Below are 115,343 nucleotides of genomic sequence, written 5' to 3' on the forward strand. Positions count from 1 at the left end.
GGTGTAATGTTGTATATCCTTTGCCGGATCGGCGCTGAGCCAGTTCTGATCAATGGACAGGATTAGCCAGAGTAACGGTAAAAATGCTGCCAGATGTAGCAGCACTTTCAGGCCTGTAATCTGCTTTAATGTCAGGCGCACTCAATAGTTCTCCCGTAAATCAAGCCCACGATAGAGCGAAGCAACCTGTTCGGCATAGCCGTTAAATAACAATGTTGGTTGACGTTGTACATCGAGGATCCCGCCAGAACCAATGAAACGCTCGGTTGCCTGTGACCAGCGTGGATGATCGACATGCGGATTTACATTGGCATAAAAGCCATACTCATCAGGACCGGCAAGGTTCCAGGTGGTGGGGGGGCGGTCACGCGTTAGCTTGATATGTACAATCGATTTAATCCCCTTGAAGCCATATTTCCATGGCACCGTCAGGCGGATAGGCGCGCCATTTTGCGGCGGAAGTGCTTTTCCATATACGCCGGTACTCAGCAGTGTCAGCGGATTCATTGCTTCGTCCAACCTCAGCCCTTCAACATAAGGGTATTTTAACCCTCCGCCAATAAAGCGATCTTTCTGTCCAGGCATTTCATCAGGCGCGTAGACAGTTTCAAAAGCGACAAAGCGTGCATTGCTGGTGGGTTCAGCCGCTTTTAATAATTTACCCAGTTCAAAACCTACCCAGGGAATGACCATCGACCAGGCCTCTACGCAACGCATACGATAGATACGCTCTTCAAGCGGAAATCGCTTAAAGATATCGTCCATATCCAGGGTAAGTGGTTTCGCTACTTCACCATCAATACGCACTTTCCAGTCGGTAGTATTAAGGCTGCTGGCGTTGGCTGCGGGGTCGGCTTTATCAAGCCCAAATTCATAATAGTTATTGTAGCCCGACACTTTATCTTCCGGCGTCAAAGGAAGTGAGGACTGCCATTCTTCAGGACGAGTAAAATCGAGTGGTTTACCTGCCGGGGCAGGCGGTCGGTCATTCCCTTTAAACCAGGAGAGGAGATCGGCATGCGCCGCAGTGGGGAGCGCCATTGCCGCCGTGGTGATACCTAACGTTTTAAGAATATCGCGCCGCCGCTGATTGAAAAAGCCTTCAGGTGTGACGTCAGCGTCGGTCAATTTATTCACAGGCTTCATCAGAAGACCCTCAAAAGAGAATAGACGTTATCCAGCATGGTTAATCACGCGTCATCTGGCGAGCTTTTAGTGAAAAATATGAAATTTCCTGGGCGCGTTGCTTTGCGCCCGGGCTTCGTCTATCGAATCCTTACCAGGACACGCCCTGTTATATCATTATTAAGCAGTTTAGCCGCGAAGTCTGCGGCTTGCGCCAGTGGAATTTCGGTAGTTGCCTGTTGGTAGAAAGAGGTTGGGAGTGTTTTAACCAAACGCTTCCAGACTTCCGTCCGCCGAACGGCGGGCACCATGACCGAATCAATTCCCTGCAGGCGTACATTACGTAAAATAAACGGCATGACGGTAGTAGACAACGCAAAGCCCCCAGCCAGCCCACAGGCAGCAACCACACCGTTATAATGCATCTGCGGCAGTACATTGGCGAGCAACACACCGCCTGCCGTATCGATTACACCAGCCCAGCGTTGTTTTTCAAGTGGGCGGCTATCACCGGAGAAATCGCTGCGGGGAAGAATTTCACTGGCACCGAGCTGATATAAATAGTCATGAGTATGGTTGCGCCCACTGACCGCGACAACGCGATAGCCCAGCGCATTTAGCAGCGCAATAGCTGTACTGCCCACGCCACCGCTGGCGCCGGTGACCAAAATTTCACCGTTTTCAGGGGTAATACCACCTTCTTCAAGCGCCATTACACACAGCATGGCGGTAAAACCGGCAGTTCCGATGATCATCGCATTGCGTGCCGTTAATCCTTCGGGCAACGGGACCAGCCATTCAGCATTAACGCGTGCCTGTTCTGCTAACCCTCCCCAGTGGGTTTCCCCTACGCCCCAACCGGTAAGTAAAACGGATTGACCTGTATGAAAACGCGGATCTTCACTTTTATGTACGGTGCCGGAAAAATCGATCCCGGGGATCATCGGAAAGGTCCGAATAATTTTTCCTTTACCGGTAATCGCCAGTGCATCTTTGTAATTGATTCCCGACCAGTCCACATCAATGGACACGTTCCCTGCGGGTAATGCATCAGCTGAGACGTCTTTTACCGTCGCGCTCATTGTCCCTTCAATCTGTTCAAGAAATAATGCTTGCATAAGACTCCCCTGAAATATTTCCCATGATACGTAAAGGTATTCTCTAAAGACTATACTCGCCAAAAGAGTCTGTTTATGTCCGAAGGCAAACAAAACCCCATCCGGTTATGTTATTTTCTCCGTTTGCGTCGTTGGGTATGCTTACTGTCGGGGCTTCTTCACTGTCATTCACGTTCACTGTTTAATGACGTTTCTTATAACCGCAGTTAAAAGGCACAGGGATGCGATTAACTAACAAACTATCTGCGTTTATAACCTTGCTGAGTGCACTGGCGATGGTGCTAATGCTTGTCGGCTGTGCACTGAGTTTTTACTATCTTAGCTATCAACGGCTTGAGCATCGGGTCGAAACGATTTCCACCGAAATCGACAGTGCATTAATGAGTCAGACGCCAGAGGAGATCACGCCCTGGCTTCAAAGAATGATGATGCCGTTAAATATCGAGAACATTGAGATCCTTGACGGTGAGCAAACGATACTCACACTCTCACGCCACCAACACGCTCTGATTGATGACACACCGAACCGTTTTCATCAGTCAGAGAAGCAATTAATACATCATCCCACGATGGTTGTGCGAATCCTCTGGCTTGATCCGGCAAATACTTGGTTTAGTTCATATATTGGTGCTTCCACAGTGACGGCGGTTGTCATCGTCACTATCATTATGTCGCTGATTTTACTGACATCTCATCGATGGTTATACCGGCAGCTTAAAGGTATGGAAAATCTTGAGGCCCGAGCCCAAAAAATTGTGATGGGCGAACGCGTTGGAGTCGGATATGGCTCGGTGCATGAATGGCCGCCACTGGCTAGCGCGGCTCTCGATCTGCTATTAAACGATCTGCAGGAAGCGGGGGAGCAGCGCACGCGTGTGGATAAGCTTATCCGGGCTTTTGCCGCTCAGGATGCTAAAACAGGCCTTCACAACCGGATGTTTTTTGATAACCAGCTGGCGACATTACTGGATGATCCTGAGGATGTGGGGACGCATGGCGTGGTGATGATGATCCGCTTACCTGACTTTGACATGCTACGTGAGCGCTGGGGATATCAGGCGGTTCAGGACTATTTGTTCGATCTGGTCAATATGCTGTCGACATTTGTGATGCGTTATCAAGGCGCGTTGCTGGCCCGCTATTTCCGCAGTGATTTTGCGGTGCTATTACCGCATCGCACACTAAAAGATGCGGATAGTATTGCGATGCAACTGATTAAAGCCGTTGATTCGTTACCGCCAACCAGCATGCTGAATCGCGAAGATATGATTCATATCGGCGTGAGTGGCTGGCGTAGCGGGCAAACAACCCAGCAGGTAATGGATAATGTGGAATCTGCAACGCGGCAGGCCGCATTGCCTGGCGGCAATAACTGGTCTGTGAGTGAGGGAAGTACTCACTACGCCGGGCGGGGAAGCGTCAAATGGCGTACGTTACTTGAACATACACTCAATCGTGGCGGCCCACGGCTATATCAGAAGCCCGCTGTGCTGCAGAAAGGCAACGTTCATCATCGTGAACTGATATCACGGATTTTTGACGGTGAAAAAGAACTGGCCGCCGCCGAGTATATGCCGCTGGTGCAACAAATGGGCATGGCAGAAGCCTACGATCGCCAGATGATCATGCGGACACTATTTCTAGTCAAAGCCTGGCCGGAAGAGACGCTGGCGATGCAGATTACTATCGACTCTTTATTACAACGACCTTTCCAGCGATGGCTGCGTGATATGTTGTTGCAATGCACTAAATTACAAAGAAAACGTTTTTTATTTGAACTTGCGGAAGCGGATGTGTGTCAACACATCAATCGATTGCAGCCGGTGTTCCGTTTGCTTTTTGGATTTGGCTGTCGCGTTGTGATTAATCAGGCAGGTTTAACCATGGTGAGTACGGCTTATATTAAACAGTTCAAGGTTGAACTGATTAAGCTTCATCCGGGATTGGCACGCAATATCGAAAAACGCACGGAAAATCAGCTCTTTGTACAAAGTCTGATTGAGGTTTGTAAAGCAACAGAGACGCGTATTTTTGCTACAGGCGTCCGCTCACGAGCGGAATGGCAGACGTTATCGGACTTAGGCGTGACGGGGGGGCAGGGCGACTTTTTCGCTGCCTCTCAACCGGTTAACAGCAACGTAAAAAAATATTCGCAAAGATATCGAGTTTAGCCTGCCGTAAAGGGTGATTTCACGTAGAATAGCCGCGCGGTTGTGGTTCGAGGCGGCTTCGTCGGTGAACCGATGATACCAGTAAAAATGTTAAATTTTATGTATGTTATGTCCGTTTACCCACGACTTTTTCTCGGGCCTTAAGCTGTATTGGCGGTGATATGTTGCAAGACCGTTTTTGCGGTTTCGTTCCACATGAGAGATTGTGTGACTTTTCACCGGAGTAGAACGTTTTTGCGCCTTGTGGCAGCTTCGAGTGGTTGGTAAAGTAAGCGGATTTTATTTTCCGCCCCAGCTTGCAGGATTATCCTTTAGTATGTTTAAAAAATTTCGTGGCATGTTTTCCAACGACTTGTCCATTGACCTGGGTACCGCCAATACCCTGATTTATGTGAAAGGGCAGGGTATCGTACTGAACGAACCTTCTGTCGTTGCTATTCGCCAGGATCGTGCCGGTTCCCCTAAAAGCGTAGCGGCGGTCGGTCATGACGCAAAACAAATGCTTGGCCGTACGCCGGGTAATATCGCCGCAATCCGTCCGATGAAAGATGGCGTTATTGCTGACTTTTTCGTGACCGAAAAAATGCTACAGCATTTTATCAAACAGGTTCACAGCAACAGTTTTATGCGTCCCAGCCCTCGTGTACTGGTGTGCGTACCGGTTGGCGCAACACAGGTAGAACGCCGTGCAATTCGTGAATCTGCACAAGGTGCTGGTGCGCGTGAAGTCTTCCTGATTGAAGAGCCGATGGCTGCCGCAATCGGCGCGGGCTTGCCGGTTTCTGAGGCCACGGGATCCATGGTTGTGGATATCGGTGGGGGCACGACGGAGGTCGCGGTGATCTCGCTGAATGGCGTTGTCTATTCCTCTTCCGTACGCATTGGCGGCGATCGTTTTGATGAAGCGATTATTAACTATGTGCGCCGTAATTACGGTTCGCTGATCGGTGAAGCTACCGCAGAACGGATTAAGCATGAAATCGGTTCGGCTTATCCTGGCGATGAAGTCCGCGAGATCGAAGTGCGTGGACGTAACCTGGCTGAAGGCGTTCCTCGTGGTTTTACCCTTAACTCCAATGAAATTCTTGAAGCGCTGCAGGAACCTTTAACGGGTATTGTCAGCGCAGTTATGGTCGCACTGGAACAATGCCCGCCGGAGCTGGCGTCTGATATTTCTGAGCGTGGAATGGTGCTCACCGGGGGCGGCGCACTGCTGCGTAACCTGGATCGCCTGCTAATGGAAGAAACCGGTATCCCGGTTGTTGTCGCTGAGGACCCGCTGACCTGTGTCGCACGCGGTGGTGGCAAGGCGTTGGAAATGATCGACATGCATGGCGGCGATTTGTTCAGCGAAGAATAACCTGCCAGAGCCAGAGGTGCATCCGTTGCTCTCTGGCTTGTTGTCGAGGAATACTCAGAGTTTATGAAGCCGATTTTTAGCAGGGGACCTTCCCTGCAGTTTCGCCTGTTTTTGGCGGTTATCATCGCTATTGGTGCGATTATTGCTGACAGCCGGATGGGTGCCTTCACCCAAGTTCGTACCTACATGGACACGGCGGTTAGCCCATTCTATTTTCTGGCCAATGGCCCACGCCAAATTCTGGACAGCGTTTCTGAAACGTTAGCTTCCCGTCAGCAGCTTGAGCTTGAAAACAAAGCCCTGGGGCGCGAACTTTTTCTGAAAAATAGCGAATTGCTGATGCTGGGACAACTTAGGCAGGAAAACGCACGGCTACGTGAATTGCTTGGTTCACCACTTCGGCAGGACGAGCAGAAGATGGTCACCCAGGTTATTTCCGCCGGGACCGACCCGTATACTGACCAGGTTGTCATTGATAAAGGCAGCGCCAATGGCGTTTACGAAGGCCAGCCGGTAATCAGTGATAAAGGCGTTGTCGGGCAGGTTGTTGCCGTCGGCAAGATAACCAGCCGTGTGCTGCTTATTTGTGACGCCTCTCATGCGTTACCTATTCAGGTATTACGTAATGATATCCGCGTAATTGCTGCCGGTAACGGTTGTACTGAAGATCTGCAACTGGAACACTTACCGGGTAATACTGATATCCGTGTGGGTGATGTATTGGTCACGTCAGGATTAGGTGGGCGCTTCCCTGAAGGTTATCCGGTTGGCGTCGTTTCATCGGTGAAAGTCGATACCCAACGTGCCTATACTGTGATTCAGGCACGTCCTACTGCGGGCCTGCAGCGTTTGCGTTATCTGTTGCTACTATGGGGCGCAGATCGTAACGGCGATATGCCGATGGCACCGAATGAAGTACACCGTGTAGCGAATGAAAGGTTGATGCAAATGATGCCGCAGGTATTACCTCCGGCAGACTCGATGGGGCCGCCTGCGCCTGCGCCTGCGACTCAGGAGGGAAGCGCCTTACCAGCCAGCCCCTCACCTTTGACGTCGGGTGGCGCTATTCCCGCTCCCGCTGATAATACTGCTGCGCCCCAAGTGCCAACACCGGGAGGCCAGCCTTGAGCAGCTATCGTAGCCATGGTCGCTGGGTAATCTGGCTCTCTTTTTTAGTGGCACTTATCCTGCAAATTATGCCATGGCCCGATCAGTTCTATATGTATCGTCCTTCCTGGTTATTGCTGATTTTAATCTATTGGGTGCTGGCGTTACCGCATCGGGTCAATGTGGGAAGTGGGTTTTTAATGGGCGCTATCATGGATCTCATCTCCGGTTCTACTTTGGGGGTGCGGGCCCTGGCATTGAGTATCGTTGCTTATCTTGTGGCTTTTAAGTTTCAGCTTTTCCGCAACTTAGCTTTGTGGCAGCAGGCGTTAATGGTTATGGTTCTGTCGCTAGCCATGGATGTCGTTGTTTTTTGGGCGGAATTTTTAGTGATCAATGTCTCATTTCGACCCGAAATTTTCTGGAGCAGCGTAATCGACGGTATTCTGTGGCCCTGGCTATTCTTATTAATGAGAAAAATTCGCCGCCAGTTTGCTGTTCAATAAGGACAATTATGCTATCCCTCTATCTTGCCTCCGGCTCACCGCGTCGACGTGAACTGTTGACGCTGCTTGGTCTGCGCTTTGAACGTTTGAAAACGGACGTTGAAGAACAGCGACGTCATGAAGAAGATGCCGAGCACTATGTGCTGCGCCTGGCGCGTGAAAAGGCCCTGGCTGGTGTAGCGGTAGCAGCGCAGGATTTACCCGTGCTGGGTGCGGATACGATAGTCGTGCTAAATGGTGAGGTGCTGGAAAAACCAAAAGACGAACAGCACGCGCAACTGATGCTGGCAAAACTTTCCGGTGAAACGCATCAGGTGATGACGGCCGTCGCTCTGGCGGATCGTGAACAAATTATTGATTGCCTGGTTATCACTGATGTCACTTTCCGTTTGTTATCGGCAGAAGATATTGTTGACTATATCGCCAGCGGTGAGCCAATGGATAAAGCCGGGGCATATGGTATTCAGGGGATTGGCGGGCTCTTTGTACGAAAAATTAATGGCAGTTACCATGCGGTTGTCGGATTGCCTTTGGTGGAAACTGAAGAGTTGTTCCACCACTTCCAATCATTGCGTAGAGTGAGAGGATAATATGACGGCTGAATTACTGGTTAACGTCACGCCATCAGAAACGCGAGTGGCTTATATTGACGGTGGGATCCTGCAGGAAATCCATATTGAGCGTGAGGCACGTAGGGGCATCGTCGGTAATATATATAAAGGGCGTGTCAGCCGGGTGCTTCCCGGTATGCAGGCGGCGTTCGTTGATATAGGCCTGGATAAGGCCGCGTTTCTTCATGCCTCAGACATTATGCCTCATACCGAATGCGTTGCGGGTGAAGAGCAGAAAAATTTCAGTGTGCGTGATATTTCTGAGCTTGTGCGCCAGGGACAGGACCTGATGGTACAAGTGGTTAAAGACCCACTAGGCACCAAAGGTGCTCGCCTGACTACGGATATCACCCTGCCATCACGTTATCTGGTTTTCATGCCGGGTGCTTCACACGTGGGCGTATCACAGCGTATTGAAAGTGAGGCTGAGCGTGATCGCTTAAAGAAGGTGGTTTCTGCTTATTGTGACGAGTTGGGTGGTTACATTATTCGGACTGCCGCTGAAGGCGTAGGGGAAGATGAACTGGCCTCAGATGCTGCGTTCCTTAAGCGTTTATGGACCAAAGTGATTGAGCGTAAGAAGCGAAATAAAACTCGCTGCCGTTTGTACGGTGAAGTGGCGCTTTCGCAGCGGGTGCTACGGGATTTTGCCGGTGCCGAGCTTGATCGAGTGCGTATAGATTCACGTCTCACTTATGAACATCTTATTGAATTCACCAGCGAATATATCCCTGAAATGACGGAAAAGCTGGAGCTTTACAGCGGTAAGCAGCCGATTTTCGATCTGTATGATGTGGAAAATGAGATTCAGCGCTCGCTGGACCGCAAGGTGGAATTGAAATCAGGCGGTTACCTGATTATCGACCAGACTGAAGCAATGACAACGGTGGATATCAACACTGGTGCCTTCGTCGGCCATCGTAATCTCGATGAGACTATCTTTAACACAAACATTGAAGCTACCCAAGCGATCGCCAGACAATTACGGTTACGTAATCTTGGCGGGATCATCATTATCGATTTTATTGATATGAGCAACGAAGAGCATCGTCGTCGCGTGCTGCATTCGCTGGAAACTGCATTGAGTAAGGATAGGGTCAAAACGGGTATCAATGGTTTTTCACAGCTTGGGCTGGTGGAAATGACGCGCAAACGTACGCGGGAAAGTATTGAACACGTGCTGTGTCATGACTGCCCGGTATGTAAAGGGCGGGGGACATTGAAAACGGTGGAAACCGTCTGTTATGAGATCATGCGTGAGATTGTCAGGGTGCACCATGCTTATGATTCGGACCGTTTCCTGGTATATGTTTCTCCTGCCGTGGGTGAGGTGCTGAAAAGCGAAGAGTCACATGCTCTGGCAGAAGTCGAAATCTTCGTTGGCAAACAGGTAAAAATCCAGGTTGAACCGCTCTATACGCAGGAGCAGTTTGACGTGGTAATGATGTAACATTTTTTTATAAAAACAGATGACCTGTGGCCTATTCCCTGTTTGTTTCCGTCATATACTTTAAGTTTACTTTGGTTAAGGCATTCTTAATGCCCGGCATTTGCTCCTGAGCAGGCTTTGTGGAGCGTGCAACAAGATGATGTCAGGAATAAATGCGCTAAAAATGCGCCTTTATTTCAGATAAAATATGCACTCTTGCCCAAATTCGCCTTGTTGGGTTCCGCTTGCGGAGCAATAAAGAGATTTTGCCGGCTTACCATCCGCGACCCTGTGCGGAAAACAAGGAGAGGTGTGTGAGGCAGTTGCCCAGGATCCTGTTATTAGCCGGCGCAGTATTGATCGTCGTCGTTGCGCTGCTGGTCAGCGGCTTACGGCTGGTAATGCCGCACATGGACAGCTATCGCAGTTCCCTGCTCAATATGCTCTCATCTGCCAGTGGTTTACCCGTGGACGCCAGTAAGCTGCATGGGCGTTGGGAGAGTTTTGGACCCAGTCTTGAGGTCAATGACGTCAAGGTCGGTCTGAATGATGGCGGTAAGCTGACGATTAATCGTATTACTCTGGCGCTGGATGTATGGCAGTCACTGCTTCACGCGCGCTGGCAGTTTCGTGATCTTACTTTTTATCAGCTCAACCTCACCACCAACACACCGCTTATCAATAACGACAGCAAAAACAACAATTTCAAATTCGATAATATCAACAATCTGTTTCTGCGTCAGTTTGACCATTTTAATCTGCGCGACAGCACGATTAGCTTTCTTACCCCGTCCGGACAGCGTGCCGAGTTATCCATTCCTGCACTTACTTGGCTAAATGAGAAAACGCGACATCGCGCAGAGGGAGAGGTGAGCTTGTCCAGTATTACCGGGCAGCATGGTGTGGTACAGATACGCCTCGACCTTCGTGATGAAGGCGGATTACTGAACAACGGCCGTATCTGGATGCAGGCGGATGATGTTGATGTAAAACCCTGGCTTGGCCAGTGGATGCATGATAATACCAGCCTCGAAAGTGCCCGTTTCAGCCTGGCAGCGTGGCTGACGTTGCAAGAGGGCGAGATTTATGACGGTGATATTCTGCTGAAACAGGGGGGCGCGCGCTGGCTGGGAGATGCTGTTTCTCATCGTCTGGATGTGGATAATGTAACGGCACATATTGCTCGCTTTAATGGTGGCTGGACCCTCTTAGTGCCCCAAACTAATTTGAAGACGGACGGTGCGGCTTGGCCGAAGGGGCAGTTCTCATTGCTTTGGCAGCCGGAAAAGGGGGCATTACCGGGTCCTGATACTAATGAAGAACTGCGCATTCGCGCAACGCAGCTTGATCTACAGCACCTCGATCCTCTTATCCCGCTTTTTGCGAAGCTTTCAACGCAGCTACTGGAAAACTGGCGTGCGCTGGAGCCGCATGGGCTGATCCAGACGCTGGCATTGGATGTTCCCATGAAACAGCCTGAACAAACGCGTTTTCAGGCGAAGTGGCAGGGGGTGAGTTGGAAGCACTGGAAGCTGCTACCTGCGATGGAAAACTTTGACGGTAGCTTGTCCGGGGGAATCTCGAATGGCAGGTTGGCGCTAAATGTCAGCGATGCGGTTTTACCGTACGGCGATATATTCCGCGCACCACTGGAAATTGAGCAGGCAACAGGGGAACTTGACTGGGAGCACAGCCCACATGCATTGGTACTAAGCGGTAAGAATCTCAGTGTTAAAGCTCGTTCGCTTTGGACTAAGGGTGATTTTAGCTACAGCCAAAATGAAGGGCAGGAACCGCGACTCGATATTCTGGCCGGCATTAACGTTACTGACGCGGCTGATGCATGGCGCTATTTTCCTGAGCCGCTGATGGGCAAAGCGCTGACGAGATACCTGGGTAATGCGATTAAAGGTGGTGAAGTGAAAAATGCTTCGCTGATCTTTGCCGGAAATCCCAAACTGTTCCCTTTCAAACATAATGAGGGGATGTTTGAGGTCTGGGTGCCGCTACGCAAGTCCACCTACGAGTTTGAACCCGGTTGGCCATTGTTGAATGATCTGGATATCGATCTGGATTTCGTCAATGACGGCCTGTGGATGAATGCGCCGGAGGCGATGTTAGGTAACGTACAGGGTCAAAATATTAGTGCGGTTATCCCGGATTACTTGAAAGAACGTTTAATTATTGATGGGGATATTCGTGGCGCGGGGCCGGATGTCAGGGCGTATTTTAACCAGTCACCGCTGAAGCCAACGCTGGGCGCTGCACTGGATGAACTCCAGGTTGGTGGTGATGTTAGTGGGCGCTTGCACTTAAATATTCCCCTTGACGGCCAACAGGTTAGAGCAACAGGCGAGGTTGTGCTACAAGATAATAGCCTGTTGATCAAGCCTCTGGATAGTACCCTTGAGAACCTAACGGGGCGATTTGATTACGATAATGGCAATTTACGAAGTAGCGACATCAGTGCCAGCTGGTTTGGCCAGCCGCTAGGTATTAATTTTACCACGCAGGAAAGCGATAAAGATTACCAGATTGGTGTCAATCTAAAGGGGGACTGGCAACTGGCGAAGTTGGACAAAGTGCCGCCACAGATTGCCACTAAGATCGCGGGTAGTGCGCCGTGGAAAGGGAATGTCGCTATCTCACTTCCTCATGGTGGCGGGGCGAATTATAACGTTACGCTTGATGGCGATCTCAAAAATATAAGTAGTCACTTACCATCTCCGCTTGATAAAGCCTCTGGGAAGGCGATGCCCGTCAATATTTTGGCGGCGGGTAATTTAGCGGCTTTTGAACTCAGCGGTGCCATTAGCAACAGCCAGCGCTTTAACAGTCGATGGTTGTTGGGCGATACCTTACGGATCGATCGTGGTATTTGGCTCAATAATAGTAAAACAAAACCGAAACTGCCAGATAGTGCGGATATGGTGCTGAATCTGCCGCCGCTTGATGGTGAGGCTTGGCTAGGACTGATGAAAAGTGCTGGCGGAACGAGCATGGGCGACGGATTCATTCCAGGGAATATTACTTTGCGAACACCTGAGCTGAACCTTGCTGGGCAGCATTGGCACGATCTAAATGCCAGTATCCGAGCAATTGCAGGTGGCACACAGATTCTGGCCAAAGGCCGCGAAGTTAATGGTTCACTGGATATGATAAGTGGCGCACCATGGCGGGCCCACCTTAATTATCTTTACTATAACCCACAGTTTGACGGCAATGGTCAGGGATCGTCTTTGGCGGCCGACAGCGCTTCAATTAATTTCAGCCATTGGCCGGCACTGCGTTTAGGTTGTGACGAGTGCTGGATACATGGGCAAAAGTTCGGTCGTATAGCGGCGGATCTCACGCCAAAAAACGATACACTGATGCTGGAGAATGGCGTTATTGATACCGGCAATGCTCGCCTGACTGCTAGTGGAGAGTGGGTGAATCGGTCAGGAGAACAGCGTTCATCAATAAAAGGCCAGCTTAGCGGTAAGAAAATTAACGAGACGACTAACTGGTTTGGGGTGAGCTCGCCGCTGCGCGACGCACCTTTTTCCGTCGATTATGATTTACATTGGCGTTCCGCACCCTGGCAGCCTTCGGTTAGTTCGCTAAGTGGTGTGCTTAAATCGCACCTTGGTAAGGGTGAAATTATCGATGTGAATACCGGGCGCGCAGGACAACTACTGCGTTTGGTGAGTATTGATGCGTTGATGCGTAAATTACGTCTCGACTTTAGCGATACCTTTGGCGAAGGTTTCTATTTCGATTCAATCAATGGCACATCATGGATTAAAGATGGCATTATGCGAACCGATAATCTGCTGGTGGATGGTCTGGAGGCGGATATTGCCATGAGAGGGAAAGTGGATCTGGTACAGCGGAAAATCGACATGGAGGCGGTAGTGGCGCCCGAAATTTCTACCACTGTTGGCGTTGCTGCTGCCTTTGTGGTGAATCCTGTTGTGGGTGCAGCGGTATTTGCTGCCAGTAAGGTGCTGGCGCCTTTATGGAATAAAATCTCCGTGCTGCGTTACCAGATTAGCGGCCCTCTTGATAAACCTGAGATTAATGAAGTGTTGCGTAAGCCACGTGAAAAGAGCGCAAAGTGAATTTGACGACGACGGTGAATTGCCGCAGGCTATAGTGATATCCGTCATACTTCAAATTGCAGGTTTGTTCGCTGTGTGATTCGTTCCATCCCTATGCCTCTCCCCGTTGGGGCCGCTGCGACTCGCGTAAGCTCACGGGGGCCGAGTTTTCGCTGCCCTGCAGCTCTAATTTTTAGGGTATCTATTGCCATTTAACGAGAGTAAAACGATGAGTCTGAATCTGGTAAGTGAGCAGTTGCTAACTGCTAACGGCATTAATCATCAGGATCTATTTTCCCTTCTGGGCCAGCTTTCAGAACGTCGACTGGATTACGCCGATCTTTATTTCCAGTCCAGTTATCACGAATCATGGGTGCTGGAAGATCGCATTATCAAAGACGGTTCCTGGAACATCGACCAGGGCGTTGGCGTGCGTGCTGTCAGCGGTGAAAAAACCGGTTTCGCCTACGCCGATCAAATTACGCTTAACGCGTTGGCGCAGAGCGCAAAAGCAGCGCGTAGTATTGTTCGCGAGCAGGGTAACGGAAAAACGCAAACGCTGGGTGCTATAGCGCACCGGGCGCTTTACCCAGCGCTCGACCCTCTTCAGAGCCTGACGAGAGAAGAGAAGATCGCGTTATTACACCGTGTTGACAGTGCCGCCCGTGCGGCTGACAAGCGCGTGCAGGAAGTGACAGCCAGTCTCACTGGTGTGTATGAGTTAGTGCTGGTCGCTGCCACTGATGGAACACTGGCGGCAGATGTGCGTCCTTTGGTTCGGCTTTCTGTCAGTGTACAGGTAGAAGAAGATGGCAAGCGTGAACGCGGCTCTAGCGGTGGCGGTGGGCGTAGTGGCTATGCGTTCTTTCTCGCAGATGAATCAGGGGAAGTGCGCGCTGATGCCTGGGCTCGTGAGGCGGTACGTATGGCGCTAGTTAACCTTTCCGCCGTTGCTGCCCCGGCTGGTTCTATTCCGGTGGTACTGGGGGCGGGATGGCCTGGCGTATTACTCCATGAAGCGGTAGGGCATGGGCTGGAAGGCGATTTTAACCGCCGTGGAACCTCGGTCTTCAGTGGTCATATGGGGCAGTTGGTCGCATCCGAGCTGTGCACCGTTGTGGACGACGGGACTATTGATGGCTTGCGGGGTTCGTTGGCCATTGATGACGAAGGCGTTCCCGGTCAGTATAACGTATTGATTGAAAACGGTATTTTGAAAGGTTATATGCAAGATAAGTTAAACGCGCGTCTGATGGGAGTAAAACCGACCGGAAATGGTCGTCGGGAATCCTATGCACATTTACCGATGCCGCGTATGACAAATACCTACATGCTGGCGGGGAAATCTACGCCGGAAGAGATTATTGAAAGCGTCGAGTATGGTCTGTATGCGCCTAATTTCGGCGGTGGACAAGTGGATATTACCTCCGGAAAATTCGTCTTTTCAACCTCGGAAGCTTATCTGATTGAGAAGGGTAAGGTTACCCGGCCAGTGAAGGGGGCTACGCTGATTGGCTCCGGTATTGAAGCCATGCAGCAGATCTCCATGGTGGGTAACGACCTGGCGCTGGATAAGGGGGTTGGTGTTTGTGGTAAAGAGGGGCAGAGTCTGCCTGTAGGCGTTGGTCAGCCAACGCTGAAACTCGATAAACTCACCGTGGGTGGAACGGCGTAATTCTGCCTGACTCTGTTTGCGGGTAATCATCTGTTACCCGCGATTAACCTTTTTACTGGCGATGCTGCTGATAAATTTTGGCCACATTACTGAAATACTCTGTCAGATAATTAATGCATACCTCTACTTTCAGAGGGAGCTTATCTTTTTCAGTGTAAACGGCATAAACCGGGCGGGGATCGGACTGGTAGCGACTAAAAAGAATTTGCACTTCACCTGAATTAATTTCGTCTATTACCCACATCAGCGGTACATAAGCAATGCCTGTACCGGCTTTAAGCCAGCGGATGAGCGTTTGAGAATCATTGGTTACGAAACGCCCCTGAGGTGAAAGCCTGATCGAAGTGCCTTCCGGCGCGACCAATTCAAAATTATTATCTGGACGCACGCTGTATTCCAGCCACGAAAAGTTGTCAATATCGGTTGGTTTCTCGGGCTCACCTTGCCGTGCCAGGTAGGTTTTTGCCGCGCAAACCACCATTGGCATTGCACCCAACCGCTTTGAGAACAAGCTGGAATCCTGTAGCGCACCGACACGAATAACGATATCCAGGCCGTTTGAGATCAGGTCGGGCGCGGGTATCCCGGTAACTAAATTTACCGTCAGGCCCGGATATTCCTGCAGCATTTCAGCGGTCATATTAGCGAGCACGTTTTGCGCCATCGTCGACGAGCTACCAATACGTAATGTGCCAATAGGCGTATTGTTAAAGGCATAAAGCTGCTCATGGACGGCCTGCGCTTCATCAAGCATACGACGACAACCCTGAAAGTAAATTTTACCCGCCTCCGTTAGCCCTATACTGCGAGTACTGCGGTTAAGTAATTTTACCTGCAGCGTATCTTCCAGTTTGGCTACAATCTGACTGACGGATGAAACGCTGGTTTGCAACTGCCGAGCTGCTGCAGTGAAAGAACCAAATTCGACCACTTTGGCGAAGACGGACATGCTTTTAAGTTTTTCCATTATTCACTCTGGCTTAAAAGTGATTTAGATCACAATATGATGCAAACTTATAATCAAGTGCGTTACTATATTGCCGCCGGGTTCCGTTTGGGGAATTTTCCGAGGGTCAACGTTGCTTAATAGTAAGCTAATATCATTATGCAGCGGTTCTGTTTTTGTCTATCAGAGCCCATGCCACCGCTATCAAGCTGAATCTGTACGTCCCCCCGCGCTTACTGGCGGATCGGAATCGTGGATGAGCCCGGTAATGTATTCATAAGGATAAAAGATGAGTGTGTTTCCGGTTATCGTTATCTTTGGGCTATCGTTCCCGCCCATTTTCTTTGAGCTAATAGTCTCACTGATACTATTCTGGCTGGTTCGGCGCATATTGATGCCTAGCGGGATTTATGATCTCGTCTGGCATCCGGCGCTATTTAATACCGCAATGTTCTGCTGTTTGTTCTATCTGGTATCCCGTTTGTTCGTCTGAGGTCATAGTGAAGACTCTAATAAGAAAAACTGCGCGTTATGCGATTACGCTCGTTCTGGTCATTATCGCCGTTATCGTCATTTTCCGTGCCTGGGTGTTCTATACCGAATCACCATGGACACGCGATGCGAAATTTTCGGCTGACGTTGTGGCTATCGCACCGGATGTCACCGGTCTTATTACCGATGTCCGCGTGCATGATAACCAGTTGGTTAAAAAAGGCGACGTGTTGTTTATCATTGATATGCCCCGTTTCCAAAAGGCCTTAGACGAAGCTGAAGCCGATGTTGCCTATTATCAGTCTCTTGCCAGCGAAAAACGACGCGAAGCTAACCGACGCAATCAGTTGGGTGTTCAGGCGATGTCGCGCGAGGCGATTGACCAGTCCAATAACGATCTGCAAACCACTGAACACCAACTGGCAAAGGCACAGGCAACGCGCGACCTTGCGCGTCTCGATCTCGACCGTACGGTGATTCGTGCTCCTTCAGGGGGCTGGGTGACCAACCTGAATGTTTATACTGGCGAATTTATTACGCGCGGATCCACGGCAGTCGCGTTGGTGAAGCAGGACAGTTTTTATGTGCTGGCCTATATGGAAGAGACGAAGCTGGAAGGCGTTCGTCCCGGGCTGCGTGTTGAAATTACCCCGCTTGGCAGCAATAGTGTGTTGCGGGGTACCGTCGACAGCGTGGCGGCGGGCGTCACCAACAGCAGCAGTACCCTCGACAGTAAAGGGATGGCGACCGTTGATTCTAACCTTGAATGGGTGCGCCTCGCGCAGCGAGTGCCGGTCAGGATCCACCTCGATCGGCAACCGGGGAATCTCTATCCTTCCGGTACAACCGCAACGGTGGTGGTGACGGGATCTGCGGATCGCCGCGATGATGAAATGCCGCCGCTGATTAAATTAATGCAGCGCCTGCGTGAGTTCGGCTAGCCGGAGATGATATGTACGGTTTAACCTTAGAACGGCTGCGTTTTCCGCTTAAACTGACCTTTGCGATTTTAATGGCCCTGCTTATTGGTTTTCATTTTAATCTGGAAACCCCCCGCTGGGCTGTGATGACCGCAGCGATTGTGGCGGGTGGCACCGCCTTTGTGGCAGGAGGCGATCCTTTCTCTGGCGCGCTACGTCATCGTGGTTTGTTGCGTATTATCGGAACCTTTCTCGGTTGTCTCGCCGCTCTTATCATTATCATCAGTGCGATTCGTGCTCCGGTGGTTATGTTGTTGCTGTGCTGCATTTGGGCAGGTGTCTGCGTCTGGCTCTCCTCCTTAATTAAGGTTGAAAACTCTTATGCACTGGGCCTGGCTGGCTATACTGCGTTAATCATTGTTGTCAGCGTAGAGGCGGTACCACATGGCTCGGTGCTGCTGGCACCGCAGTTTGCCATTGAGCGCTGTAGCGAAATCGTGGTTGGTATTATGTGCGCTATCGTCGCTGACATGCTGTTTTCACCTCGTTCGATCAAGAGTGATATCGATCGTGAAATTGAAGCATTACTGATTGACCAGTATCGTTTGCTACAAATCTGCGTTGCTCATGGTGATAAAGAGGAGGTGGATAAGCGCTGGGCTAATTTGGTTCGCAGAACCAATGCTCTCAACGGCATGCGTAATAATCTGATGATGGAGTCCGCGGGCTGGAAAAATGTTAGCCGCAGACTGAAAGCGCTCAATACGTTGTCGTTTATGTTAATTACCCAGGCGTGTGAAACGTTTTTAATCCAGAACACCCGCCCGGATTATCTACCTTCGCAATATAACATTTTGTTCGAGAAAGATGTTGAAAGCATCGGTGATATCCATAAGCGTATGAAAGTGATGCGGCGTGCGATCGCCGCCGATGGGAGCAAAAGTACGCCTGTTACTCTTGCCAGTTGGGTGGGGGCGGCAACGCGTTATTTGCTATTGCTAAAAGGTATTCGTACCAATAGCGGTATTAGTCGCATTGAAGAAGAGATACTGAATGGCGAAGTGGTGATCAAGGCGCGTTCGCCGGAAACGCATCATGCGCTGATCAATGGGTTGCGCACGTTTGTGGCCACTGCCTGCGGTTCGCTATTTTGGCTATGGACCGGTTGGACATCGGGCAGTGGCTGTATGGTAATGCTGGCCGTGATTACTGCATTAGCCATGCGGGTACCTAACCCGCTGATGATGGCCAAAGATTTTCTTTATGGCATGGCTGTGGCGGTGCCGCTGGGCGGGTTCTACTATATGGTAATTATGCCAGCAACCCAGCAGAGTATGTTGTTACTCTCAATTGCAATTGGTTGCCTGGCATTTGTTGCTGGCATTTTTATCCAGCGACGTCAGATCGGCACGTTGGGTGCTTTTGTCGGCACACTAAATGTATTGGTGCTGGATAATCCCATGTCCTTTGGCATTAATAGCTTTCTCGACAGCGTGTTGGGGCAGGTAATCGGCTGCTTTGTTGCATTGATGGTTATTTTACTGATTCGTGATAAATCTAAAGCACGTACCGGGCGGACACTACTCAATCGATTTATGTACGCAGCAGTTTCTTCAATGACGACGAATCCAGTCCGCCGTAATGAAAACCACCTCCCTGCACTTTATCAGCAGCTCTTTATGCTGTTGAATATGTTTCCAGGAGATATTGATAAGTATCGGCTGGCGCTTATGCTAATCATTGGTCATCAGCGTCTGTGCAATGCTGAGATCCCCGTGAATGCCGATCTTTCCGCATTTCACAAACGTCTGCGCCACACTGCCGATCGTGTGATTGCCGCGCGCAGCGATGGTAAGCGTCGTGATGATTATCTGCGTTTGCTGCGTGAATTTGATGAATATCAGCAGAAACTGGTGCAGTACGACGCGCCACCCGGCGTGACTGAACCGGTAAAACGGCTCGTGGATATTCTGAACCGCTACCAAAACACCTTGATTCAAATCTAAGTGGTGGGTATCTCTCTTCTCTCCAGCGGATATCGATATCCGCTGGCATCGTGATCTCTACTTGCTAATGTTGACGACCTTTCCGCTGTCCTGCAGGGGACATTATTTAGGGTATATACTGAGTCATGTTCCCTTCGCTTATTTGAGTTACAGAAAAGGCTGTATCTCTGCAACTCGAGGCATAGCGCAGTTATTCTTGCTATCAGTACTCGGGTTAGCAAGGTCGGTAGCCAACCGATGTGAATGACACAGCGTTAGCTGCCGGGCACTATTTTAGAAGGAAATAATCAGGATAGTAAACGAAACAGGAGAAAATATGTCCTACTCCAACCTGACAAAAAGCGATCTTTTCCAAACCGGCTATTTTACTGATGGTACATGGCACGCCCTTGCCAGGACCTTTGACGTACTTAACCCCGCCACGGGCGAGGTTATTGCCCAAGTTGCGAAGGCCGGCAAAGCTGAAACAGAACTGGCTATCGCGGCGGCAGAACGTGCTTTCCCCGCCTGGCGTGCAAAAACAGCGAAAGAACGTTCAGAAATTCTCAACCGCTGGTATCAACTGATGATTGAGAATAAAAGTTGGTTGGGGCAGTTGATGACCGCCGAGCAGGGTAAGCCGATAAAAGAATCGGAAAGTGAAGTGGAATATGCTGCCAGCTTTATTCAGTGGTTTGCCGAGCAGGCGAAGCGGGCAAACGGTGAAATCATTCCTCCTGCTAAACCAGACTCCCGTATTCTGGTAACGCGCGAGCCTGTTGGCGTCGTGGCGGCTATCACGCCATGGAACTTTCCGATGGCAATGTTGACACGTAAACTCGGCCCAGCGCTGGCTGCTGGCTGCACTGGCATCATCAAGCCTGCAAACAACACACCACTCTCTGCCTTTGCATTACTGGCCTTAGCGCAAAAAGCTGGCGTACCTGACGGCGTATTGAACGCCGTTGCGGGCGATACTCCGGCGATCAGCGATGCGATTATGGCCAGTAGCATAGTGCGGAAAATCTCCTTTACCGGATCGACCCAAGTAGGCAAGCTGCTAATGAGAAATGCGGCGGAAACCATGAAGAAAGTTTCGATGGAGCTTGGTGGAAATGCTCCTTATATCGTTTTTGATGATGCAGATATTGATGCAGCGGTCAAAGGAGCCATAGCGAATAAATTTCGCAATGCCGGGCAGGTTTGTGTCAGCGTTAATCGTTTTTTTATCCACGACTGCATTTATGATCGTTTCGTCAACCAACTGGTTGAGGAAGTAAAAGCACTGAAGGTAGGGAATGGTGTTGATGACGGCGTCATCGTCGGCCCGCTGATTGACAAGTCTGCGCTGGAGAAAGTCGAAGAGCATGTGAAGGATGCGGTTGCCAAAGGCGGTCGAATTATGGTGGGTGGTGCTCGCCATGAACTTGGTGGAAATTTTTGGCAACCAACCGTGATTGCCGATGCACATGAAGGAATGATGCTGGCACAGGAAGAGACATTTGGTCCCGTTGCGGCCTGTTTCCGCTTTCATGATGATGACGAAGTCATTCGTCGTGCCAACGATACAGAATTTGGTCTGGCGGCTTATTTTTACACACAGAATTTACAACGCGTGTTCCGCGTCTCCGCAGCGATTGAGAGCGGTATGATCGGTGTCAACGAGTGTGCAGTATCTACCGAGTTGGCGCCCTTCGGCGGAATTAAAGAGTCTGGACTTGGACGTGAAGGGTCGGTGTTGGGCTTAGAAGAGTTTATGGAAGTAAAAGCGATACATATCGGTGGACTGTAATCGTTCGGGCGGCATAAGCCGCTCAGCTTAGCTTTGCGGAGCGGGCAGCATGAGAAAAGAGAGCTTTGACTTTAATGAAATCGTCGACCAGGCCCATTTCTTTCGGCAATTTAGCGAACGCTTTGCGCTGACGAGGCGACCGGTTATTGATTTGGATGGCCTGTGGGAAGCGGTAACTGAATCGCAGCTACCTCTACCCGTCGAGATCGAGTTCATTCATTTGGGGACGGGGCAGCGAAGGCGTTATGGTGCGTTGATGCTACTGTTTGATGAGGCTGAAGAGGAGCTTGACGGCCAACTTCGCTTCAATATTCGCTAGCGCTTCAATAAAAAGGGCCCCGGCGAGCGGGGCCAAAGGGTTCGTCATAAAGGCCGCTTATCAGCCTGACGAGGAATTATTTATACAGCTCTGCCGTTGCGTGCCAGCTATCGCCAGTTCGCGCTTCTATGACACGATATGCATGTGCGCCTTGTGCATCTGCTTTTTGTGATAGGGTTTCACGCATATCCGTTGGCGTACTGCCGATGCCGCTTGCCGTGATAATACCCGCAGATTGCAAATTGCTTGCTTGTTCAGTGGTGACTAACTCGGCAGCAGAAGCGCCAAAAGCCATCAGGGAGAGCAGACTCAATGTTGCGATGGTTGTTTTAATTTTCATTTTATTTCTCCTCATTGTGCTCAACAACCTGCGGGATTCAACATCTTGACCAGGTCGTCGATGTCACGGATAGATACAGTATGTGTCTATGTGTCATTGTCTTTTGTTGCGAACGGCTCGATTATTTATAAATTTCAGCTGTCGCATGGTAGTTACCATTATTACGAGCTTCTATCACACGATATGAGCTGGCGCCTTGTTTATCCGCTTTCTGTGAAAGCTCATCACGGATAGTCATTGGCGAACCGTCAATACCGCTTACCGTAATGGTTCCAATTGACTGTAGGTTATTGTTGTTGGCCTGCTGGTTGGTAACCAGGCTCGCGGCGCTGGCACCGAATGAGAGAACAGAGGCCAGGCCTAATGCCGCGATAGCAAATGATGTTTTCATGGTAATACTCCTTAATCTTGTTTGTGTTTTGGCAACGGCGGGGGAGCTGCATCGCTCTCGGTTTTTATACGTATCGTTGCCATCGTTCATAACTGCGTAACCGCCGAGCTTATTTGTACAGTTCTGCCGTTGCGTGCCAGTTGCCGTTTTCATAAGCCTCGATCACGCGGTAGGCTTTTGCGCCTTGACTATCCGCTTTCTGATCGAGTGCTTCATGGATGTCCATCGGTGAGCCTGCAATTCCGCTAGCGGTAATAATGCCGACAGGTTGCAGATTCTGTGCTTGCTCTGCGGTGATAGATTCAGCGGCAAAAGCACCGAAGGACAGGACAGATAACACGCCCAAAGTGGTGATAGTGGTTTTAATGTTCATATTCATTTCCTCGTCTTCATTTTTTATCTTTTTGTTTAGTGTGATTCACATCACGAAAATGAGTATACATCTAGTAACGTAGGAAATTAATACTGTGCTAATAATGTTTTGTTGTAGTAATTCTTGAGTAAATCACTTTTTAATAACTATTAGTTATAAAAAATGGTTATATTTCAGGGTTTATCTGTTAATTTTATGTAAAAACAAAGACATAAGAGAATTTAACTATTTGTGCTTTGCTTTGCGGTAGATCACACTAACGCCAGAAATTAATCAGGAGGATGCCTCTTTATAAAGGCGAAGAAAGCAGTTTTATATAAACGGTGATGTGAGAAATAAAAAGGGCCGATAACGATCGACCCTTGGGTATACAGTATTGCAAGCGTGGGGGTAGGGCCAAAGGCTTACAGTTCTTGCTCGAATAACATCAGTATTGCGTCGAACAACTGTTTTACCGTGAAGGTCCGCGCTGGTGTAATAAAAATGGTGTCATCTCCTGCAATGGTGCCAAGTATGCCTTCTGCTTTACCCAGCGAATCCAGCAGGCGCGCAATCAACTGTGCTGCGCCCGGACTTGTATGAATCACGACTAGCGCATCGTTATAATCGATATCCAACACCAGATTTTTCAGGGGGCTGGTGGTGGTCGGAACACCAAGCTCCGCAGGCAGACAATAAACCATCTCCATTTTTGCGTTGCGTGTGCGGACTGCACCAAATTTGGTTAGCATGCGCGATACTTTGGATTGGTTAATATTGTCGTAACCTTCATCCTGTAGCGCCAGAACAATTTCGCCTTGAGAGCTAAACTTCTCTTCTTTTAGCAAGGCTTTGAAGGCCTTGATCAGATCTTCTTGTTTTGATGGATTACGCATAGAGTACCGATATAAAAAGAGGAATAACATGATGCCCAAAAAATCAGGCGATAAATGATTATGCATTTAAATGAATTATTATGCAAACCTCACTTAATGTCATTAAGCCGTTTCTCATTGTTGCTACGCATATTACCAGACATTTTTTGTGGTGCAAAACAGGCTGTTGGCGCATAGCTATGAAGATAAAGGTGAACGGTTTGTTATAAAATTGATGTTGTTCTGATAAGTGCTAAGGGTGTAATGTAAGCGCCGAATAATGTGTCTGCATGCTGTTGAGAACGCGGTCTGCTCTGCACGTAATGCGATCGGCTTCAACCGTTTTGTGCTGAACAAACTGCTCTGGCACGTAAAACGATGGCAAGATCTTTGCTATTACTTTGTAGGACAACAAGGATCGTAACTTGATGGATCGCAGACACTTTCTGCTCACTATAATAAGGAGTTTAGGATGAAAGTCGCAGTTCTCGGTGCAGCTGGTGGTATCGGCCAGGCTCTCGCACTTCTGCTCAAAACCCAGCTTCCGGCGGGTTCAGAACTCTCCCTGTACGACATTGCTCCGGTAACGCCTGGCGTTGCAGTCGATTTAAGTCATATCCCTACAGCAGTAAAAATCAAAGGATTCAGCGGAGAAGATGCCACGCCAGCCCTGCAAGGTGCGGATGTGGTGCTGATTTCTGCAGGCGTGGCACGTAAGCCCGGTATGGACCGTTCTGATCTGTTTAATGTCAATGCGGGTATTGTACGTAACTTGATTGAACAGGTCGCGAAAACCGCACCAAAAGCGTTGATCGGCATTATCACTAACCCGGTCAATACTACTGTAGCAATTGCAGCTGAAGTACTGAAAAAAGCCGGTGTTTATGACAAAAATAAACTTTTCGGTGTAACTACGCTGGATATCATTCGTTCAAATACCTTTGTTGCAGAATTGAAAGGTAAGCAGCCGACCGAGCTCAATGTACCGGTCGTCGGTGGGCACTCCGGTGTCACTATCCTGCCTCTACTGTCACAGATCCCTGGCGTAAGTTTCAGCGAACAGGAAGTTGCCGACTTGACCAAACGTATCCAAAATGCAGGTACTGAAGTGGTTGAGGCAAAAGCAGGTGGCGGCTCGGCTACCTTATCAATGGGCCAGGCTGCAGCACGTTTTGGTCTGTCTCTGGTACGCGCGTTGCAGGGCGAAAGCAATGTGGTCGAGTGTGCTTATGTGGAAGGTGATGGCGAACATGCGCGTTTCTTCTCACAGCCGCTGCTGTTGGGTAAAAACGGTATTGCTGAGCGTAAGCCAATTGGCTCGCTGAGTGCATTTGAACAGCAAGCGCTGGAAGGCATGCTGGACACGCTGCAGAAAGATATTACTTTAGGTGAAGAGTTCGTTAAATAAACGTGCTACGTCCCGATAAGGCCGGCAGATGTCCGGCCTTTTTGCTATCTGCTTAATGAAACACGTCACGCACAGAGTAAGACTGCTCTTATTGCTGTGGATATTCCTGAATGGTAACTGGCAGCGTTAGCTTACGATCGTTACGAATCAGTTGAACTTCAATCACGGAGCCTGGGCGGATTTCCGCGACCTGGTCCATCGTTTCCTGTGCCGAAACCGCGACTTTATCGTTGACGCTGGTCAAGACATCATTCACCTGAATGCCTGCTTTTGCAGCCGGACCATCAGGAGTAACAACGCTTACAACGATTCCCTGAATACGATCGATGCCTGCGTTCGGGCCATGCTGTGGCGGCATTTCACGGCCGGTGATGCCAATATAGCCGCGGATTACGCGGCCATCACGAATCAACTTATCCATGATTTTTGTTGCCAGTGCCGTTGGAATCGCAAATCCGATACCTTCCGGGGTTTCGCCGTCGTTGCTTTTGTCGAAAGAGAGTGTATTGATGCCCATCAATTCACCGAGCGAGTTAATTAATGCTCCGCCTGAATTACCATGATTGATAGACGCATCGGTTTGCAGGAAATTCTGGCGGCCTGAGGGGCTGAGTCCTACACGGCCTGTGGCGCTGATAATTCCCTGGGTCACCGTTTGTCCAAGATTATAGGGATTACCGATCGCCATCACGATATCGCCTACGTGCGCAATACGCCTGGAATTGATAGGAATAACCGGAAGGCTTGATGCGGTTATTTTCAGTACGGCAAGATCCGTCAGGCTGTCTGAACCGACCAGCATTGCTTCAAAAAAACGCCCATCCTGCAATGCGACAATAATCTGGTCGGCGTTATTGATGACGTGTTTGTTGGTAAGAATATACCCTTTTGCGTTCATTATAACGCCAGAACCAAGAGTGGTTACGCCGCGATTTTGGCCCCCGGAACTTGCACTACGGTTATAAACATTTACCACTGCGGGCACAGCCCGTCGTACGCCCGGATTGTAGCTAACGGGCGTTTCATCAGCGCTATTATCCTGCGCGGAAATAAAATTACTGCTTATTCTCAGCGCTGGCATCGCCGCTAATAAAACACCGGCGACAATCAGGCCGAGAATGACGGAACGCAAAATTTTAGGAAACATGATGTTAATTTAAGCCAGAAAAGAACTGCAGGCAGAATACCATGAGTTACGCGGACACACACGATGTTGTGTCCGCGCCAGGATAACGCCTGTATAGTGAAGCCTTGTTTGATCGTGCACTGCTCACCAGGTGATATATCGCGAAGTGCTTAACGTAATAGTAAGTAGATACTCTCATTGCCGCGCATGATATTCAGCGCCAGTAATGGTGGCTTACCTGCCAGCACCTTGCGTAGTTCAGCAATACTCTGAACACGCGTCCGGTTAACACCGATAATCACATCATCTTTTTTCAACCCTACCTGCTCCGCGGGTGTGGCTTTTTGCACGCTATCGACCTTAATGCCTTTATTACCGTCTGTTAATTGACCATCGCTGAGGGCCGCGCCTTGTAAGGCCGGGGACAGCAATTCCGCGCTGGCGGTGGCTTGCGTACTGTTTTCCAACTTCACGGTAACCACTACGGGTTTGCCTTCGCGTAACAGACCAATTTTGACTTCTTTGCCTGGTGCTGTTGTTCCAATTTTTACTCGTAACTCGGCAAAGCTGGTAATTGGTTTATCATCAATCGACGTGATGATATCACCTGCTTTGATACCGGCGGTTGCTGCTGCTGATTTCGGTAATACTTCGTTGACAAATGCCCCGCGTTGCGCATCGACATTAAATGCTTTTGCCATGTCTGCAGTCATCTCAGTACCTTTAATACCAAGCTGACCACGTTTAACTTCACCAAATTCAATCAACTGCTGCGCCAGGTTCATCGCCATATTGGCGGGAATAGCGAAGCCGATGCCGATATTGCCACCGCCGCCAGCAAGGATCGCGGTATTAATGCCAATCAACTCACCGTTGAGGTTTACCAGCGCGCCGCCGGAATTACCACGGTTAATGGCCGCATCGGTCTGAATAAAGTTCTCCAGCCCCTCAAGATTCAAACCGCTGCGTCCCAGAGCGGAGATAATTCCGGAAGTCGCCGTTTGCCCCAGACCGAAGGGGTTACCAATGGCAACAGCGAAATCACCGACTTTCAGTCGATCCGAATCAGCAATTTTTACCTGGGTTAAATTTTTTGCATTACTGATTTGAACCAACGCAATATCGGTTTGCTCATCATGGCCAATAAGTTTGGCATCGAATTCACGACCATCGCCCAACTGAACATTGATTTTATCCGCGCCGTTGACCACATGGTTATTGGTCAGCACATAACCTTTTGCTGCGTCAATGATGACACCAGAGCCTAGCCCTTCAAAAGGCTGCGGCTGCTGCTCCCCGCCGGGTGCTTGTTGACCAAAGAAACGCTTGAGTGGCTCAGGGATATCCTGACCCTGCGCCTGGGTCCCTTCAACATGCACACTTACCACCGCGGGTAACACTTTCTCCAACATTGGTGCCAGGCTGGGAAGTGTTTGTCCCTGAATTTGCGTAGGAAGGGCTGCCATAGTTTGTGGTACTGCAGTCAAATTGACGCCAATACTCAATGCCAATGCACTTAACAGTAATGATTTTTTCTTCATCGCTAAGACGCTCTCGCTGCAAAAAAGTGGGAGACAAAACCGTGTGGGAATGAAACTCTGACAGATGCTTCAAGAAAGTGTTCGGTAATTTTATTACGAGGGGCGCATTGCCCCCCTTTTACGCAACCATTATCAATCGCGTCTGCCGTGTTCACCACGCAGCAACCCTGATGCACCTTCTGAATAATCACGCGGCATCTGTACTGGTACCTGATCGTTGTCAGCTTCAGCTTCAGTCAGTTGCCAGGCAAACGGATTTTTATCACCCGGTAAATTAGGTAACAAATCGTTTGAGCCCTTCGCCATGTGCTGATAGAGCTGGCGATAATCGCGGGCCATATTATCCAGCAATTCTGCGCTGTGTGCGAAATGGTTGGTTAACTCTTCACGATAATCAGAGAGTTCAGCCTTTGTTTTTTCCAACTCATACTGCATGCTACGCTGTTCGCGCAGTTTTCTATTACCAAAACGCATCGCCACCGCGCCGATAATGATGCCAATAACTAAACCAATAAGCGCGTATTCCCAGGTCATAATGACTCCCGTATTGTCTTCGTTGTTCCGTAGGGCCTTTCCATTTAGAACCACTATAACCGCTAATCGAATCGAAGTGGAATCCTGAGGCATCATCGCTTAGTGTAGAACGGCCTTTTTTTCGACAACTGGTTACGTAACAGACCATTTTCAGGGAATGTGATTTTACAATGCAAACATCGTCTCCTTTGGCGCTTTATCAACAGGCACTCGACAAGGGTGAGTATCAACCCGACGACATTCAGCGTGAAGCGATGACCCGTTTAGAGGCCATCCAGCAAGCGTTGGTAGCCGGACGGCCAGCCGACGATATGCCGGTTAAGGGATTATTCGGCAAGCTGAATAAATTACTGGGGAAAGAGAAAACCACGCGTAAGGAGCCAATACGTGGACTCTACATGTGGGGTGGGGTGGGGCGCGGGAAGACGTGGCTGATGGATATGTTTTTTCGGTCTATTCCTGGTGAGCGCAAGCTTCGTCTACATTTTCATCGGTTTATGTTACGCGTTCATGAGCAGCTTACTGAGCTACAAGGGCAGCAGGACCCGCTGGAAATTGTTGCTGACCGTTTTAAAGCGCAAACGGATATTCTTTGCTTTGATGAGTTTTTTGTTGCCGATATTACCGATGCAATGTTGCTGGGTACGTTGATGGAAGCCCTGTTTTCTCGGGGTATCACGTTAGTGGCAACGTCAAACATCCCACCTGATGAACTCTATCGTAATGGTTTACAGCGCGCGCGGTTCCTGCCCGCTATAGAGATGGTCAAACGTCACTGCGAGGTTATGAACGTTGATGCAGGGATCGATTATCGTCTGCGCACGCTGACGTCTGCGCATTTGTGGATGCATCCATTGAATGAACAAACCACGAGTGAAATGGAGCGTATGTTCGGCACACTGGCAGGTGTTGCACGTGATGGGAAACCGGTACTGGACATTAATCATCGTTCATTACCGACGGAAGGTATGGCTGATGGCGTAGTCGCCATGGATTTTCATACGTTGTGTGGCGATGCACGTAGTCAGCATGACTATATTGAACTCTCACGACGTTTTCATAGCGTTCTGCTATTTAATGTGTCGGTCATGAATAATCGTACTGAGGATCAGGCACGGCGCTTTCTGGCGTTGGTTGATGAGTTTTATGAGCGCCATGTGAAACTGGTCGTGGCTGCAGAGGCATCGCTGTTTGATATTTATCAGGGGGAGCGACTGAAGTTTGAATATCAGCGCTGTCTGTCACGTTTGCAAGAAATGCAAAGCGAAGAGTACCTGAGGCTGGACCATTTGCCTTAGCGTGTAGGCTGTCTGTTGCAACCGTGTTTTTTATTGCAGAAAAGGTTCGATCTTTCAGGGCGACTTCTCTATAATCTTGCGACCCCACGTTACAGCAAAGGTTTTTTTCCCAAAACTCTTTGTGTTCCAGTAACTCTATCCGAAGGGGTGGGCTTGCTGGTCGAGATGGTCGTGTGAGCCTCAATCGTTTATTCAAGCGTTTGGGATTTCACCAACGTGTAACTTAATTTGGGTAAGCTTTCAGATGAAAACTTTTACAGCTAAACCAGAAACCGTAAAACGCGACTGGTACGTTGTTGACGCAACAGACAAAACTTTAGGTCGTTTAGCGACTGAACTGGCTCTGCGTCTGCGCGGTAAGCACAAAGCGGAATATACTCCGCACGTTGATACTGGTGATTACATCATCGTTCTTAACGCGGAAAAAGTTGCTGTAACCGGCAACAAGCGTAGCGATAAGATTTATTACCATCACACTGGTCACATCGGTGGTATCAAGCAAGCGACCTTCGAAGAGATGATTGCTCGCCGTCCTGAGCGTGTGATTGAAATCGCGGTTAAAGGCATGCTGCCAAAGGGCCCGCTGGGTCGTGCTATGTACCGTAAACTTAAAGTTTACGCGGGCAATGAGCACAACCATGCGGCACAGCAACCGCAAGTTCTGGACATTTAATCGGGATTATAGGCAATGGCTGAGAATCAAAACTACGGCACTGGTCGCCGCAAAAGCTCTTCCGCTCGCGTCTTTATTAAGCCGGGTAGCGGTAACATCGTTATCAACCAGCGTTCTCTGGAACAGTACTTTGGTCGTGAAACTGCCCGCATGGTAGTTCGTCAACCACTGGAACTGGTCGACATGGTTGGTAAATTCGATCTGTACATCACTGTTAAAGGTGGTGGTATCTCTGGTCAGGCTGGTGCGATCCGTCATGGTATCACCCGCGCTCTGATGGAGTACGACGAGTCCCTGCGTGGCGAACTGCGTAAAGCAGGCTTCGTTACTCGTGATGCACGTCAGGTTGAACGTAAGAAAGTCGGTCTGCGTAAAGCACGCCGTCGTCCACAGTTCTCCAAACGTTAATTCGCTCTGTTTTCAGCGCAAATTATCGAAAAGCCCGGTGCAAGCACCGGGTTTTTTATTATCTTCACTGTGCCAAAACGCGGGTGCTTTAGCATTTTGCCGTCAAATCATCAATACTCCCCCCACAAGCAGGCTAAAATCTGGTAAACTATGTGTCACTTTGCGCCCGTTAGCTGGGTACCGCGCATGATTATCCCGTCAGGATACTGGATCGGCGCTATATCTGGCTGCGAGCGGTTACGTCAACAGGTTAGTCGCCACGTGGCGGGCTTTCGCAGTAATTTTCTCGATAAACTTGGAGGTTTTCATGGCTGTCGCTGCCAACAAACGTTCGGTAATGACGCTGTTTTCTGGTCCGACTGACATTTTTAGCCATCAGGTACGTATCGTACTGGCTGAGAAAGGTGTCAGCGTTGAGATCGAGCAGGTTGAAACGGATAATCTGCCTCAGGATCTGATCGACCTGAACCCGTATCGCACCGTGCCAACGCTGGTGGATCGCGAACTAACGCTGTATGAATCCCGCATTATTATGGAATACCTGGATGAGCGTTTTCCACATCCTCCATTAATGCCGGTGTATCCGGTTGCCCGCGGCGAAAGTCGCCTGATGATGCATCGGGTTGAACAAGATTGGTATAGCCTGATGCGTAAGGTTGAAACGGGTAATGCAACCGAAGCAGAAGCAGCACGTAAGCAACTGCGTGAAGAATTGCTGGCTATTGCACCCCTGTTCGCTCGTACTCCCTATTTTATGAGTGAAGAATTTAGCTTAGTTGATTGCTATCTGGCGCCGCTGCTGTGGCGTTTACCGCAGATGGGCATTGAACTGGTTGGTGCCGGCTCAAAAGAGCTGAAAGGCTATATGACGCGTGTCTTCGAACGTGATTCTTTCCTGGCTTCCCTGACGGAAGCGGAACGTGAAATGCGCCTGCAAACGCGGGGCTAATAGTATGGAAATGTCTCAATTAACTGCACGTCGACCTTATCTGTTACGGGCATTCTATGAATGGTTGCTGGATAATCAACTGACACCGCATTTGGTGGTTGATATCAATCTGCCAGGTGTAATGGTGCCGCTTGAATATGCGCGTGATGGACAGATTGTACTGAATATTGCTCCACGTGCAGTGGGTAATCTTGAGTTAGGTAACGATGAAGTTCGTTTCAATGCGCGTTTCGGTGGTGTTCCGCGGCAGGTCAACGTACCGTTGGCCGCTGTTCTGGCCATCTATGCACGCGAGAACGGGGCAGGGACGATGTTTGAACCTGAACCTGCGTACGAAGAAGGCAGTGAGGGCAGCACAGGCGCAGAGCGGGACGAGTCTGACACTGTAATGTCGATAATCGATGGCGATCGTCCTGATAGCGACGACGATAATCCGGATAACGACCCTCCACCACGTGGGGGACGTCCCGCTTTGCGCGTGGTTAAATAGTTACTATCCCGTAATATCTACCAGTTGGTTCTACTTGACTTGAACAGTCTGATCCATCAGGTTCGATTGATCGATGTAGTTGATGTCAACGGTTTCAGGTTTGAAGTAAAAAGGAGCGATTTATCGCTCCTTTTTACCTGTATCGTCCTCTCAGAAAGTATGAGCTAATATCGTCATATCCCTTCTTATTCTACTTCTGCTTAGAATTAATCTCATTTACTCTTTGTATGTGGCCTGAAACTGCGCGGTGAGTTGCCGCGACTTCATTTATTTCAGAGAATTCCCCCCTTAATTATTTTGAGAAAAATTACCGCTGTGTGTTGAGCGTAAATGATAAGAAATAAGAACAAATGAATGTAGTTTAAATGAATAAGATAATGCTTCACGTTACTGTGGCGAGCATCATTATCGCACCAACCCTCTGGATTTTTAGTTTTTTGATAATGATGTGATATATCGTGTTTTATTTATATTTACTTCATAAGGAAATATGACCTATGCGTAATCTTGACAGTAATGAAACTGAAATGGTTTCTGGAGCCGGTTTTCGTTCATCATTAGGTCCAACAGTAATGGGCAGCGCAACGCCGCGTAGTGTGGGGGGCAATACTGGAAATCCATTCGATGACATGCTGGCGGCAGTCGGTGCGGCGTTCGAAAAAGTAGCCAGTATCTTAAATTACTATACTAACCAGTTCTCAGTACCTTCAAATAAACGTTAATCGCTGAAATTCAGCTGATTAATTTTAAGTGCAGCGGTTTTATTACCCATAGAACCGCTGCATTTTATCAAAAAAATGATATGTAAAACTCACGTTAAAGATGCAGTGACTGATAATGAGTGATTCTTCTTCCCCCCTCTTTCGGCATCAGGTAATTGAAAGCAATAGGTATGTTTGGGCAGGGAAAGCAATAATAACGTCGCCAGTTCCTACCTTACTTGTTGTTTTGTTAAGTTTGTCACTCTTACTGTTATTGGTTGGCTTCTTAGTTTTTGGAAGCTACACCCGAAGAGTGAATATACCTGGAGAAGTGATTATTTACCCTCATCCGGTAGATGTATTTACATCCGCATCTGGCATTATCGAGAAAAGCTTTGTTCAGCCTGCTCAGCGGGTCAAAAAGGGGCAGGTATTGTATCAGGTTGCGGCTTCACAGCTGACACAGTCAGGCAATGTTAACCAGAATAATGTGGCTGCCATTAAGCAACAATTATTAAAAAACGATCAGATAATTATTACGCTAAAAAATAACCGACAGCGTACGCTCGAGAACCTTAACGTGCAGCATAAAGCTTATCAGGATGCATGGAAGCAATCAGATTCAATGCTGGCAGAATCATTAATGGTCACGGAACAGATGAAAAAAACACTGTCAGAATATCAGCAATATCGTCAGTCTCGGCTCATTACCAAAGATCAGCTCAATAACCAGCGATATACCTACCAGCAGCAAAAAGGAGTTTATAACAATCTTTATGCTCAGAACATAAACAACTTACTGCAGCTGACCAATTTAAAAAGTGAAATGGATATTAAATCGGCTGAGTTCGACAACCAGATATTACAAAGTGAGTCCCAGCGTGAGAGCCTGAGGAGAGAACTTACGGAAGCGGAATCAAAAGATAACTTTCTGATCGTCTCTCCCATGGAGGGGCGAGTAGAAAGTCTGATCGTGACGGAAGGACAAATGGTCAGTAATGGCGATACCTTGGCACAGATTGCGAATAACCCGCAGCAATCTGTGTATGCCGTCTTCTGGTTGACGGATGATGCACGGCCTTATGTGACGGTAGGGAGCCGGGTTAATATTCGTTTTGATGCCTTTCCGTATGAAAAGTTTGGCCAGTTTGCCGGTGAAGTTTCATCAGTTTCAGCCATTCCCGCGTCAATGCAGGAATTGAATAGCTATAAAAATAGCCCGATAAATCATGACCGAACGCACATCGCAGCCTATTACAAAACTATTGTGAAGTTAAAGAGAAGTAAAGCGGGCTTCGCTCAGGAAAAATTAGTGCTTACGGGCGGGATGAGAGCTCAATCAACGTTTTTCCTTGAAAAAAGGCCACTTTATCAATGGATGTTGTCACCGCTGTATAAAATGAATGACAGTGTGACCGGACTGGTGAATGAATAATTTTACACCCCCCCCCTTATTATCTCGCCTTGCGCTTCAGCTTCACCGTCATACCCCCAAAATTATCCAATCGGAGGCTGCAGAGTGTGGGCTGGCATGTTTGGCTATGATCGCAGGGTATTATCGTCATCATATTGATATGTTTGAGTTCCGGCGAAAGTTCGGGCTTTCTTCTCAAGGAGCAAACCTCAAAAATATTATGGAGATTGCTGCCTCTCTGAATATGAGAAGCCGGGCGGTAAGACTGGAGATTAATGAGCTTCACCAATTAAAAACGCCCTGCGTTTTACATTGGGATCTGTGCCATTTTGTGGTGCTGGTAAAGGTTAGTCGCCATAGAGTGGTTATTCACGATCCGGCATTGGGTAAGCGTAAGCTGAATATGATGCAGGTGTCACAACATTTTACGGGTGTTGCACTTGAGTTATGGCCCGCGGTTGATTTTTCCTGTCAGAAGGTGACGCAGCAATTTGGGCTAAAAAGTATCCTGAATCATGTTAGCGGTTTTAAACGCTTTCTGATGAAAATTTTGTCGTTATCTTTGCTCATTGAGGGGGTGAACCTACTGCTGCCTGTAGGCACGCAGTTGGTAATGGATCATGTCATTATTGCCAGAGATCAATCGTTACTGGCGTTGATCTGCCTGGGTTTACTCGCCTTTATCGTGTTCAGAACGCTACTGAGTATGTGCCGATCGTGGCTAACGCTCGTGACCAGTGCATCCATAGACATTCAGTGGTGCGAACGACTGTTTGATCATTTAATCCATCTTCCCCATAGCTGGTTTGAGAAAAGGAAGTTGGGTGATATTCAGTCGCGCTTTATGTCACTGGACACTATTCGCAATGTATTAACGACCAGCATTGTTGGCATTGTGGTTGACGGTATTATGGCTACCGGAGTCATGACCATGATGTGGCTGTACGGTAGTTGGCTGATGTGGGTGGTGTTCGCTTCCATGGCTGTATATGTGCTGATGAGAATCTTCACCTGGCCGTTATATCGCCAGATTGCCGAAGAGCAGATCGTTAACGAAGCGAAAGTCAGTTCACATTTTATGGAAACGTTGCACGGTATGGCAACCATCAAGGCATTGAGCCTGACCCGACTAAGAAGCATGCAATGGCTTACGCTAAAGATTGATGCTATTAACAGCGGTATCCGCCTAAGCCGTTTCGATATGGTTTTCGGGGGTGTCAGTATGCTTGTTGCTGCGCTGGATCAGGTAATTATTTTGTGGTTAGGGGCAGGGTTGGTAATCGATGGAACACTATCTTTGGGTATGTTTATCGCTTTTAATGCCTATCGAGGGGAATTTTCTTCACGCACGGTTACGCTCGTTAATACCTTATTGCAGCTGCGGATGTTAAATCTGCACAGTGGCCGGGTTGCCGATATCGCGCGGTCGGAAGCAGAACCAACTAGCCAGCAAGGATTATTTTTTGAAAATGATACGGCGATGGCTCTTTATGGGCGTGGCATAACATACCGCTATGACAAGCTCTCCCGTCCGGTAGTGGACGATTTAGATATCACTGTTTCTGCCGGAGAGTGTGTGGCGTTGACGGGGGCCTCCGGTAGCGGAAAAACGACATTAATGAAGATCCTGGCGGGGCTTACAATCCCTGAAGGAGGGAATGTTTTCGTTAACGGGCGAGATATTCATAAAATCGGTATTGATAACTATCGCCGCTATATTGCCTGCGTGTTACAGGACGATAAGTTATTTGCCGGTACCATTGAAGAAAATATTGCCGGATTTGATGATGAGATGGATCGCTCAAGAGTGGTGCATTGTGCTCAATTGAGTTGTATCGATCGTGAAATTATGAATATGCCAATGGGTTATCAGACTTTACTGAGTGAGTTAGGATCGAGTGTTTCCGGAGGGCAGCATCAGCGGCTGCTGATTGCACGAGCATTGTATCGGCAACCCAAAATTTTGTTTATGGACGAAGCGACCAGCCATCTTGATTTAGCCAATGAGTCTCGCATCAATGCGGCGATTGCGGCGTTGAATATTACACGGATCATTATAGCGCATCGGCCTTCAACTATAGCCAGTGCTGATAGGGTAATTGAAATTGGGTCAGATACGACGAGATAACATGGAAGAAGAGAAGAGGGAGGGGAATCCCCCCCTCTTTAAGATACGATCAGACTTCCAGGTAGTTCATGATACCGTCAGCCGCTTTACGGCCTTCGGCAATTGCGGTAACAACTAAATCGGAGCCACGCACCGCATCACCGCCAGCAAAGATCTTCGGGTTACTGGTCTGGAAAGCATTTTCCACATTTTCGGTCGCGATGATACGCCCCTGAGAATCCAATTCGACGCTGAATTGTTCTAACCAGGTCATCTCATGTGGACGGAAACCAAAGGCCATCACCACCGCATCCGCCGGTAAAATATGCTCGGAACCCGCGATGATTTCAGCACGACGGCGACCTTGAGCATCTGGCTGACCCATTTCGGTTCGCGCCATTTTAACGCCACAAACGCGGCCATTACCATTGATCTCAATGCCCAGAGGCTGAACGTTGAACTGAAACTCTACGCCTTCTTCACGCGCATTTTTTACTTCACGGCGTGAACCCGGCATATTCTCTTCGTCACGACGATAGGCACAGGTCACATGTGTCGCACCCTGGCGAATTGAGGTACGTACACAGTCCATTGCTGTATCCCCCCCTCCCAGTACAACCACACGTTTACCGTTCATGGTGATGTAAGGCTCTTCTTCCGTATGGGAAAAGCCCATTGTTTCTTTAGTGTTGGCGATAAGGAAAGGCAGCGCGTCGTAAACACCCGGCGCATCTTCATGTTCTAAACCACCACGCATCGACTGATACGTGCCCACGCCGAGGAACACCGCATCAAAGTCAGTGACCAGCTCGCTCATCTGCACATCGCGGCCAATTTCGGTATTGAGTTTAAATTCAATTCCCATTTCGGTGAACAGGTGGCGACGCTTGACCATCACCTCTTTTTCGAGCTTAAACGCAGGGATGCCAAAGGTCAGCAGACCGCCGATTTCAGGGTGGCGATCGTAAACCACGGCTTTTACACCATTACGCGTCAGCACGTCGGCACAGGCTAATCCCGCCGGCCCGGCACCGATAATCGCTACGCGCTTACCGGTGGGCTTTACGTGGGACAGGTCGGGTTTCCAGCCCATCTCCAGCGCTTTATCGTTGATGTAACGTTCAATGTTGCCGATAGTCACTGCGCCAAACTCATCGTTGAGCGTACAGGAGCCTTCGCACAGACGATCCTGCGGACAGACGCGACCACAGACTTCCGGCAAACTGTTAGTCTGGTGAGAGAGTTCAGCCGCTTCAATAATGCGTCCTTCATTGGCCAGTTTCAGCCAGTTAGGAATGTAGTTATGAACCGGACATTTCCACTCACAATAAGGGTTGCCGCAGTCCAGGCAGCGATCGGCCTGCGCTTTTACCTGCCCGTCAGAAAATGGCTCGTAAATCTCCACAAATTCAATCGTGCGGATCTTTAACGGTTTCTTCGGCGGATCAACACGCTGCAAGTCGATAAATTGATACACGTTTTGACTCATAGTAACCTCTTACGTCAGCCCCACCCGGCTATTTCTTTTGCTGCTCTGAATCTGGTGAACCACCAAGGACTGTTCGCCAGATTCAGACGCGACGCGGCAAATACACCAGATGAACCAAACTTACTGCGCCAGCACTCGCAGCTCAGCTGCGGAACGACTACGGTGGCCCAACAATGCTTTTACATCACTGGATTTAGGTTTAACCAACGCGAATTTTGCCGACCAGGCTGGCCAGTTCGCCAGGATCTCTTCACCTCGAGACGATCCTGTATGATGCACGTGCTCGGTAATCAGACCGCGCAAATGCTCTTCATGGATCGCCAGGTCATCTACGCTCAGGACTTCGACCAGTTCCGGGTTAACGCGTTTGCGGAACTCGCCGTCCTCATCAAGCACATAAGCAAAGCCACCGGTCATACCTGCGCCAAAGTTCACGCCGGTACGGCCCATCACGCAGACGATACCGCCAGTCATATATTCACAACCGTTATCACCAATACCTTCTACCACCGTTATGGCTCCGGAGTTACGTACTGCAAAACGTTCTCCGGCCCGGCCCGCCGCAAATAATTTGCCACCGGTAGCACCATACAGGCAGGTGTTGCCGACGATGGTTGCTTCATGGCTGCGGAATGCTGAACCTACCGGCGGGCGTACCGCCAGCATGCCACCAGCCATACCTTTACCAACGTAATCGTTAGCATCGCCGGTCAGCGTAAGTTCAACGCCGCCTGCGTTCCAGACGCCGAAACTTTGGCCTGCTGTTCCGTTAAAGTGGGCACGGATAGGATCGGCTGCCAGCCCCTGATCGCCATGGATCGCGGCGATCGCTCCCGACAAGGTTGCTCCAACGGAACGGTCTGTGTTGCGGATATCAAAGTAGAACGTTTTGCTCTGTTTTGCTTCCACAAATGGCATCGCCTGATCGTGCAATGCCTTATTTAACACACCCTTATCAAACGGCGGGTTGGACTCTGTGCAGTACACTTTTTTACCCGGCATAGGTTCTGCCGTTTCAAGCAGTGAAGAGAGATCCAGGTTCTGCTGCTTGGCGGTAAAGCCGTCCAGTTCTTCCAGCAGTTCAGTACGGCCAATCAGGTCTACCAGACGTTTGACGCCCAGCTCAGCCATGATTTCACGCGTTTCCTGCGCAATAAACTGGAAGTAGTTAGTCACGCGGTATGGCAGGCCGTGATAATGGTTTTTGCGCAGTTTTTCATCCTGAGTTGCGACGCCCGTTGCACAGTTATTCAGGTGGCAAATACGCAGGTATTTACAACCCAGTGCGACCATAGGGCCGGTACCAAAACCAAAGCTTTCCGCACCTAAAATTGCGGCTTTAATGATATCGCGCCCGGTTTTAAGTCCGCCATCGACCTGCAGGCGAATCTTATGTCGCAGGCCGTTAGCAACGAGTGCTTGCTGTGTTTCAACCAGCCCTAATTCCCACGGACAGCCGGCATATTTTACCGAGCTCAGCGGGCTGGCGCCTGTACCGCCATCGTAACCTGCGATGGTGATCAGATCGGCATAGGCTTTAGCCACGCCGGTGGCAATCGTACCCACGCCGGGTTCGGATACCAGCTTCACCGAAATCATTGCTTTCGGGTTAACCTGTTTCAAATCAAAAATCAGTTGTGCCAGATCTTCAATCGAATAGATGTCATGGTGCGGCGGTGGTGAAATCAGCGTAACGCCCGGCACCGAGTAGCGCAGTTTGGCAATATACGGCGTGACTTTATCACCCGGTAACTGCCCCCCTTCACCGGGTTTTGCCCCTTGAGCCACTTTAATCTGGATCACATCCGCATTGACCAGATAAGCCGGTGTCACACCAAAGCGACCGGAGGCAACCTGTTTAATACGTGAAACTTTATTCGTTCCGTAGCGCGCGGGATCTTCACCGCCTTCGCCGGAGTTGGAGTAACCGCCCAACCCGTTCATAGCTTCAGCCAGCGATTCATGCGCTTCGGGGCTTAATGCGCCGATAGACATAGCTGCGGTATCAAAGCGTTTAAACAGTTCGGTTGCGGGTTCAACGTCATCCAACGGGATGGTTGCGCCATCAGGCTTTATGGCCAGCAGATCGCGTAGGGCAGCGACAGGACGTTCGTTAACGAGTTTTGCATACGGCTGATAATCGCTGTATTCACCGCTATTAACTGCTTTTTGCAGCGTGGCCACAACGTCCGGATTATAGGCGTGATATTCGCCACCGTGGACGTATTTCAATAATCCACCTTGTTCCAGTGGCTTGCGTTGTAGCCATGCGCGTTTGGATAAGTTCAGCAGGTCCTGCTCAAAGTCGCTGAAATTTGCGCCGCTGATGCGGCTGACCACGCCCTGGAAGCAGAGCCCAGAAACGTCAGCATGAAGACCCACAGCTTCAAACAGCTTCGAACAGCGATAAGAGGCGATAGTCGAAATGCCCATTTTGGACATAATCTTGTATAAGCCCTTATTGATGCCGTTACGGTAGTTAAGCATCAGCGTGCGGTAATCTTTTTCGATCACACCGCTATCTGCCATTTTTGCCAGCGATTCGTAGGCGAGATACGGATAAACCGCCGTCGCACCGAAGCCAAGCAGTACGGCAAAATGATGTGGGTCGCGTGCGCTGGCGGTTTCAACGATGATGTTGGCATCGCAGCGCAGATTCTTATCGACAAGGCGCGATTGAACGGCGCCAACAATCATCGGCGCAGGTACAGGCAAACGGCTGGTACCGATCGCGCGATCGGAAAGCACCAACAGCACCGTGCCGCCTTGAATCATTTTTTCAGCAGTATCGCATAGCGCAGTAATGGCTTCTTCCAGCGACTGTTCCTCGGGATTAAAGGTACAATCCAGCGTATCTGCGCGGTAGTACTCACCTTCCATCGTGGTCAACTGCTGGAAGTCGGAAAACAGCAGGATCGGCGATTTAAAACTCACGCGATGCGCCTGTCCCTCTGCTTCGCAGAAGACGTTCATTTCACGGCCGATACTGGTTGCCAGCGACATTACGTGATTTTCACGTAGCGGATCGATTGGCGGATTAGTGACCTGCGCAAATTGCTGTCTGAAATAATCATAGATGATGCGTGGGCGGCTGGAGAGCACGGCAAACGGCGTATCATCACCCATTGAGCCGACGGCTTCCTGGCCGTTTTCGCCCAGTACACGAATAATGGAATCCAACTCTTCGCTGCTGTACCCAAACTGTTTCTGATAGGTCGATAGCTGGAGATCGTCAAGTTCGCGGCTGCCGACACGATCATCAGGCAGATTTTCAAAGGGGACCAGACGGCGAACATTTTTCTCCATCCACTCTTTGTAAGGGTGGCGGCTTTTCAGATCGTTATCCGTTTCGGCGGAGTGCAGGATTCGGCCTGCCCGGGTATCGATAACCATCAACTCGCCGGGTCCTACTCGCCCTTTTTCAACGACTTCATCTGGCTGGTAGTCCCAGATCCCGACTTCGGAGGCGCAGGTGATCAGTTTGTCTTTAGTAATGACATAACGTGCAGGGCGGAGACCATTGCGATCGAGGTTACAGGCGGCATAGCGGCCATCGGACATCACGATGCCAGCAGGGCCATCCCAAGGCTCCATATGCATGGAGTTAAAATCAAAGAAGTCGCGCAGCTCCGGATCCATATCCGGATTGTTCTGCCAGGCTGGTGGAACCAGCAGGCGCATTGCACGGATAAGATCCATACCGCCACTCAGGAACAGCTCCAGCATATTGTCCATTGAGCTTGAGTCGGAGCCGGTTTCGTTAACGAAAGGTGCGGCGTCCTGCAGGTCCGGGATCAACGGTGTTTTAAACTTGTAGGCACGCGCCCGCGCCCATTGGCGGTTGCCCGCAATTGTATTGATCTCACCGTTGTGCGCCATATAGCGGAATGGCTGGGCTAATGGCCAGCGCGGTACGGTATTGGTGGAGAAGCGCTGGTGGAACAGGCAGATGGCCGATTCCAGACGCAGATCCGCGAGATCCAGATAGAAGCGCGGCAGGTCTGCTGGCATGCACAGACCTTTATAAATATTGACCTGGTTTGAGAAGCTACAGATATAAAAATCTTTATCCTGCAGGGCTTCAACGCGCTTTTCAATACGACGGCGCGCCATGTACAGGCGGCGTTCCATATCACGCGGTCGCCAGCCTGCCGGTGCGTTGATAAATAACTGCTCAATGCGCGGCAGAGAGGAGAGGGCAATCTCACCTAAGACGTCTTCATTGGTAGGCACATCGCGCCAGCCAACGATTGACAGCGTTTCACGCAGGACTTCTTCCTCAACGATGCGGCGACTTTCGCTCGCTTTTTCATCATCTTTATTGAGAAAAAGCATACCAACAGCGTAATTTTTTGCCAAACGCCAGCCACGTTCTTCCGCCACGACGCGGAAGAAACGGTCCGGTTTTTGTAATAGCAAGCCACAGCCATCGCCGGTCTTGCCGTCAGCAAGGATCGCCCCCCGATGCTGCATGCGGGCCAGTGCGTGAATAGCGGTACGCACTACCTTGTGGCTAGGTTCGCCTTCTATGTGGGCGATCAGGCCGAAACCACAGTTATCCTTTTCAAGGGATTTATCGTACAACATATCAGTGAACCTCCCCAGGCTCTGCGGGATTCCCTGCGCCGACGACAGGCAGGCGTAGAAAGGGCTTGGCGACAAGTTTGCGCATCTTGCGCTTATCACGATGTCGCCCCTCTTTAATGGCCTTTAGCGTCGGTGTCACAAGTATTGAGGACTTGCTTCAGAGGGAATCTCAATTACTGCATAAATATGACGAGTGCAACACTCGTCCAGAAAGCTTCCAGCGGATTTCCAAGTTATCGGGAAAGCGTACAGAGGTCAAATAGCGTTCTTAATGTTGATTTTTGTCATATTTTTAAGGTTATCCGATTGATTTAAATGGTTTTTATTGTAGAAATTATCGTGAGATATTGATGATGGCTCGCATCTGAAATGTGAGCTGACTCACTATAGTGCAGTCGCCAAATCTCTGCACCATGCTGGTGCTGATAATATTTGTAGTATTTAATGCTGGTAAAATAAAAAAAACCGCATGATAAAACTATTTTTAATCCTTGTGCATATTTGAATCAAATAGCCTGCCTGCATTAGTAAAATTAATCACGACAGGAGTGATTAATTCTTCGATAAAATTGAATTGTTATTCATTTTGATAAAAGGAAGCCTGATGACCGAGGGAGGTCACTATGTTGAAATGCGCGAATTGCAGAGAATAGCCTATAGACAGACGCGGTCCATCAGATTATGCAGTTGCAAAAATTAGTCAATAGCTTTCTCGCCGCGGGCACCATAAAGCGAGTAAGAAAGGTCTGCACGCACTAAAAAAGGGCGAAATAAGCCATTTTCCCTCTGTGGCGACTAAGTTAGCGTAATTGCGATATGATTGAGCGATTCGAGCTGGAAGGAAGCCCTCTATGAAGCAAATTCGATTGTTAGCACAGTATTATGTTGATTTGATGGTGAAGTTGGGCCTGGTACGTTTTTCACTGCTGCTGGCATCGGCGCTGGTCGTGCTGGCGATGATCGTACAAATGGCGGTGACAATGTTATTACGCGGCCATGTTGAAAGCATTGATGTGGTCAGATCGGTATTTTTTGGGCTGTTGATCACGCCGTGGGCGGTTTATTTCCTTTCTGTAGTTGTTGAGCAGCTTGAAGAGTCGCGGCAGCGCTTGTCGCGTCTTGTGGACAAATTAGAGGAGATGCGGAACCGGGATCTGGAGTTGAATCAACAGATGAAAGGTAATATCGCGCAGCTTAATCAGGAGATTTCAGATCGTATTAAGGCGGAAGAAGCACGCTTGCAGGCGATGGAAAAGCTCACGGAAGAGATGACGCGTCGTGAACAGGCGCAAATTGAGCTGGAGCAGCAATCATCCTTTCTGCGTTCATTTCTGGATGCATCGCCCGATCTGGTCTTCTACCGCAATATCGATCAACAGTTTTCAGGCTGTAATCGGGCGATGGAGTTACTGACTGGTAAAAGCGAACGCCAGTTAATTGGCCTGACACCCAAAGATGTTTATGACGAAGATGCGGCAACCAAGGTATTGGAAACCGATGACAAAGTGTTTCGTCATAACGTTTCGCTGACCTATGAGCAATGGCTGCAATATCCGGATGGCAGTAAAGCGTGTTTTGAAATCCGTAAGGTGCCGTATTATGACCGCGTAGGGAAACGTAGCGGGCTGATGGGATTTGGACGCGATATAACCGAGCGTAAGCGCTACCAGGACGCGTTAGAGAATGCCAGCAGGGAGAAGACTACCTTTATCTCAACTATCAGCCACGAGCTTCGTACGCCGCTTAATGGCATTGTGGGGCTGAGTCGTATTCTGTTAGATACAGACCTGAATCCGGAGCAACTGAATTACCTGAAAACTATCCACGTGTCTGCAATTACCCTCGGCAACATTTTTAACGACGTGATCGAGATGGATAAAATCGAACGTCGTAAAGTTCAGCTTGATAACCAGCCCATCGACTTTACAAGCTTCCTTGCAGACCTGGAAAACCTTTCAGGTCTGTTAGTGCAGCCCAAAGGGCTGCGGTTTATCTTACAGCCGGATCTACCGCTGCCGCACAAAATTATTACCGATGGTACACGCCTGCGCCAAATCCTGTGGAATTTAATTGGTAACGCGGTGAAGTTTACTCAGCAGGGCGAAATCGTGGTTCGCGTCCGCTATACACAGGACGAGAGCTTATGCTTTGAGGTGCACGATTCTGGTATGGGCATTCCCCAGGATGAGCAAGACAAGATCTTTGCAATGTATTACCAGGTTAAGGACCAGCACGGTGGCAAGCCAGCAACTGGAACGGGAATTGGTTTGGCGGTATCACGACGTCTGGCGCAGAGTATGGGCGGCGATATCACTGTACTCAGTGCACCGGGACAAGGCTCCTGTTTTACGGTGGTGATCCACGCCCCGCGTGTGGCTGAAGAGGTGGAAGATGAAAGGCTTGAGGATGAAATGCCGCTGCCAGCTCTGCATGTGTTGTTGGTGGAAGATATTGAACTGAACGTTATCGTAGCACGCTCGGTACTCGAGAAGCTGGGCAATAGCGTTGAAGTGGCGATGACCGGCACTGCGGCGTTGGAGATGTTTGAGCCGGATGAGTTCGATTTGGTTCTGCTGGATATTCAGTTGCCGGATATGACGGGACTGGACGTTGCGCGTGAAATTCATCAGCGATTTGGTGATCGAACACTGCCGCCATTGATCGCACTAACGGCTAACGTGCTGAAAGATAAAAAAGAGTATCTCGAAGCCGGTATGGACGATGTATTGAGTAAGCCTCTGGCGGTTCCGGCTTTAACGGCGATGATCAAGAAATTCTGGGATCACCATAATGAACATAGTGAAGTCGAGGGTAATGCTATGGACGAGAAGAAATTGACGTTGCTTGATATCGCGATGCTGGAACAATACCTGGATTTGGTTGGCCCATCGCTCATTTACCAGAGCCTGGAAATGTTTGAACAGATGATGCCGGGTTATCTCGCTGTGCTGGACTCGAATATGATGGCGCGCGATCAAGCAGGTATAGCTGAAGAGGGCCATAAGATCAAAGGTGCTGCTGGTTCGGTAGGGCTTAAGCATTTGCAGCAACTGGCACAGCACATTCAGAGCCCTGAATTACCGGCATGGTGGGATAACGTGCAAGAGTGGATTGATGAACTAAAACAGGAATGGCGTAATGACGTTCGGGTGCTGCGTGATTGGGTTGCCATAGCAGAAAAAAAATGACCCCGACCGAGGCCGGGGTGCGCTAAATACTGCGCCAACACCAGGGAAAAAGGTCACCTTTGCTATTCTTAGAGAAATCATACGGGGCAAAGGTTTGGTATTGGTTGAAACGCTTAGTTACACCTTAGCAAATCTCTGAATACGTGTTACAAGATTCATTAAAATGTGTGATATGGAACCGCGTTTGCACACAGAAAACATTAATTTGCTGACACAGTCAAGTAAGGAATTAGTTTATGCAGTGTATTGGTGCATTTTTGAACGATTCTGGCACTTTTCGTGGCCATTGCGTTGACGATGTACCTTTTACTCTACCTTCAATTAAATATGCGAATCAGTATACCGTAACGTTCGTAATGAAAAATCTCGCAACCCCTTGTAAAAAATAATAATAGATATTAAAGGAGGCTGATTTCAGGAACAGTTTCCTGGAAGAGTCCTGAACCGATTGTGAGTGAGTTTAAGCTGCTAACCATACTAAGCCGATGTGGCAGCCTTGAGGGATATTTTTAGGGAATCTTAGACTAACTCTAAATAGGCGGTATGCCACCGTCAGTGGAAGAAATTGTGCCTTTAAAGGGAATTTGCAAAAGCTTTCCCATGTTATTTATAAGCAATGTAAATCAATTGAATATGGCGACATAACTGCTCGCTCCCTTGGGATTCGTTATTTCATGAAGGTGATGCATACGACTGGAACCGATCCCATTAACGCCGGTGTTGTGAGGGCTGCGTTTAATCGCTGCGCTATATGAAAATGTTAAGTGAGTGACAAGTGACGGATATGATTGCATGAGAAAGCGTAAGGGGAGGCTGCTGCAGAAGCTAAAAGCCTGGGGATTACGCGTTGTTCTTAGCCTGGTGGGCATCTGGCTTGCAGGTATTGTTGCCTTTGCTTTTTTCCCCGTGCCGTTTTCTGCGGTTATGGTGGAACGTCAGCTTAGCGCGTGGCTCAAAGGGGACTTCGCTTATGTGGCGCACTCGGATTGGGTGGATATGGACGCTATCTCGCCATGGATGCCATTAGCTGCTCTGGCTGCAGAGGATCAAAAGTTTCCAACGCATTGGGGATTTGATGTTGAGGCGATCTCCTCGGTACTGGAAAATGAGCCAGGTGCCAGACAAATCCGCGGGGCTTCAACACTTTCTCAGCAGACCGCGAAGAATGTCTTTCTCTGGGATGGACGTAGCTGGATCCGTAAAGGGCTGGAGGCGGGAATTACGGTGGGAATTGAAACGGTATGGACAAAGCGTCGCATACTGACGGTCTATCTCAATGTTGCCGAATTTGGTAATGGTGTATTTGGCGTGGAAGAAGCTTCACAGCGCTTTTTTCATAAGCCTGCCAGCAAGCTAACGCAATCTGAAGCGGCATTGCTGGCGGCGGTACTGCCTAATCCACATCAGTTCAGAGTCAATGCGCCTTCCAGCTATGTGCTGCGGCGTCAGCAATGGATTTTGCGACAGATGCGGCAGTTGGGAGGGGAAGGCTTCTTGCGTCGGCATAAACTGGATTGAAAGTGGGTCGGCTGAAAGCTGCAGGACGGGATAGGCTATATCCGCCATCGCGGCGTGATTAGTCCTCGTCAAAACCCGCGTTAAAGAGCTCAACCACGGCTGATAACGCCGCTTCCTCTTCGGGCCCACTGGCCTCTACCTCAATATGGCCACCTTTGGCTGAATCAAGCATAAGCAGCGCAATGACGCTGCTGGCCTCAGCCTCTGTTCCCGCTTCGTTACGGAGCAAAACTTCAGCGTCAAAGCTTTGAACCAGCTCGAATAATTTCATTGCCGGACGGGCATGCATACCAAGTTTATTCTGAATTTCAACGGTTTGCTTTACGGTCATGATTTGCGTTTTTCCAGCGTACGATGGCGTGACTGCACGTTTTTGCCACGAGAACGAAAATAGTCGGCCAATTGTTCCGCAATATAGACGGAGCGATGTTTTCCACCCGTACAGCCAATGGCAACGGTCAGATAGCTACGATTATTGGTTTCCAACATTGGAAGCCATAACTCCAGGTAGCTGCGCGTTTGATAAATAAAATTATGAACCTCGGTATGGCGATCGAGGAAGGCTGCAACTGGCCGGTCAAGCCCGGTCATCGGGCGCAATTTAGGATCCCAATGCGGATTGGGTAAGAAGCGAACATCAAACACATAATCAGCATCGATGGGGATACCGTGCTTGAAGCCAAATGATTCAAACACCATAGTCAGTTCACGTTCACGTTTGCCCAATAGACGTGTGCGCAGCATTTCAGCCAACTCGTGTACCGACATCTCTGAGGTGTCGATGATCAGGTCTGCGCGTGAACGCAGTGGCTCCAGTAAATCGTTTTCTTCATCAATGGCGCTCTCCAGCGAAAGATTCTTGCTGGAAAGAGGATGCAGACGGCGCGTATCGCTATAACGGCGAATTAACGTGTTGCGATCGGCATCAAGAAATAGCAACTGTGGAGAGAAGCTTTCCGGGAGGCTGGTTAGCGCTCTTTCAAAAACTTCTGGCGACTCTGGCATGTTACGAACATCGATGCTGACCGCCGCAGACATATTGCGGTCGGCCAATGAGTTCGCCAGTTCAGGCAACAGCACTACCGGCAGGTTATCGACACAATAAAATCCCATGTCTTCGAGTGCACGCAGCGCGACGGATTTACCTGAACCAGAGCGTCCGCTGACGATCATCAGCACCATTAACTTTTCTCCCGATTAATACGGCCTCCCGGCCGCATATGACTTAGTGGCTCTCTTCCTGGTTCTCAGTGATGATATCGTACAATTCTTTATCACTCTGTGCCGCACGCAGGCGACGGCAGACTGTCTTATCTGCGAGGCGCTTTGCAACGAGTGATAAAGTATGAAGATGGGTTTTGCACTGATCGGCGGGAACTAACAGAGCGAAAAGCAGATCGACCGGCTGATTATCGATGGCATCAAAGGCAATTGGCTGATCGAGACGGATAAACACACCAACGGCACGTAGTGTATCTTCTTCCAGCTTGCCGTGTGGGATAGCAATACCATTACCAATCCCTGTACTGCCCATACGCTCGCGCGTAAGAATGGCGTCAAAGATTATCTGGTGCGGAAGATTGAGCTGCTTAGCCGCTAATTCGCTGATAATTTCCAGCGCACGTTTTTTGCTCTGACAGTGTACGCCGCTACGGGTACAGGACTCATTGAGAACGGCGCTTAATTCCAGTGTTAGATCATTGTTCATCATAGTTTCACTTACGTGTTCACTTATGCCTGACTTATTTCGCTACTCTACTCGCCCTGGAGTGAGAAAAGCACCAAATAGTTCACGGCAAAATACGTTAATAGCAACGGGCCGTATATACAGCAGGGCGGAATTTCTTCCGCCCTGTCAAAGGGAAAACATCTGTCTGTAGCTCCCTTGCTGTTTTTAGTCTCTGAGGTCGCAATGGTATCAGTGGCTTACTGCCATACTCATTACTTTGGGCATTAACGTCCCGTCGCCCGTAACGCAATCGTGAATTTAGCGTTGTTTTAACTTGTCTTTGTGTTTATTAAGTTGGCGAGCGAGTTTATCAATTAACCCGTCAATCGCCGCGTACATATCTACCGCTTCCGAGGTGGCGTGCAACTCTCCTCCATTCACATGCAGCGTTGCGTCCGCAACTTGCGTGACTTTTTCCACCTTAAGAACAATATAGACCTGATTGATACGATCAAAGTATTGTTCCAGTTTGGCAAATTTTGCGTTCACAAATTCCCGTAATGGTTCTGTGATCTCAACGTGTTGCCCAGTGATGTTTAGCTGCATAGTGTCTTCCTTCTCAGTTCAGATCAAACCAATTGCTTGCGCTGGTTTGAGGGCGGGATGGATAAAGACTCTCGGTATTTCGCGACGGTGCGCCGCGCAACCATAATGCCTTGTTCTGAAAGCATAGTGGTTAATTTGCTATCGCTCAGTGGCTTGGCGGGATTTTCCGCCGAAATAAGTTTTTTTACCAGTGCGCGAATAGCCGTTGAGGAGGCTTCTCCGCCTCCTTCGGTATTAACATGGCTGGAAAAGAAGTACTTCAGTTCAAAAATGCCTCGTGGGCTGTGCAAATACTTTTGTGTCGTCACTCGGGAAATAGTTGATTCATGCATATCAACGGCCTGTGCGATATCAGCCAGTACCATCGGGCGCATAAACTCCTCGCCCTGTTCAAAAAAAGCCTGCTGTTGTTCGACAATGCAACGCGTGACTTTTAGCAAGGTATCATTGCGGCTTTCAAGGCTCTTAATCAGCCATTTAGCTTCCTGCAGGTTGCTGCGAATAAATTGTGTATCGCTATCATTACGCGTACTGGCACCAAGAGAGGCATAATGCTGGTTGATTTTTAAACGCGGGACGCTGTCTGAATTCAACTCAACGACCCAGCGGGTGTTGTTCTTACGCACCAGTACGTCAGGAATAACATATTCTGGCTCGCTGGTATTGATCGACTGGCCGGGCCGTGGATCCAGTGACTGGATCAGCAGCACTGCAGCTTTCAACACGTCTTCTTTAAGGCGTGTGACGCGCATCAGGCTGCGGAAATCATGGTTGGCCAGCAGATCAAGGTGTTCGCTCACGATCAGGCGGGCTTCTTTTAACCATGGAATATCCGCGCCGTACTGTGAGAGCTGAACCAGCAGGCAATCACGAAGATCGCGGGCACCAACACCAACGGGATCAAAACGTTGGATTCGTTTCAGGACGGCTTCAACTTCATCCAGCAGTACGTCTTCATCGCCGATGCTGTCACGGATCTCTTCGAGGCCAGCGGTAAGGTAGCCCATATCGTCAATAGCGTTGACGAGCGAGGTCGCAATCGCGCGATCGGTATCGGTAAACGGCGTGAGCTCAACCTGCCACATCAGATAATCTTGCAGTGACTGCGTCGTTTCACCCTGGTAAATCGGTAATTCATCATCGCGGTAATCAGTACCGGTACCCGAAGGTGTTCCTGCCGTATAGATCTCATCCCAGGTTGCATCAAGGGGGAGTTCTTCCGGCATATCTTTCTGTTCCAGCGCTTCTCGCGTATCAAGCGCTTCGCTTTCCTGATATTCCCGCGCATCAACTTCGTCGTGAATATCGGTCTGCTCAAGCAGTGGATTGCTTTCCAGCGCCAACTGAATTTCCTGCTGGAGTTCAAGCGTAGAGAGCTGTAGCAAACGAATAGCCTGCTGCAATTGCGGCGTCATCGCGAGCTGTTGGCTAAGCCTGAGTTGCAAACCTTGCTTCATGTTCAGGTTATCAATTCCTAAAAAAACATGCGTGGAAAAACACCATATCAGAGTCGGAACTCATTACCCAAGTAGACACGCTTAACTTGTTCATCGGACAGGACTTCTTCCGGAGTGCCATGAGCAATCAGACGGCCCTGACTGACGATATAAGCGCGCTCACAAACGGCCAGCGTTTCGCGAACGTTGTGGTCGGTAATTAATACGCCAAGGCCGCTGTCACGCAGGTGCTCAATGATTTTTTTAATATCAATAACGGAGATGGGATCGACACCAGCAAAAGGCTCATCCAGCAGAATAAACTTAGGATTGGCCGCCAGAGCCCGGGCAATTTCCACGCGACGGCGTTCGCCACCGGAGAGCGATTGCCCCATATTGTCACGCAGGTGCTCGATATGAAACTCTTCCATCAGTTCACGAGCGCGATCTTCGCGTTGCTCACTGGTTAAATCATCCCGTATTTGCAAGACGGCCATCAGGTTGTCATACACGCTGAGGCGCCGAAATATCGACGCTTCCTGCGGCAAATAACCGATGCCGCGACGTGCGCGGGCATGTAAGGGCAGGATACTAATATCCTCATCATCGATGACGATACGGCCCGCATCACGCGGAACGATGCCCACAACCATGTAAAACGTCGTGGTCTTACCAGCACCGTTTGGGCCAAGCAGACCGACAATTTCACCCGATTTAACTTCGAGACTGACATCTTCAACTACACGACGGCCTTTATAGGCCTTCGCCAGTTTTTCAGCAATTAATGTTGCCATAGCGAATTAGTTACTCTTTTTTTGGCCATTAGGCTGTGTGCCTTTGTCCTGCAATTGGGAAGGCACGAGTACGGTTGTTACGCGTTTACCCGTGCTGCCATAGGCTTGCATTTTTTGTTCTTTCACCAGATAAGTGATGCGATCGCCTTTGACATTGCTGTCGAGCTGTTCGAGATAGGCGTTACCGGTGAGTTCAACCAGGTCCTTCGCCAACTCATAATGCATTTTTTGCGCGTGCCCCTGTACCGGTTTACCATTGTCTTGCATTTGGTAAAAGGTTGCAGGTACGCCATAGGCATCAACGATGGTCTTATTACTGTCGCCACCAGGACGCGTGACGACCACTTTATCGGCGGTAATTTTTATCGATCCTTGGGTCACAATTACCTTACCGGTAAAGGTGGCTACGTTGCCTTGCATATCAAGTGATTGATTCTCAGAATCAATATTAACCGGCTTGTCCGAGTCACCAGTAAGCGCCAGTGCGGGAACGCTGGTGGCTAAAAGAGCACTAAGCAGAAGTACCTTAAGGCTGTTGTTGTGTATTTTGCATTTCATATGAGGTTTTGACCTTTTCAATCAACTCGGCAGTTTTCGTCCGTAAGTTTCCACGCATCTTCATACCGGTAGAGTTAAAGCTGCGGCCATAAAGTGTGACCTGATCGTCTGATGTCACATCTTGCGTGACCAGGTTGACCTGAGCATTATCGGTTTTGATGCGCTCAAGCTGAGAATCTTTGGTCAGGCTGTTTACTTCAACGTGTCCGTAAAGGAACAGCTTACGATCCTTTGTCAGTTTGGCTTTATCCGCTCTTACCGACCAGGTTGGGATTTTATTGTCGTCATAGGTGGTCATGATGGGATTATCAAACCAACTGACTTCATCCGCTGAAAAGTATGTCACTTTATCAGAGACGAGTTTGTAGCTCAGGCTACCCAATGGGTTGTAGACCACCGTATTGGAGTTTTCACTGGTATAGGTAGGCTCCTGATCGTTACGGGCAACCGGGTCGCTACTGGGATCGCTATCCGTTAGTGTCCAGCCAATTAAAATAATGGCAATTAGCGCCAGTAGCAGCGTAATCCAACGCCTGGTTTTACTCATACAGATTGCCCTTTGGCATCATCAAACTTATCCTGCGCGATTAAAATAATATCGCAAATTTCGCGGACGGCGCCGCGGCCACCCGCAATACGCGTCACATAATTTGCGCGTGGCAGCAATACGGGATGAGCGTCTGCAACCGCTACACTCAAACCCACTTTTTCCATCACTGGCCAGTCAATGAGATCGTCACCAATATAGGCAACCTGTTCCGGGCACAACGACAGTTTATCCAGAAGTTCACTGAAGGCCAAAAGCTTATCCGACTGTCCCTGGTAAAGATGCGTAATGCCCAGAGTTTTGCAGCGGTCTTCCAGTAGTTTTGCCTTGCGACCGGTTATAATAGCCACTTCTATTGATGAGGTCAGCAAGCAGCGCACGCCATAACCATCACGCACGTTGAATGCTTTCAGCTCTTCACCCGCGTTTCCCATATAAATTATGCCGTCTGACATCACGCCATCGACATCACAAATCAACAGTTTAATCTGTTTGGCCCGCGCCATGACTGCCTGGCTAACCGCGCCATAGCAGGTATCAATTACCGAATCCAACTGATCCATTATTTCTGCTTCCTTATCAGACTACGCCGGCGCGCAGCATGTCATGCATATGTACCACACCCAGCAAATGGTCGCCATCAGCAACCATCACTGCCGTAATGTGCTTGGTTTGCATTAGATTTAAGGCATCGACCGCCAACATGGTTGGGCGTACGCGGATACCACCCGGCGTCATCACGCTGGCCACTGAAGCATTCTGAAAATCAATACCCATATCAAAGACCCGACGCAGGTCGCCATCGGTAAATATTCCTTCAATTTTCATTAAGTCATTGACGATTACCGTCATGCCGAGATTTTTACGGGTGATCTCAAGCAATGCATCACGTAGCGAGGCTTCTTTGCTGACGTGGGGGATCTCTTCGCCTTTGTGCATGATATCACTGACGCGCAATAGTAACTTACGGCCAAGCGCACCACCCGGATGCGATAGGGCGAAATCCTCGGCAGTAAATCCGCGAGCTTTCAGCAGTGCAACAGCCAATGCATCTCCCATTACCAGCGTGGCGGTGGTACTGGAAGTGGGCGCTAACCCTAACGGACAGGCTTCCTGCGGTACTTTCACGCAAAGATGCACGTCCGCTGCACGGCCCATGCTACTGTCTGGTCGGCTGGTAATACAAATCAGCGGAACGTGCAGGCGCTTCAGTACCGGGATAAGGGCAAGAATTTCACCCGATTCGCCAGAGTTAGAAATAGCGATGACGATATCATTAGCAGTTACCATGCCCAGATCGCCGTGGCTAGCCTCAGCTGGGTGGACAAAAAAAGCGGGCGTGCCAGTGCTTGCGAAAGTGGCCGCCATTTTTTTACCAATATGCCCTGATTTGCCCATGCCCATCACGATGATTTTGCCTTGGCAATAAAACATCATTTCACAGGCGCGACTGAAATCCTCGTTGATGTATTGATCGAGTTCATCAAGCCCTTGTCGTTCAATATTCAGGACATCTTTGCCCGCTTGCTGAAAATCGAAACCGGGTTCGAGATTGATATGAGACATGCTTTTCAATCCTCTCATCAGAGTACGCCGTTTGGCATCAAGTAAAGTACGGCTACCCAGCCAATAAAGCCGCAAAGTAAAAGTGTGCCCGCCAAGCGACCGATACAACAACGGCGGCGCTGCAGGCAAATGAGCGCGAATAACGTACTCACGCCGAGCATAATCCAGTAATCACGCGCAAACGCATGACCATTAATGCTGCCTGGATGGATGAGCGCCGGAATACCTAACACAATGGCAATATTATAAATGTTTGAGCCGATCAAATTACCAACGGCGATATCATCTTCACCTTTTAATGCGCCTGCAATAACCGTTGCCAGTTCCGGCAAGCTGGTACCAACCGCGATAATAGTTAAGCCGACCACCAATTCGCTGACGCCCAAATAATCGGCGATGACCGTTGCATTGTCGATCACCATACGAGTTGACATCGGCAGTATCACTAGCGCAACGGCTAACCAGAGAAACGCCACGGTATTTCCTGCATCATCGCGTGGCAGTTCTGCCATCTGCTCACGCGTGAGCGTATCGTTATTGTCGCGTTCGGCCCGGCGCGCCATCTTAATGATGAATATCAGATAAACAACCGCCAGGGTGATTAAACCCAGTCCATCGAGTCGGCTTAGATGGTTGTCAAATAGCATCACACCGCACAGAAGGGTAACCAGTAACATCAATGGCAGTTCACGTAGCACCAGGTTTGAGTGTACGGTTAAGGGGTGAAGCAGTGCGGCACTACCTAATATCAGCAGAATATTGGTTATATTCGATCCGATTGCTGTTCCTACAGCGATATCCATTTGCCCGTGAGTTGCCGCGGAGAAAGAGACGATCAGCTCCGGTAGCGAGGTGCCAATACCGACGACAGTAATGCCGATGATGAGTGGTGGGATCCCCAAAGATCGACATAATATAGCGGCACTGAACACCAGACGATCGGCACCATAGGCCAGTAAGACTAAACCGATGACTAACAGCGCTATAGCTAAAAGCATGAAGAATCCTTGAATCGGGTATAATCGTCGGTTGGCCTTGAACGACGTCCAGAGCTAAAAAAGAGAATGGCAGTGATTTTGACGGTCCGTGGGCAAAAAGTAAAACTTATGGCGGTTATTGCCACACATTCGGGGTAAGTTTCTGTAAAAGTGTCATGTATTATCTGTAATACACTACCAACGGCGGTAGATTAATATGCCTGCAACTGGAGAAGAATTAACGATGAGCCAGAAGGAAATGAATCTGGTGGACGTACGCGGAGTCAGTTTTTCGCGTGGCGAACGGCCCATTTTCGATAATATCTCGCTTACGGTGCCAAAAGGGAAAGTTACCGCCATTATGGGGCCTTCAGGTATTGGTAAGACAACGCTGCTGCGTTTAATTGGTGGCCAGCTACAGCCAGATGCCGGTGAAATTTGGTTTAACGGCGACAATATTCCCAGTCTTTCTCGTACGCGTCTTTATGAGGCGCGTAAAAAAATGAGTATGCTGTTCCAATCCGGCGCACTTTTTACCGATCTTACCGTCTATGAGAATGTGGCCTGGCCGCTACGTGAACATATGCGTTTGCCTGCGGCTTTACTCCACAGTACGGTAATGATGAAACTGGAAGCGGTAGGGTTGCGTGGTGCGGCATATCTCAAGCCCTCGGAACTCTCTGGCGGCATGGCGCGACGTGCTGCTCTGGCGCGTGCTATTGCGTTGGAGCCAGAATTGATCATGTTTGATGAGCCCTTTGTTGGCCAGGATCCGATCACCATGGGGGTGCTGGTAAAACTCATCGATGAACTCAACCATTCACTGGGTATGACCTGCATTGTTGTTTCACATGATGTACCAGAAGTCTTGAGCATTGCTGATTACGCCTATATTGTTGCGGGTCAAAAGATTATTGCACAAGGTTCACCTGATGAACTGCAGGACAATGATGATGCACGCGTACGTCAGTTTATTGACGGCGTTGCTGATGGGCCCGTACCCTTTCGTTTCCCCGCTGGGGAGTATCTCACCGATTTAATGGGCGCAGGGAGTTAACAGACTAATGTTACTACGTGCACTGGCGTCTTTTGGACGTCAGGGAATTAATACCTTTGCCTCCTTTGGGCGCGCGGGGCTGATGCTGTTCCACGCGCTGGTTGGCAAACCGGAGTTTCGTAAGCATGCACCGCTATTGATAAAACAGTTATATAGCGTTGGGGTGCTTTCCTTACTGATCATCGTGGTGTCTGGTCTATTTATCGGCATGGTTCTGGGACTTCAGGGCTACCTGGTATTAACCACATATAGTGCTGAAACCAGCCTGGGAATGCTGGTGGCGCTGTCTCTGCTGCGTGAACTTGGGCCGGTGGTTACCGCCTTACTTTTTGCCGGACGCGCTGGCTCTGCCCTGACGGCTGAAATTGGCTTAATGAAGGCGACAGAGCAGCTTTCCAGTATGGAGATGATGGCGGTTGACCCGCTCCGTAGAGTAATTTCTCCTCGGTTCTGGGCTGGATTTATCAGCATGCCACTGCTGGCGCTGATTTTTACCGCTGTTGGTATCTGGGGCGGGTCGCTTGTCGGCGTCAGTTGGAAGGGTATCGATAGCGGTTTCTTCTGGTCAGCGATGCAGAATGCCGTTGATATTCGAGCCGATATTCTCAATTGTGTCATTAAGAGCGCTGTGTTTGCCGTGACGGTGACCTGGATTGCGCTGTTTAACGGTTACGATGCGCTTCCTACCTCGGAAGGAATCAGCCGCGCGACGACACGCACCGTGGTGCATTCATCACTGGCGGTGCTGGGCTTAGATTTTGTGCTGACTGCACTGATGTTTGGGAATTGATTCAATGCAAACCAAGAAAAGTGAAATTTGGGTAGGCGTGTTTATGTTGTTAGCAATTGCAGCCATTGTTTTTCTTTGCCTGCGCGCTGCGGACGTTAAATCACTGGGCACGGACCCCACGTGGAAGTTGTATGCCACCTTTGACAACATCGGCGGTTTGAAAAACAGCTCGCCGGTCAAAATTGGCGGTGTGGTCATTGGGCGAGTGACGAATATCTCACTCGATCCTAAAACCTATTCACCCCGCGTGACGATGGATATTGAAGATAAGTATAACCAAATACCGGATACCAGTTCACTGGCGATTCGTACATCAGGGCTGCTTGGTGAACAATATCTGGCACTTAACGTGGGTTTTGACGATCCCGATATGGGCACGGCAATGCTGAAGAATGGTGACACACTACAGGATACGAAGTCCGCGTTGGTGCTTGAGGATCTGATCGGTCAATTCCTCTATAAGAGCGGCAACGGTGACAATAAAAATGAGCAAGGGCAGGGCACTCCGGCACCGGGAAGTGCATCGACTCCTGCAGCACCTGAACAACCATAAGAGGTCATACGCATGTTTAAACGTTTTTTACTGGTCGCAATGCTGGCAATTGTACCTGTGGCAGCAACGGCAGCCGATCAAAGTAATCCCTATAAGCTGATGAACGAAGCGGCAACGAAAACGTTCACTCGGCTGAAAAATGAGCAACCTCAAATTAAACAGGACCCTAACTCCTTGCGTCAAATCGTACGTGAAGAGTTGTTACCCTATGTACAGATTAAATATGCCGGTGCGTTAGTTCTGGGGCGTTATTATAAAGATGCTACTCCTGCACAGCGTGAAGCCTATTTTGCAGCATTCGGTGATTATCTGGAGCAGGCCTATGGGCAAGCCTTGACGCTGTATAATGGTCAGACTTATCAGGTCGCACCTGAGCAACCGTTGGGTGATGCCAATATTATTGCTATTCGCGTAACAATCATCGATCCTAATGGCCGTCCGCCGGTACGCCTTGATTTCCAGTGGCGTAAAAATACCCGTACTGGTGACTGGCAGGCCTACGATATGATCGCTGAAGGTATCAGTATGATCACCACTAAACAAAATGAGTGGAGTGATACGCTGCGCCAGAAAGGTATTGATGGCCTCACGGCACAGTTGAAGTCATATGCGGCCCAACCCATTAAGTTGGATCAGCAGAAGTAATGGCGGAACAACTGAGCTGGCACGTCGATGCTGTCACGCTGTATCTCAGTGGCAAACTTGATGGCGAGACGCTGTTGCCATTATGGCAACAGCGGGAAACGGTAATGAAACAGATCGAGATCATCGATGTTTCTGCGCTTGAAAGAGTTGATTCTGCGGGGCTCGCGCTGTTGGTTCATCTGAGACAAATCATTCAACAGCAGGGTAAAACTCCGATATTTCAAGGGATCAATGATAAATTACACTCGCTTATTGCCTTGTATAATTTACAGCAGATTATTGTTTCTCCCGCCGTTTCTGACTAGCAACGCGCTATGCGTTTCCTCAAACGTTTACGTCCGTAAGTTACTGTAGGCATGAGGGAATATAGCGCATCCGCCGTGTTTGATATGACGGGTACACAGGCCCCTGCAATAACAGGGGCTTTTGCTTATTTAAGATAAACGCAGTTTCCACTAAGATGTCCCCTGTTTATCATCAACCAAATTAGAAGCGTCATGGAAAATAGTGAAATTCAATCCGTGCTGATGAGCGCGTTATCGTTGCAGGAAGTTCATGTCACGGGAGACGGTAGCCATTTTCAAGTGGTCGCCGTAGGTGAAATGTTTGCTGAATTAAGCCGCGTAAAAAAACAGCAGGCTGTGTATGCACCGTTGATGGAATATATTGCAGATAATCGTATCCACGCGGTTTCAATCAAAACCTATACGCCGGAAGAGTGGGCGCGCGACCGTAAACTCAACGGTTTTTAAGTCATTTTTCCGGCGAATCACTTAAAGGTTTTGCCGGTTGGTAAAGTTTCAGACAACAGAGAGCAGTTGCAATGGATAAATTTCGTGTGCAGGGCCCAACTCAGCTAAGTGGTGAAGTGACCATCTCCGGAGCCAAAAACGCTGCGTTACCCATCCTGTTCGCCGCGCTACTGGCGGAAGAGCCGGTAGAGATTCAGAATGTCCCGAAACTAAAGGACATTGATACCACCATGAAGCTGCTCAGCCAGCTGGGTGTGAAAGCGGAGCGCAACGGTTCTGTGCACCTGGATGCCAGCAATGTCAGTATTTATTGCGCACCTTATGATTTGGTCAAAACAATGCGTGCTTCCATTTGGGCGTTGGGGCCGCTGGTTGCGCGCTTTGGTCAGGGCCAGGTGTCCCTGCCTGGCGGATGTGCGATTGGCGCACGTCCCGTCGACCTGCATATAACTGGCCTGGAGCAGTTAGGGGCTGAGATTAAGCTAGAGGAAGGCTACGTTAAGGCTTCCGTTGACGGGCGTCTTAAAGGCGCGCATATCGTCATGGATAAGGTCAGCGTTGGTGCAACTGTCACCATTATGAGCGCAGCGACTCTGGCAACAGGTACAACCGTCATTGAGAATGCAGCACGCGAACCCGAAATTGTCGACACGGCTAACTTCCTTAATACCTTGGGGGCCAAAATCCGTGGTGCGGGCAGCGATCGTATCACCATTGAGGGCGTCGAGCGCTTAGGTGGTGGCGTTTATCGTGTTCTACCTGATCGTATCGAAACCGGTACTTTCCTGGTTGCAGCTGCGATTTCACGTGGCAAAGTGCTATGTCGCAATACCCAGCCAGATACACTTGATGCCGTATTGGCTAAGCTGCGTGAGGCGGGGGCAGAGATTCAAACCGGCGAAGACTGGATTAGCCTCGATATGCATGGCAAGCGCCCTAAAGCTGTGAATATTCGTACGGCGCCACACCCAGGATTCCCAACCGACATGCAGGCTCAGTTTACGCTACTGAATTTAGTGGCGGAAGGAACCGGCGTTATCACCGAAACCATCTTTGAAAACCGCTTTATGCATGTGCCTGAGCTGATTCGTATGGGCGCGCATGCGGAAGTTGAGAGTAACACGGTGATTTGCCATGGCACTGAGAAGCTGTCCGGTGCGCAGGTTATGGCGACTGACCTGCGGGCGTCAGCGAGCCTGGTGCTTGCGGGCTGTATCGCCGAAGGTACGACGATTGTGGACCGTATTTACCATATCGATCGTGGCTATGAGCATATTGAAGATAAACTGATGGCAATGGGCGCGAATATCCAGCGCGTTAGCGGCGACAGTGTTTAAGCGATAGTCGGTATACTAAGCTCAATACAGAACATGGCCGGATAATATCCGGCCTGTATGTTATCCGCGGATCAGTTTTTTACGATCGATTAGTTGGTGGGTAAATTGATCGTAGTAACGGCTGGGCCAGATAACCGCTGGGTGAATGGAGAGTGCGTCGGCAATAAGCCATTCTCCTTTTGGCCACGGACGTGAGAGTGCGTTTGCCAGCGTGGACGAACATAACCCGGCCTGGCGTGAAACGGCAGCCAGTGAGGTTCCCTTCTTGCGTAGTGCCGCGATAATGTCTGCGGGATGCCAGTCTTTATCCATATTTTCCATCAATCATCCTCCTTGCTTGAATGGCCTGTGTATAAAAAAATCGTGCCACTCAGTAAAAACGCGTATCCCCGTCATGCTTAAAGCTACAGGTTAATGGGCTCACCTGCGCACGCCAATCCCTTACCTGTGTAAGTTCCCGGGGCTTACAGTTTACCGCTGCTTTGTAGCACGAATTATTTTGGTCGTACTCCTTACAGGTAACCGAAGAACATTCGCTATCAATAAAAACAATATGCTTATTGGCGCTTTCAATAGTGTTTATAGCAAATAGGTTCCATAAGTTTCCAGTAATATTTTCAGGTAACGCGTGAGTTTGTGCGGATTCCCGCAAAAGAAAATGAAACAAGGAAATGCGCGCAGGCAGGATGATAGACAGGAGTGAACAGAGAGAATTATTACGGTGCGGGAGTTACCTCCCGCATAGTCTCAGAATTCGCGCTGAACTGACATATGTGCCAGCGCTTCAAGTGCACTGCGCCAAGGCGATTCAGGCAGCACCATCAGTGCGGAAATTGCTTTGTCGGCCTCTTGTTCCGCGCGTATACGGGTCCATTCCAATGAACCGCATTGGCGCATTGTTTCAAGTACGGGTTCCAGTAAATGACGTCCGTTACCTTCTAAAATCGCCTGGCGGATCATTGCCGCTTGTTCTGCGTTACCGTTCTGCATCGCGTGTAGCAAGGGAAGCGTAGGTTTACCTTCACTAAGGTCGTCACCCACATTTTTACCCAGCGTTTTTCCATCGGCGCTGTAATCCAGCAGGTCGTCAATTAGTTGAAAAGCGGTACCGATATAACGACCATAATCCTGTAAGGCACTCTCTTGGGCCGGTGTCGCATCGGCAAGAATCGCTGAAGATTGCGCCGCCGCTTCGAATAGACGCGCGGTTTTGCTGTAGATCACCCGCATGTAACTTTCTTCGGTAATATCCGGGTCGTTGCAGTTCATCAACTGCAGCACCTCGCCTTCAGCGATCACATTTACCGCTTCAGACATCAATGCCAGCACACGCAATGAGCCGATGCTGGTCATCATCTGGAACGCTCGGGTGTAGATGAAATCCCCCACCAATACGCTGGCAGCATTACCGAATGCGGCATTCGCCGTAGCTTTCCCGCGGCGCATATCTGATTCATCTACCACGTCATCATGAAGCAGCGTGGCGGTATGAATAAATTCAATAAGCGCAGCAACGGTAACGTGCTGTTTACCTGTATAATTCAGGGCACGCGCGGCGAGTACTGCGATCATCGGGCGAATGCGTTTCCCCCCACCGCTGATGATGTAGTATCCCAACTGATTGATGAGCGAAACATCTGAATTCAGTTGCTCGAGGATGGTCTCGTTGACGGCCGCCATATCTTGCGCGGTTAATTCATTTATCTGTTCTAAGTTCATCAGTCTGTTCAGCTATCGCTCTGTCCGCTGCTATGATAAGCGTCTTGATTCGGGCTTGTGACAAGTAATGTATTACAGATTGTACTTGAAAAACGAGGCGGATGAACGTCCGGAATCACGCTGCGTTTTTTTTCTGCAATCCTTTGCATTGCACACTTGTCAACGCGAGCGAATTTGCGTAGAATTCGCGCCCTATTGTGAATATTTATAGCGCCGCCTGAAAATTAAAAGAAGGCAAGCGCGGAAAGCGGAGTTTTATATGTACGCGGTTTTCCAAAGTGGTGGTAAACAACACCGAGTCAGCGAAGGTCAGACCGTTCGCCTGGAAAAGTTGGACATCGCAACCGGCGAAACGATTGAATTCGACCAGGTTCTGATGATTGCAAACGGCGAAGATGTTCAGATCGGCGCACCATTAGTTTCTGGTGGCGTGATTAAAGCAGAAATCGTTGCTCACGGTCGTGGCGAGAAAATTAAAATTGTTAAATTTCGTCGTCGTAAACACCACCGTAAGCAGCAAGGCCACCGTCAGTGGTTCACTGATGTGAAAATTACTGGCATCAGCGCCTAAGAGGAGATCTGAAAAATGGCACATAAAAAGGCTGGCGGCTCCACTCGTAACGGTCGCGATTCCAATGCAAAACGCCTCGGCGTTAAGCGTTTCGGTGGTGAAGCAGTTTTAGCTGGTAGCATCATCGTTCGTCAACGTGGTACTAAATTCCACGCAGGTACCAACGTAGGTTGTGGTCGCGACCACACTCTGTTTGCGACCGCAGACGGCAAGGTTAAATTCGAAATTAAAGGCCCGAACAACCGTAAATATATCAGCATCGTTGCTGAGTAAGGTTTTTCGCGTCACAGGTCGCCTTTGCGCTAACCTGTACTGACGAATCTAAGCCCCGCAATTTTTGCGGGGCTTTTTACATTCTGCTGCTGTTATGGTGACTGTTGGTAATGGGGAGTCCGATCCTTTTAACCCGCTAATTGCACGACGTAATATGTTTATTATGGCGACGGCTTTCACCGAAAACCCCGCTTTTTCTGTGCGTTTTATGTACAATGCGCGCGCGGCTTGAAGTATCATGGGTATCAGATGGTGCAAGAGCCGTGATGGTTGGCACCCTGTTTTCCGCACCAGGTCATCGCTTGTGGCCCTGGCGGAATAAACCTGCCCCGGGGCCATCGCTCCGGTCTGCGGGCGAATGATTTACGGAGAAGTAAAATGAAGTTTGTTGATGAAGCGACGATCCTGGTTGTCGCAGGCGATGGCGGGAATGGCTGCGTTAGCTTCCGTCGTGAAAAATATATTCCTAAAGGCGGGCCAGATGGCGGTGATGGCGGAGACGGCGGTGATGTTTATTTAGTTGCTGATGAAAACCTGAATACGTTAATCGATTATCGCTTTGAAAAGTCTTTTCGCGCGGAACGTGGTCAAAATGGGCAAAGCCGTGACTGTACCGGTAAACGCGGTAAAGATATTACCGTTAAGGTGCCTGTCGGAACGCGTGTTATCGATCAGGGAACCGGTGAGACGCTGGGGGATATGACGCGCCATGATCAGACGCTGATGGTCGCGAAGGGCGGTTGGCATGGTTTAGGTAACACCCGCTTTAAATCCTCGGTTAACCGTACTCCGCGTCAGAAAACCATGGGCACGCCAGGTGAGAAGCGTGATTTGCAACTGGAATTGATGCTGCTGGCAGATGTTGGCATGCTCGGTTTGCCTAATGCGGGTAAATCCACCTTTATCCGTGCGGTATCTGCTGCAAAACCGAAAGTCGCCGATTATCCCTTTACTACACTGGTACCAAGCTTGGGCGTTGTCCGTATGGATAGCGAAAAAAGTTTTGTGGTCGCGGACATCCCCGGACTGATTGAAGGTGCGGCGGACGGCGCAGGGCTGGGCATTCGTTTCCTGAAGCATCTTGAGCGTTGCCGCGTGCTGCTGCATCTTATCGATCTTGCTCCTGTCGATGAATCCGATCCGATTGAAAACGCCCGCATCATTCTGGGTGAGCTGGAAAAATATAGTGATAAGCTGTATCAGAAACCACGCTGGCTTGTTTTCAATAAAGTTGACCTGCTGGATGACGAAGAGGCTGAAGCTCGTGCCAAATCTATTGCAGAAGCACTGGGTTGGACAGAAAAGTATTATCTGATCTCTGCGGCAAACCGCGTCGGTGTTAACGCGTTATGCTGGGACGTGATGTCATTTATCATCGCGAATCCCAAAGAGACGGAAGAAGAAGCGAAGAAACCTGAAAAAGTCGAATTCATGTGGGATGACTATCACCGTGAGCAATTAGCAGAGGCTCAGGCTGAAGCGGAAGAAGATGACGACTGGGACGATGACTGGGATGAGGACGACGACGAAGGCGTCGAAATTATTTATCAGCGTTAATTGCATGAAGGGCACGGTATGTGCCCTTCTGTTGGTGGTCCAAACAATTCGGATGCCAGTGATCATTGGGCCACTCATAACATAGCTATTCATGTTGTTCATCGCATTTGTTCTGATAACACACTTTTCCCGTAGCGGCACGAACCGACATGTTTTATCCAATACCTTACTTCCGAATCAATCATTGAGAGTGCAGGGGAGCCAGCAACGGACATTCAACCCGCAGCGATCGTGGCGATTCTTTAACTCAAGTGTGCCTTGATGAATTTGCATGATACGCACCACAATATTGAGCCCCAAACCACTCCCGCCATATCGCTGATCCATTCGCTGAAACGCTTTCGTTAAATTCTGGACACTATCTTCATCTATTCCAGGCCCTTCGTCGCGAACGATGATTTCAACCCCACGATCGCGCGGAAAGAGTAATACGCTAATATGGCTATCTGGTGGGCTGTAACGTGAAGCATTCTCCAGCAAATTACGCAGCAGCAGCCGCAGCAATACCGCATCGCCTTGCACGCTGAGTGGCTGAGGTTGTGGCCATGAGACCGTTTGCTTACGCTGGGCGATCATCTCTTCCATTTCCAGCACCAGCGGCATAATTACATCATTACTGAGGAACACTGATTGATAGTGACCGCTCGCTAATGCATGTCCGGCGCGTGACAGCATTAAAAGCTGTTCGATAACATGCATGAGCTGATCAATGCGAGCGACCAGCATTGCACCTTGTTTAACACCTTGCTGCTCAAGGAGCTCCAGGTGCAGGCGCAGTCCGGCAAGGGGAGTCCGCAATTCGTGTGCCGCATCGGCGGTAAATAAACGCTCTTGTTGGAGAGTATGGTCGAGTCGTGCTAAAAGTTGGTTGAGTGAACCGGTGACGGCAACGATTTCATCCATATCTGAATAGTAGGGCAGCGGGGTAAGATTATTAGCCGAACGCTCTGTAAGGCTGTATTGCAAGGATTTAAGTGGGCGTATAATCCAGCTTATTGCCCAGAATGACAGCAGCAGTGTGAAGCCGACCATCACGATAGAAGGCAATAGCAGTGAAGCGATAGCCTCGCGGATCTCATTTTCAACGTGCTGATTACGGGCCTTCGCGGTCAGCGTTTCATTGACCAAAAAACCAATCTGCTCGCGACTTTCATGCCATAGCCAGATAGCACTCATCAATTGGCAAGTGAGTAATATCAGTGCCAGCATGATCAATAAACGCCGCCGCATACTGTTCATGACTGTTCTTCAAGGCGGTAACCGACGCCGCGTACGGTTTTAATTCTGTCTTTTCCCAGTTTTCGTCGTAGATTGTGGATATGAACTTCCAGCGTGTTTGATCCGGTATCATCCTGCCAGCTATAGAGGTCCTGTTGCAGGGTCTCGCGGTGAACGGTTTGCCCGATACGCATTAACAGGCGCGTCAGCAGGGCAAACTCCTTTGGTGTGATTTCGACGGGCAGATTTTCAACAAAAACCTGCTGCGATGAGAGATTTAACTCAATATCACCGTGCTGCAGGTGATTATCACTACGACCCTGATAGCGTCGGATTAATGCTCTGACGCGAGCTTTTAACTCAACCAGTGCGAACGGTTTGATCAAATAGTCATCTGCGCCAGCGTCCAGCCCATCAACACGATCCTCCAGTGCATCACGTGCGGTAAGGATTAATACGGGTAAATCAATGCCATCTTTACGCCACTGACGCAACAAACTGGCACCGTCACGGTCTGGTAACCCGAGGTCCAGTACAATCATGCTGTATTGGCTACTTTGTAATAGCGCAAGGCTTTGTGCGGCGTTTGCCGCACAATCAATCGCGTAGCCTTCACCTGATAAGGCCAGCGCTAACCCTTCCTGCAACATGAAATCATCTTCAACGATCAGTAATTTCATAGTACTCAATTATTTTGATAAACGTCTCTGTAAAGGCGGCTCTCAAAACGTACCAATGGAATACGACGCGTGCGCTGATCCTGCGGCGGTACAGCATAACCTGAAAGATACTGCACAAAAGCAACGCGCTGACCACTGGCGGTTGTCAGGAAGCCGGCTAAATTATAGACCCCCTGAAGAGAACCCGTTTTCGCTGACAGTTTTCCATCAACGCCAGCCTCATGTAGACCTGCGCGGTAACGTAAAGTGCCATCATAACCAGATAAAGGCAGCATCGAAATTATATTTAGCTGGCTATCGTTTTGGGCAATGTATTGCAGGACCTGCATCATGGTTGCCGGAGAGATCAAATCGTGGCGTGATAAGCCGGAGCCATCGACCTGGATGCTGTTACCCAGATCGATATTCGCTTTCTGGCGCAAAATCTGGCGTACGGCGTCAGAGCCAGCGCGCCATGTTCCTGGTACGCCAAAGCGCTCATGACCAATCGTCCTGAAAACGGTATCAGCAATCATGTTATCTGATTTTTTCAGCATGGTTTTCAGCAAGTTCGACAATGGCGCGGATTGCGTTTGCGCTAATACGGTGCCTGGTGAGGTGACGCGTGTCTGACGGACCAGATGACCGGAATAGTCGATGCCGGCATCTTGCAGTTCAGATTTCAGGATCGCACCGGCGTAACTGGCGCCATCCTGGATAGCGAATGCCAGCGGCAGAGGTTCTGAGCGCTGCGTCATACAACCGGTTAACGTAAAGCGATTCAGTTCGCCAGGCACTACGTCAAGTTCACAATACTGTGCATCGGGCGAGCCTTTCGCCAGCGTACGCACGTTGCTAAACATATTGACTGGGTAATAAGACGCCACGCGAATAAATGCATTATCGTCAGGTTTAGCCGCACTATAAAGCGAAACGGAGAAACAGTTGCGATCCACAATTGCGGCGCCTGGGGGAGCACTGAAACATTGTGTCAGGTCGTTCCATGGCCAGCCTGGTGCTTTATCGTGGCTGGCAAAGACTGACGTATCAATCACCAGATTTCCCTTGATATGCTGTACGCCCTGCTTTTTTAACACGGCGACCATATTACGTAGATCCTGGCGAGTTAGCGTTGGATCGCCACCAAAGCGGGCGGTGAGATCGCCATTCAGAGTACCGCCTGAGAGGGTACCGCGGCTCTCAAGCGTAGTATGAAAACGATAATCCGGCCCCAGTTGGAGCATAGCGGCAAGCGCAGTGACCACCTTCATGGTGCTCGCCGGGAGGGCCATCTGCTGACTGTGGTAATCAATGAGTGGCGTTGTTGCGCCTATTTTTTGTACCACCAGGGCCAAGTTCGCGCCGTCGGGCAAATATTGGCTGTATTCTTCAACAGGAGCAGCGTTTGCTTGCAGCATAAACGCGAAGGTTAATCCGGTAACAAGTCGTGAAAATCGCATAATCTCGCGGTAGCTGGCAGTAAATGAGGTGTCATACTACGGTGCATTGAGGTGTAAAGTAAACGATGACCCATAGGGAACTCTGGGTTAAAATGCGTATCAAAATGCAAAACCGATCCTGGCCTGGGGATAAACTCCGGGTCAGGTTTCTTTTGTTTGCGATTCAGAGGCAAGCGCCGCAGAACGCTTTTTTCTGCAGTCAACCTGTCAGGATGACGACACTTTAAACAGGATATGCCTGTCATATACAAGTTTGCCGCCGCCCTGCAGCTTGAATGATTTAAGGTATAGATTAAGAGGTATTGAGATGAACCAAATTCCGATGACGTTAAGGGGCGCAGAAAGGCTGCGTACAGAGCTTGAAGAGCTGAAAACCGTTAAACGCCCCAGAATTATTGCCTCAATTGCGGAAGCACGTGAGCATGGTGACTTGAAAGAAAACGCTGAATACCATGCGGCGCGTGAAGAGCAGGGCTTCTGCGAAGGCCGAATTCAGGAGATCGAAGCAAAGCTTTCCAATGCTCAGGTGATCGACGTGACTAAAATGAATGCCAACGGGCGCGTCATTTTTGGTTCCACGGTTAGCGTGCTGAATGTGGATAGCGATGAAGAATTCACTTATCGCATCGTGGGCGATGACGAGGCTGACTTTAAGCAGAATCTGATCTCGGTAAATTCACCTATGGCGCGTGGCCTTATTGGTAAAGAAGTCGATGATGTCGTGGTCATTAAAACGCCGGGCGGCGATGTCGACTATGAAATTTTGAAGATAGAATATATCTGATTTCTACTCCGCGATGAAAAACCCCGGAGTATTGTAAAGAAAGGAAAAAGGCCGCGATGCGGCCTTTTATCTGATGCAAGAGCATGGCACTTTGCCACCATCGAAGCCTAATGCTGATGGCGAGATGCTTCAACGCATAAGCGTCATTAACGCGGTATCGAAATCTTGCGATCTTTGGAAGGACGATAAAGCACCAGCGTCTTACCAATGACCTGCACGTTATTGGCACCCGTTTCGCGTACAATGGCTTCAACCACCAGGTTTTTCGTCTCACGGTCTTCCGTCGCGATTTTCACCTTGATGAGTTCATGGTGCTCGAGTGCCTGTTCGATCTCGGCCAGTACACCTTCGGTCAGACCATTGTTGCCAAGCATAACGACAGGCTTCAATGGGTGGGCCAGGCCTTTCAGGTGCTGTTTTTGTTTGGTACTTAGATTCATCGTATTTTTTACTTACATTGGGATTGAAAACGGGTCATTCTACCGCCATCTCTGGTGTATCACCAAACGGCAGAACCGTTTTGGGCGGTTTATTTATCGCTTATGATGAAGAATAGTTGGAAATTTGTATGACTGGTAAAAAGCGTTCGGCCAGTTCCAGCCGCTGGCTACAGGAACACTTTAGCGATAAATATGTGCTTCAGGCACAGAAAAAAGGGCTGCGTTCGCGCGCCTGGTTTAAACTTGACGAAATACAGCAAAGTGACAAGCTGTTTAAGCAAGGGATGACCGTTGTTGACCTCGGTGCTGCGCCGGGGGGCTGGTCCCAGTATGTGGTAACGCAGATTGGGTCAAAAGGTCGGATTATCGCCTGTGATATATTACCGATGGATCCTATCGTCGGTGTCGATTTCCTTCAGGGCGATTTTCGTGAAGAATTAGTGCTTAATGCGCTGCTGGAACGTGTCGGTAAGGAAAAAGTTCAGGTTGTGATGTCAGATATGGCACCTAACATGAGCGGAACGCCTGCCGTTGATATTCCCCGGTCGATGTATTTAGTTGAACTGGCGCTCGAGATGTGTCGTGATGTTCTGGCACCCGGCGGTAGTTTTTTAGTGAAAGTGTTTCAGGGAGATGGCTTCGATGAATACCTCCGGGAAATTCGCTCCCTGTTTACGAAAGTGAAAATTCGTAAGCCGGACGCTTCGCGCTCACGTTCGCGTGAAGTGTACATTGTAGCGACAGGGCGCAAACTATAACCAAAGTAATTGGTATCGCAACAAGGTGACACGGGAGTCAATCCTGATGCGCTTACACCGATAAGATATTCAGGTGAGCAAAAGCAGTCCCGCAACTGCGATTCCAAGTATGATGGATATATAGTACCCTACGCTGTCTGTTAACACAGTTGTAATATGAGGTTAATCCCTTGAGTGACATGGCGAAAAACCTGATTCTCTGGTTGGTCATCGCAGTCGTGCTGATGTCTGTATTCCAGAGTTTTGGGCCCAGCGAGTCGAATGGCCGTAGGGTTGATTACTCAACCTTCCTGTCGGAAGTGAACCAGGATCAGGTCCGCGAGGCACGTATTAACGGGCGTGAAATCAACGTAACCAAAAAAGACAGTAATCGATACACGACCTACATCCCTGTCAACGATCCCAAGTTGCTCGATAACCTGTTGACCAAAAATGTAAAAGTTGTCGGTGAGCCACCAGAAGAACCGAGCCTGCTGGCATCGATCTTTATTTCCTGGTTCCCAATGCTGTTGTTGATTGGTGTCTGGATCTTCTTTATGCGTCAAATGCAGGGCGGCGGCGGAAAGGGCGCCATGTCCTTTGGCAAAAGCAAGGCCCGCATGCTGACAGAAGATCAGATAAAAACGACCTTTGCTGATGTTGCAGGTTGTGACGAAGCAAAAGAGGAAGTGAGTGAGTTGGTGGAATACCTGCGCGAACCAAGCCGCTTCCAGAAACTCGGTGGTAAAATCCCGAAAGGTGTGCTGATGGTTGGCCCGCCGGGTACCGGTAAAACCTTGCTGGCAAAAGCGATTGCGGGTGAAGCTAAGGTGCCATTCTTCACTATTTCAGGTTCTGACTTTGTTGAAATGTTCGTTGGCGTGGGTGCATCCCGCGTGCGCGATATGTTTGAGCAGGCCAAAAAAGCCGCGCCCTGTATCATCTTTATTGATGAAATTGACGCCGTAGGCCGTCAGCGTGGCGCAGGCTTAGGTGGGGGACACGATGAGCGTGAACAAACACTTAACCAGATGCTGGTTGAGATGGATGGTTTTGAAGGTAATGAAGGCATCATCGTAATTGCGGCGACTAACCGTCCAGACGTTCTTGACCCTGCGCTGTTGCGTCCAGGTCGTTTTGACCGTCAGGTTGTCGTGGGGCTGCCAGACGTACGTGGACGTGAGCAAATCCTGAAAGTGCATATGCGCCGTGTCCCGCTGGCGACGGATATTGATGCATCCGTGATTGCACGTGGTACGCCAGGCTTCTCTGGTGCTGATTTGGCTAACCTGGTCAACGAAGCTGCGTTATTTGCCGCTCGTGGTAACCGTCGCGTTGTTTCTATGGTTGAGTTTGAAAAAGCTAAAGACAAAATCATGATGGGTGCTGAACGTCGCTCTATGGTCATGACTGAGTCTCAGAAAGAGTCAACCGCATACCACGAAGCAGGACATGCTATTATCGGGCGTCTGGTCCCGGAGCACGACCCGGTACATAAAGTGACTATTATCCCGCGTGGACGTGCACTGGGTGTCACTTTCTTCCTGCCTGAAGGCGACGCAATCAGTGCCAGCCGTCAGAAACTGGAAAGCCAGATTTCCACACTTTACGGCGGCCGTCTGGCGGAAGAGATTATTTACGGTGTTGAACATGTTTCTACCGGTGCCTCTAACGATATTAAAGTTGCAACCAGTATTGCGCGTAACATGGTCACACAGTGGGGCTTCTCAGAGAAACTAGGTCCTTTGCTGTACGCGGAAGAAGAAGGCGAGGTCTTCCTTGGACGTTCTGTCGCGAAAGCCAAGCATATGTCTGATGAGACTGCGCGTATTATCGATCAGGAAGTAAAATTACTGATTGAGCAGAACTATCAACGTGCCCGTCGTATTCTGAATGAAAATATGGACATACTCCATGCGATGAAAGACGCACTAATGAAGTATGAAACCATTGATGCTCCGCAAATTGATGACCTGATGGCCCGCCGTGATGTGCGTCCGCCTGCGGGTTGGGAAGATCCGAGCAGCAGTAACAATTCAGACAATAATGGTACGCCAAAGGCGCCACGTCCGGTTGATGAACCACGTACACCAAATCCGGGCAATACCATGTCCGAGCAGTTTGGAGACAAGTAATCACTGAAGTGGTCGCTCTCAGAAAACCGGAGACTTGTTCTCCGGTTTTTTTTTGCCTGTTATAACGCACTCTCTTTCATATGCACATTTTCGCTATTATGCGCGCGAGCAGTTACAGCGCGTATAATAGCGTTGATCCGTTTACCATTCGGTTTAAGAATAGTGCCGTTTATGATTGATTTACGGGCGCATAATCAGGAGACGCAGGAATGAAGCTGTATGCCAGAGACTCGGCTTTGGATTTGTCACATCCTCACGTGATGGGTATTTTAAATGTTACTCCCGATTCCTTTTCCGACGGCGGTACGCATAACACGCTTGTCCAGGCGCTGACACATGCAAATGAAATGATTAATGCAGGCGCGACAATCGTTGATGTCGGGGGCGAGTCAACGCGACCTGGAGCCGAATACGTAAGCGTCCAGGAGGAGTTGGATCGGGTACTGCCGGTGATTGAAGCTATTGCGCAGCGATTCGAGGTCTGGATATCTGTTGATACGTCCAAGCCTGACGTTATAAGAGAATCAGCAAAAGTAGGTGCTCACATTATTAATGATGTCCGCTCTCTGCAAGAACCCGGAGCACTGGCTGCTGCCGCAGAAACGGGGCTACCGGTTTGTCTGACCCATATGCAAGGGGAGCCACGTACGATGCAGCAGGCTCCACACTATCGGAATCTGTTGCAAGAGGTTGACGATTTTTTTGCCCTGCATATTGCACGTTGTACCGCTGCCGGCATGAAAAAAGAGCAGTTGCTGCTCGACCCCGGCTTCGGTTTCGGTAAAAATCTCACTCATAATTATCAACTACTCGCACATCTGGCCGATTACCACCATTTTGGCCTCCCTCTGTTAGTGGGTATGTCGCGTAAAAGTATGATTGGGCAACTGCTGAATGTCGGCCCGTCACAGCGGCTGACCGGAAGTATTGCCTGCGCGGTCATTGCCGCAATGCAGGGTGCGCACATTGTGCGGGTACATGACGTTAAAGAAACCGTCGAGGCGATGCGAGTTGTCGAAGCGACACGATCAGCGAAGGAATAGTAACGCTATGAGTAATCGTAAGTATTTTGGTACCGATGGCATCCGCGGCAAAGTGGGTGAATCTCCAATCACACCTGATTTTGTGCTGAAATTAGGCTGGGCTGCTGGCAAGGTACTGGCACGCCATGGGTCAAAGAAAATAATCATCGGCAAAGATACTCGCATTTCAGGCTATATGCTGGAGTCGGCGTTGGAAGCGGGGTTAGCGGCAGCAGGCCTTTCTGCGGCCTTTACTGGTCCGATGCCTACACCTGCCGTCGCTTATTTAACCCGAACTTTCCGTGCCGAGGCGGGTATCGTGATCTCCGCTTCACATAATCCGTTTTATGACAATGGCATCAAGTTTTTCTCGATTGATGGCACTAAACTGCCAGACGATGTCGAAGAAGCGATTGAAGCCGAAATGGAAAAACCGCTTACCTGCGTTGAATCTGCTGAGTTAGGTCGAGCGAGCCGCATTGTGGATGCGGCCGGGCGCTATATCGAGTTCTGCAAAGGGACTTTTCCCAGTGAGCTGAGCCTTAATGGCCTTAAAATCGTCGTTGACTGCGCAAATGGCGCGACTTATCACATTGCACCGAATGTATTACGTGAGCTGGGCGCGAATGTGATTGCTGTGGGCTGCCAGCCTGATGGCATGAATATTAATAAAGAGTGTGGTGCGACAGACGTTCGTATGCTGCAGGAACGCGTACTGGCGGAAAAAGCCGATATCGGGCTGGCCTACGATGGCGATGGCGATCGTATTATGATGGTCGACCACTTGGGGAATAAGGTCGATGGCGATCAAATCCTGTATATCATTGCGCGTGAAGGGCTGCGGCAGGGGCAACTACGCGGGGGTGTCGTGGGAACCCTGATGAGCAACATGGGCCTTGAACTGGCGCTGAAGCAGCTCGGTATACCATTTGCACGCGCGAAGGTGGGGGACCGCTATGTGCTGGAAAAACTCCAGGAAAAAGGCTGGCGCCTGGGCGCGGAAAATTCAGGCCATGTCATCTTGCTTGATAAGACGACTACGGGTGACGGTATCGTTGCCGGTTTGCAAGTGCTTACCGCCATGGTGCGCAATCATATGAGCCTGCATGATCTTTGCAGCGGTATGAAACTCTTACCGCAAATTTTGGTTAACGTTCGCTTTAGTGGTGATACCGATCCGTTGCAGGATGCGACGGTAAAATCGGTGACGGCAGAAGTGGAGAAATCGCTCCATGGACGTGGGCGCGTGCTATTACGTAAATCAGGTACTGAGCCGCTGATCCGTGTAATGGTTGAAGGCGAGGATGAAGCGCAGGTAACTGCGTTAGCTCACCGCATCGCTGACGCGGTAAAAGCAGTTTGAGTTTATTGCCGGGCAGATTGCTCACCGTTCTGCCCGGTAAGTTGCACAAAATACAGGCAAAAATATCTCTTTTGCCGTTTTTTTCTGCAATCAGTTGGCACAGGTAAAATTGCGCTTGCACGGGCAGGTGGCTTTGGTTAGTATTCACACCCGCTTCTGGTGGGTGTTGATGACGACATTCATTTACTGGTTTGAAGCTATTAATGCGCGATAAACGCGCAAGGAAACAGGTTGATTATGTACGAAGCTCTTCTGGTAATTTTCCTTATTGTGGCACTGGGCCTTATCGGTCTGATTATGCTGCAGCAAGGTAAAGGCGCTGATATGGGAGCCTCCTTTGGTGCAGGCGCTTCCGCTACGCTGTTTGGTTCTAACGGTTCTGGTAACTTTATGACCCGTATGACCGCAGTATTGGCTACGCTGTTCTTCATCATCAGCTTGATTCTGGGTAACCTTAATAGTAACAAAACGGCGAAAGGTAGCGAGTGGGAAAATTTATCGCAGCCAGCTCAGTCTGAACAGAGTGCGCCAGCAAAACCAGCAGCACCGAGTAGCGATATCCCACAGTAAGTAATAAATCGTTACGTTTTCGACGCGACAGAAATAAAAAAGTCGCAATCTTGAAGTGCCGAGGTGGTGGAATTGGTAGACACGCTACCTTGAGGTGGTAGTGCCCGATTGGGCTTACGGGTTCAAGTCCCGTCCTCGGTACCAAATCTCAGTATTACTTGCAATTTATGCATGTTCGGCGTAATATTCGCCACGTTTTCGGACGCGGGGTGGAGCAGCCTGGTAGCTCGTCGGGCTCATAACCCGAAGGTCGTCGGTTCAAATCCGGCCCCCGCAACCACTTTCCCTTAGAGTTCTTTTTCAAATATACTGTATGCATCTCCGGCGCATTTGCAGCGAGTTTTGAAAAAAATTCTTTGGATTGTGTACCGAGCCGCTATTGCGGCGTACAGGGTCCAGTCGCATTAAGCCCCGAATATTTCGGGGTTTTTTGTTATTAGGCAATCGCAATACTGGGCTATTAAGCCCTTTTTTTATGTCTTGGGGGTGGGCTTGTCCACATTAGAGCAGAAATTAACAGAGCTGATTTCAGCACCGGTAGAGGCGCTTGGCTACGAACTGGTCGGTATTGAGTTCATTCGTGGCCGTACATCTACGTTGCGCATCTATATTGATAGTGAAGAAGGCATCAATGTTGATGACTGCGCGGATGTCAGCCATCAAGTCAGCGCCGTGATGGACGTTGAAGATCCCATCACCGTGGCATATAACCTTGAAGTTTCCTCACCGGGCCTTGAGCGCCCCCTGTTTACCGCCGCGCATTACACACAGTTTATTGGTGAGGAAGCCAGCCTGGTACTGCGTATGGCCGTGCAAAACCGCCGCAAATGGCAGGGCATCATTAAATCCGTAGAAGGTGAAATGATCACGGTTACCGTCGAGGGTAGCGATGAAGTGTTCGCGCTGAGCAACATCCAGAAAGCGAACCTGGTCCCCCACTTTTGAAAGTCCAGATTGAGGCACCTAGGATGAACAAAGAGATTCTGGCTGTTGTAGAAGCAGTTTCCAACGAGAAATCACTCCCGCGTGAGAAGATCTTCGAAGCGCTGGAGAGCGCACTGGCAACAGCGACCAAGAAAAAATACGAACAAGAGATCGATGTTCGCGTTAGCATCGATCGTAAAAGTGGTGATTTTGATACATTCCGCCGTTGGGTTATCGTCGATGAAGTGACTCAACCAACACGTGAAATCACGCTTGAAGCCGCACGTTACGAAGATGAAGCCTTTAATCTTGGTGAATATGTCGAAGATCAGATTGAATCTGTCACCTTTGACCGTATCACTACCCAAACGGCCAAGCAGGTTATCGTACAAAAAGTACGTGAAGCTGAGCGTGCCATGGTGGTCGATCAATTCCGTGAGCATGAAGGTGAAATCATCACTGGTGTGGTGAAAAAAGTTAATCGTGACAATATTACGCTGGACCTCGGCAGCAATGCGGAAGCGGTTATTATCCGTGAAGATATGTTGCCGCGTGAAAACTTCCGTGCTGGCGATCGTATCCGCGGTGTATTGTACGCTGTTCGCCCGGAAGCGCGTGGTGCGCAACTGTTTGTCAGTCGCTCAAAGCCAGAGATGCTGATTGAACTGTTCCGCATTGAAGTGCCGGAAATCGGTGAAGAAGTTATTGAAATCAAGGCCGCTGCCCGCGATCCGGGATCGCGAGCTAAGATTGCTGTAAAAACCAATGACAAGCGTATCGACCCCGTTGGCGCTTGCGTAGGTATGCGCGGTGCACGCGTTCAGGCGGTTTCCAGCGAGCTGGGCGGCGAACGTATTGACATCGTGCTGTGGGACGACAACCCGGCGCAGTTCGTGATTAATGCGATGGCACCAGCCGACGTCGCATCTATCGTCGTGGATGAAGATAACCACACCATGGATATCGCTGTTGAAGCTGGAAATCTGGCTCAGGCGATCGGTCGTAATGGTCAAAACGTGCGTCTGGCCGCTCAGTTGAGTGGCTGGGAGTTAAATGTGATGACGGTTGATGACCTGCAAGCCAAACATCAGGCTGAAGCACACGCAGCTATTGACGTCTTTACCAAATACCTCGACATCGACGAAGAATTTGCCACCGTTCTGGTTGAAGAAGGCTTTTCCTCACTGGAAGAGCTTGCTTATGTCCCAATCAATGAACTGCTGGAAATCGACGGACTTGATGAAGATATGGTAGAAGCGCTGCGTGACCGTGCGAAAAATGCGTTGACCACTCTGGCATTGGCAAAAGAAGAGAGCCTTGGCGATAACAAACCTGCAGATGATTTACTGGCGTTGGAAGGTCTGGATCGCGAACTGGCGTTTAAACTGGCGGCGAAAGGTGTTTGTACGCTGGAAGATCTTGCCGAGCAGGGTGTTGACGACCTGACTGATATTGAAGGCCTGAGCGATGAGCAGGCCGGTGAGCTGATTATGGCTGCACGTAATATCTGTTGGTTCGGCGACGACGCGTAATAACAGGAAGGAACAGCATGACAGATGTAACCGTAAAATCGCTGGCCGCAGAGATTCAGACCCCGGTAGAACGCCTGGTACAGCAGTTTGCTGATGCAGGGATCCGGAAATCTGAAACTGACTCTGTAACCCAGCAGGAAAAAGAAACCTTACTGACGCACCTGAATCGTGAACACGGCAGCGTGTCAAGTAAGCTGACGTTGCAGCGCAAGACGCGCAGCACCTTGAATATTCCTGGCACCGGGGGTAAAAGTAAATCGGTGCAAATCGAAGTCCGCAAAAAGCGCACCTACGTAAAAGGCGAAGCTGATGCTGATCAGGCTGAAGCAGAAGCGCAGGCGCAGCGTGAAGCGGAAGAACAGGCCCATCGTGAAGCTGAAGAACAGGCTAAACGCGAAGCAGCAGAAAAAGCGAAGCGCGATGCCGAAGAGCAAGCCAAACGTGAGGCCGCCGACAAAGCGAAACGCGAAGCAGCGGAAAAAGATAAAGTGAGCAATCAACATACCGACGAAGTTACCCGGGCTAATCAGTCTGAGAAAGCCCGCCGCGAGGCCGAAGCCGCTGAACTGAAACGTAAAGCGGAAGAAGAAGCCCGTCGCAAAATCGAAGAGGAAGCCAAACGCGTGGCCGAAGAAGCTCGTAAAATGGCTGAAGAGAAAGGCAGCAGTTGGACTGAAGCCTCTGACGAGCCGGAAGATACCTCCGACTATCACGTCACCACTTCTCAGCATGCGCGTCAGGCTGAAGATGAGAATGACCGTAAGGTTGAAGGTGAACGCCGTAGCCGCCCTGTAAAGGCCGCTCGTCAGAAGAAAGGCAACAAGCATTCCGAATCGAAAGCCGATCGTGAAGAAGCGCGTGCAGCCGTTCGCGGTGGTAAAGGCAAACGTAAGCCAAGTACTCTGCAGCAGGGCTTTAACAAGCCCGTTCAGGCTGTTAACCGCGATGTCATCATCGGGGAAACGGTAACCGTTGCTGAGCTGGCAAACAAAATGGCGGTGAAAGGCTCCCAGGTCATCAAAGTAATGATGAAAATGGGCGCAATGGCGACCATCAACCAGGTTATCGATCAGGAAACTGCTCAGCTAGTTGCGGAAGAAATGGGTCACAAAGTGACGTTGCGCCGCGAGAACGAGCTGGAAGAAGCAGTAATGAGCGATCGTGATACTGATGCGGCGTTAGAATCGCGTGCGCCAGTCGTGACCATTATGGGCCACGTTGACCACGGTAAAACGTCACTGCTGGATTACATCCGCTCAACTAAAATCGCCTCTGGCGAAGCGGGCGGGATTACCCAGCATATCGGTGCTTACCACGTTGAAACTGATAACGGGATGGTAACCTTCCTTGATACCCCGGGCCACGCCGCGTTTACTGCGATGCGTGCACGTGGTGCTCAGGCGACCGATATCGTTATCCTTGTGGTTGCTGCGGATGATGGCGTGATGCCACAGACTATCGAAGCTATCCAGCATGCGAAAGCTGCGAAGGTGCCGGTAGTGGTTGCGGTAAACAAGGTTGATAAACCCGAAGCCGATCCGGATCGCGTTAAGAACGAACTGACTCAGTATGGCATCATCCCGGAAGAGTGGGGCGGTGAAAACATGTTTGTTAACGTCTCTGCGAAAGCCGGTACCGGTATCGACGACCTGCTGAACGCCATCCTGTTACAGGCTGAAGTTCTGGAACTGACTGCTGTCCGTCAGGGTATGGCAAGCGGTGTAGTCATCGAATCCTTCCTGGATAAAGGTCGTGGCCCTGTAGCAACCGTCCTGGTGCGTGAAGGTACGTTGAACAAAGGCGATATCGTACTGTGTGGCTTCGAATATGGCCGCGTGCGTGCGATGCGCGACGAATTAGGCCGTGAAGTTCTGACGGCAGGTCCATCCATTCCGGTTGAGATCCTTGGCCTGTCTGGTGTGCCTGCTGCCGGTGACGAAGCGACCGTAGTCCGTGATGAGAAGAAAGCGCGTGAAGTTGCTCTCTACCGTCAGGGCAAATTCCGCGAAGTTAAGCTGGCGCGTCAGCAGAAGTCGAAGTTGGAGAATATGTTCGCCAACATGACTGAAGGCGAAGTGTCCGAGCTGAACATCGTACTGAAAGCCGATGTACAGGGTTCTGTCGAAGCGATTTCCGATTCACTGCAGAAGCTCTCCACCGACGAAGTGAAGGTGAAGATTGTGGGTTCTGGCGTAGGTGGTATCACCGAAACCGACGCCACACTGGCTGCAGCATCCAACGCGATCATCCTGGGCTTTAACGTTCGTGCGGATGCCTCTGCGCGTCGCGTTATCGATGCTGAAAGTCTGGATCTGCGTTACTACTCCGTTATCTATAACCTGATTGACGAAGTGAAGCAGGCGATGAGCGGTATGCTGGCGCCGGAATACAAACAGCAGATTATCGGCCTGGCCGAAGTGCGCGATGTATTCAAATCACCAAAATTTGGTGCTATCGCAGGCTGTATGGTTACCGAAGGCAACATCAAACGTCACAACCCGATCCGCGTACTGCGTGATAACGTGGTGATCTATGAAGGCGAGCTGGAATCTCTGCGTCGCTTTAAAGACGATGTTAATGAAGTTCGTAACGGTATGGAATGTGGTATCGGCGTTAAGAACTACAACGATGTCCGCGTTGGCGATATGATCGAAGTGTTCGAAATTATCGAAATCCAGCGTACCATCGCGTAAAAGTTTCGCGAGTCGGGACTATTTTTGGGAGGCCGTTGTGCCTCCCGAATTATTTAGGAGTTTATTATGGCGAAAGAATTTGGTCGCCCACAGCGCGTCTCTCAGGAGTTACAGAAAGAGATCGCGACTATTCTGCAGCGTGAGATTAAAGATCCGCGTCTGGGCATGATGGTTACCGTCTCCGGCGTTGAGGTATCACGCGATTTGGCCTATGCCAAAGTCTTTGTGACCTTCCTGAATGATAAAGACGAAGCCGCCATTAAAGCGGGATTACGTGCGCTGGGTGATGCCTCAGGTTATATCCGTACCTTGCTGGGCAAAGCGATGCGGTTGCGCATCGTACCGGAATTAACTTTCTTCTACGATAATTCGCTGGTTGAAGGGATGAGGATGTCTAACCTCGTCACTAACGTAGTGAAAAACGACGCCGAACGTCGTTCTTCTTCGGAAGACGACGAGGAGGAGTAAGCATGCCTTACACCTGTCGCACTCCGCTGTGGGAGTGGGTCTTGTGAGCCGCCCTCGTCGTCGCGGCCGCGATATACACGGCGTGTTGCTGCTGGATAAACCGCAGGGCATGTCATCAAACGATGTGCTACAAAAAGTGAAGCGTATCTTCAATGCCAACCGGGCGGGGCATACTGGTGCTCTTGATCCCTTGGCGACCGGCATGCTACCGATTTGTCTGGGTGAAGCCACCAAGTTTTCTCAATACCTTCTTGATTCGGATAAGCGTTATCGGGTTATCGCTCGATTGGGGCAGCGTACTGATACCTCCGATGCTGACGGTACCGTGATTAGCGAACGCCCCGTTACCTTTAGTCAGGAGATGCTGGACGCGGCGCTTGATGGATTTCGTGGTGAAACACAGCAGGTCCCATCAATGTATTCGGCGCTGAAGTATCAGGGCCGTAAGCTATATGAATATGCTCGCGAGGGAATTGAAGTCCCACGTGAAGCCCGTAGCATCACGGTGTATGAACTCACATTTATCCGCTGGGAAGGTCATGAACTGGAGCTGGAAATCCACTGTTCCAAAGGTACCTACATTCGTACCATCATTGATGATCTAGGCGAAAAGCTGGGCTGTGGTGCGCATGTGAGTATGCTGCGTCGTTTACAGGTCGCACGTTATCCCATCAGTGAAATGGTGACACTTGAGCACTTAACCGAACTGGTTGAAGCGGCTCAGCAGCAAGCGTGTTCACCAGCTGAAAAACTTGATGTGTTACTGATGCCGATGGATAGCCCTGCAGCGGCTTTTCCCGAAGTCAATTTGCTGCCGGTAGTGGCTGCTTATTTCAAGCAGGGACAGCCGGTACAGGCTTCTGGTATACCGATGAGTGGGCTTGTCAGGGTAACAGAAGGTGAAGCGCACAAGTTTATTGGTATGGCAGAAATTGATGACGATGGACGCGTTGCACCACGTCGTCTGGTCGTAGAATATTCTGACTGAGCCATTTGCGAAACAGGGTGGCTCAGAGTAGAATAATGCGGCTTTACATTGGGTCGCTGAATTAGAGATCGGCACCTGTACATTTATCTTAAAATTTGGAGTGGTATTATGTCTCTAAGTGTTGAAACTAAAGCACAAATCGTTGCTGATTTCGGTCGTGACGCGAACGATAGTGGTTCTACTGAAGTTCAGGTTGCATTGCTGACCGCACAGATTAATCATCTGCAGGGTCACTTCTCTGAGCACAAAAAAGACCACCATAGCCGTCGCGGCCTGCTGCGCATGGTTTCCCAGCGTCGTAAACTGCTGGATTACCTGAAGCGTAAAGACGTTGCACGTTACACCAGCCTGATCGAGCGTCTGGGTCTGCGTCGCTAAGTCTGAGAATCTGTTCAGGGCATTGTCAGCGTTAAACTGCTGCAAGCGTGCTTATGAACAGATTCGTGCGAGTTTCGCTAAAAGGGGGCCTTTATGGCCCCTTTTTTCAGGCAACTGGCAGCAATTCTGAACAAACTAAGGTATTGTTGCTAAGCGTGATCTTCAGTTGCAGAGGTTCGCGCGGCTAATGAGAGGCTTTATCCACGGGGCTGGATTAAAGGTTGTCATTAGTCGCGAGGATGCAAATGAGGGTTGAAAATCCACGGCATGGCACGATGAAAGTGCATGCTTAGCGTAAAGGATATTATTTTGCTGAATCCGATCGTACGTAAATTCCAATATGGTCAGCATACCGTCACTCTTGAGACCGGTATGATGGCACGCCAGGCAACGGCTGCCGTCATGGTAAGCATGGACGACACTGCGGTATTCGTCACCGTTGTTGGCCAGAAAAAAACCAAGCCAGGTCAAGATTTCTTCCCTCTGACCGTAAACTATCAGGAGCGTACCTACGCTGCTGGCCGTATTCCTGGCAGTTTCTTCCGCCGTGAAGGTCGTCCAAGCGAAGGCGAAACTCTCATCGCGCGTCTGATTGACCGTCCGGTTCGTCCACTGTTTCCTGAAGGTTTTATCAACGAAGTCCAGGTTATTGCCACCGTGGTTTCCGTTAACCCACAGGTTAACCCGGACATCGTTGCGATGATCGGCGCGTCTGCGGCACTGAGTCTCTCTGGCTTGCCTTTTAATGGCCCAATTGGTGCAGCACGTGTTGGTTACATCAACGATCAGTATGTTCTGAACCCGACCAGCGATGAAATCAAGCAAAGCAAACTGGATCTGGTGGTTGCCGGTACGCAGGGCGCTGTGCTGATGGTTGAATCTGAAGCGGACGTACTGAGCGAAGATCAGATGCTTGGCGCGGTCGTTTATGGCCACGAGCAGCAACAGGTTGTTATTGAAAACATTAATTCACTGGTCGCTGAAGCGGGCAAGCCTCGCTGGGACTGGCAGCCTGAAGCAGTGAACGACGTGCTGACTTCCCGTATTGCTGCGCTGGCTGAATCACGCCTTAGCGATGCTTATCGCATCACTGAGAAGCAAGAGCGTTATGAGCAAGTTGGCGTGATCAAAGCGGAAACTACCGCGGCGTTGCTGGCTGAAGACGCGAGCCTCGACGATGGTGAGATCAGCGATATTCTGCATGCTATTGAGAAGAACGTCGTGCGTAGCCGCGTTCTGAATGGCGAGCCGCGTATTGATGGTCGCGAAAAAGACATGATCCGTGGTCTGGATGTACGTACCGGTGTGCTGCCGCGTACTCACGGTTCAGCGCTTTTTACGCGTGGTGAAACTCAGGCGCTGGTTACCGCCACACTGGGAACGGCGCGTGATGCACAGAATCTGGACGAGCTGATGGGTGAGCGTACTGACAGCTTCCTGTTCCACTATAACTTCCCTCCATACTCCGTCGGTGAAACCGGTATGGTCGGTTCGCCTAAGCGTCGTGAAATTGGTCACGGTCGTCTGGCGAAACGTGGCGTATTGGCGATGATGCCTAAACCGGAAGATTTCCCGTACACCGTTCGAGTGGTATCTGAAATCACTGAATCTAACGGCTCTTCTTCTATGGCTTCCGTCTGTGGTGCTTCTCTGGCACTGATGGATGCAGGTGTGCCTATCAAAGCGGCAGTTGCCGGTATTGCAATGGGCCTGGTGAAAGAAGGTGAGAAGTTTGTGGTACTGTCCGATATCCTGGGTGATGAAGATCACCTGGGTGACATGGACTTTAAAGTAGCGGGTAGCCGTGAAGGGATTACCGCGCTGCAGATGGACATCAAAATCGAAGGTATCACCCGCGAAATTATGCAGGTTGCACTGAACCAGGCCAAAGGTGCGCGTCTGCACATCCTGGGCGTGATGGAACAGGCTATCAGCACGCCGCGCGGCGATATTTCTGAATTTGCTCCACGCATTCACACTATTAAAATTAATCCGGACAAGATCAAAGACGTGATCGGTAAAGGCGGCTCGGTTATCCGTGCGCTGACCGAAGAGACCGGTACAACCATCGAAATTGAAGATGATGGTACCGTGAAGATCGCTGCGACCGACGGTGATAAAGCGAAATTCGCTATCCGTCGTATTGAAGAGATTACTGCTGAGATCGAAGTTGGCCGTATTTATAACGGTAAAGTGACCCGTATTGTTGACTTCGGTGCCTTCGTGGCAATCGGTGGCGGCAAAGAAGGTCTGGTGCATATTTCTCAGATCGCCGATAAGCGCGTTGAGAAAGTCACAGACTATCTGCAAATGGGTCAGGAAGTACCGGTTAAGGTTCTGGAAGTTGATCGTCAGGGCCGCGTGCGTCTGAGCATCAAAGAAGCGACAGAACAGCAGCAACCTGAGACAGCAGCAGCTAATCCTGACGCTGAGTAAAGAGTTGACCATAAGTCCCCGCGCATGCGTGGGGACTGTGTTTCATCGCGAGGTCGGGAAACCTTGTGCACGACAGGCGGATGACAGGATGCTCATCCCAATGTTTGTTTTCGGGAGTGGGAAATGAAGCCTTTTTTGCGCTGGTGTTTCGTTGCGACAGCTATCACGCTGGCAGGATGCAGCAACTCGGATTGGCGTAAGAACGATGTTCTGGCGGTTCCGCTGCAGCCCACATTGCAACAGGAAGTGATCCTGGCGCGCATGGAACAAATACTTGCCAGTCGGGCTTTAACCGATGATGAACGCGCACAGCTATTATATGAGCGCGGAGTGTTGTATGATAGTTTAGGTTTGAGAGCATTAGCGCGAAATGATTTTTCACAAGCGCTGGCGATCAGACCGGATATGCCTGAAGTATTCAACTACTTAGGGATATATCTAACGCAGGCGGGCAATTTTGATGCCGCCTATGAAGCGTTTGATTCTGTACTTGAGCTTGATCCAACTTACAATTATGCGCATTTAAATCGTGGTATCGCCCTCTATTACGGTGGTCGATTCCCGCTAGCGCAAGATGATCTGCTGGCGTTTTATCAAGACGATCCTAACGATCCTTTCCGTAGTCTGTGGCTCTATCTTACTGAACGTGAGATGGATGCAAATAAGGCTAACGTTTCGCTTAAACAGCGTTACGCTAAGGCGGCAAGGGACCAATGGGGATGGAATATTGTCGAGTTCTACCTGGGGAACATTAGCGAAAAAACGCTAATGGAACGTCTCAAGGCGGACGCAACGGATAACACCTCGCTCGCTGAACATCTCAGTGAAACCAACTTCTATTTAGGTAAGTACTACCTAAGTCTGGGGGAGAAGGACAACGCAGAAGCGTTGTTCAAACTGGCGGTCGCTAACAACGTAAACAACTTCGTTGAGCACCGATACGCATTGTTGGAACTGGCGCTGTTAGGCCAGACACAAGACGATTTAACAGAATCTGACCAGCAATAGCTGACGAACATATCAGCCCGTTTTTTTATAAAATGTCATCGCCTTACCGGGTGAGGGCCTTTTTGTTCGTCAAATCATCTAATTTGAGCCGGTTCACACTTTTCAATGAAAATGACTGAATATTTTCACGACGAGTTATGTAGACTGGCCGCCGAAATTTAAGAGGCTTGTGTACTACATGACTGAGATTGAAACCACTTTTGCTGACCTGGGCCTTAACGCCTCCATCCTCGAAGCCCTGAATGATATGGGTTACGTTAAGCCATCACCAATCCAGGCAGAGTGTATCCCACATCTGCTGGCTGGCCGTGATGTGCTGGGTATGGCTCAGACCGGTAGTGGCAAGACGGCTGCGTTTTCGCTGCCGCTGCTAAACAATATTGATAGTAATCTGAAAGCACCCCAAATCCTGGTGCTGGCACCAACTCGCGAGTTGGCGGTTCAGGTTGCTGAAGCTGCAACTGATTTTTCTAAACATATGAACGGCGTTAACGTTCTGGCACTGTACGGTGGCCAGCGTTATGACGTGCAGCTGCGTGCATTGCGCCAGGGACCACAGATTGTTGTGGGTACGCCAGGCCGTCTGTTAGACCACCTGAAACGCGGTACGTTGAATCTGTCTAATCTTCGTGGACTGGTTCTGGATGAAGCCGACGAAATGTTACGTATGGGTTTCATCGAAGACGTTGAAACCATCATGGCGCAGATCCCTGAAGGGCATCAAACGGCGTTGTTCTCTGCAACCATGCCGGAAGCAATTCGCCGCATTACGCGTCGCTTCATGAAGGATCCGCAGGAAGTCCGTATCCAGTCCAGCATCACAACGCGCCCGGACATCAGTCAGAGTTACTGGACGGCTTATGGTCGTAAAAATGATGCACTGGTTCGCTTCCTTGAAGCAGAAGATTTTGATGCGGCGATTATCTTCGTTCGCACTAAAAATGCGACGCTGGAAGTGGCAGAAGCGTTGGAACGTAGTGGCTACAACAGCGCTGCGCTTAATGGTGATATGAACCAGGCACTGCGTGAGCAGACGCTGGAGCGCCTGAAAGATGGTCGTCTCGACATCCTGATTGCGACCGATGTTGCCGCTCGTGGCCTGGATGTTGAGCGTATCAGCCTTGTGGTTAACTATGATATCCCAATGGATGCGGAATCTTATGTTCACCGTATCGGCCGTACCGGTCGTGCAGGTCGTGCAGGTCGTGCACTGCTGTTCGTTGAGAACCGTGAACGTCGTCTGCTGCGCAACATTGAACGAACCATGAAGCTGACGATCCCTGAAGTCGAGCTGCCAAATGCAGAACTGCTGAGTGCTCGTCGTTTGGCTAAATTTGCTGCTAAAGTGCAACAGCAGCTGGAAAGCAGCGATTTGGATCAATACCGTGCTCTGCTGGCTAAAATGCAGCCGGAAGAAGAACTGGATATGGAAACGCTCGCCGCAGCGCTGCTGAAAATGGCTCAGGGTGAACGTCCACTGATCCTGCCACCAGATGCCGCACCGCGTCCACGTCGTGAGTTTCGCGAGCGTGATGAGCGTCGCGACGATCGTCGTGGCGATCGCAACGATCGTGGCCCGCGTGAAGCACGTGATGGCGATCGTCCACGTCGTGAACGTCGTGAAGTGGGCGATATGGAGCTGTACCGCATTGAAGTTGGCCGTGATGATGGTGTTGAAGTTCGTCATATCGTTGGTGCAATTGCTAACGAAGGTGATATCAGCAGCCGTTACATCGGTAACATCAAACTGTTTGGCACCCATTCAACTATTGAACTGCCGAAAGGTATGCCAGGTGATATCCTGCAGCACTTTACCCGTACGCGTATTCTGAACAAGCCGATGAATATGCAACTGTTGGGTGATGCTCAGCCACGTAGTAACGATCGTCCTGAACGTGGTGGCGAACGTCGTGGTGGCGGTGCTGGTGCTGGGCGCGGTAGCTTTGGCGGCGCCGCTCCTGCTGGCCGTGAAGGTGGTGCTCGTCGCTTCAGTGATCGTCGCGAAGGCGGCGGTGGTCGTGGTGGTTTTAGCCGTGACGGTGGCAACCGTGGTCCACGTCAGGATGGCGGAAGCACACCAACACGCCGTCGCGATGCTTAATCGCTAACGCGTAAAAAACCAGCCTTCGGGCTGGTTTTTTTTCGCCTGTAGGGTAGAACAACGGTTTTAAAGCGATTTAGCAGCCTGCATAGCCAACTCAAACGAACGTAATCGTGCCTGCGTGTCAAAAATCTGACCATTAACCATTATCTCATCCGCCTGCGTTTCGCGGATCAGTGAAGCTAATCCATGGCGTACTTGATCGATATTACCAACCACCGACATGCTTAATGCCTGCTGCACACCATACTGTTCTGAAGGTGACCAGAGGTTATCCATATTTTCCACCGGCGCGGGCAACGGCCCGGGTTGGCCCCGCCGCAGATTAATAAACTGCTGCTGCATTGAAGTGAAGAGGAAGCGAGCATCCCGGTCGCTGTCAGCTGCGACGACATTAACGCAAACCATGGCATAAGGCTTATCCAACCGCGCTGAAGGGACAAAGCTTTCGCGGTACAGATGTAACGCCTGGAACAGCATATCCGGTGCAAAATGCGATGCGAAGGCGAAAGGTAACCCCATTTTCGCCGCCAACTGGGCGCTATAAAGGCTGGAGCCCAGCAGCCAGACGGGAATATTCAATCCTAATCCTGGAACTGGCTGTACGGGGGGCTGTTCGTTGTCAGCTGCATCGAACCAGCGGATCAGTTCAGCGACATCTTCCGGGAAACTATCGGCTTGCATGTTGGTCTGATGACGACGCAATGCCATCATTGTGCGCTGGTCAGAACCCGGCGCACGGCCCAGCCCCAAATCAATACGATCGGGATAGAGCGAAGCCAGAGTGCCAAACTGTTCGGCGATAACCAGCGGTGCATGGTTTGGCAGCATCACGCCGCCGGAACCAAGGCGCAGCGTGCTGGTACCTGCCGCAAGATAGCCGATCAACACTGAGGTGGCCGCGCTGGCGATACCGGTCATATTATGATGCTCAGCCAGCCAGTAACGATGAAAGCCCAACTTTTCCGATTGCTGCGCTAGTGCGAGAGAGGTATGGAAAGCGTCTCTTGCCGTAGCACCTTGGGGGATAGGTGCCAGATCAAGCACCGATAAAGGAACAGCTTTTTTCTCAGACATATCAGCTCACTTTTTTGTCTGCGTATTCTCTGGGGACTGTGGGTTGCAGCTTTGAACGTATCAGTATTAATGCCTCTGCAACCCCAGCGGTATAGGGACAGGCTGACTAACTCATTCGCCTGCTATTAATTCGTTCCAGTATTACCCATCATTACCCATATTAAAACTGCATTTATTTTTAGGGAATTTATCCACTTCAGGTTTTTGCGCCGATCGTGCCATCTTTATTTGTACCGCGAAGTAGACCCTCTCTACTTGCTGATTAGATTGCTGCCGGCAGGGGAGATTTGATCGGAGAAGGGCGGCCAGGGTATACCGTCGTCATGCGGTCATTTACAGCCCATCACAAGACGGGCTGGTTGATTAGTTTTGTAGTGTCAGTCCAGCCAGGTTACGCCAGTAGCCGTTACAATCATTGTTTTTGGCCATCATTAACGGCGCATCTCCTTTCTCATTCGCGCGGAAATGCTCAATCATAGTGATAGTCTGTTGGCTATCAGGAGAAAGTCTTACAACATCAACCAATCCCGGCATTGAAAGCAGATCGTTACCCAGGTTATAGCAATAACCGCTCATGGTCTGGATGCCGTTCAGTACGAAAACCTGTTGATCCTCCTGAGAGAGCACGTGGCGTCCGTTAGGGTAGCTGATACAGCAGGTTTCACACTCATCTTTCGCACGGTTTTCCGAACGGGCGGTAAAGCAGCGTGCTGATAAGGCCAGCGGTAAGTTACCGTAGCTAAATACTTCAACTTCAAATTTGTGGCGAATGTTTAATTCTTCACATTGGGTAAGCACATTCTTCAGCCAGTCGCGTGAAAGCTCTACAGGCATACACCACCGAGTCATTCCTTGTTTTACCAGTAGGCGAAGCGTCACGGCGTTATAGCAGTTCAGCGCATGCCCGGCGACAAAAGGCAATTTCTTTTCGGCCGCCATATTCACCGTGCCAAGATCGCTGGCCTCAATCAGGAATTCGCCGTTATCGACATAACGTTTTACTTCGCCCAGCTCTGACGGTGATTGCACCAGTGCCAGAGTACTAAGCACCACCTGTTTGCCTGCACCTGCCAGGGTCTTTGCCATTGCAAGCCAGTCCTGATAGCGCGTTGCGCGGCGCTTGCTGCATACTGCTTCACCGAGATAAATAATGTCAGCGCTGCTTGCCACTGCGGCCTGGTAAAAGTTTTCCAACTGATCCTTTGGCCAGTACCAGAGTACCGGCCCCAATGCATATTTCATGGTTTTTCCTACTGCCATTTACGGTGGTATGCGCCAAGCGTGGTCTGCGTGCCTTCCGAAAGTGCGCCCAAAGCGGCCATCCAGGACTGCTGGACGTTAAAGGCGGCTGGATCGGCCATACAGCGATCGATAGCCTGTCGCCAGATACGCGCGACCTGGGACACATACGCCGGACTGCGCTGGCGTCCTTCAATTTTTACTGAAGCGATATTGGCTTGCAGCAGCTCGGGAAGTAATGTCAAAGTATTCAGACTGGTGGGCTCTTCCAGCGCATGATATTGCACGCCATCCACCTTATAACGTCCTTTACAGAGCGTTGGGTAGCCCGCGTTTTCCCCCTCGCTATAGCGATCGATCAATACTTCATTCAATCGCGATTCTAGCCCCTCGGAAGTTTGCTGCCAGCGGACATAGCGTGCAGGTGAGCAGGCGCCTACTGTATTTGGTGATTCGCCGGTCAGATAAGAAGAGAGATAGCAGCGGCCTTCCGCCATAATGCACAGGCTACCAAACGCGAAAACCTCCAACGGGACTGGCGTCACTCGTGCCAACTGGCGAACCTGATGCATTGAAAGTACGCGCGGTAATACCACGCGGGATACGGCGAAGTGACGATGATAAAAATTTACAGCTTCAAGATTAGTAGCTGACGCCTGTACCGAGACGTGACGCTCAATGTGTGGGTAGCGCTCAGCTGCGTATTCCAGCATCGCCAGATCGGCCAGAATCAGGGCATCAGCACCGATATCAGCAGCACGATCTACTGCATTTTCCCAGCGTTTGTAGCCATCGGGATGCGCAAACGTATTGATTGCGACATGTAGCTTGCGACCATGCTGATGGACATAACGGGCCCCTTCCAGCAGACGTTTTTCGGTAAAATTAAGACCCGCAAAGTGTCGCGCATTCGTATCATCTTTGAGGCCGATATAAACCGCGTCAGCTCCGTTTTCGATAGCTGCCTTCAGTGAGGGAAGATTCCCGGCAGGACAAAGAAGTTCCATGTTTTTTCTCTGGAATAAGCAATAACCAGCGCCAAGTGTAGACGCGCGAGAAGAGACAAATTTTGATTTAAGGCAGCGAATGGCGTATTGATTGGGCATGATTAACGATAAAAGCATTAACGTTCGCACAGTTTGTTGATCCAGCCGCCTTACGTATTTTGCTGGTGTGGCAAAATAGCGAAAAAGTCGACAGGAGAAATAACTGTGTTGAGTCAGCTTCGAGCTCAGTGTGTGCGTAAAGGTCCACAGCTGCTGCGTTTTCCGCTACAATTGACCCCCTTCGCTATAAAGAAGCAGTTTTTACAGCAATTACTAAATTGGCAGTTCCGCCGCGCTCTGGAAGAGGGTGAGTTAGACTTCCTGGAAGGACGCTGGCTGGGCATTGAAATTGGCGATCTTGCATTACGCTGGTCAACCACGGTGGATGAGGGGCAATTGCAGATAGCCGAGCGCGAAGAAGCCGACGTCTGGTTTCGGGGTAACGCGAATGATCTGATTCGGGTCGCGGCACGTAAAGTGGATCCGGATACCCTGTTTTTCCAGCGTCGTTTGGTGATTGAAGGTGACACTGAACTTGGACTTGAAGTGAAAAATTTGATGGATGCGATCGAGTTAGAATCCATGCCGACGCCGTTGCGCATCGGGTTAATGCAACTGGCTCAATTTGTTGAAGCTGGACTGAATGAGGACGCGAATTCTCCCAAGAATCGCGCAGGAGCACCATGTTAATTCGTACAGAGATCGGTATGGACGCGGCAGGTATTGATAGCTTGTTACGTCGCTGTTTTAAAACCTCAAACGAGGCCGAACTGGTGCGGCAGCTACGCGAAGATGGCTTGCTGACGTTAGGTGTGGTTGCTGTGGATGATGAAGGGCAAGTACTGGGCTACATCGCCTACAGCCCCGTATGGATCCAGGGTGAAGATCGGCAATGGGTGGGGTTAGCTCCGCATGCCGTTGATGAGCGCGTACGTAAACAGGGTATAGGGAAGCAGCTGGTTTATGACAGCCTGGACACCCTCAATGAATTTGGCTATGCCGCCGTCGTGGTATTAGGTGATCCGGAGTATTATGGCCGCTATGGCTTTGAGCCTGCTGCAAGGCATCAGTTACACTGCCAATGGCAGGGCGCAGAGGCTGCATTCCAGGTGTTAAAACTGGCAGATAATGCTTACCAGAATGCAGAAGGGCTTATTGCGTATGCCCCGCATTTTGACCGTTTCTGAGCAGCCATTCGGTCAGTGACGCAGGCTGGCTTTCGACCAGCCTGATTTTGTCACGTTTTTTGAGCTGCTTGACCAGGTACTCCAGTTTTGATGCACTGGCGCGATCGCCGACTTCGCAGCAAAATAGCAAGGCCAGTGGCCCCTTGCCGCGTAGCGCTTTTGCGCCTTTACCCGTTTGATGCTGCTGAAAACGCCGCTGTACGTTATTAGTAATGCCGGTGTAGAACATCCCTGCAGCAGTGCGTAAAATGTACAGTTGCCACACTGGGGCACTTTCAGTATTCATTCCCCCTCCTGTTAAACAAAAATTACGCTGGTTATTCTAGCGGTATTCAAGTGATGCTGCACTGTGGCAAAGTGAAGGTTTGTTCTCCCACGTAATGGAGTAATTTTGTCCGATACCGAATCGCTGGTGGCAATCAGTCGCTATCTAAAAAAGCAGCATGTACTCTCACTTTGCTGTGGCAGCCATGAACATCTGTGGTGTGCTAACTGCTTTTATGTGTTTGATGCTGAGCGTATCGTTTTCTGGTTGATGACTGAATGCGACACGCGGCACGGAGAGCAGATGCTACGTACGCCGGGGGTTGCAGGGACTATCAATGGTCAGCCGAAAACGGTGCTGTTAATCAAAGGTGTGCAATATCGGGGTAGCATCCGGCGGCTGGAAGGCGAGGATGAACTGCGGGCACGGGCGGTTTACTGCAAGCGCTTCCCGGTCGCGAAGAAAGCGTCAGCCCCTTTATGGGAAATTCGGCTGGATGAATTGAAAATGACGGATAACACGCTGGGTTTTGGTAAGAAACTCAGTTGGACGCGTCCCGGGGGATCGACCTGAGTCGATCCCTTACGCAGAGTTACAGGTTAAGGATCCGCAGTGATTCGCGGTTAAATGCTGGAAGATCGTCCGGGGTACGGCTGGTCACCAGCTTATCCCCATCCACCACGACCTCCTTATCATAGAAATCAGCGCCTGCATTTTTAAGATCGATAGCGATGGCTTTTACCGCAGTCATTTTACGGCCGCGTACGCCATTCGCACTGATCAGCAACTGGGGGCCGTGGCAAATGGCGAAAACAGGCTTGCCACTGGCCACGAAATCTTTGGTGAATTTCACAAAACGATCGTCAGCGCGCAGCGTATCAGGTGAATGGCCGCCGGGCAGCAGTAGTGCATCAAATTCGGCTGGATCAACATTATCAATCGCTTTATCGATCGTCACCTGCGCTTCTCCCTGCTTACCGGTCACGGTTTTTCCCGCTTCCATTTCGATTGTCACCACCTCGTGACCCGCGTTGATCCAGGCATTGGCGGGAGAGGTAAACTCGGAGTCTTCAAATTCATCGGTGATTAACACCGCAATTTTCTTACCCATTTATTCCTCCTGTTGCTATTAAACCACCTCTAAAGCCTGGTTGAGTATGCTGATAATGCAATGTTTAATAATGCATATGGAGGATTAACTATTACTAACAATGAGTTAAAGCGTTATCGTTCAGTAACAAGGCATTTCAATCCGCTATCAATTCCTGTGGGGCTGCAGAGGGGAAGAGCCATTGCCGTGGCCCGGATTATTTAGGGTATATACTGATAAAAACCAGATAGAAAAGAGAACGTCATGAGTAGAGTGTTGCTGACGGGAGCTACCGGGCTGGTGGGAGGTCATCTACTGCGTTTGCTGATGGCTGATGAACGCGTTACGCAAATTATTGCGCCGACGCGCCGTCCACTAGCGAAAATGAACAAGGTAATAAACCTTGTCGAACCCGATCTGACGGATGTATTGCGTTCGCTGGACACGCCGGTAGATCGGGTTTTTTGTTGCCTGGGCTCCACACGTAAACAGGCTGGCAGCAAAGACGCTTTTATTTACGTAGATTATACGCTGGTGGTTGATACTGCATTGGCTGGACAACGATTGGGTGCGGAACATCTATTGGTGGTCAGTGCAAAAGGCGCCAATAGCCATTCGCCATTTTTCTATAGTCGTGTGAAAGGAGAGATGGAGAATGCTTTACGACATGAAAACTGGCCGCGTTTAACGCTGGTCAGGCCATCACTCTTACTGGGCGATCGTGATAACCGGCGGCAGGGAGAATCTTTTATAGCGCCGTTCTTCAAACGGCTACCGGGTAACTGGCGAGCGGTGGCCGCCAGCGATGTCGCACAGCTACTGCTACGGGAAGCTTTCGCGCCCGTAGAGGCTCGGCTCACCATCATCGAATCAGGCAAAATACCGCGGAGCAGTTAAAAATGTGACTGAAATCACGAAATAAGGCATGAAGCATAAAACCGTAAAAAAAGCCCGTGTATTATCGGCGACTACTGTCGTCGGGTCACTTCCACCGATACGTTATTCAGTCTGAATACGAGTCTAATCATGTCACAGCCTCTTTCTCATTCCGTAGCCCGGCCACGTTTTGCCTGGTGGAAACCCTTACTCTTTCTGCTGGTCGTTATTATTGGTTTGTGGATCGTTAAATGGCAACCCTATTACGGTAAAGCCTTTACCTCTGCGGAAACACATAGTATCGGTAATTCAATACTGGCTAACGCGAGCAGCCAGCCCTTTCAGGCAGCGTGGGATTACGCTTTGGTTTACTTTCTCGCCATCTGGAAAGCGGCAGTACTGGGCGTGCTCCTCGGTTCGCTGGTACAGGTGTTAATACCGCGACATTGGTTGATAAAAACGCTGGGCTCTGCGCGTTTTTCCGGCACTTTGTTTGGAACGGTGTTATCGCTGCCGGGGATGATGTGCACCTGCTGTGCGGCACCGGTAGCGGCCGGTCTGCGTAAATCATCGGTGTCAGCGGGCGGTGCGCTGGCATTCTGGCTGGGTAATCCTTTGCTTAACCCCGCAACGCTGGTTTTTATGGGGTTTGTACTGGGCTGGCAGTTCACGCTCATGCGTCTGGTGGCGGGTGTTATTATGGTGCTCGGTATTGCCACGCTGGTACAAAAATTTATGGCAAAGACACCGCAGCCTTTACAGGAGATACCGCTAAATCCAATTCAGGCGGACGAAGGGAATTTTTTAACTCGCTGGTTGCGCGCGCTCTGGACGCTGTTCTGGAGCACCATCCCGATTTATGTTATTGCCGTGCTGGCGTTGGGTGCTGCGCGTGTATGGCTGTTTCCACATGCAGATGGCGCGATTGATAACTCGTTGCTGTGGGTGATTGCGATGGCGATTGCAGGTAGCCTTTTCGTCATTCCAACCGCAGCCGAGATCCCCATTGTACAAACCATGATGCTGGCGGGAATGGGCACGGCACCTGCGCTGGCGTTGCTGATGACGTTACCAGCGCTCAGCGTGCCCTCACTGTTTATGCTGCACCATGTCTTTCCGGCAAAATCGCTGTGGCTGACGCTGGGGTTGGTGATCCTGAGCGGAATTATTGTCGGCGGACTGGCTCTACTGCTGCTATAGCCCCGTTGAGGCCATTAACTACGACAACTCAGCGTAGATAATGAATGACCTGATTGCTGCTGCCACGCCACAGCAGCATCGGGTCCTTCAGCGGCAGGATAAATTTACCGTCGATGAGCACATTCACATGGCTGATAACCTGCAACTGTTCCGGCGTTAACTGAGCCAGCGTATAGCCTGTCCACATCCAGATATCTTTCCCTGCACATTCGTCCCGTACGCGTTTCACTAACCGCAGAATATCGTTAAGATTTGCGGGATGCAGCGGATCGCCGCCTGAAAGCGACAATCCCTGGCGTGGGATACGCAAGTCATTAAGATCGGCGATTAAGATGTCTTCCATTTCAGGGGTAAAAGGCACGCCAGAATGTAACCGCCAGGTGCTTTTGTTGTAGCAACCTTCACACTGATGCTCGCAGCCTGAAACGAAGATCGTGCAGCGTGTACCGGGGCCATTGACGATATCCACCGGGTAATACTGGTGAATATTCATATTACTTGGCCATTTTGCAGATGTTTTACTCGCCGCTTCACTTCTTCCTGTTTGCCCGCGTTGAAAGGGCGGGCATCCGGGCTACCGAGGTAGCCACAGACCCGCCGCGTGACGGAAACGCGTGAGGTATCGTGATTGCCGCATTTCGGACAGGTAAACCCTTTACTGGTGCAGTCGAACTCGCCGGTGAAACCGCAATCGTAACATTCGTCGATAGGGGTATTGGTACCGTAGTAAGGCACGCGTGCGTAGCTATAATCCCATACGTCTTCCAACGCCTTCAGATTGTGTTGAATGTTAGGATATTCGCCATAACAGATAAAACCGCCGTTTGCGATGGGCGGATAGGCGGCTTCGAAATCGATTTTGTCGTACGGATTGACCTGTTTCTCAACGTCGAGATGGAAACTGTTGGTGTAATACCCTTTGTCGGTCACCCCTTTTACCAGGCCAAACTGCGCGGCATCAAGGCGGCAGAAACGGTCACACAGATTTTCACTGGGTGTACTGTAGAGGCTAAAACCATAACCGGTTTCTTCTTTCCACGCTTCTACCGCGGCACGCATACGTTCAACGATAGCCACGGCTTTGGCCCGTAGGACTTCATCGTCGTAAACATGTGTTTGCCCCCCGCTTAATGCGGTAATCGTTTCGTGGATTCCGATATAGCCCAGCGACACTGAAGCGCGTCCATTTTTAAATATCCCGGCGATTTCATCATCGGCTTTTAAGCGTACGCCGCATGCGCCTTCCATATAGAGGATGGGCGCCACGCGTGCTTTTACGCCATCCAACCGAGCGATACGCGTCATCAACGCCCGTTTCGCCAGCAGCAAACGTTGGTCCAGTAGCGCCCAGAAGCGCGATTCATCACCCTCGGCTTCCAGTGCAATACGCGGCAGATTGAGGCTGATCACACCAATATTATTACGACCTTCATGGACCAGTTGGCCCTCTTCTTCATAAACACCGAGAAAGCTGCGGCAACCCATCGGCGTTTTAAAAGAGCCCGTCACCTCCACCACGCGATCGTAATTGAGGATATCGGGATACATGCGTTTGCTGGCGCACTCCAGTGCAAGTTGCTTAATATCATAGTTCGCATCACCCGGACGGCGATTAACGCCTTCGCGGATGGCAAACACCAGTTTGGGGAACACGGCGGTTTTATGATTTTTACCTAGCCCGGCGATGCGGTTGCGCAGAATTGACTGCTGGATCAGCCGGGAAGCCCAGCAAGTGCCGAGGCCAAAGCCAAAGGTGACGAACGGTGTCTGTCCGTTGGCGGTATGGAGCGTATTTACCTCATATTCCAGCGACTGGAATGCGTCATAACACTCTTTTTCCGTGCGGGTAAGGGCATAACCCTCAGCATCGGCAATTTGCCAGGCTTGTGCAGTTTCTCGATGTTTAGCCAGACTTGCGAGCACGAAGGGCGCTAATACTTCATCGATGCGATTGATGGTGGTACCGCCATAAATATGGCTGGCGACCTGAGCAATAATTTGTGCGGTTACTGCGGTTGCCGTGGAAATAGATTTAGGCGGTTCAATTTCAGCATTTCCCATCTTGAAGCCTTTGTTTAACATGCCGTGCAAATCAATCAACATACAGTTAAACATCGGGAAAAAGGGCGAATAATCAAGATCGTGATAGTGAATTTCACCACGATTATGTGCATTGACGACGTCGCGCGGCAAAAGATGTTGTTGTGCATAGTGCTTAGCGACGATCCCGGCTAGTAGATCGCGTTGAGTAGGGATAACCTTGCTGTCTTTATTGGCATTTTCATTCAGTAGCGCAGGATCGGTTTGCTCCACCAGACCGCGAATCGCCTTATTCAACTTACCGCGTGATTCACGGGCGACATCGCGATCGTGGCGGTATTCGATATAAATACGCGCCAGCTGTGGATAACGTCCCCTCATCAACAGATCTTCTACAGCCTGCTGAATCTCATGGATATCGACACGTTTACGATCCCGCATCTGTTCACTCACCAGACGGGCCACGGTGGCACAGTAGTCATGATCCTCAACCCGCGCGGCTTTTGCCGCTTCGGTAATGGCATCGCAAATGCGTTGTTCATTAAAGATTACCTGGCAGCCATCCCGTTTTATTACGACCGTTTCCACCGTGCTTCTCCCTGTATCTGTAACACTACATGTTGATTTCATGATGCATGATAAACGCTATATATAGTAATTTCTTGCAAATTAACTGAGTTTTTATTGATGCAAAACAAAGATTGAGCAGGGGGAATAAAAGTTTGTTATCGATCGAAGGCGGTGTGTCTGAAGGGCTGCAATAGGACCGGTAAAAAGGAGAATAATGGGAAAAGAACAGCGAGAGAAGCGGCTGAAAAGGGGATCGTCTCAGCCGCGATAGTCACTCAAGGTATATATTTACGGGTAATTATGCGATCTACACCAAAAGGACCGCTGCCCTGCACCATGATTAGCAGACCGATGAGAATATAGCCAGATTCTGGCAGGTAGAACAGCCAGCTGTACCACGTCAGGGCGTTAATATCGGCAGGAATCTGATGTAGCCCGACGGTGAGCAAAGCGACCATACTAATGAGAGTGAGCACGAGCGCACTCAGGCGTGACAGAAGGCCAATCGCAAGCAGCAGGCCGAAGAGCGTCTCACAGCTGGCAACAAATACCGCCATAAAAGCCGGGAAAGGGATCCCTGCTTCCGTAATGGTATCAAGCATTATCGCCTGATTGGCGGGAATAAATACCTTGTTGAAGCCGGAGGCAAAAAAGAACAGGCCTAAAGCAATACGCATCAGCGTTAGCGGCAGAAAGCAACCACCACCGTGGGTTTTAAACAGGGAAAGGCATCGTGCCATCGTTATCTCCTTACTCAGATAGGGTAAATCATACCATACCTTCAACGGCTGCTCAGCCCTTCGGTCAGTAAATCCATAGCCATCAGTACGCCATAACGAGCTTGTATCGTTGAATCCGGCAGCGGCAACAGCACGGTAGCCATATTAGCCAGCGGGTTACGGTCAGCGGTGAGTGCCACAATTGGCAATCCATGCTCGCGCGCTTGTAAGGTAGCACTTTGCAGATTGTGATCGGCTTCTCCCGTCGCCAGCACCAGCAAGGCATGATCGTCATTAAGCGTGGCGGCCGTCATACGCATCAAATTCACATCCTGGCAAAGGGTTGCTACGATCCCATTTTCCAGTAGTTGCAGTTGTAAATGCGTAGCAAAGGCAATATCGACGCCTCCGAGCGCGAAAATTTGCACGCTACGTGCGCGTTCTAGAATACCGGCAGCACTCTGATAGTTTTCGGGCGACGAGCGCTGTAGCTGCTGCTGGATCGCACCCTGCATACGGCTAAGTTGTTGTTGCCAGCTTTCCGGGAGGTTAGACACCACCTCACGGGCGGGTAAATAGCGCGAATGTGCGGCGCTGGCCTGCGCAAGTTTCATGCGCAGGTCACGAATATCCTCGCAGCCCACTGATTTTGCAAATCGCGTAATGGTGGCGGGACTGACGCCGGCCTGCGAAGCCAGTTGCTCAATGGTGGCTGAGGAAGCGAAATCGACATCGTCAAGAATAGTCCGCGCCACGCGTGCTTCCTGCTGACTTAGCTCATTGAGGCGGCAACGTATCTGGAAAAGGATATCGCTAAAATCTTCGCGGCCAATAGACCGCGCAAAGCGTTTTAATGTCTCCGGGCCAATCCCCGCCTTTGCCGCCAGCTTTTCCAGCGTCGTCGTCGTCGCGTAATCGATATCACCGGCTATGGCTGGCTGCACGCTATTTTCATCAATCTGATTTTGATGAAGCGCACGCAACTGTTTGAGAAAATCATCCAAGTCTTTGCATCCTACAGAGCGAGCGAAAATCGTTAGCGTTTTGGTACTAACCCCTGATTTCGCGGCCAGTTGCTCGATACTGGCAGTGGAAGAGAAGCGCAAATTATCCAATACAAAGCGCGCCACCCGTGATTGCTGCGGCGGTAAACGATCTAATCCGGTCTGAATCTGCCAGACGATGTTCATATGGTGATGTTGCCTCAAGTCACAAGGTGATGGCCTGTTGTACCATCATACCGTATGAAAAATATTTTCACAGACGATTTTATGTATGCAATATGGCTGATTTTATGGTTAATATTTTGATATTTAAGCAAAAAAATGTTTTTTCATTATCACTATAAATAAAAAAAAGGCAATCTTGATCACACCTGTGAAAAAAATTTTCATGCAACGCCTTTTATATCTTTATGATTAAGAAAGATTTACTGAATCTATAAACAAAACGTATGCCGCCAGGGTATTTACAGGGCGGAGGGCTTCTGGCTTATATATTCGTCATACTTCTGGCTACAGGTCTGCTGGCTCACGAGGCCAGCAAGCGCAGAGCAAACCGGAGAACCGTCTATCCTGGACTTGCCATCGCCTGCACCTGAATTATGAAGAATCGTGCACCCTTCATGTCCCACGTGACCTGTGCGTTGGCTATCTATTCGGTTCGTCCCTGGCTCAATGAACGTCGAGGTAAAATTATGCGAATCATTCTCTGCTGTGCCGCCGGTATGTCGACCAGCATGCTGGTCAATAAAATGAAATCTGAAGTGCAAAAGCGCGATTTGGATATTTTCATTGATGCAGTGCCGGTTTCGGAATTTGAACGAATCATTAATGATGCTGATGTTGTGCTGCTTGGCCCCCAGGTCCAGTACGAAATTGCGCGTTTAACTGAACTGGCAAAGCCACTGGGCAAGCCGGTCGCTGTGATCGACATGATGGATTACGGCACGATGCGCGGCGACAAAGTTCTGGATAAAGCGCTGACGCTGGTGGCTTCCTGATTTTTCGGTGTTCTGTCGAATAACTTTTTAATTTTTCTGTGTTTCTTTCACGTTGCCTCACAACGTGTGGATTGCTGCATCCTGAATTCGGTCAAAGAGGGGTTTTTATGGAACTTGAGAGCACCATCATGGAGCTGCTGGTACAGGCGGGAACGGCGCGTAGCCATGCGCTCAGCGCACTGCAGCAGGCCAGAAAAGGCGATTTTATCGCCGCAGAGAGCGCAATGAGCGCCTCAAAGCAGGCGGTGAGTGAGGCACATAAGATGCAAACTGAATTGATTGGTATGGATGAAGGTAGCGGCAAGCTGCCGGTGACATTAATCACCGTTCATGCGCAGGACCATCTGATGAACGCGATGGTTATTCAGGATTTGGCGACCGATATTATCGCGCTGTATCGCCGTTTACCGACAACAGGAGAACAACATGCTTAAGATTGCGGTTATCGGCGGTGGCAGCAGCTATACGCCAGAATTAATGGAAGGGGTTATTCAGCGTTATCAGGAGGTGCCCGTTACTGAACTGGCACTGGTAGACGTTGAGTCCGGACGGGAAAAAGTGGAGATTATCGCGGCACTAACGCGGCGTATGCTCAAGCATAATGGACTGGAACAGGTGAAAGTGAGCGTCCATTTTACGTTGGATGATGCGATAAAAGGTGCCTGCTTCGTGCTGACTCAGCTACGCGTGGGGCAGCTCTCCGCCCGCGCCGCCGATGAGCGTCTGGGATTGAAATATCAAATGCTTGGACAGGAGACGACCGGCGTTGGCGGTTTTGCTAAAGCGTTGCGGACCATCCCTGTGATGCTGGAAGTGGCCCGCAAAGTCGAAGAGTTGGCGCCTGATGCCTTTATTATCAACTTCACCAATCCCGCAGGGATCGTCACTGAAGCGGTCTCCCGCTACAGTAAGGCAAAAATCATTGGGTTGTGTAACGTACCGATCACTATGCACCATATGATTGCTGGTATGCTCAACGCGAAGCGTGACGAGGTAAATTTACGCTTTGCCGGACTCAACCATATGGTCTGGATTCACAAAGTGACTCAGCAGGGGAAAGATGTCACTGCAAAAGTGATCGATCTGCTGTGTGACGGTAGTGCTTTATCAATGAATAACATCAAAGACGTACCCTGGCCCCCCGCTTTCCTGAAGGCATTAGGGGCTATCCCGTGTCCTTATCATCGTTACTTCTATCAAACGAAAACCATGCTTGAAGAGGAAGTCGACGCGGCTCAGTCGAGAGGTACGCGTGCCGAACAGGTGATGAAAGTAGAGGCTGAACTGTTTGAGCTGTATGCCGATCCACAGCTTGATCATAAGCCGGAACAACTCAGCTTTCGCGGCGGTGCTTACTATTCTGAAGTGGCAGTGGAACTGATCCGTGCGATTCACAACAACTCCGGCAAAGAGATCGTCGTCAACTGTCGTAATAATGGTGCCATTCAAGGATTGCCCGACGATGCCGTAGTCGAAACCAACTGCATGATTGATGCGCAGGGCGCGCATCCCATCACCTTTGGCCGTTTGCCACCAGCCATGAATGGCCTAACACAGCAGGTCAAAGATTTTGAGCGTTTGACCATTGAGGCTGCGGTACACGGCGACCGCGATAGCGCGCTATTGGCGCTGGTCACGAATCCGCTGATTGGCAATCTGGCTACTGCGAGTGACCTGCTGGAAGAAGTCCTGACCATCAATAAGTCATGGTTACCACAATTTAACCAACCGTCTTAAAACAGGCGCTTGACATGGTTGTGTGGCCAGCCAGCGCTGATTAGCGATGGAGGGTTTCATTCCGATGATGAAAACAACCAGGCCTGTGAAAGAAGATAAACAATAAAAACGTCGACATCGAATCGACGATGGGGGTGTATATGTCGGTAAGTAAATCACTGATTGAGCGTTACGTGCTGCCAGCAGCACTCAAAGTCGCCGGGCAAAAACATGTGCTGTCGGTGCGTGATGGGATCATTCTCAACATGCCGTTTATGTTGATCGGATCGTTCTTTCTGATCTTTGCTTATCTGCCGATCCCGGCATATGGCGATATGATGGCGGGGCTATTTGGCGATGCCTGGCGCGACAAGCTGCTTTATCCCGTTAAAGCGACTTATGACATCATGGCTATCCTTTCCAGCTTCGGTATCGCCTACCGGCTCGCAGAGAAGTATCGCACCATTGATCCGCTGACCAGCGGCGCGATGTCGCTGGTTGCCTTTATGATGACGATTCCCCAGCATACGCTATTTGCGCCAGTAGAAGGTGCGGCCCAGAAGATCGTCGACGGGGTGATCCCGGTGAACCTAATCGGTAGCCAGGGGCTATTTGTCGCCATCATCATTTCGCTGCTGTCGACGGAGATCTACCGTTTTGTTAGCGGTCGTAACCTGGTGATCCGGATGCCGGAAGGTGTGCCTCCCGCCGTCGCGAAGTCTTTTTTGGCGCTGGTACCGGGTTTCTGCGTACTGGCCGTCGTACTGGCGTTGCGTCTGGCGGTGGAGGCCTCACCGTTTGGCGATGTGAATAATATGATTGCGACCATTATTGGTATTCCGATGCATCACGTTGGCGGCACGCTGCCGGGGATGATTTTTTCGGTGATCCTGATCGGCGTATTGTGGACATTAGGGTTGCACGGCGACGCCATTGTGTTGGTGTTTATTCAGCCGGTATGGTTGTCAAACATGACGGAAAACCTGAACGCTTTTCAGCATAATCTGCCGATTCCCCACATTATTACCCAGCAATTTTATGATTTATGGATTGCCCCGGGGGGAACGGGGGCGCTGCTGGGGCTGGTCCTGTTTATGCTGCTGAGAAGTCGCAGCGCCCAGATGAAGCAGTTAGGCAAAATAGCCGCACCTGGCGCGTTATTTAATATCAGCGAACCCATGGTGTTTGGTATCCCGTTAGTCATGAATCCTTACTTCTTTCTGCCGTTTATTTTGACGCCGGTGGTGCTGGTATTAGTGTCTTACCTGGCCATGTCGACGGGACTCGTCGCACCGCCTGCCGGTATTGCGCTACCGTTTACCACCCCCATTTTCGTCAGTGGCTACCTGGCAACCGGCGGCCATATTTCAGGCACCGTGCTGCAGGCGGTAAACCTGACGATTTCACTGGCGATGTATTATCCCTTCTTCCGTGCCTGGGACCGACTGAAGCTACGTGAGGAGCAACAGGCGACAGAGAGCTCTGCAGCAACATCTCGCAGTACCGGCGAGGTGACACAAGCATAAGGCATCAGGCCGGGAAACCGGCCTGATATGTTATCGTTTCTGATACCACCAGACGGCTTCATACGGACGCAGCATCATTTCGCCAGGTGCCGTATGGGGATCGCCGTAGTTACTCATCAGTACCTCCCAGCGATCGCTGAATGCATCGGGATGCCAGGATTGTGCTTCACGGCTGAGGTTAGCGGCGACAATAAGTCTTTCACCCTCATATTCGCGACGATAGCACCACAAATAAGGGTGTTCTGGCAGCAGGTCGGTATAGTCGCCCCAGGTCAAAATATCGTGGGTTTTACGCAGTTGGATTAGTCGCTTGTAGGTATAAAACACCGAGTTTTCATCAGCAACTGCTGCTGCTGCATTAATGGTTTCATAGCTATCGCTCATGCCGATCCACGGTGTACCACCAGTAAAACCTGCATTTTCGCTGTTATCCCACTGCATCGGGGTTCGCCCATTATCGCGTGATTTACCCGCGAGGATTGCCAACAGATTGTCGTTATCGCGGCCCTGTGCGCGCAGTTCGGCATACATATTATGACTTTCAATATCGCGGTAATCGATAATGCGTGTGAAGTGAGGATTGATCATCCCCAGCTCTTCTCCCTGAAAAATATAGGGTGTGCCCTGCATGCCGTGCAGCGCCATGGCCAGCAGTTTGGCCGACTGAACGCGATATTGACCTTCGTCGCCCCAGCGTGAAACGACACGTGGCTGGTCATGGTTACACCAGAACAGCGCATTCCATGCTTTATTGTGCATACCCTGCTGCCAGTGGGTAAAAATGGCTTTAAGCGCCACCAAATCGAGCGGTGTCAGCGTCCATTTTTGCCCCTGATAAAAATCGACCTCGACATGGTCAAAGCTAAACACCATCGACAGTTCTTCACCGTCCAGCGAGCCATAGCGCTGACAGTGTTCCAGCGTTGCGGAAGACATTTCGCCGACCGTCATCAGTTCACGTGGACGAAAGACATCGCGACTCATCTCCTGCATATATTCGTGAATACGTGGACCATCAGTGTAAAGGCGCAGTCCGTCACCGTACGGATCGTCAGGAAAATCCTGGTGCTTAGAGACCAGATTCACCACATCAAGCCTCAGCCCATCGATGCCACGATCGGCCCAGAAATTGACGATCTGCTTAAGCTCCGCGCGCACATTTTCATTTTCCCAGTTGAGATCGGCCTGCTCCGGCGCCCACAGATGCATATAATACTGACCGCTCTCGGCGTGCCAGCGCCAGGCGTGGCCACCAAACTTGGATCGCCAGTTATTGGGCGGTTCATTTGGTGTACCGTCACGCCAGATATAGTAAGAACGATAGGGGCTTTCGCGATCCAGCGCTTCATGAAACCAGTGGTGCTGGGTTGATGAGTGGTTAAACACCATATCCAGGATCACACGCAGCCCGCGCTGATGTGCCTGCTCAACCAGATTATCGAAATCAGTCAGTGTGCCGAATGAGGGATCGATAGCGGTATAGTTTGCGACGTCATAACCGTTATCCACCTGCGGTGAAATATAAAAAGGCGTTAACCAAATCGCATCAACGCCAAGCAATTTAAGGTAATCCAGGCGCTGAATGACGCCTGCCAAATCGCCCGTCCCGCTGTCGGTCGTATCCTGAAAACTCTTCGGATAAATTTGATAAATAACCCCGTTTTGCCACCATGGTGGAATTTTATTCATTGCTTAATCCTGATTGTCATGGCGAAAGTTTCCCCTGCCTATACCCTGGATTATTCAACGCCTTTGTATGCGTCGTATGACCGGTTAAAACCTGGCTGGTGTTTTTCAGAACTGCGGCACAGCCTGCAACATCCTCGCCCGGGTATAAAAGGAGCGTTGGTTTTTTTTAGCCTGTCTTAAGGTTAGCTATTAACTGACGAATCGAAACCAGCAAACGCCTGCAAAGACATGAAAAATTGCACCGCTAATGATCCGGCTAATGGATAACAAGTTGCCGCACAACGGGATAGCGCACGATTAGCTGGAAAAAAAAAGTTAAGTAAATCCGTTGATAAGGTTGTTGCAAAAATTTACGAGCCGCTCAGACTTTCACCATCGTGTGGTTGATGCGGGGCACGAATTATGTTTTATACCGTCATACTACACGCTGCAGATGTGCCGTTTCAGCCGCATTAAGCTGCGCTTATTTCGCTAATTTTTGGTCCGTCATTATTTATAAGGGAGTATTTTATGTTTTTGCGACAAACCTTACTCGCCTCGTCAATATTACTTTCTCTTAACGCATTTGCAGCCCCTGCGGGTGACTTACCGTTAATGCCCTGGCCACAGCAGGTAGAACAACCTGCTACCGGGGGAAAGCTGGTTCTTGACCGAAAACTAACCTTAAAAGTCAACGGCGATAACCTTGAAGGCGCGCTTGAGCGTTGGCGCCAGCGTATTGCACGGCAAACCGGTTGGGAACTGGAACCACGAGAAGAACGCATCGACACTCCCACCATCAGTATCAATATTACGCAAGCGGTTGATACGCAGCCGAAGTTAGACAGTGATGAAAGCTATCATTTATCGGTGACGGAAAAAGGTGTGACGCTGCGAGCCAATACCCGTTTTGGCGCAATGCACGGCATGGAAACACTGTTACAGCTGATTCAAAACGACAGCCAGAATACCTTTATTCCGCTGGTTGAGATCCAGGATAAGCCTCGCTTCCCATGGCGCGGTGTCTTAATTGACTCTGCGCGCCATTTTATGCCGCTTGAGGTGATTAAGCGGCAGATTGAGGGCATGGCCGCCGCGCGAATGAACGTATTTCACTGGCATCTGACGGATGACCAGGGCTGGCGCTTTGCGTCCACTCACTATCCCCAACTCCAGCAACAGGCCAGTGACGGTCTGTTTTACACTCAAGATGAGATGAAAACGATCGTTCGCTATGCGGCCGAACGCGGTATTCGCGTAATACCGGAGCTTGACCTGCCCGGACACGCGTCTGCCCTTGCCGTTGCGATGCCGGAGTTAATAAGTGCGCCAGGGCCTTACAAAATGGAGCGCGGTTGGGGAGTGTTTCAGCCGCTGCTGGATCCGAGCAACGAGCAGGTTTACCGCGTTATTGATACCCTCATTGGTGAAATGGCGGCGATATTCCCTGATGCTTATCTCCATATCGGAGGGGATGAAGTCGATGCCACACAGTGGAAAGCGTCGGCGCAAATTCAACAATTTATGAAAGCGCATCAGCTTCAGGATGAGCACGCGTTACAGGCGTACTTCAACCAGCGCCTTGAAAAAATTCTTGAGAAACATCAGCGACAAATGGTGGGTTGGGATGAAATCTATCATCCTGATCTACCTCGTAATATTGTGATCCAGTCCTGGCAAGGGCAAGATGCGTTGGGCAATATCGCCAGTGATAACTATCGTGGCATCCTCTCCACCGGTTTCTACCTGGACCAACCCCAGCCTGCGGCTTATCACTATCGCAATGAGATAACAATGCAAGGTCTGGGCGGCGCGGATCAGACACAAAATGATGAACATGTGCAAAGCTGGAAATTTACCATGCCGCGTCTGAAAGGCAGCGCCGTCGAAGGCAGTTTTACGCTGATTGATGGGCGACATGGCTGGCGTGGTTTCATTGATTTTGCCGGTAAATCCCGCCGCATGGTGAAAAATATCAACTGGCTGGCACCCGATAAAGTTACCTTCAGCGTGGACAGCTGGATGGGGGAAGTGCAGCCGGTGGTAAAGTTAACGCAGAACACGCTGGACGGTTACATGCGGGTGGGCAATGTGCGTTATCCCGCTTCGGGTCGTCGTCTTGAGCGGGTGCCACCGGGGATTCAGCCTGTTGTGCCTAATGCACGGCAGCAAGAGGAAAATCTGTTGGGGGGCGAAGCGGCAGTGTGGGCAGAAAACATCAATGCTAACCTGTTGGATGTGAAATTATGGCCGCGCGCTTTTGTTATTGCCGAGCGATTATGGTCGGCAAAGGATGTCACGGATGAGGCGAATATGTATCGCCGTCTGGCGGCGGTGGATCGCTGGTCAGCCGTTTCAGTGGGCCTGCAACAGCATCAGGAAGCGCAGGCGCAAATGGTTCGCCTGGCCAACAGCAGCGATATCGTGCCATTGCAGATTCTTAGCGAGGTATTGGAACCTGCTCAGTATTACACTCGCCAGCACCTAAAATTTCAGGCGGGCAATTACGATGCCGCCGAGCCACTGAACCGCTTAGCGGACATACTGCCGTCAGAGAGTGATAAGGTTCGGGCCTTAGATCAGCAGGTCGATGCGTTAATCGAGGATCGGGACAATAAGCAGGCCACACAGGCTATACGCCAGCAACTGACGTACTGGCAAAACAATATTACACAGGTCTTGCCGCTGCTTGAGCGCAATTATCAGTTAACCGCGTTGCGTCCTGTGGCACAGCAGGTGGCAGATATTGCTCAAATGGGGAATATGCTGCTGGATGCGTTGGAGAACGAGCGAGCCTTTGGTGCGCGGGAAGTGGCAGCAATGCATGCCACGCTGAACGCAGCAGCACGCACACAGGATGAGGTGGTGATTGCGCTGGTTTATCCGGTGGAGAAGTTGTTGAGGGCCAGTAAATAAAGATACCCGTCATACTTGCCGCGGCCTCTGCGTTGGCTGCGCGGTCTTACCCGGGTCACTTACTGATGTAAGCTCCCCGGGATGCGTCCGCGGGTTAGCTACGTATGGCGATCGCTTCGATCTCGATCTTCACATCTTTCGGCAGGCGCGCGACTTCTACACAGGAACGTGCCGGAAAGCTGGCCTGATGTTCGGTGAAAAAAGCGTCGTAGGTCGCATTCACGCTCGCGAAGTCGTTAAGGTCCTTAACGAATACCGTGGTCTTAACAATGTCTGCCACTTTCAGGCCGGCAGCCTCTACGATCGCTTGCACGTTATCCAGCGATTGACGCGTCTGAGCTGCAATATCGTCTGGCACCGTACCGGTTTTAGGATCGACAGGAATCTGGCCAGAGGTGATGATCATACTGCCCAAATCAACGGCCTGAACATAGGGACCAATTGCCGCGGGTGCTTTATCTGTACTGATTTCGCGAGACATGACTTCTCCTGAAAAGGTATTCACACTGAAGATGATGCATCAGTATACCAGACGTTAACCGTTTGCCAGCACCACATGGTGAGCAAACGACTTCTCGCAATATTTGCACTGCAACTGTACCTCATCATGACGTTTTTTCACCGCGAAGCTGGACATCACCGGTTCGTTGCGGCTGATACAGTTACTGTTAGGACATGTCAGTACTCGCTCAATGCGGTCAGGCAGCGCAGGCGCGCTCTTTCCGACCACTTCATATTCATCAATGCGATTAACGGTAGCGTGCGGTGCGTACACCGCTAATTGGTTGATTTGTGCTTCGGTCAGAAACGTATTTTCAATCTTAATCAGATCCTTACGTCCTAACTCGCCGGAAGGCAGATTCAAACCAATCGTGATGCGCTGGTCGGTTTCCGTCAGGCGGAACAACGTCAGTAACTTAAATCCAACCTGCGCGGGGATGTGATCGATAACCGTACCGCGTTTAATCGCCTCAACCTGCAACTTATTATCTTGTGTCATCGTTCTTTCCTCCTTACAGAGCCAGTTCGCTATTGAGCACCAGCGCCAGAAGCGCCTGACGAGCATAGATACCATTACCGGCTTGCTGGAAATACCAGGCATGCGGTGTGCTATCAACGTCCGTGGTAATCTCATCAATACGTGGCAGCGGATGCAGCACCTTCATGTTGTCACGCGCATCGGCCAGATCGGCGGCCCGCAGAATAAATTGCGCTTTTACATTGGCATACTCGGACGGGTCGAGGCGTTCTTTCTGTACACGTGTCATATACAGGATATCAACCAGTGGGATCACCTCATCGATGGTGTCATGGCGGCTCCACGGAATGCCTTGTTCATCCAACATATCGGTGATGTAACCCGGCATTGCAAGCGCATCCGGGGCGATAAAGAAGAAGCGATTGCCGTCAAATTTAGCCAGTGCCTGCGCCAGAGAGTGCACGGTACGGCCATATTTCAGATCCCCAACCATTGCCACGTTAAGGTTATTCAGGCGGCCTTGTGTTTCCTGAATGGTAAACAGATCGAGCAGCGTTTGCGTTGGATGTTGGTTAGCCCCGTCACCCGCATTGAGGATCGGAATGCCCCCCGAGTATTCAGTGGCCAGGCGCGCCGCACCTTCCTGAGGATGACGCATAACGATGGCGTCAACATAGGTGCCAATCACGGCGATTGTATCGGCTAGCGTCTCGCCTTTTTTACCCAGCGAGGTATTACTGCCATCAGAAAAACCAACGACGGAAGCCCCTAGTCGGTGGATGGCGCTTTCAAATGACAAGCGCGTACGGGTTGAGGCTTCAAAGAAACAGCTGGCAATCACCTTATGTTTCAGTAACTCAGGTTGAGGATGCGCTTTCAGGCGCGCAGCGGTACTCAGCACCAGCTCCAGCTCTTCACGGCTAAGATCGTTGATTGAGATAATATTTTTATGATAAAGCGGATTGGCCATGCTTCACTCTCCTCTGCGACCGTGCTCAGGGCAGGCGCGTGCTGAATTGCGGACAAAAATGCCCCTCAATAGTGGACTGACCCCATAAAGTTGGACAAGGTTTGAATACGGGCAATTTACCCTTGCCAGATAAATTGCTGGGTATTCTACGCGCATCGCTATCGGCTTCAAGACGCACGTGTTTCTTTGTGCGGTTGCCCTGAATCATCTTTCAGCGCTTGCCCCAATAAATAGCTAATTCGGCGATACAGGAGGTAGGTATTATTGGTATTACGTGGGGAGATCCACACATGATTATTACTGGCGACAACCCCCAGTACGCCGGAAAGATTGTGGGATTCAACAATACGTGCAACCGGGCGGGCATAACCTGCAATAACCTCGATAATCACAAATTTTGCATTGTAATCGACGCTCAGAATCATATCAGATACCGGGCGCAACACATCCGGTTTGGCTTGCTGCTGCGGATTTAGCGCATAGATCTTTTCTCCTCTGACATTCGTGGTTTTAATAACATCAAGCGTCGTTAACAGCCGAGATACCGTGGACTGGCTAATATTATGATAGCCATACTTTTGCAGATCCTGTCTGAGGTTTTGCTGACTGTGATAATGATTATTCGCGATAAGTCGTCGGCAGAGCAGGAGTTGTTGGCTTTCCTTCTCACGCGCTTTGCTGCATTTTTTGGCCATAGTACGAAAGTCCCTTTTGTAAAATGATTAGAAACAGCATGTTGTTTCTATAATAAAGCGGCAAGGCTTAGAGAAAGAACTAAAAAAATCAATAAAATAGCAAATAAAGGTGCGATCCATTTTAACCAGCGAATATAGGGAATACGGGCGATAGCCAGCCCCCCCATGACGACAGCGGACGTTGGCGTGAGTAAATTTACTAATCCAGATGCCGTTTGATAGGCGGTGACCACTAACTCACGGTTGACCTGGGCAAAATCCGCCAGCGGTGCCATTACCGGCATAGTCAGTACCGCAAGTCCTGATGACGATGGCACCAGAAAAGAAAGTAGCCCTTCCAGTAAGAAGACGACGCTGATAAACAGGGCTGAGGAGAGACCGCTAACCACGCTTTCTGCGGCTCTCAGGACGCTGTGGCTGATCATCCCATTGTCCATGATCACCACGATTCCGCGGGCGATACCAATAATCAGTGCAACGCCCAACAGGTCGCGAGCACCTTCGATAAAAGTTGAGGTAAGTGCTTCTTCGCTGAGACGGGCGATTAGGCCCGTAATGATAGCGGCCACTAAAAATACGCCGGATATTTCAGCCATCCACCAGCCGCGGACGGAAACACCATAAATCATCACGGCGAACGTCAGTACAAACACCAGCAAAATTATCTTGCGGGTGAGATTAAATTCAAGCTGGCCATCCTGACGGTTTCCCAGAAAAAAGGTGCGGTTTTCTTCCTGCATATCGGCGACCAGTGATTTGCTGGGATCGTTACGTACCTTAATGGCATAGCGCATTACCCAGATGACACAAACGACCCAGCCGAATGCCAGAATTAGCAGGCGCAGTCCAATCCCTGCAGTAAATGGGATGCCGGCGGCATTGGCGGCAATAACCGTAGCAAACGGATTAATAGTCGAGCCAATCGTGCCAATACCCGCGCCAAGCAATACCATCGCGGCACCGACCACCGCATCGAAGCGGGCAGCAATCATCACCGGTACCATGAGTGAGTAAAAAGGCAGTGATTCTTCAGCCATGCCATAAACGGTGCCGCCTGCGGCAAAGAGCGCCATGAGAATCGGGATCATCCACTCTTCTTTGCCACGCAGTCGCTGAGTGACACGCTCAATTCCCGCATCGATCGCGCCCGTTTTCGTCACCACCCCAAGGAATCCGCCGACGACCAGAATAAATAAAGCGACATCAATCGCACCCGCTTCATGAGTTTTATGGTTATAGAACCCATCAATCGGTGCCAACACCATCTCGGCGATGCCCTGAGCATGCGGAGCCACGCGATGCCATGTCCCTGCGATCGGCACCTCCTGTCCGAGGGTGCTATTAAAGGCCATATCGTAACTGCCAGCGGGGATCACCCATGTCAGAGCGCTCACCAATGCAATAAGAATAAACAGGATGGTATAGGCGGAAGGGAATTTAAATTTTTTCACAATAATGTCCTTATTACATGGCGCATCGCCAGCCGGGAGCTGGCGATGCGGTCTGCTAGCTACCGAGAGTCGCGACCATCACGGCTTTGATGGTGTGCATACGATTTTCCGCCTCATCAAAGACGATAGAATACGGCGATTCAAATACCTCTTCCGTCACCTCCAGCCCAGGCATACCCCAGCGGCTTTCGATGTCACGTCCTACTGACGTCTCGGCATTATGGAAGGCGGGCAAACAGTGCATAAATTTCACGTCAGGATTGAGTGTGGCATCAATAACCTGCTGATTGATTTGATAGGGTTTCATTAGCGCGATGCGTTCATCCCATGCTTCCTTAGGCTCGCCCATAGAGACCCAGACATCGGTATAGAGAAAGTCGACGTGCTTAACGCCTTCCTCGACATTTTCTGTCAGAGTGATTTTGCCACCGGTTTCACTGGCTATCGCCCGGCATTGCGCCACCAGTCCAGCATCAGGCCACCTTGCTTCAGGTGCGACCAGGCGAATATCCATCCCCATTTTTGCGGCCCCCACCATCAGTGAATTCCCCATGTTATTGTGCGCGTCGCCGAGGTAGGCGAAGGAGATTTGCTGGAGTTTCTTACCGGGTAAATGCTCAAGCATAGTCATCAGGTCGGCGAGGATTTGCGTAGGATGAAACTCATCAGTCAGCCCATTCCATACGGGGACGCCAGCATATTGCGCCAGCTCTTCAACAATGTGTTGGCCAAAACCACGGTATTCAATTCCGTCATACATGCGGCCCAGCACCCGAGCGGTATCCTTCATCGATTCCTTATGACCGATTTGTGAACCGCCAGGGGCAAGATAGGTCACTCGGGCACCTTGATCGTAAGCGGCAACCTCAAAGGCACAGCGGGTGCGGGTTGAGGTTTTTTCAAAAATCAGCGCGATATTTTTTCCCTGCAGTTTCTGCTGCTCCCGGCCTGCGTATTTATCCTTTTTCAACCTGAACGCCAGATCGATGAGCGACTGGATCTCCTGTGAACTGAAATCAAGTAGTTTCAGAAAATGACGGCGAGACAATGACGTTGTCATAATATGTCCTTATTAAATAAGTGGATGATTAAGGTTGGGACAGATGCGGGTTCCTTTCCCGCCGGAGAGAATGTTGCTGGCATCTTCAAGGGAACCAATGCCAGCGATGCCATGGCAGTGGGTAACAAAATCACAGGCTGCGGTGATTTTTGGCCCCATTGAACCCGCATCAAATGTCATTTCCTGCAGATCATTGGGCGTCACCTGGGTGAGCGCCTGCTGAGCTGCGGTGCCCCAGTCGCGATAGACGGCATCGGCGTCGGTCAGGATCAGTAGGGCATCCGCTTTAATCTGACGAGCGAGCAGTGCCGCTGAGAGATCTTTATCAATGACGGCCTGTACCCCCATCAGCATGCCCGCTGCGTCACGCTCTACCGGAATACCTCCACCACCGTTGCAAATAATGAGGTGATCCTCTTTCAGCAGCGTCATGATCGCGTCATTTTCTATGATGCGCAGCGGTTGTGGTGAGGGAACGACGCGGCGCATATGCTGGCCGTCCAGCTTCATGGTCCAGCCCATCTGTTCACCGACCTCCCGGCCACGATCGACCGGATAAAGTGGGCCGATATATTTAGTCGGGTTCAAAAACGCCGGATCCTGCCGGTTGATTTCCACCTGCGTCAGGAGCGTGGTGATGGGATGTTGAGGTAAAAGGTTATTTAGCGCCTGCTGCAGCATGTAGCCAATCATGCCTTGGGTTTCAGCAACCAGTACGTCAAGTGGGTAAGGTGAAACGGCCTCGTAAGCGCTGTTTTGTAGTGCCAGCAGACCTACCTGGGGGCCATTCCCGTGAACCACAATGATGCGCCACTGTGTGGCAAGCGTGGCAATCATCTGTGCCGCTTGTTGAACGTTACGGTACTGAATATTGGCTTCCAGCGGTTCTTTACGTTTTAACAGCGCGTTACCACCCAATGCGATAACCAACAGAGGTTTAGTCATGACATTCTTCCTTTATCTGGCTCAAATACTGTCGCGTTCCAGCGGACAGCTCATACAGCGTGCGCCACCACGTCCACGCCCCAGCTCGTTGCCGGGAATGGGCAGCACGGTTATGCCCGCCTTGTCATATTTCTCATTGGTATAGGTATTACGCTCATAGCCAATCACCACGCCAGGGCGGATCGTCAATACGTTATTGGCGTCGTTCCACTGTTCGCGTTCTGCTTCAAAACTGTCACCACCGGTGGTAATGAATTTCAGTTGATCAATCCCCAGCCCCTTCTCCAGCGCTTTCGTCAGTGAAGGTTCTTCACGACGCTTCAGGCCATTATGTCCGTCACTGGTTAACACCCAGCAGCGTGTCTGGGGACCAATGACTTCCGGATAAATAGAAAAGGTATCAAGATCGAGATGGGTCATGACCGTATCAAGATGCATACAGGCCCGGAGCTTTGGCAGTTCCAGGACAATGACCTGGGTGGCCTGCTGGTGCTGAAAGAGTGAACGAGCCAGGAATTCAATACCGTAGATGGTGGTGCGCTCTGACATACCGATTAATACCGTGCCACGTCCCAGAACCAGTACATCGCCGCCTTCCAGAGTGGCATGTTCGTAGTTCAGTGGCTCATCACCAAAGTATTTAATAAACTCGCCATCAGTGAAGGCGGGATGCCAGCGATATACCGCCCGCAGATTATTCGATTCACGCTGGCGAGCAGGTTTCGCCATGGGATTGATAGAGACACCGTTATATAT

The 115,343-nt window shown here is 50.1% G+C and carries 108 protein-coding genes, 2 tRNA genes and 1 pseudogene (2 of these 111 only partly in view); 62 read left to right on the forward strand and 49 right to left on the reverse strand.

Annotated elements, in window-relative coordinates:
* From msrQ to acuI, 3 genes are all read right to left on the reverse strand, one after another.
* Positions 1-141: the 5' end (the start) of a protein-methionine-sulfoxide reductase heme-binding subunit MsrQ gene (msrQ, locus tag J1C60_RS02110; protein ID WP_128178654.1), read on the reverse strand. The gene continues 462 nt to the left of window position 1, outside the view; 141 of the gene's 603 nt are visible here — the first part of the coding sequence; it begins with the start codon at positions 139-141; its stop codon lies beyond the left edge, outside the window.
* Positions 142-1,146 carry a protein-methionine-sulfoxide reductase catalytic subunit MsrP gene (gene msrP / locus J1C60_RS02115; RefSeq protein WP_128178653.1) on the reverse strand — a complete coding sequence of 335 codons (1,005 nt, stop codon included), beginning with the start codon at positions 1,144-1,146 and terminating at the stop codon, positions 142-144.
* 119 nt (positions 1,147-1,265) lie between these two features.
* Positions 1,266-2,243, reverse strand: a complete 978-nt coding sequence (gene acuI, locus J1C60_RS02120; protein WP_128178652.1) for an acrylyl-CoA reductase (NADPH) — start codon at positions 2,241-2,243, stop codon at positions 1,266-1,268.
* 221 nt (positions 2,244-2,464) lie between these two features.
* On the opposite strand from acuI, the gene csrD reads away from it, so the two are divergent.
* The 8 genes from csrD to tldD all read left to right on the forward strand — a co-directional run bounded on the left by csrD (position 2,465) and on the right by tldD (position 15,184).
* The gene (gene csrD, locus J1C60_RS02125; RefSeq protein WP_128178651.1) at positions 2,465-4,414 is read left to right on the forward strand and encodes an RNase E specificity factor CsrD; all 1,950 of its coding nucleotides are present in this window, start codon (positions 2,465-2,467) and stop codon (positions 4,412-4,414) included.
* 316 nt (positions 4,415-4,730) lie between these two features.
* A complete protein-coding gene (gene mreB, locus J1C60_RS02130) occupies positions 4,731-5,774 on the forward strand; it encodes a rod shape-determining protein MreB (RefSeq protein ID WP_003855260.1) in 1,044 nt (347 codons plus the stop codon).
* A 63-nt stretch (positions 5,775-5,837) separates the two neighbouring features.
* Positions 5,838-6,902 carry a rod shape-determining protein MreC gene (gene mreC / locus J1C60_RS02135; RefSeq protein ID WP_128178650.1) on the forward strand — a complete coding sequence of 355 codons (1,065 nt, stop codon included), beginning with the start codon at positions 5,838-5,840 and terminating at the stop codon, positions 6,900-6,902.
* Complete coding sequence (gene mreD / locus J1C60_RS02140; RefSeq protein WP_128178649.1) at positions 6,899-7,387, forward strand: rod shape-determining protein MreD; 489 nt, start codon at positions 6,899-6,901, stop codon at positions 7,385-7,387. Before mreC ends, mreD begins: the two co-directional genes overlap by 4 nt.
* A gap of 8 nt (positions 7,388-7,395) precedes the next feature.
* Positions 7,396-7,977 (forward strand): Maf family protein, encoded by a 582-nt coding sequence (locus J1C60_RS02145; RefSeq protein ID WP_128178648.1) that lies wholly within the window; start codon positions 7,396-7,398, stop codon positions 7,975-7,977.
* A gap of 1 nt (position 7,978) precedes the next feature.
* Positions 7,979-9,448 carry a ribonuclease G gene (rng, locus tag J1C60_RS02150; RefSeq protein ID WP_128178647.1) on the forward strand — a complete coding sequence of 490 codons (1,470 nt, stop codon included), beginning with the start codon at positions 7,979-7,981 and terminating at the stop codon, positions 9,446-9,448.
* 293 nt (positions 9,449-9,741) lie between these two features.
* On the forward strand, positions 9,742-13,530 hold the full coding sequence (gene yhdP, locus J1C60_RS02155; RefSeq protein WP_128178646.1) for an AsmA2 domain-containing protein YhdP: 3,789 nt from the start codon (positions 9,742-9,744) through the stop codon (positions 13,528-13,530).
* Positions 13,531-13,738: 208 nt separating this feature from the next.
* The gene (gene tldD, locus J1C60_RS02160; RefSeq protein ID WP_128178645.1) at positions 13,739-15,184 is read left to right on the forward strand and encodes a metalloprotease TldD; all 1,446 of its coding nucleotides are present in this window, start codon (positions 13,739-13,741) and stop codon (positions 15,182-15,184) included.
* A 52-nt stretch (positions 15,185-15,236) separates the two neighbouring features.
* On the opposite strand, the gene aaeR is transcribed toward tldD, so the two are convergent.
* Positions 15,237-16,151, reverse strand: coding sequence for an HTH-type transcriptional activator AaeR (gene aaeR, locus J1C60_RS02165; protein WP_128178644.1), 915 nt, complete (start codon positions 16,149-16,151; stop codon positions 15,237-15,239).
* 268 nt (positions 16,152-16,419) lie between these two features.
* On the opposite strand from aaeR, the gene aaeX reads away from it, so the two are divergent.
* From aaeX to J1C60_RS02190, 5 genes are all read left to right on the forward strand, one after another.
* A complete protein-coding gene (gene aaeX / locus J1C60_RS02170) occupies positions 16,420-16,623 on the forward strand; it encodes a p-hydroxybenzoic acid efflux pump operon protein AaeX (protein WP_128178643.1) in 204 nt (67 codons plus the stop codon).
* A gap of 7 nt (positions 16,624-16,630) precedes the next feature.
* Entirely contained in the window at positions 16,631-17,563 is a 933-nt protein-coding gene (gene aaeA / locus J1C60_RS02175) for a p-hydroxybenzoic acid efflux pump subunit AaeA (RefSeq protein ID WP_128178642.1), read from the forward strand.
* Between the two features lie 11 nt (positions 17,564-17,574).
* The gene (gene aaeB, locus J1C60_RS02180) at positions 17,575-19,548 is read left to right on the forward strand and encodes a p-hydroxybenzoic acid efflux pump subunit AaeB (protein WP_128178641.1); all 1,974 of its coding nucleotides are present in this window, start codon (positions 17,575-17,577) and stop codon (positions 19,546-19,548) included.
* A gap of 316 nt (positions 19,549-19,864) precedes the next feature.
* Positions 19,865-21,319, forward strand: coding sequence for an NAD-dependent succinate-semialdehyde dehydrogenase (locus J1C60_RS02185; protein WP_128178640.1), 1,455 nt, complete (start codon positions 19,865-19,867; stop codon positions 21,317-21,319).
* Positions 21,320-21,368: 49 nt separating this feature from the next.
* Complete coding sequence (locus J1C60_RS02190; protein WP_128178639.1) at positions 21,369-21,638, forward strand: barstar family protein; 270 nt, start codon at positions 21,369-21,371, stop codon at positions 21,636-21,638.
* 76 nt (positions 21,639-21,714) lie between these two features.
* On the opposite strand, the gene yhcN (J1C60_RS02195) is transcribed toward J1C60_RS02190, so the two are convergent.
* The 4 genes from yhcN (J1C60_RS02195) to argR form a co-directional block, all read right to left on the reverse strand.
* On the reverse strand, positions 21,715-21,978 hold the full coding sequence (gene yhcN, locus J1C60_RS02195) for a peroxide/acid stress response protein YhcN (protein WP_128178638.1): 264 nt from the start codon (positions 21,976-21,978) through the stop codon (positions 21,715-21,717).
* A gap of 121 nt (positions 21,979-22,099) precedes the next feature.
* On the reverse strand, positions 22,100-22,369 hold the full coding sequence (gene yhcN / locus J1C60_RS02200; protein WP_128178637.1) for a peroxide/acid stress response protein YhcN: 270 nt from the start codon (positions 22,367-22,369) through the stop codon (positions 22,100-22,102).
* Positions 22,370-22,478: 109 nt separating this feature from the next.
* Positions 22,479-22,742, reverse strand: coding sequence for a peroxide/acid stress response protein YhcN (gene yhcN / locus J1C60_RS02205; protein WP_128178636.1), 264 nt, complete (start codon positions 22,740-22,742; stop codon positions 22,479-22,481).
* A gap of 404 nt (positions 22,743-23,146) precedes the next feature.
* On the reverse strand, positions 23,147-23,617 hold the full coding sequence (argR, locus tag J1C60_RS02210) for a transcriptional regulator ArgR (RefSeq protein WP_128178635.1): 471 nt from the start codon (positions 23,615-23,617) through the stop codon (positions 23,147-23,149).
* 451 nt (positions 23,618-24,068) lie between these two features.
* Between argR and mdh the strand changes: the two genes are divergently transcribed.
* Positions 24,069-25,004, forward strand: a complete 936-nt coding sequence (gene mdh / locus J1C60_RS02215) for a malate dehydrogenase (RefSeq protein ID WP_128178634.1) — start codon at positions 24,069-24,071, stop codon at positions 25,002-25,004.
* A gap of 88 nt (positions 25,005-25,092) precedes the next feature.
* Here mdh and degS read toward each other — a convergent pair whose 3' ends face one another.
* The 3 genes from degS to zapG form a co-directional block, all read right to left on the reverse strand.
* A complete protein-coding gene (gene degS / locus J1C60_RS02220; protein ID WP_128178633.1) occupies positions 25,093-26,151 on the reverse strand; it encodes an outer membrane-stress sensor serine endopeptidase DegS in 1,059 nt (352 codons plus the stop codon).
* Between the two features lie 149 nt (positions 26,152-26,300).
* On the reverse strand, positions 26,301-27,671 hold the full coding sequence (gene degQ / locus J1C60_RS02225; protein ID WP_128178632.1) for a serine endoprotease DegQ: 1,371 nt from the start codon (positions 27,669-27,671) through the stop codon (positions 26,301-26,303).
* A 132-nt stretch (positions 27,672-27,803) separates the two neighbouring features.
* Positions 27,804-28,205, reverse strand: coding sequence for a Z-ring associated protein ZapG (zapG, locus tag J1C60_RS02230; protein WP_128178631.1), 402 nt, complete (start codon positions 28,203-28,205; stop codon positions 27,804-27,806).
* Between the two features lie 170 nt (positions 28,206-28,375).
* On the opposite strand from zapG, the gene zapE reads away from it, so the two are divergent.
* From zapE to J1C60_RS02270, 8 genes are all read left to right on the forward strand, one after another.
* A complete protein-coding gene (gene zapE, locus J1C60_RS02235; RefSeq protein WP_128178630.1) occupies positions 28,376-29,503 on the forward strand; it encodes a cell division protein ZapE in 1,128 nt (375 codons plus the stop codon).
* A gap of 244 nt (positions 29,504-29,747) precedes the next feature.
* Entirely contained in the window at positions 29,748-30,176 is a 429-nt protein-coding gene (gene rplM, locus J1C60_RS02240) for a 50S ribosomal protein L13 (protein ID WP_128178629.1), read from the forward strand.
* A 15-nt stretch (positions 30,177-30,191) separates the two neighbouring features.
* Positions 30,192-30,584 (forward strand): 30S ribosomal protein S9, encoded by a 393-nt coding sequence (rpsI, locus tag J1C60_RS02245; protein ID WP_017801478.1) that lies wholly within the window; start codon positions 30,192-30,194, stop codon positions 30,582-30,584.
* A 307-nt stretch (positions 30,585-30,891) separates the two neighbouring features.
* A complete protein-coding gene (gene sspA, locus J1C60_RS02250) occupies positions 30,892-31,533 on the forward strand; it encodes a stringent starvation protein SspA (RefSeq protein WP_128178628.1) in 642 nt (213 codons plus the stop codon).
* Positions 31,534-31,537: 4 nt separating this feature from the next.
* Positions 31,538-32,023 carry a ClpXP protease specificity-enhancing factor gene (sspB, locus tag J1C60_RS02255; RefSeq protein WP_128178627.1) on the forward strand — a complete coding sequence of 162 codons (486 nt, stop codon included), beginning with the start codon at positions 31,538-31,540 and terminating at the stop codon, positions 32,021-32,023.
* 497 nt (positions 32,024-32,520) lie between these two features.
* A complete protein-coding gene (locus J1C60_RS02260) occupies positions 32,521-32,745 on the forward strand; it encodes a hypothetical protein (protein WP_128178626.1) in 225 nt (74 codons plus the stop codon).
* Between the two features lie 115 nt (positions 32,746-32,860).
* Entirely contained in the window at positions 32,861-34,159 is a 1,299-nt protein-coding gene (locus tag J1C60_RS02265) for an HlyD family secretion protein (protein WP_128178625.1), read from the forward strand.
* Positions 34,152-36,266: a peptidase domain-containing ABC transporter gene (locus tag J1C60_RS02270; RefSeq protein ID WP_128178624.1), complete on the forward strand. Its 2,115-nt coding sequence runs from the start codon at positions 34,152-34,154 to the stop codon at positions 36,264-36,266. Before J1C60_RS02265 ends, J1C60_RS02270 begins: the two co-directional genes overlap by 8 nt.
* A gap of 49 nt (positions 36,267-36,315) precedes the next feature.
* Here the strand turns inward: J1C60_RS02270 and J1C60_RS02275 are convergent, their stop codons facing one another.
* Both J1C60_RS02275 and gltB read right to left on the reverse strand, forming a co-directional pair.
* Complete coding sequence (locus J1C60_RS02275) at positions 36,316-37,734, reverse strand: glutamate synthase small subunit (RefSeq protein ID WP_128178623.1); 1,419 nt, start codon at positions 37,732-37,734, stop codon at positions 36,316-36,318.
* Between the two features lie 120 nt (positions 37,735-37,854).
* Entirely contained in the window at positions 37,855-42,321 is a 4,467-nt protein-coding gene (gltB, locus tag J1C60_RS02280) for a glutamate synthase large subunit (RefSeq protein ID WP_128178622.1), read from the reverse strand.
* 851 nt (positions 42,322-43,172) lie between these two features.
* Between gltB and arcB the strand changes: the two genes are divergently transcribed.
* Entirely contained in the window at positions 43,173-45,509 is a 2,337-nt protein-coding gene (gene arcB / locus J1C60_RS02285) for an aerobic respiration two-component sensor histidine kinase ArcB (protein ID WP_128178621.1), read from the forward strand.
* Between the two features lie 792 nt (positions 45,510-46,301).
* Positions 46,302-47,027, forward strand: coding sequence for a monofunctional biosynthetic peptidoglycan transglycosylase (gene mtgA / locus J1C60_RS02290; RefSeq protein ID WP_128178620.1), 726 nt, complete (start codon positions 46,302-46,304; stop codon positions 47,025-47,027).
* A 58-nt stretch (positions 47,028-47,085) separates the two neighbouring features.
* Here the strand turns inward: mtgA and npr are convergent, their stop codons facing one another.
* From npr to J1C60_RS02345, 11 genes are all read right to left on the reverse strand, one after another.
* Positions 47,086-47,358 (reverse strand): PTS phosphocarrier protein NPr, encoded by a 273-nt coding sequence (npr, locus tag J1C60_RS02295; RefSeq protein ID WP_128178619.1) that lies wholly within the window; start codon positions 47,356-47,358, stop codon positions 47,086-47,088.
* Complete coding sequence (gene rapZ, locus J1C60_RS02300; protein WP_128178618.1) at positions 47,355-48,209, reverse strand: RNase adapter RapZ; 855 nt, start codon at positions 48,207-48,209, stop codon at positions 47,355-47,357. The genes npr and rapZ overlap by 4 nt, the downstream gene beginning before the upstream one ends.
* 43 nt (positions 48,210-48,252) lie before the next feature.
* Positions 48,253-48,735: a PTS IIA-like nitrogen regulatory protein PtsN gene (gene ptsN, locus J1C60_RS02305; protein ID WP_182611412.1), complete on the reverse strand. Its 483-nt coding sequence runs from the start codon at positions 48,733-48,735 to the stop codon at positions 48,253-48,255.
* 279 nt (positions 48,736-49,014) lie between these two features.
* Positions 49,015-49,302 (reverse strand): ribosome hibernation promoting factor, encoded by a 288-nt coding sequence (hpf, locus tag J1C60_RS02310; protein WP_128178616.1) that lies wholly within the window; start codon positions 49,300-49,302, stop codon positions 49,015-49,017.
* Between the two features lie 23 nt (positions 49,303-49,325).
* Positions 49,326-50,759 (reverse strand): RNA polymerase factor sigma-54, encoded by a 1,434-nt coding sequence (gene rpoN / locus J1C60_RS02315; protein WP_128178615.1) that lies wholly within the window; start codon positions 50,757-50,759, stop codon positions 49,326-49,328.
* 47 nt (positions 50,760-50,806) lie between these two features.
* Positions 50,807-51,532, reverse strand: a complete 726-nt coding sequence (gene lptB / locus J1C60_RS02320) for an LPS export ABC transporter ATP-binding protein (RefSeq protein WP_128178614.1) — start codon at positions 51,530-51,532, stop codon at positions 50,807-50,809.
* 6 nt (positions 51,533-51,538) lie between these two features.
* Positions 51,539-52,090: a lipopolysaccharide ABC transporter substrate-binding protein LptA gene (lptA, locus tag J1C60_RS02325; RefSeq protein WP_128178613.1), complete on the reverse strand. Its 552-nt coding sequence runs from the start codon at positions 52,088-52,090 to the stop codon at positions 51,539-51,541.
* Positions 52,059-52,637, reverse strand: coding sequence for an LPS export ABC transporter periplasmic protein LptC (gene lptC, locus J1C60_RS02330; RefSeq protein WP_128178612.1), 579 nt, complete (start codon positions 52,635-52,637; stop codon positions 52,059-52,061). The genes lptA and lptC overlap by 32 nt, the downstream gene beginning before the upstream one ends.
* On the reverse strand, positions 52,634-53,200 hold the full coding sequence (kdsC, locus tag J1C60_RS02335; protein WP_128178611.1) for a 3-deoxy-manno-octulosonate-8-phosphatase KdsC: 567 nt from the start codon (positions 53,198-53,200) through the stop codon (positions 52,634-52,636). The genes lptC and kdsC overlap by 4 nt, the downstream gene beginning before the upstream one ends.
* A gap of 16 nt (positions 53,201-53,216) precedes the next feature.
* Positions 53,217-54,203: an arabinose-5-phosphate isomerase KdsD gene (gene kdsD, locus J1C60_RS02340; RefSeq protein ID WP_128178610.1), complete on the reverse strand. Its 987-nt coding sequence runs from the start codon at positions 54,201-54,203 to the stop codon at positions 53,217-53,219.
* Between the two features lie 17 nt (positions 54,204-54,220).
* Positions 54,221-55,201 (reverse strand): calcium/sodium antiporter, encoded by a 981-nt coding sequence (locus J1C60_RS02345; RefSeq protein WP_128178609.1) that lies wholly within the window; start codon positions 55,199-55,201, stop codon positions 54,221-54,223.
* 223 nt (positions 55,202-55,424) lie between these two features.
* On the opposite strand from J1C60_RS02345, the gene mlaF reads away from it, so the two are divergent.
* The 7 genes from mlaF (at position 55,425) to murA (ending at position 60,314) form a co-directional block, all read left to right on the forward strand.
* A complete protein-coding gene (gene mlaF / locus J1C60_RS02350; protein WP_128178608.1) occupies positions 55,425-56,237 on the forward strand; it encodes a phospholipid ABC transporter ATP-binding protein MlaF in 813 nt (270 codons plus the stop codon).
* 7 nt (positions 56,238-56,244) lie between these two features.
* Complete coding sequence (mlaE, locus tag J1C60_RS02355; protein WP_128178607.1) at positions 56,245-57,027, forward strand: lipid asymmetry maintenance ABC transporter permease subunit MlaE; 783 nt, start codon at positions 56,245-56,247, stop codon at positions 57,025-57,027.
* 4 nt (positions 57,028-57,031) lie between these two features.
* Positions 57,032-57,580 (forward strand): outer membrane lipid asymmetry maintenance protein MlaD, encoded by a 549-nt coding sequence (gene mlaD, locus J1C60_RS02360; protein ID WP_128178606.1) that lies wholly within the window; start codon positions 57,032-57,034, stop codon positions 57,578-57,580.
* 12 nt (positions 57,581-57,592) lie between these two features.
* A complete protein-coding gene (gene mlaC, locus J1C60_RS02365) occupies positions 57,593-58,225 on the forward strand; it encodes a phospholipid-binding protein MlaC (RefSeq protein WP_128178605.1) in 633 nt (210 codons plus the stop codon).
* Positions 58,225-58,530, forward strand: a complete 306-nt coding sequence (gene mlaB, locus J1C60_RS02370) for a lipid asymmetry maintenance protein MlaB (protein WP_128178604.1) — start codon at positions 58,225-58,227, stop codon at positions 58,528-58,530. Before mlaC ends, mlaB begins: the two co-directional genes overlap by 1 nt.
* A gap of 192 nt (positions 58,531-58,722) precedes the next feature.
* Positions 58,723-58,977 carry a BolA family iron metabolism protein IbaG gene (gene ibaG / locus J1C60_RS02375; RefSeq protein ID WP_128178603.1) on the forward strand — a complete coding sequence of 85 codons (255 nt, stop codon included), beginning with the start codon at positions 58,723-58,725 and terminating at the stop codon, positions 58,975-58,977.
* Positions 58,978-59,048: 71 nt separating this feature from the next.
* On the forward strand, positions 59,049-60,314 hold the full coding sequence (gene murA / locus J1C60_RS02380; RefSeq protein ID WP_128178602.1) for a UDP-N-acetylglucosamine 1-carboxyvinyltransferase: 1,266 nt from the start codon (positions 59,049-59,051) through the stop codon (positions 60,312-60,314).
* 60 nt (positions 60,315-60,374) lie between these two features.
* Here murA and J1C60_RS02385 read toward each other — a convergent pair whose 3' ends face one another.
* Together J1C60_RS02385 and ispB are read right to left on the reverse strand one after the other, a co-directional pair.
* Complete coding sequence (locus J1C60_RS02385) at positions 60,375-60,635, reverse strand: helix-turn-helix domain-containing protein (protein ID WP_128178601.1); 261 nt, start codon at positions 60,633-60,635, stop codon at positions 60,375-60,377.
* Between the two features lie 426 nt (positions 60,636-61,061).
* A complete protein-coding gene (gene ispB / locus J1C60_RS02390; RefSeq protein WP_128178600.1) occupies positions 61,062-62,033 on the reverse strand; it encodes an octaprenyl diphosphate synthase in 972 nt (323 codons plus the stop codon).
* Positions 62,034-62,292: 259 nt separating this feature from the next.
* Here ispB and rplU point away from each other — a divergent pair, with 259 nt between their 5' ends.
* The 3 genes from rplU (at position 62,293) to cgtA (ending at position 64,434) form a co-directional block, all read left to right on the forward strand.
* The gene (gene rplU / locus J1C60_RS02395; RefSeq protein WP_128178599.1) at positions 62,293-62,604 is read left to right on the forward strand and encodes a 50S ribosomal protein L21; all 312 of its coding nucleotides are present in this window, start codon (positions 62,293-62,295) and stop codon (positions 62,602-62,604) included.
* Between the two features lie 15 nt (positions 62,605-62,619).
* Positions 62,620-62,877 carry a 50S ribosomal protein L27 gene (gene rpmA, locus J1C60_RS02400; protein ID WP_128178598.1) on the forward strand — a complete coding sequence of 86 codons (258 nt, stop codon included), beginning with the start codon at positions 62,620-62,622 and terminating at the stop codon, positions 62,875-62,877.
* Positions 62,878-63,255: 378 nt separating this feature from the next.
* Positions 63,256-64,434, forward strand: a complete 1,179-nt coding sequence (gene cgtA / locus J1C60_RS02405; protein WP_128178597.1) for an Obg family GTPase CgtA — start codon at positions 63,256-63,258, stop codon at positions 64,432-64,434.
* Positions 64,435-64,611: 177 nt separating this feature from the next.
* On the opposite strand, the gene pmrB is transcribed toward cgtA, so the two are convergent.
* Genes pmrB through dacB form a run of 3 tightly spaced genes read right to left on the reverse strand, consistent with a single transcriptional unit; the run spans position 64,612 to position 67,771 of the window.
* A complete protein-coding gene (gene pmrB, locus J1C60_RS02410; protein ID WP_128178596.1) occupies positions 64,612-65,673 on the reverse strand; it encodes a two-component system sensor histidine kinase PmrB in 1,062 nt (353 codons plus the stop codon).
* Positions 65,670-66,332 carry a two-component system response regulator PmrA gene (gene pmrA, locus J1C60_RS02415; protein WP_128178595.1) on the reverse strand — a complete coding sequence of 221 codons (663 nt, stop codon included), beginning with the start codon at positions 66,330-66,332 and terminating at the stop codon, positions 65,670-65,672. The genes pmrB and pmrA overlap by 4 nt, the downstream gene beginning before the upstream one ends.
* Positions 66,333-66,337: 5 nt before the next feature.
* The gene (gene dacB / locus J1C60_RS02420) at positions 66,338-67,771 is read right to left on the reverse strand and encodes a serine-type D-Ala-D-Ala carboxypeptidase (RefSeq protein WP_128178594.1); all 1,434 of its coding nucleotides are present in this window, start codon (positions 67,769-67,771) and stop codon (positions 66,338-66,340) included.
* Between the two features lie 307 nt (positions 67,772-68,078).
* Between dacB and greA the strand changes: the two genes are divergently transcribed.
* Positions 68,079-68,555 (forward strand): transcription elongation factor GreA, encoded by a 477-nt coding sequence (gene greA / locus J1C60_RS02425; protein WP_128178593.1) that lies wholly within the window; start codon positions 68,079-68,081, stop codon positions 68,553-68,555.
* A 146-nt stretch (positions 68,556-68,701) separates the two neighbouring features.
* Here the strand turns inward: greA and yhbY are convergent, their stop codons facing one another.
* On the reverse strand, positions 68,702-68,995 hold the full coding sequence (gene yhbY, locus J1C60_RS02430; protein ID WP_128178592.1) for a ribosome assembly RNA-binding protein YhbY: 294 nt from the start codon (positions 68,993-68,995) through the stop codon (positions 68,702-68,704).
* A gap of 128 nt (positions 68,996-69,123) precedes the next feature.
* Between yhbY and rlmE the strand changes: the two genes are divergently transcribed.
* From rlmE to J1C60_RS02510, 17 genes are all read left to right on the forward strand, one after another.
* On the forward strand, positions 69,124-69,753 hold the full coding sequence (rlmE, locus tag J1C60_RS02435) for a 23S rRNA (uridine(2552)-2'-O)-methyltransferase RlmE (RefSeq protein ID WP_128178591.1): 630 nt from the start codon (positions 69,124-69,126) through the stop codon (positions 69,751-69,753).
* Positions 69,754-69,932: 179 nt separating this feature from the next.
* Positions 69,933-71,867, forward strand: coding sequence for an ATP-dependent zinc metalloprotease FtsH (gene ftsH / locus J1C60_RS02440; protein ID WP_128178590.1), 1,935 nt, complete (start codon positions 69,933-69,935; stop codon positions 71,865-71,867).
* A 209-nt stretch (positions 71,868-72,076) separates the two neighbouring features.
* Complete coding sequence (gene folP / locus J1C60_RS02445; RefSeq protein ID WP_128178589.1) at positions 72,077-72,910, forward strand: dihydropteroate synthase; 834 nt, start codon at positions 72,077-72,079, stop codon at positions 72,908-72,910.
* A gap of 7 nt (positions 72,911-72,917) precedes the next feature.
* The gene (gene glmM, locus J1C60_RS02450; protein ID WP_128178588.1) at positions 72,918-74,252 is read left to right on the forward strand and encodes a phosphoglucosamine mutase; all 1,335 of its coding nucleotides are present in this window, start codon (positions 72,918-72,920) and stop codon (positions 74,250-74,252) included.
* Between the two features lie 237 nt (positions 74,253-74,489).
* The gene (gene secG, locus J1C60_RS02455; protein WP_128178587.1) at positions 74,490-74,822 is read left to right on the forward strand and encodes a preprotein translocase subunit SecG; all 333 of its coding nucleotides are present in this window, start codon (positions 74,490-74,492) and stop codon (positions 74,820-74,822) included.
* 57 nt (positions 74,823-74,879) lie between these two features.
* Positions 74,880-74,966: transfer RNA gene (locus J1C60_RS02460), tRNA-Leu, on the forward strand.
* A gap of 59 nt (positions 74,967-75,025) precedes the next feature.
* A tRNA-Met gene (locus tag J1C60_RS02465) sits at positions 75,026-75,102 on the forward strand.
* 212 nt (positions 75,103-75,314) lie between these two features.
* Positions 75,315-75,767: a ribosome maturation factor RimP gene (gene rimP / locus J1C60_RS02470; RefSeq protein WP_154324464.1), complete on the forward strand. Its 453-nt coding sequence runs from the start codon at positions 75,315-75,317 to the stop codon at positions 75,765-75,767.
* Between the two features lie 23 nt (positions 75,768-75,790).
* Positions 75,791-77,278 carry a transcription termination factor NusA gene (gene nusA, locus J1C60_RS02475; protein ID WP_128178585.1) on the forward strand — a complete coding sequence of 496 codons (1,488 nt, stop codon included), beginning with the start codon at positions 75,791-75,793 and terminating at the stop codon, positions 77,276-77,278.
* Positions 77,279-77,295: 17 nt separating this feature from the next.
* Positions 77,296-79,971, forward strand: coding sequence for a translation initiation factor IF-2 (gene infB / locus J1C60_RS02480; RefSeq protein WP_128178584.1), 2,676 nt, complete (start codon positions 77,296-77,298; stop codon positions 79,969-79,971).
* 66 nt (positions 79,972-80,037) lie between these two features.
* Positions 80,038-80,439, forward strand: coding sequence for a 30S ribosome-binding factor RbfA (gene rbfA, locus J1C60_RS02485; RefSeq protein WP_128178583.1), 402 nt, complete (start codon positions 80,038-80,040; stop codon positions 80,437-80,439).
* A 43-nt stretch (positions 80,440-80,482) separates the two neighbouring features.
* Complete coding sequence (truB, locus tag J1C60_RS02490; protein WP_128178582.1) at positions 80,483-81,427, forward strand: tRNA pseudouridine(55) synthase TruB; 945 nt, start codon at positions 80,483-80,485, stop codon at positions 81,425-81,427.
* Between the two features lie 108 nt (positions 81,428-81,535).
* Entirely contained in the window at positions 81,536-81,805 is a 270-nt protein-coding gene (rpsO, locus tag J1C60_RS02495; protein WP_128178581.1) for a 30S ribosomal protein S15, read from the forward strand.
* Positions 81,806-82,114: 309 nt separating this feature from the next.
* Positions 82,115-84,241 (forward strand): polyribonucleotide nucleotidyltransferase, encoded by a 2,127-nt coding sequence (gene pnp / locus J1C60_RS02500; RefSeq protein ID WP_128178579.1) that lies wholly within the window; start codon positions 82,115-82,117, stop codon positions 84,239-84,241.
* A 123-nt stretch (positions 84,242-84,364) separates the two neighbouring features.
* A complete protein-coding gene (gene nlpI / locus J1C60_RS02505) occupies positions 84,365-85,249 on the forward strand; it encodes a lipoprotein NlpI (RefSeq protein ID WP_128178578.1) in 885 nt (294 codons plus the stop codon).
* Between the two features lie 105 nt (positions 85,250-85,354).
* Positions 85,355-85,411: a protein YrbN gene (gene yrbN / locus J1C60_RS18665; RefSeq protein ID WP_128178672.1), complete on the forward strand. Its 57-nt coding sequence runs from the start codon at positions 85,355-85,357 to the stop codon at positions 85,409-85,411.
* Positions 85,412-85,427: 16 nt separating this feature from the next.
* Positions 85,428-87,350 (forward strand): DEAD/DEAH family ATP-dependent RNA helicase, encoded by a 1,923-nt coding sequence (locus tag J1C60_RS02510; RefSeq protein ID WP_128178577.1) that lies wholly within the window; start codon positions 85,428-85,430, stop codon positions 87,348-87,350.
* 66 nt (positions 87,351-87,416) lie between these two features.
* Here the strand turns inward: J1C60_RS02510 and J1C60_RS02515 are convergent, their stop codons facing one another.
* The 3 genes from J1C60_RS02515 to ubiU all read right to left on the reverse strand — a co-directional run bounded on the left by J1C60_RS02515 (position 87,417) and on the right by ubiU (position 90,673).
* Positions 87,417-88,427, reverse strand: a complete 1,011-nt coding sequence (locus tag J1C60_RS02515; RefSeq protein WP_128178576.1) for a luciferase-like monooxygenase — start codon at positions 88,425-88,427, stop codon at positions 87,417-87,419.
* A gap of 363 nt (positions 88,428-88,790) precedes the next feature.
* Positions 88,791-89,669 (reverse strand): U32 family peptidase, encoded by an 879-nt coding sequence (locus J1C60_RS02520; RefSeq protein ID WP_128178575.1) that lies wholly within the window; start codon positions 89,667-89,669, stop codon positions 88,791-88,793.
* A gap of 8 nt (positions 89,670-89,677) precedes the next feature.
* Positions 89,678-90,673, reverse strand: coding sequence for a ubiquinone anaerobic biosynthesis protein UbiU (gene ubiU, locus J1C60_RS02525; RefSeq protein WP_128178574.1), 996 nt, complete (start codon positions 90,671-90,673; stop codon positions 89,678-89,680).
* A gap of 204 nt (positions 90,674-90,877) precedes the next feature.
* Here ubiU and ubiT point away from each other — a divergent pair, with 204 nt between their 5' ends.
* Positions 90,878-91,402, forward strand: a complete 525-nt coding sequence (gene ubiT / locus J1C60_RS02530; RefSeq protein ID WP_128178573.1) for a ubiquinone anaerobic biosynthesis accessory factor UbiT — start codon at positions 90,878-90,880, stop codon at positions 91,400-91,402.
* On the forward strand, positions 91,396-91,899 hold the full coding sequence (locus J1C60_RS02535; protein ID WP_128178572.1) for a GNAT family N-acetyltransferase: 504 nt from the start codon (positions 91,396-91,398) through the stop codon (positions 91,897-91,899). Before ubiT ends, J1C60_RS02535 begins: the two co-directional genes overlap by 7 nt.
* On the opposite strand, the gene J1C60_RS02540 is transcribed toward J1C60_RS02535, so the two are convergent.
* Complete coding sequence (locus J1C60_RS02540) at positions 91,865-92,185, reverse strand: GIY-YIG nuclease family protein (protein WP_128178571.1); 321 nt, start codon at positions 92,183-92,185, stop codon at positions 91,865-91,867. The genes J1C60_RS02535 and J1C60_RS02540 overlap by 35 nt on opposite strands.
* Positions 92,186-92,290: 105 nt before the next feature.
* Between J1C60_RS02540 and J1C60_RS02545 the strand changes: the two genes are divergently transcribed.
* Positions 92,291-92,737: a YhbP family protein gene (locus J1C60_RS02545; RefSeq protein ID WP_128178570.1), complete on the forward strand. Its 447-nt coding sequence runs from the start codon at positions 92,291-92,293 to the stop codon at positions 92,735-92,737.
* 19 nt (positions 92,738-92,756) lie between these two features.
* Here J1C60_RS02545 and J1C60_RS02550 read toward each other — a convergent pair whose 3' ends face one another.
* Entirely contained in the window at positions 92,757-93,275 is a 519-nt protein-coding gene (locus J1C60_RS02550) for a type 1 glutamine amidotransferase domain-containing protein (protein ID WP_128178569.1), read from the reverse strand.
* A gap of 243 nt (positions 93,276-93,518) precedes the next feature.
* Here J1C60_RS02550 and J1C60_RS02555 point away from each other — a divergent pair, with 243 nt between their 5' ends.
* Positions 93,519-94,151 (forward strand): NAD(P)H-binding protein, encoded by a 633-nt coding sequence (locus tag J1C60_RS02555; protein WP_128178568.1) that lies wholly within the window; start codon positions 93,519-93,521, stop codon positions 94,149-94,151.
* A gap of 129 nt (positions 94,152-94,280) precedes the next feature.
* A complete protein-coding gene (locus J1C60_RS02560) occupies positions 94,281-95,330 on the forward strand; it encodes a permease (RefSeq protein ID WP_128178567.1) in 1,050 nt (349 codons plus the stop codon).
* Between the two features lie 28 nt (positions 95,331-95,358).
* Here J1C60_RS02560 and nrdG read toward each other — a convergent pair whose 3' ends face one another.
* From nrdG to J1C60_RS18645, 5 genes and pseudogenes are all read right to left on the reverse strand, one after another.
* Positions 95,359-95,823: an anaerobic ribonucleoside-triphosphate reductase-activating protein gene (gene nrdG, locus J1C60_RS02565; protein WP_128178566.1), complete on the reverse strand. Its 465-nt coding sequence runs from the start codon at positions 95,821-95,823 to the stop codon at positions 95,359-95,361.
* The gene (nrdD, locus tag J1C60_RS02570) at positions 95,820-98,000 is read right to left on the reverse strand and encodes an anaerobic ribonucleoside-triphosphate reductase (RefSeq protein WP_220485593.1); all 2,181 of its coding nucleotides are present in this window, start codon (positions 97,998-98,000) and stop codon (positions 95,820-95,822) included. Before nrdD ends, nrdG begins: the two co-directional genes overlap by 4 nt.
* A 215-nt stretch (positions 98,001-98,215) precedes the next feature.
* The gene (locus J1C60_RS02575) at positions 98,216-98,680 is read right to left on the reverse strand and encodes a DoxX family protein (protein WP_128178564.1); all 465 of its coding nucleotides are present in this window, start codon (positions 98,678-98,680) and stop codon (positions 98,216-98,218) included.
* 41 nt (positions 98,681-98,721) lie between these two features.
* Entirely contained in the window at positions 98,722-99,492 is a 771-nt protein-coding gene (locus tag J1C60_RS02580) for a MurR/RpiR family transcriptional regulator (protein ID WP_128178671.1), read from the reverse strand.
* A 159-nt stretch (positions 99,493-99,651) separates the two neighbouring features.
* A pseudogene (locus J1C60_RS18645) lies at positions 99,652-99,849 on the reverse strand (MurR/RpiR family transcriptional regulator); the annotation flags it as partial.
* A gap of 503 nt (positions 99,850-100,352) precedes the next feature.
* Between J1C60_RS18645 and J1C60_RS02585 the strand changes: the two are divergent.
* The 4 genes from J1C60_RS02585 (at position 100,353) to celB (ending at position 103,903) form a co-directional block, all read left to right on the forward strand.
* On the forward strand, positions 100,353-100,661 hold the full coding sequence (locus J1C60_RS02585) for a PTS sugar transporter subunit IIB (RefSeq protein WP_128178670.1): 309 nt from the start codon (positions 100,353-100,355) through the stop codon (positions 100,659-100,661).
* Between the two features lie 107 nt (positions 100,662-100,768).
* Positions 100,769-101,095 (forward strand): PTS lactose/cellobiose transporter subunit IIA, encoded by a 327-nt coding sequence (locus tag J1C60_RS02590; protein ID WP_128178563.1) that lies wholly within the window; start codon positions 100,769-100,771, stop codon positions 101,093-101,095.
* A complete protein-coding gene (locus J1C60_RS02595; RefSeq protein ID WP_128178562.1) occupies positions 101,088-102,398 on the forward strand; it encodes a 6-phospho-beta-glucosidase in 1,311 nt (436 codons plus the stop codon). The genes J1C60_RS02590 and J1C60_RS02595 overlap by 8 nt, the downstream gene beginning before the upstream one ends.
* Before the next feature lie 140 nt (positions 102,399-102,538).
* On the forward strand, positions 102,539-103,903 hold the full coding sequence (gene celB, locus J1C60_RS02600) for a PTS cellobiose transporter subunit IIC (RefSeq protein ID WP_128178561.1): 1,365 nt from the start codon (positions 102,539-102,541) through the stop codon (positions 103,901-103,903).
* Positions 103,904-103,933: 30 nt separating this feature from the next.
* Here the strand turns inward: celB and treC are convergent, their stop codons facing one another.
* Entirely contained in the window at positions 103,934-105,592 is a 1,659-nt protein-coding gene (gene treC / locus J1C60_RS02605; protein WP_128178560.1) for an alpha,alpha-phosphotrehalase, read from the reverse strand.
* Between the two features lie 510 nt (positions 105,593-106,102).
* Here treC and J1C60_RS02610 point away from each other — a divergent pair.
* Positions 106,103-108,487, forward strand: a complete 2,385-nt coding sequence (locus tag J1C60_RS02610) for a beta-N-acetylhexosaminidase (protein WP_128178559.1) — start codon at positions 106,103-106,105, stop codon at positions 108,485-108,487.
* A gap of 94 nt (positions 108,488-108,581) precedes the next feature.
* Here J1C60_RS02610 and ridA read toward each other — a convergent pair whose 3' ends face one another.
* The 8 genes from ridA to arcA form a co-directional block, all read right to left on the reverse strand.
* Positions 108,582-108,968 (reverse strand): 2-iminobutanoate/2-iminopropanoate deaminase, encoded by a 387-nt coding sequence (gene ridA / locus J1C60_RS02615; protein WP_128178558.1) that lies wholly within the window; start codon positions 108,966-108,968, stop codon positions 108,582-108,584.
* Positions 108,969-109,022: 54 nt separating this feature from the next.
* A complete protein-coding gene (pyrI, locus tag J1C60_RS02620) occupies positions 109,023-109,487 on the reverse strand; it encodes an aspartate carbamoyltransferase regulatory subunit (RefSeq protein ID WP_128178557.1) in 465 nt (154 codons plus the stop codon).
* Positions 109,488-109,500: 13 nt separating this feature from the next.
* On the reverse strand, positions 109,501-110,436 hold the full coding sequence (gene pyrB, locus J1C60_RS02625; protein WP_128178556.1) for an aspartate carbamoyltransferase: 936 nt from the start codon (positions 110,434-110,436) through the stop codon (positions 109,501-109,503).
* A gap of 167 nt (positions 110,437-110,603) precedes the next feature.
* Positions 110,604-111,131, reverse strand: coding sequence for an arginine repressor (locus tag J1C60_RS02630; RefSeq protein ID WP_128178555.1), 528 nt, complete (start codon positions 111,129-111,131; stop codon positions 110,604-110,606).
* A gap of 47 nt (positions 111,132-111,178) precedes the next feature.
* Entirely contained in the window at positions 111,179-112,582 is a 1,404-nt protein-coding gene (locus J1C60_RS02635; protein ID WP_128178554.1) for a YfcC family protein, read from the reverse strand.
* A gap of 55 nt (positions 112,583-112,637) precedes the next feature.
* On the reverse strand, positions 112,638-113,642 hold the full coding sequence (gene argF, locus J1C60_RS02640) for an ornithine carbamoyltransferase (protein WP_128178553.1): 1,005 nt from the start codon (positions 113,640-113,642) through the stop codon (positions 112,638-112,640).
* Positions 113,643-113,654: 12 nt separating this feature from the next.
* Complete coding sequence (gene arcC / locus J1C60_RS02645; protein ID WP_128178552.1) at positions 113,655-114,587, reverse strand: carbamate kinase; 933 nt, start codon at positions 114,585-114,587, stop codon at positions 113,655-113,657.
* 21 nt (positions 114,588-114,608) lie between these two features.
* Positions 114,609-115,343, reverse strand: partial view of an arginine deiminase gene (gene arcA / locus J1C60_RS02650; RefSeq protein ID WP_128178551.1) — the 3' portion only. It continues 486 nt past the right edge of the window; 735 of the gene's 1,221 nt are visible here — the last part of the coding sequence; its start codon lies beyond the right edge, outside the window; it ends in the stop codon at positions 114,609-114,611.

This window comes from [Pantoea] beijingensis (genome assembly GCF_022647505.1).
Classification (GTDB): Bacteria; Pseudomonadota; Gammaproteobacteria; order Enterobacterales; family Enterobacteriaceae; genus Erwinia; species Erwinia beijingensis.

Excerpts from the sequence above, each read along its gene's own strand:
- msrP (WP_128178653.1), bottom strand. The coding sequence starts at position 1,146 with ATGAAGCCTGTGAATAAATTGACCGACGCTGACGTCACACCTGAAGGC.
- acuI (WP_128178652.1), bottom strand. The coding sequence starts at position 2,243 with ATGCAAGCATTATTTCTTGAACAGATTGAAGGGACAATGAGCGCGACG.
- csrD (WP_128178651.1), top strand. The coding sequence starts at position 2,465 with ATGCGATTAACTAACAAACTATCTGCGTTTATAACCTTGCTGAGTGCA.
- mreB (WP_003855260.1), top strand. The coding sequence starts at position 4,731 with ATGTTTAAAAAATTTCGTGGCATGTTTTCCAACGACTTGTCCATTGAC.
- mreC (WP_128178650.1), top strand. The coding sequence starts at position 5,838 with ATGAAGCCGATTTTTAGCAGGGGACCTTCCCTGCAGTTTCGCCTGTTT.
- J1C60_RS02145 (WP_128178648.1), top strand. The coding sequence starts at position 7,396 with ATGCTATCCCTCTATCTTGCCTCCGGCTCACCGCGTCGACGTGAACTG.
- rng (WP_128178647.1), top strand. The coding sequence starts at position 7,979 with ATGACGGCTGAATTACTGGTTAACGTCACGCCATCAGAAACGCGAGTG.
- tldD (WP_128178645.1), top strand. The coding sequence starts at position 13,739 with ATGAGTCTGAATCTGGTAAGTGAGCAGTTGCTAACTGCTAACGGCATT.
- aaeR (WP_128178644.1), bottom strand. The coding sequence starts at position 16,151 with ATGGAAAAACTTAAAAGCATGTCCGTCTTCGCCAAAGTGGTCGAATTT.
- aaeX (WP_128178643.1), top strand. The coding sequence starts at position 16,420 with ATGAGTGTGTTTCCGGTTATCGTTATCTTTGGGCTATCGTTCCCGCCC.
- aaeB (WP_128178641.1), top strand. The coding sequence starts at position 17,575 with ATGTACGGTTTAACCTTAGAACGGCTGCGTTTTCCGCTTAAACTGACC.
- J1C60_RS02185 (WP_128178640.1), top strand. The coding sequence starts at position 19,865 with ATGTCCTACTCCAACCTGACAAAAAGCGATCTTTTCCAAACCGGCTAT.
- J1C60_RS02190 (WP_128178639.1), top strand. The coding sequence starts at position 21,369 with ATGAGAAAAGAGAGCTTTGACTTTAATGAAATCGTCGACCAGGCCCAT.
- yhcN (WP_128178638.1), bottom strand. The coding sequence starts at position 21,978 with ATGAAAATTAAAACAACCATCGCAACATTGAGTCTGCTCTCCCTGATG.
- yhcN (WP_128178637.1), bottom strand. The coding sequence starts at position 22,369 with ATGAAAACATCATTTGCTATCGCGGCATTAGGCCTGGCCTCTGTTCTC.
- yhcN (WP_128178636.1), bottom strand. The coding sequence starts at position 22,742 with ATGAACATTAAAACCACTATCACCACTTTGGGCGTGTTATCTGTCCTG.
- argR (WP_128178635.1), bottom strand. The coding sequence starts at position 23,617 with ATGCGTAATCCATCAAAACAAGAAGATCTGATCAAGGCCTTCAAAGCC.
- mdh (WP_128178634.1), top strand. The coding sequence starts at position 24,069 with ATGAAAGTCGCAGTTCTCGGTGCAGCTGGTGGTATCGGCCAGGCTCTC.
- degS (WP_128178633.1), bottom strand. The coding sequence starts at position 26,151 with ATGTTTCCTAAAATTTTGCGTTCCGTCATTCTCGGCCTGATTGTCGCC.
- degQ (WP_128178632.1), bottom strand. The coding sequence starts at position 27,671 with ATGAAGAAAAAATCATTACTGTTAAGTGCATTGGCATTGAGTATTGGC.
- zapG (WP_128178631.1), bottom strand. The coding sequence starts at position 28,205 with ATGACCTGGGAATACGCGCTTATTGGTTTAGTTATTGGCATCATTATC.
- zapE (WP_128178630.1), top strand. The coding sequence starts at position 28,376 with ATGCAAACATCGTCTCCTTTGGCGCTTTATCAACAGGCACTCGACAAG.
- rplM (WP_128178629.1), top strand. The coding sequence starts at position 29,748 with ATGAAAACTTTTACAGCTAAACCAGAAACCGTAAAACGCGACTGGTAC.
- rpsI (WP_017801478.1), top strand. The coding sequence starts at position 30,192 with ATGGCTGAGAATCAAAACTACGGCACTGGTCGCCGCAAAAGCTCTTCC.
- sspA (WP_128178628.1), top strand. The coding sequence starts at position 30,892 with ATGGCTGTCGCTGCCAACAAACGTTCGGTAATGACGCTGTTTTCTGGT.
- sspB (WP_128178627.1), top strand. The coding sequence starts at position 31,538 with ATGGAAATGTCTCAATTAACTGCACGTCGACCTTATCTGTTACGGGCA.
- J1C60_RS02260 (WP_128178626.1), top strand. The coding sequence starts at position 32,521 with ATGCGTAATCTTGACAGTAATGAAACTGAAATGGTTTCTGGAGCCGGT.
- J1C60_RS02265 (WP_128178625.1), top strand. The coding sequence starts at position 32,861 with ATGAGTGATTCTTCTTCCCCCCTCTTTCGGCATCAGGTAATTGAAAGC.
- J1C60_RS02270 (WP_128178624.1), top strand. The coding sequence starts at position 34,152 with ATGAATAATTTTACACCCCCCCCCTTATTATCTCGCCTTGCGCTTCAG.
- J1C60_RS02275 (WP_128178623.1), bottom strand. The coding sequence starts at position 37,734 with ATGAGTCAAAACGTGTATCAATTTATCGACTTGCAGCGTGTTGATCCG.
- gltB (WP_128178622.1), bottom strand. The coding sequence starts at position 42,321 with ATGTTGTACGATAAATCCCTTGAAAAGGATAACTGTGGTTTCGGCCTG.
- arcB (WP_128178621.1), top strand. The coding sequence starts at position 43,173 with ATGAAGCAAATTCGATTGTTAGCACAGTATTATGTTGATTTGATGGTG.
- mtgA (WP_128178620.1), top strand. The coding sequence starts at position 46,302 with ATGAGAAAGCGTAAGGGGAGGCTGCTGCAGAAGCTAAAAGCCTGGGGA.
- npr (WP_128178619.1), bottom strand. The coding sequence starts at position 47,358 with ATGACCGTAAAGCAAACCGTTGAAATTCAGAATAAACTTGGTATGCAT.
- rapZ (WP_128178618.1), bottom strand. The coding sequence starts at position 48,209 with ATGGTGCTGATGATCGTCAGCGGACGCTCTGGTTCAGGTAAATCCGTC.
- ptsN (WP_182611412.1), bottom strand. The coding sequence starts at position 48,735 with ATGAACAATGATCTAACACTGGAATTAAGCGCCGTTCTCAATGAGTCC.
- hpf (WP_128178616.1), bottom strand. The coding sequence starts at position 49,302 with ATGCAGCTAAACATCACTGGGCAACACGTTGAGATCACAGAACCATTA.
- rpoN (WP_128178615.1), bottom strand. The coding sequence starts at position 50,759 with ATGAAGCAAGGTTTGCAACTCAGGCTTAGCCAACAGCTCGCGATGACG.
- lptB (WP_128178614.1), bottom strand. The coding sequence starts at position 51,532 with ATGGCAACATTAATTGCTGAAAAACTGGCGAAGGCCTATAAAGGCCGT.
- lptA (WP_128178613.1), bottom strand. The coding sequence starts at position 52,090 with ATGAAATGCAAAATACACAACAACAGCCTTAAGGTACTTCTGCTTAGT.
- lptC (WP_128178612.1), bottom strand. The coding sequence starts at position 52,637 with ATGAGTAAAACCAGGCGTTGGATTACGCTGCTACTGGCGCTAATTGCC.
- kdsC (WP_128178611.1), bottom strand. The coding sequence starts at position 53,200 with ATGGATCAGTTGGATTCGGTAATTGATACCTGCTATGGCGCGGTTAGC.
- kdsD (WP_128178610.1), bottom strand. The coding sequence starts at position 54,203 with ATGTCTCATATCAATCTCGAACCCGGTTTCGATTTTCAGCAAGCGGGC.
- J1C60_RS02345 (WP_128178609.1), bottom strand. The coding sequence starts at position 55,201 with ATGCTTTTAGCTATAGCGCTGTTAGTCATCGGTTTAGTCTTACTGGCC.
- mlaF (WP_128178608.1), top strand. The coding sequence starts at position 55,425 with ATGAGCCAGAAGGAAATGAATCTGGTGGACGTACGCGGAGTCAGTTTT.
- mlaE (WP_128178607.1), top strand. The coding sequence starts at position 56,245 with ATGTTACTACGTGCACTGGCGTCTTTTGGACGTCAGGGAATTAATACC.
- mlaD (WP_128178606.1), top strand. The coding sequence starts at position 57,032 with ATGCAAACCAAGAAAAGTGAAATTTGGGTAGGCGTGTTTATGTTGTTA.
- mlaC (WP_128178605.1), top strand. The coding sequence starts at position 57,593 with ATGTTTAAACGTTTTTTACTGGTCGCAATGCTGGCAATTGTACCTGTG.
- mlaB (WP_128178604.1), top strand. The coding sequence starts at position 58,225 with ATGGCGGAACAACTGAGCTGGCACGTCGATGCTGTCACGCTGTATCTC.
- ibaG (WP_128178603.1), top strand. The coding sequence starts at position 58,723 with ATGGAAAATAGTGAAATTCAATCCGTGCTGATGAGCGCGTTATCGTTG.
- murA (WP_128178602.1), top strand. The coding sequence starts at position 59,049 with ATGGATAAATTTCGTGTGCAGGGCCCAACTCAGCTAAGTGGTGAAGTG.
- J1C60_RS02385 (WP_128178601.1), bottom strand. The coding sequence starts at position 60,635 with ATGGAAAATATGGATAAAGACTGGCATCCCGCAGACATTATCGCGGCA.
- ispB (WP_128178600.1), bottom strand. The coding sequence starts at position 62,033 with ATGAACTTAGAACAGATAAATGAATTAACCGCGCAAGATATGGCGGCC.
- rplU (WP_128178599.1), top strand. The coding sequence starts at position 62,293 with ATGTACGCGGTTTTCCAAAGTGGTGGTAAACAACACCGAGTCAGCGAA.
- rpmA (WP_128178598.1), top strand. The coding sequence starts at position 62,620 with ATGGCACATAAAAAGGCTGGCGGCTCCACTCGTAACGGTCGCGATTCC.
- cgtA (WP_128178597.1), top strand. The coding sequence starts at position 63,256 with ATGAAGTTTGTTGATGAAGCGACGATCCTGGTTGTCGCAGGCGATGGC.
- pmrB (WP_128178596.1), bottom strand. The coding sequence starts at position 65,673 with ATGAACAGTATGCGGCGGCGTTTATTGATCATGCTGGCACTGATATTA.
- pmrA (WP_128178595.1), bottom strand. The coding sequence starts at position 66,332 with ATGAAATTACTGATCGTTGAAGATGATTTCATGTTGCAGGAAGGGTTA.
- dacB (WP_128178594.1), bottom strand. The coding sequence starts at position 67,771 with ATGCGATTTTCACGACTTGTTACCGGATTAACCTTCGCGTTTATGCTG.
- greA (WP_128178593.1), top strand. The coding sequence starts at position 68,079 with ATGAACCAAATTCCGATGACGTTAAGGGGCGCAGAAAGGCTGCGTACA.
- yhbY (WP_128178592.1), bottom strand. The coding sequence starts at position 68,995 with ATGAATCTAAGTACCAAACAAAAACAGCACCTGAAAGGCCTGGCCCAC.
- rlmE (WP_128178591.1), top strand. The coding sequence starts at position 69,124 with ATGACTGGTAAAAAGCGTTCGGCCAGTTCCAGCCGCTGGCTACAGGAA.
- ftsH (WP_128178590.1), top strand. The coding sequence starts at position 69,933 with ATGGCGAAAAACCTGATTCTCTGGTTGGTCATCGCAGTCGTGCTGATG.
- folP (WP_128178589.1), top strand. The coding sequence starts at position 72,077 with ATGAAGCTGTATGCCAGAGACTCGGCTTTGGATTTGTCACATCCTCAC.
- glmM (WP_128178588.1), top strand. The coding sequence starts at position 72,918 with ATGAGTAATCGTAAGTATTTTGGTACCGATGGCATCCGCGGCAAAGTG.
- secG (WP_128178587.1), top strand. The coding sequence starts at position 74,490 with ATGTACGAAGCTCTTCTGGTAATTTTCCTTATTGTGGCACTGGGCCTT.
- nusA (WP_128178585.1), top strand. The coding sequence starts at position 75,791 with ATGAACAAAGAGATTCTGGCTGTTGTAGAAGCAGTTTCCAACGAGAAA.
- infB (WP_128178584.1), top strand. The coding sequence starts at position 77,296 with ATGACAGATGTAACCGTAAAATCGCTGGCCGCAGAGATTCAGACCCCG.
- rbfA (WP_128178583.1), top strand. The coding sequence starts at position 80,038 with ATGGCGAAAGAATTTGGTCGCCCACAGCGCGTCTCTCAGGAGTTACAG.
- rpsO (WP_128178581.1), top strand. The coding sequence starts at position 81,536 with ATGTCTCTAAGTGTTGAAACTAAAGCACAAATCGTTGCTGATTTCGGT.
- nlpI (WP_128178578.1), top strand. The coding sequence starts at position 84,365 with ATGAAGCCTTTTTTGCGCTGGTGTTTCGTTGCGACAGCTATCACGCTG.
- J1C60_RS02510 (WP_128178577.1), top strand. The coding sequence starts at position 85,428 with ATGACTGAGATTGAAACCACTTTTGCTGACCTGGGCCTTAACGCCTCC.
- J1C60_RS02515 (WP_128178576.1), bottom strand. The coding sequence starts at position 88,427 with ATGTCTGAGAAAAAAGCTGTTCCTTTATCGGTGCTTGATCTGGCACCT.
- J1C60_RS02520 (WP_128178575.1), bottom strand. The coding sequence starts at position 89,669 with ATGAAATATGCATTGGGGCCGGTACTCTGGTACTGGCCAAAGGATCAG.
- ubiU (WP_128178574.1), bottom strand. The coding sequence starts at position 90,673 with ATGGAACTTCTTTGTCCTGCCGGGAATCTTCCCTCACTGAAGGCAGCT.
- J1C60_RS02535 (WP_128178572.1), top strand. The coding sequence starts at position 91,396 with ATGTTAATTCGTACAGAGATCGGTATGGACGCGGCAGGTATTGATAGC.
- J1C60_RS02540 (WP_128178571.1), bottom strand. The coding sequence starts at position 92,185 with ATGAATACTGAAAGTGCCCCAGTGTGGCAACTGTACATTTTACGCACT.
- J1C60_RS02550 (WP_128178569.1), bottom strand. The coding sequence starts at position 93,275 with ATGGGTAAGAAAATTGCGGTGTTAATCACCGATGAATTTGAAGACTCC.
- J1C60_RS02555 (WP_128178568.1), top strand. The coding sequence starts at position 93,519 with ATGAGTAGAGTGTTGCTGACGGGAGCTACCGGGCTGGTGGGAGGTCAT.
- J1C60_RS02560 (WP_128178567.1), top strand. The coding sequence starts at position 94,281 with ATGTCACAGCCTCTTTCTCATTCCGTAGCCCGGCCACGTTTTGCCTGG.
- nrdG (WP_128178566.1), bottom strand. The coding sequence starts at position 95,823 with ATGAATATTCACCAGTATTACCCGGTGGATATCGTCAATGGCCCCGGT.
- nrdD (WP_220485593.1), bottom strand. The coding sequence starts at position 98,000 with ATGAAATCAACATGTAGTGTTACAGATACAGGGAGAAGCACGGTGGAA.
- J1C60_RS02575 (WP_128178564.1), bottom strand. The coding sequence starts at position 98,680 with ATGGCACGATGCCTTTCCCTGTTTAAAACCCACGGTGGTGGTTGCTTT.
- J1C60_RS02590 (WP_128178563.1), top strand. The coding sequence starts at position 100,769 with ATGGAACTTGAGAGCACCATCATGGAGCTGCTGGTACAGGCGGGAACG.
- J1C60_RS02595 (WP_128178562.1), top strand. The coding sequence starts at position 101,088 with ATGCTTAAGATTGCGGTTATCGGCGGTGGCAGCAGCTATACGCCAGAA.
- celB (WP_128178561.1), top strand. The coding sequence starts at position 102,539 with ATGTCGGTAAGTAAATCACTGATTGAGCGTTACGTGCTGCCAGCAGCA.
- treC (WP_128178560.1), bottom strand. The coding sequence starts at position 105,592 with ATGAATAAAATTCCACCATGGTGGCAAAACGGGGTTATTTATCAAATT.
- J1C60_RS02610 (WP_128178559.1), top strand. The coding sequence starts at position 106,103 with ATGTTTTTGCGACAAACCTTACTCGCCTCGTCAATATTACTTTCTCTT.
- ridA (WP_128178558.1), bottom strand. The coding sequence starts at position 108,968 with ATGTCTCGCGAAATCAGTACAGATAAAGCACCCGCGGCAATTGGTCCC.
- pyrI (WP_128178557.1), bottom strand. The coding sequence starts at position 109,487 with ATGACACAAGATAATAAGTTGCAGGTTGAGGCGATTAAACGCGGTACG.
- pyrB (WP_128178556.1), bottom strand. The coding sequence starts at position 110,436 with ATGGCCAATCCGCTTTATCATAAAAATATTATCTCAATCAACGATCTT.
- J1C60_RS02630 (WP_128178555.1), bottom strand. The coding sequence starts at position 111,131 with ATGGCCAAAAAATGCAGCAAAGCGCGTGAGAAGGAAAGCCAACAACTC.
- argF (WP_128178553.1), bottom strand. The coding sequence starts at position 113,642 with ATGACAACGTCATTGTCTCGCCGTCATTTTCTGAAACTACTTGATTTC.
- arcC (WP_128178552.1), bottom strand. The coding sequence starts at position 114,587 with ATGACTAAACCTCTGTTGGTTATCGCATTGGGTGGTAACGCGCTGTTA.